This window comes from Actinophytocola sp. (assembly GCF_036378875.1).
GTDB lineage: Bacteria > Actinomycetota > Actinomycetes > Mycobacteriales > Pseudonocardiaceae > Actinophytocola.
In genome coordinates, this window is record NZ_DASUVO010000081.1 from 112,962 (window position 1) to 198,561 (window position 85,600).

At 70.4% G+C, this 85,600-nt stretch carries 85 protein-coding genes (1 of these 85 running past the window's edge); 50 read left to right on the plus strand and 35 right to left on the minus strand.

Annotated features, from left to right (window positions below; genetic code table 11):
- Positions 1-1,842 carry the 5' portion of an AfsR/SARP family transcriptional regulator gene (locus VF106_RS23405; RefSeq protein ID WP_330841943.1) on the minus strand. Its footprint begins 1,290 nt before the window's first position, so 1,842 of the gene's 3,132 nt are visible here — the first part of the coding sequence; it begins with the start codon at positions 1,840-1,842; its stop codon lies off the left edge, out of view.
- Positions 1,843-2,123: 281 nt separating this feature from the next.
- Here VF106_RS23405 and VF106_RS23410 point away from each other — a divergent pair, with 281 nt between their 5' ends.
- Positions 2,124-2,417 carry a hypothetical protein gene (locus VF106_RS23410; protein WP_330841944.1) on the plus strand — a complete coding sequence of 98 codons (294 nt, stop codon included), beginning with the start codon at positions 2,124-2,126 and terminating at the stop codon, positions 2,415-2,417.
- Positions 2,418-2,583: 166 nt separating this feature from the next.
- A complete protein-coding gene (locus VF106_RS23415; protein WP_330841945.1) occupies positions 2,584-5,814 on the plus strand; it encodes a S8 family serine peptidase in 3,231 nt (1,076 codons plus the stop codon).
- 1 nt (position 5,815) lies between these two features.
- Here VF106_RS23415 and VF106_RS23420 read toward each other — a convergent pair whose 3' ends face one another.
- Positions 5,816-6,595, minus strand: a complete 780-nt coding sequence (locus tag VF106_RS23420; RefSeq protein ID WP_330841946.1) for an NAD(P)-dependent oxidoreductase — start codon at positions 6,593-6,595, stop codon at positions 5,816-5,818.
- A gap of 75 nt (positions 6,596-6,670) precedes the next feature.
- Here VF106_RS23420 and VF106_RS23425 point away from each other — a divergent pair, with 75 nt between their 5' ends.
- The 6 genes from VF106_RS23425 to VF106_RS23450 all read left to right on the plus strand — a co-directional run bounded on the left by VF106_RS23425 (position 6,671) and on the right by VF106_RS23450 (position 11,582).
- Positions 6,671-7,345, plus strand: a complete 675-nt coding sequence (locus VF106_RS23425) for a GntR family transcriptional regulator (protein ID WP_330841947.1) — start codon at positions 6,671-6,673, stop codon at positions 7,343-7,345.
- 65 nt (positions 7,346-7,410) lie between these two features.
- Entirely contained in the window at positions 7,411-8,370 is a 960-nt protein-coding gene (locus VF106_RS23430) for a DUF6282 family protein (protein ID WP_330841948.1), read from the plus strand.
- Positions 8,367-8,984 (plus strand): RraA family protein, encoded by a 618-nt coding sequence (locus VF106_RS23435; RefSeq protein ID WP_330841949.1) that lies wholly within the window; start codon positions 8,367-8,369, stop codon positions 8,982-8,984. Before VF106_RS23430 ends, VF106_RS23435 begins: the two co-directional genes overlap by 4 nt.
- Entirely contained in the window at positions 8,981-9,745 is a 765-nt protein-coding gene (locus tag VF106_RS23440; protein ID WP_330841950.1) for an ABC transporter ATP-binding protein, read from the plus strand. Before VF106_RS23435 ends, VF106_RS23440 begins: the two co-directional genes overlap by 4 nt.
- The gene (locus VF106_RS23445; protein ID WP_330841951.1) at positions 9,742-10,569 is read left to right on the plus strand and encodes an ABC transporter permease; all 828 of its coding nucleotides are present in this window, start codon (positions 9,742-9,744) and stop codon (positions 10,567-10,569) included. The genes VF106_RS23440 and VF106_RS23445 overlap by 4 nt, the downstream gene beginning before the upstream one ends.
- Positions 10,566-11,582 (plus strand): ABC transporter substrate-binding protein, encoded by a 1,017-nt coding sequence (locus VF106_RS23450; protein ID WP_330841952.1) that lies wholly within the window; start codon positions 10,566-10,568, stop codon positions 11,580-11,582. Before VF106_RS23445 ends, VF106_RS23450 begins: the two co-directional genes overlap by 4 nt.
- Positions 11,583-11,585: 3 nt before the next feature.
- On the opposite strand, the gene VF106_RS23455 is transcribed toward VF106_RS23450, so the two are convergent.
- From VF106_RS23455 to VF106_RS23470, 4 genes are read right to left on the minus strand one after another with little or no spacing between them, the layout of a single operon-like run.
- A complete protein-coding gene (locus VF106_RS23455; protein WP_330841953.1) occupies positions 11,586-12,197 on the minus strand; it encodes a hypothetical protein in 612 nt (203 codons plus the stop codon).
- Positions 12,184-12,654, minus strand: coding sequence for a hypothetical protein (locus VF106_RS23460; RefSeq protein WP_330841954.1), 471 nt, complete (start codon positions 12,652-12,654; stop codon positions 12,184-12,186). Before VF106_RS23460 ends, VF106_RS23455 begins: the two co-directional genes overlap by 14 nt.
- A complete protein-coding gene (locus tag VF106_RS23465) occupies positions 12,651-13,259 on the minus strand; it encodes a hypothetical protein (RefSeq protein ID WP_330841955.1) in 609 nt (202 codons plus the stop codon). The genes VF106_RS23460 and VF106_RS23465 overlap by 4 nt, the downstream gene beginning before the upstream one ends.
- A gap of 3 nt (positions 13,260-13,262) precedes the next feature.
- Positions 13,263-13,916: a DUF6789 family protein gene (locus tag VF106_RS23470; RefSeq protein ID WP_330841956.1), complete on the minus strand. Its 654-nt coding sequence runs from the start codon at positions 13,914-13,916 to the stop codon at positions 13,263-13,265.
- A gap of 240 nt (positions 13,917-14,156) precedes the next feature.
- On the opposite strand from VF106_RS23470, the gene VF106_RS23475 reads away from it, so the two are divergent.
- The 3 genes from VF106_RS23475 to ptsP all read left to right on the plus strand — a co-directional run bounded on the left by VF106_RS23475 (position 14,157) and on the right by ptsP (position 19,305).
- A complete protein-coding gene (locus tag VF106_RS23475; RefSeq protein WP_330841957.1) occupies positions 14,157-15,170 on the plus strand; it encodes a DUF711 family protein in 1,014 nt (337 codons plus the stop codon).
- 85 nt (positions 15,171-15,255) lie between these two features.
- A complete protein-coding gene (locus VF106_RS23480; RefSeq protein ID WP_330841958.1) occupies positions 15,256-17,589 on the plus strand; it encodes a glycoside hydrolase family 84 protein in 2,334 nt (777 codons plus the stop codon).
- Between the two features lie 69 nt (positions 17,590-17,658).
- The gene (gene ptsP / locus VF106_RS23485; protein ID WP_330841959.1) at positions 17,659-19,305 is read left to right on the plus strand and encodes a phosphoenolpyruvate--protein phosphotransferase; all 1,647 of its coding nucleotides are present in this window, start codon (positions 17,659-17,661) and stop codon (positions 19,303-19,305) included.
- A gap of 12 nt (positions 19,306-19,317) precedes the next feature.
- Here the strand turns inward: ptsP and VF106_RS23490 are convergent, their stop codons facing one another.
- Both VF106_RS23490 and VF106_RS23495 read right to left on the minus strand, forming a co-directional pair.
- Positions 19,318-20,268 (minus strand): sugar-binding transcriptional regulator, encoded by a 951-nt coding sequence (locus tag VF106_RS23490; RefSeq protein WP_330841960.1) that lies wholly within the window; start codon positions 20,266-20,268, stop codon positions 19,318-19,320.
- A 5-nt stretch (positions 20,269-20,273) separates the two neighbouring features.
- Entirely contained in the window at positions 20,274-20,522 is a 249-nt protein-coding gene (locus VF106_RS23495; RefSeq protein WP_330841961.1) for an HPr family phosphocarrier protein, read from the minus strand.
- A 136-nt stretch (positions 20,523-20,658) separates the two neighbouring features.
- Between VF106_RS23495 and srlA the strand changes: the two genes are divergently transcribed.
- The 11 genes from srlA to fxsT all read left to right on the plus strand — a co-directional run bounded on the left by srlA (position 20,659) and on the right by fxsT (position 32,479).
- The gene (gene srlA / locus VF106_RS23500) at positions 20,659-21,300 is read left to right on the plus strand and encodes a PTS glucitol/sorbitol transporter subunit IIC (protein WP_330841962.1); all 642 of its coding nucleotides are present in this window, start codon (positions 20,659-20,661) and stop codon (positions 21,298-21,300) included.
- Positions 21,301-21,457: 157 nt separating this feature from the next.
- Positions 21,458-22,489: a PTS glucitol/sorbitol transporter subunit IIB gene (gene srlE / locus VF106_RS23505; RefSeq protein WP_330841963.1), complete on the plus strand. Its 1,032-nt coding sequence runs from the start codon at positions 21,458-21,460 to the stop codon at positions 22,487-22,489.
- 10 nt (positions 22,490-22,499) lie between these two features.
- A complete protein-coding gene (locus VF106_RS23510) occupies positions 22,500-22,874 on the plus strand; it encodes a PTS glucitol/sorbitol transporter subunit IIA (protein ID WP_330841964.1) in 375 nt (124 codons plus the stop codon).
- 115 nt (positions 22,875-22,989) lie between these two features.
- Positions 22,990-23,385, plus strand: a complete 396-nt coding sequence (locus VF106_RS23515; RefSeq protein ID WP_330841965.1) for a transcriptional regulator GutM — start codon at positions 22,990-22,992, stop codon at positions 23,383-23,385.
- Between the two features lie 171 nt (positions 23,386-23,556).
- Positions 23,557-24,840, plus strand: a complete 1,284-nt coding sequence (locus tag VF106_RS23520; RefSeq protein WP_330841966.1) for an NAD(P)H-dependent oxidoreductase — start codon at positions 23,557-23,559, stop codon at positions 24,838-24,840.
- A 1-nt stretch (position 24,841) separates the two neighbouring features.
- Positions 24,842-25,795: a thiamine pyrophosphate-dependent dehydrogenase E1 component subunit alpha gene (locus VF106_RS23525; protein ID WP_330841967.1), complete on the plus strand. Its 954-nt coding sequence runs from the start codon at positions 24,842-24,844 to the stop codon at positions 25,793-25,795.
- Entirely contained in the window at positions 25,792-26,790 is a 999-nt protein-coding gene (locus tag VF106_RS23530) for an alpha-ketoacid dehydrogenase subunit beta (RefSeq protein WP_330841968.1), read from the plus strand. Before VF106_RS23525 ends, VF106_RS23530 begins: the two co-directional genes overlap by 4 nt.
- Positions 26,784-27,848 (plus strand): dihydrolipoamide acetyltransferase family protein, encoded by a 1,065-nt coding sequence (locus VF106_RS23535; RefSeq protein WP_330841969.1) that lies wholly within the window; start codon positions 26,784-26,786, stop codon positions 27,846-27,848. Before VF106_RS23530 ends, VF106_RS23535 begins: the two co-directional genes overlap by 7 nt.
- On the plus strand, positions 27,845-28,591 hold the full coding sequence (locus VF106_RS23540) for an IspD/TarI family cytidylyltransferase (RefSeq protein ID WP_414639048.1): 747 nt from the start codon (positions 27,845-27,847) through the stop codon (positions 28,589-28,591). Before VF106_RS23535 ends, VF106_RS23540 begins: the two co-directional genes overlap by 4 nt.
- Positions 28,588-28,899: a hypothetical protein gene (locus VF106_RS23545; RefSeq protein WP_330841971.1), complete on the plus strand. Its 312-nt coding sequence runs from the start codon at positions 28,588-28,590 to the stop codon at positions 28,897-28,899. Before VF106_RS23540 ends, VF106_RS23545 begins: the two co-directional genes overlap by 4 nt.
- Before the next feature lie 304 nt (positions 28,900-29,203).
- Positions 29,204-32,479: an FxSxx-COOH system tetratricopeptide repeat protein gene (fxsT, locus tag VF106_RS23550; RefSeq protein ID WP_330841972.1), complete on the plus strand. Its 3,276-nt coding sequence runs from the start codon at positions 29,204-29,206 to the stop codon at positions 32,477-32,479.
- On the opposite strand, the gene VF106_RS23555 is transcribed toward fxsT, so the two are convergent.
- The 4 genes from VF106_RS23555 to VF106_RS23570 all read right to left on the minus strand — a co-directional run bounded on the left by VF106_RS23555 (position 32,437) and on the right by VF106_RS23570 (position 36,304).
- A complete protein-coding gene (locus VF106_RS23555) occupies positions 32,437-34,110 on the minus strand; it encodes an HEXXH motif domain-containing protein (protein ID WP_330841973.1) in 1,674 nt (557 codons plus the stop codon). The two genes, fxsT and VF106_RS23555, sit on opposite strands and share 43 nt — an antisense overlap.
- A gap of 89 nt (positions 34,111-34,199) precedes the next feature.
- Positions 34,200-35,324, minus strand: coding sequence for an FxsB family cyclophane-forming radical SAM/SPASM peptide maturase (locus VF106_RS23560; protein ID WP_330841974.1), 1,125 nt, complete (start codon positions 35,322-35,324; stop codon positions 34,200-34,202).
- 8 nt (positions 35,325-35,332) lie between these two features.
- A complete protein-coding gene (gene fxsA / locus VF106_RS23565) occupies positions 35,333-35,506 on the minus strand; it encodes an FxSxx-COOH cyclophane-containing RiPP peptide (protein WP_330841975.1) in 174 nt (57 codons plus the stop codon).
- A 219-nt stretch (positions 35,507-35,725) separates the two neighbouring features.
- Positions 35,726-36,304 carry a hypothetical protein gene (locus VF106_RS23570; protein WP_330841976.1) on the minus strand — a complete coding sequence of 193 codons (579 nt, stop codon included), beginning with the start codon at positions 36,302-36,304 and terminating at the stop codon, positions 35,726-35,728.
- Positions 36,305-36,475: 171 nt separating this feature from the next.
- On the opposite strand from VF106_RS23570, the gene VF106_RS23575 reads away from it, so the two are divergent.
- Both VF106_RS23575 and VF106_RS23580 read left to right on the plus strand, forming a co-directional pair.
- Positions 36,476-37,546: a sensor histidine kinase gene (locus VF106_RS23575; RefSeq protein ID WP_330841977.1), complete on the plus strand. Its 1,071-nt coding sequence runs from the start codon at positions 36,476-36,478 to the stop codon at positions 37,544-37,546.
- Positions 37,543-38,181, plus strand: a complete 639-nt coding sequence (locus VF106_RS23580; RefSeq protein WP_330841978.1) for a response regulator — start codon at positions 37,543-37,545, stop codon at positions 38,179-38,181. The genes VF106_RS23575 and VF106_RS23580 overlap by 4 nt, the downstream gene beginning before the upstream one ends.
- Here VF106_RS23580 and VF106_RS23585 read toward each other — a convergent pair.
- Complete coding sequence (locus VF106_RS23585; RefSeq protein ID WP_414639050.1) at positions 38,178-38,495, minus strand: MmcQ/YjbR family DNA-binding protein; 318 nt, start codon at positions 38,493-38,495, stop codon at positions 38,178-38,180. The two genes, VF106_RS23580 and VF106_RS23585, sit on opposite strands and share 4 nt — an antisense overlap.
- A gap of 101 nt (positions 38,496-38,596) precedes the next feature.
- On the opposite strand from VF106_RS23585, the gene VF106_RS23590 reads away from it, so the two are divergent.
- Positions 38,597-39,562, plus strand: coding sequence for a ribose-phosphate diphosphokinase (locus VF106_RS23590; RefSeq protein ID WP_330841980.1), 966 nt, complete (start codon positions 38,597-38,599; stop codon positions 39,560-39,562).
- On the opposite strand, the gene VF106_RS23595 is transcribed toward VF106_RS23590, so the two are convergent.
- Entirely contained in the window at positions 39,531-40,013 is a 483-nt protein-coding gene (locus VF106_RS23595; protein ID WP_330841981.1) for a hypothetical protein, read from the minus strand. The genes VF106_RS23590 and VF106_RS23595 overlap by 32 nt on opposite strands.
- 140 nt (positions 40,014-40,153) lie before the next feature.
- Between VF106_RS23595 and VF106_RS23600 the strand changes: the two genes are divergently transcribed.
- Positions 40,154-40,324, plus strand: a complete 171-nt coding sequence (locus VF106_RS23600; RefSeq protein ID WP_330841982.1) for a hydrophobic protein — start codon at positions 40,154-40,156, stop codon at positions 40,322-40,324.
- A gap of 114 nt (positions 40,325-40,438) precedes the next feature.
- Positions 40,439-41,068 (plus strand): hypothetical protein, encoded by a 630-nt coding sequence (locus tag VF106_RS23605; RefSeq protein ID WP_330841983.1) that lies wholly within the window; start codon positions 40,439-40,441, stop codon positions 41,066-41,068.
- Between the two features lie 2 nt (positions 41,069-41,070).
- On the opposite strand, the gene VF106_RS23610 is transcribed toward VF106_RS23605, so the two are convergent.
- The 3 genes from VF106_RS23610 to VF106_RS23620 are packed head-to-tail and all read right to left on the minus strand — an operon-like array spanning position 41,071 to position 42,571.
- Positions 41,071-41,613 carry a GNAT family N-acetyltransferase gene (locus VF106_RS23610; RefSeq protein WP_414639049.1) on the minus strand — a complete coding sequence of 181 codons (543 nt, stop codon included), beginning with the start codon at positions 41,611-41,613 and terminating at the stop codon, positions 41,071-41,073.
- Entirely contained in the window at positions 41,604-42,110 is a 507-nt protein-coding gene (locus tag VF106_RS23615; RefSeq protein ID WP_330841985.1) for an NUDIX hydrolase, read from the minus strand. Before VF106_RS23615 ends, VF106_RS23610 begins: the two co-directional genes overlap by 10 nt.
- Positions 42,110-42,571, minus strand: coding sequence for a hypothetical protein (locus VF106_RS23620; RefSeq protein ID WP_330841986.1), 462 nt, complete (start codon positions 42,569-42,571; stop codon positions 42,110-42,112). Before VF106_RS23620 ends, VF106_RS23615 begins: the two co-directional genes overlap by 1 nt.
- 96 nt (positions 42,572-42,667) lie before the next feature.
- On the opposite strand from VF106_RS23620, the gene VF106_RS23625 reads away from it, so the two are divergent.
- The gene (locus VF106_RS23625; RefSeq protein ID WP_330841987.1) at positions 42,668-43,759 is read left to right on the plus strand and encodes a glycoside hydrolase family 3 N-terminal domain-containing protein; all 1,092 of its coding nucleotides are present in this window, start codon (positions 42,668-42,670) and stop codon (positions 43,757-43,759) included.
- A gap of 551 nt (positions 43,760-44,310) precedes the next feature.
- Here the strand turns inward: VF106_RS23625 and VF106_RS23630 are convergent.
- Positions 44,311-44,778, minus strand: a complete 468-nt coding sequence (locus VF106_RS23630) for a carboxymuconolactone decarboxylase family protein (RefSeq protein WP_330841988.1) — start codon at positions 44,776-44,778, stop codon at positions 44,311-44,313.
- A gap of 23 nt (positions 44,779-44,801) precedes the next feature.
- Positions 44,802-45,704, minus strand: coding sequence for a sigma-70 family RNA polymerase sigma factor (locus tag VF106_RS23635; RefSeq protein WP_330841989.1), 903 nt, complete (start codon positions 45,702-45,704; stop codon positions 44,802-44,804).
- Between the two features lie 146 nt (positions 45,705-45,850).
- On the opposite strand from VF106_RS23635, the gene VF106_RS23640 reads away from it, so the two are divergent.
- A complete protein-coding gene (locus VF106_RS23640) occupies positions 45,851-46,366 on the plus strand; it encodes a hypothetical protein (RefSeq protein WP_330841990.1) in 516 nt (171 codons plus the stop codon).
- 1 nt (position 46,367) lies between these two features.
- Here the strand turns inward: VF106_RS23640 and VF106_RS23645 are convergent, their stop codons facing one another.
- From VF106_RS23645 to VF106_RS23665, 5 genes are read right to left on the minus strand one after another with little or no spacing between them, the layout of a single operon-like run.
- Positions 46,368-47,525, minus strand: a complete 1,158-nt coding sequence (locus VF106_RS23645; protein WP_330841991.1) for an FAD-dependent monooxygenase — start codon at positions 47,523-47,525, stop codon at positions 46,368-46,370.
- Complete coding sequence (locus tag VF106_RS23650; RefSeq protein ID WP_330841992.1) at positions 47,516-48,103, minus strand: maleylpyruvate isomerase N-terminal domain-containing protein; 588 nt, start codon at positions 48,101-48,103, stop codon at positions 47,516-47,518. The genes VF106_RS23645 and VF106_RS23650 overlap by 10 nt, the downstream gene beginning before the upstream one ends.
- A complete protein-coding gene (locus VF106_RS23655) occupies positions 48,100-48,915 on the minus strand; it encodes a fumarylacetoacetate hydrolase family protein (RefSeq protein WP_330841993.1) in 816 nt (271 codons plus the stop codon). The genes VF106_RS23650 and VF106_RS23655 overlap by 4 nt, the downstream gene beginning before the upstream one ends.
- Positions 48,912-50,015: a cupin domain-containing protein gene (locus tag VF106_RS23660; protein WP_330841994.1), complete on the minus strand. Its 1,104-nt coding sequence runs from the start codon at positions 50,013-50,015 to the stop codon at positions 48,912-48,914. Before VF106_RS23660 ends, VF106_RS23655 begins: the two co-directional genes overlap by 4 nt.
- A 45-nt stretch (positions 50,016-50,060) precedes the next feature.
- Complete coding sequence (locus VF106_RS23665; RefSeq protein ID WP_330841995.1) at positions 50,061-50,804, minus strand: IclR family transcriptional regulator; 744 nt, start codon at positions 50,802-50,804, stop codon at positions 50,061-50,063.
- Between the two features lie 43 nt (positions 50,805-50,847).
- Between VF106_RS23665 and VF106_RS23670 the strand changes: the two genes are divergently transcribed.
- Complete coding sequence (locus VF106_RS23670; RefSeq protein ID WP_330841996.1) at positions 50,848-51,732, plus strand: formylglycine-generating enzyme family protein; 885 nt, start codon at positions 50,848-50,850, stop codon at positions 51,730-51,732.
- A 3-nt stretch (positions 51,733-51,735) separates the two neighbouring features.
- Here the strand turns inward: VF106_RS23670 and VF106_RS23675 are convergent, their stop codons facing one another.
- Genes VF106_RS23675 through VF106_RS23685 form a run of 3 tightly spaced genes read right to left on the minus strand, consistent with a single transcriptional unit; the run spans position 51,736 to position 54,217 of the window.
- Positions 51,736-52,605, minus strand: a complete 870-nt coding sequence (locus VF106_RS23675; RefSeq protein ID WP_330841997.1) for a hydroxyquinol 1,2-dioxygenase — start codon at positions 52,603-52,605, stop codon at positions 51,736-51,738.
- Complete coding sequence (locus tag VF106_RS23680) at positions 52,602-53,660, minus strand: maleylacetate reductase (protein WP_330841998.1); 1,059 nt, start codon at positions 53,658-53,660, stop codon at positions 52,602-52,604. Before VF106_RS23680 ends, VF106_RS23675 begins: the two co-directional genes overlap by 4 nt.
- A gap of 35 nt (positions 53,661-53,695) precedes the next feature.
- Positions 53,696-54,217 (minus strand): TetR family transcriptional regulator, encoded by a 522-nt coding sequence (locus VF106_RS23685; protein WP_330841999.1) that lies wholly within the window; start codon positions 54,215-54,217, stop codon positions 53,696-53,698.
- Positions 54,218-54,302: 85 nt separating this feature from the next.
- Between VF106_RS23685 and VF106_RS23690 the strand changes: the two genes are divergently transcribed.
- Positions 54,303-55,943 carry an FAD-dependent oxidoreductase gene (locus VF106_RS23690; protein WP_330842000.1) on the plus strand — a complete coding sequence of 547 codons (1,641 nt, stop codon included), beginning with the start codon at positions 54,303-54,305 and terminating at the stop codon, positions 55,941-55,943.
- On the opposite strand, the gene VF106_RS23695 is transcribed toward VF106_RS23690, so the two are convergent.
- Genes VF106_RS23695 through VF106_RS23705 form a run of 3 tightly spaced genes read right to left on the minus strand, consistent with a single transcriptional unit; the run spans position 55,876 to position 58,479 of the window.
- The gene (locus VF106_RS23695; RefSeq protein WP_330842001.1) at positions 55,876-56,670 is read right to left on the minus strand and encodes an EI24 domain-containing protein; all 795 of its coding nucleotides are present in this window, start codon (positions 56,668-56,670) and stop codon (positions 55,876-55,878) included. The two genes, VF106_RS23690 and VF106_RS23695, sit on opposite strands and share 68 nt — an antisense overlap.
- A gap of 22 nt (positions 56,671-56,692) precedes the next feature.
- Positions 56,693-57,436, minus strand: coding sequence for an SDR family NAD(P)-dependent oxidoreductase (locus VF106_RS23700; RefSeq protein ID WP_330842002.1), 744 nt, complete (start codon positions 57,434-57,436; stop codon positions 56,693-56,695).
- 8 nt (positions 57,437-57,444) lie between these two features.
- Positions 57,445-58,479, minus strand: a complete 1,035-nt coding sequence (locus tag VF106_RS23705) for an NAD(P)-dependent alcohol dehydrogenase (RefSeq protein WP_330842003.1) — start codon at positions 58,477-58,479, stop codon at positions 57,445-57,447.
- Between the two features lie 107 nt (positions 58,480-58,586).
- On the opposite strand from VF106_RS23705, the gene VF106_RS23710 reads away from it, so the two are divergent.
- From VF106_RS23710 to VF106_RS23785, 16 genes are all read left to right on the plus strand, one after another.
- A complete protein-coding gene (locus tag VF106_RS23710; protein ID WP_330842004.1) occupies positions 58,587-59,456 on the plus strand; it encodes a branched-chain amino acid ABC transporter permease in 870 nt (289 codons plus the stop codon).
- Positions 59,457-59,465: 9 nt separating this feature from the next.
- Positions 59,466-61,946: a branched-chain amino acid ABC transporter ATP-binding protein/permease gene (locus VF106_RS23715; RefSeq protein WP_330842005.1), complete on the plus strand. Its 2,481-nt coding sequence runs from the start codon at positions 59,466-59,468 to the stop codon at positions 61,944-61,946.
- Positions 61,943-62,977 (plus strand): acyl-CoA dehydrogenase family protein, encoded by a 1,035-nt coding sequence (locus VF106_RS23720; RefSeq protein WP_330842006.1) that lies wholly within the window; start codon positions 61,943-61,945, stop codon positions 62,975-62,977. The genes VF106_RS23715 and VF106_RS23720 overlap by 4 nt, the downstream gene beginning before the upstream one ends.
- Before the next feature lie 13 nt (positions 62,978-62,990).
- Entirely contained in the window at positions 62,991-63,779 is a 789-nt protein-coding gene (locus VF106_RS23725; RefSeq protein ID WP_330842007.1) for an enoyl-CoA hydratase/isomerase family protein, read from the plus strand.
- Entirely contained in the window at positions 63,776-64,036 is a 261-nt protein-coding gene (locus tag VF106_RS23730; RefSeq protein ID WP_330842008.1) for a Zn-ribbon domain-containing OB-fold protein, read from the plus strand. The genes VF106_RS23725 and VF106_RS23730 overlap by 4 nt, the downstream gene beginning before the upstream one ends.
- Positions 64,033-65,166, plus strand: a complete 1,134-nt coding sequence (locus tag VF106_RS23735) for a thiolase family protein (protein WP_330842009.1) — start codon at positions 64,033-64,035, stop codon at positions 65,164-65,166. Before VF106_RS23730 ends, VF106_RS23735 begins: the two co-directional genes overlap by 4 nt.
- A complete protein-coding gene (locus VF106_RS23740; RefSeq protein ID WP_330842010.1) occupies positions 65,145-66,326 on the plus strand; it encodes an acyl-CoA dehydrogenase family protein in 1,182 nt (393 codons plus the stop codon). Before VF106_RS23735 ends, VF106_RS23740 begins: the two co-directional genes overlap by 22 nt.
- Entirely contained in the window at positions 66,323-67,234 is a 912-nt protein-coding gene (locus tag VF106_RS23745) for a phosphotransferase family protein (protein WP_330842011.1), read from the plus strand. Before VF106_RS23740 ends, VF106_RS23745 begins: the two co-directional genes overlap by 4 nt.
- A gap of 8 nt (positions 67,235-67,242) precedes the next feature.
- Complete coding sequence (locus VF106_RS23750; RefSeq protein WP_330842012.1) at positions 67,243-68,454, plus strand: acyl-CoA dehydrogenase family protein; 1,212 nt, start codon at positions 67,243-67,245, stop codon at positions 68,452-68,454.
- Positions 68,451-69,221 (plus strand): SDR family oxidoreductase, encoded by a 771-nt coding sequence (locus VF106_RS23755; RefSeq protein WP_330842013.1) that lies wholly within the window; start codon positions 68,451-68,453, stop codon positions 69,219-69,221. Before VF106_RS23750 ends, VF106_RS23755 begins: the two co-directional genes overlap by 4 nt.
- A 517-nt stretch (positions 69,222-69,738) precedes the next feature.
- Positions 69,739-70,467, plus strand: coding sequence for an SDR family NAD(P)-dependent oxidoreductase (locus VF106_RS23760; protein ID WP_330842014.1), 729 nt, complete (start codon positions 69,739-69,741; stop codon positions 70,465-70,467).
- 81 nt (positions 70,468-70,548) lie between these two features.
- On the plus strand, positions 70,549-71,175 hold the full coding sequence (locus tag VF106_RS23765; protein WP_330842015.1) for a TetR/AcrR family transcriptional regulator: 627 nt from the start codon (positions 70,549-70,551) through the stop codon (positions 71,173-71,175).
- Positions 71,176-71,273: 98 nt separating this feature from the next.
- Positions 71,274-71,606 (plus strand): nuclear transport factor 2-like protein, encoded by a 333-nt coding sequence (locus VF106_RS23770; RefSeq protein WP_330842016.1) that lies wholly within the window; start codon positions 71,274-71,276, stop codon positions 71,604-71,606.
- The gene (locus tag VF106_RS23775; RefSeq protein ID WP_330842017.1) at positions 71,603-72,007 is read left to right on the plus strand and encodes a nuclear transport factor 2 family protein; all 405 of its coding nucleotides are present in this window, start codon (positions 71,603-71,605) and stop codon (positions 72,005-72,007) included. Before VF106_RS23770 ends, VF106_RS23775 begins: the two co-directional genes overlap by 4 nt.
- Positions 71,970-72,290 carry an EthD family reductase gene (locus VF106_RS23780; RefSeq protein ID WP_330842018.1) on the plus strand — a complete coding sequence of 107 codons (321 nt, stop codon included), beginning with the start codon at positions 71,970-71,972 and terminating at the stop codon, positions 72,288-72,290. The genes VF106_RS23775 and VF106_RS23780 overlap by 38 nt, the downstream gene beginning before the upstream one ends.
- The gene (locus VF106_RS23785) at positions 72,283-73,758 is read left to right on the plus strand and encodes a class I adenylate-forming enzyme family protein (RefSeq protein WP_330842019.1); all 1,476 of its coding nucleotides are present in this window, start codon (positions 72,283-72,285) and stop codon (positions 73,756-73,758) included. The genes VF106_RS23780 and VF106_RS23785 overlap by 8 nt, the downstream gene beginning before the upstream one ends.
- Here the strand turns inward: VF106_RS23785 and VF106_RS23790 are convergent.
- Entirely contained in the window at positions 73,727-74,464 is a 738-nt protein-coding gene (locus VF106_RS23790) for an SDR family NAD(P)-dependent oxidoreductase (RefSeq protein ID WP_330842020.1), read from the minus strand. The genes VF106_RS23785 and VF106_RS23790 overlap by 32 nt on opposite strands.
- Positions 74,465-74,562: 98 nt before the next feature.
- On the opposite strand from VF106_RS23790, the gene VF106_RS23795 reads away from it, so the two are divergent.
- Complete coding sequence (locus VF106_RS23795) at positions 74,563-75,747, plus strand: ABC transporter substrate-binding protein (RefSeq protein ID WP_330842021.1); 1,185 nt, start codon at positions 74,563-74,565, stop codon at positions 75,745-75,747.
- 451 nt (positions 75,748-76,198) lie between these two features.
- Here the strand turns inward: VF106_RS23795 and VF106_RS23800 are convergent, their stop codons facing one another.
- Positions 76,199-77,416 carry an acyl-CoA dehydrogenase family protein gene (locus VF106_RS23800; RefSeq protein WP_330842022.1) on the minus strand — a complete coding sequence of 406 codons (1,218 nt, stop codon included), beginning with the start codon at positions 77,414-77,416 and terminating at the stop codon, positions 76,199-76,201.
- A 37-nt stretch (positions 77,417-77,453) separates the two neighbouring features.
- Between VF106_RS23800 and VF106_RS23805 the strand changes: the two genes are divergently transcribed.
- The gene (locus VF106_RS23805; RefSeq protein ID WP_330842023.1) at positions 77,454-78,023 is read left to right on the plus strand and encodes a TetR/AcrR family transcriptional regulator; all 570 of its coding nucleotides are present in this window, start codon (positions 77,454-77,456) and stop codon (positions 78,021-78,023) included.
- Here VF106_RS23805 and VF106_RS23810 read toward each other — a convergent pair.
- The 3 genes from VF106_RS23810 to VF106_RS23820 all read right to left on the minus strand — a co-directional run bounded on the left by VF106_RS23810 (position 78,016) and on the right by VF106_RS23820 (position 83,998).
- Positions 78,016-81,258, minus strand: coding sequence for a DUF4132 domain-containing protein (locus tag VF106_RS23810; RefSeq protein ID WP_330842024.1), 3,243 nt, complete (start codon positions 81,256-81,258; stop codon positions 78,016-78,018). The genes VF106_RS23805 and VF106_RS23810 overlap by 8 nt on opposite strands.
- A gap of 34 nt (positions 81,259-81,292) precedes the next feature.
- On the minus strand, positions 81,293-82,525 hold the full coding sequence (locus VF106_RS23815; protein ID WP_330842025.1) for an amidase family protein: 1,233 nt from the start codon (positions 82,523-82,525) through the stop codon (positions 81,293-81,295).
- Positions 82,526-82,615: 90 nt separating this feature from the next.
- On the minus strand, positions 82,616-83,998 hold the full coding sequence (locus VF106_RS23820; protein WP_330842026.1) for an aminotransferase-like domain-containing protein: 1,383 nt from the start codon (positions 83,996-83,998) through the stop codon (positions 82,616-82,618).
- A 62-nt stretch (positions 83,999-84,060) separates the two neighbouring features.
- On the opposite strand from VF106_RS23820, the gene VF106_RS23825 reads away from it, so the two are divergent.
- On the plus strand, positions 84,061-85,461 hold the full coding sequence (locus VF106_RS23825; RefSeq protein WP_330842027.1) for a pyridoxal phosphate-dependent decarboxylase family protein: 1,401 nt from the start codon (positions 84,061-84,063) through the stop codon (positions 85,459-85,461).
- Positions 85,462-85,600: the final 139 nt, after the last annotated feature.

The window sequence follows — 85,600 nt, forward strand, 5'->3', positions numbered from 1 at the left end:
AGGATTGTCATGATCGGCCGGATCGCCGCAGGGCCGAGAGGAGAACAACGGCGTGTCGCCGCACGAGGACGCGATCACCGCCGCCAGTGCCGTCGCCACGAACGCTTCCCGTGCCGTTGCCGTGGCCGGTTCGACGGTCGATGAAGGGTCGATTCTCGCCGCCGCGCGTCCTTGCCCGCGCAGTAGCTCCAGATCCGAGGGATCACCGTCGAGCCAGCGCGCCACGGCACCGGAGAGCTGGACCCGGATGTCGCTCGCGTCGCCAAGGGTCCTGTCGGCCAACGCCGCCGCCTCCCGGCTGTACCCGCACATGTTCAGGCAGTGGTAGTGAAACCGCCAGGTGGACAGCGCGAGGGCGGGAGGTACGTCGAGCACCGACGACTTGACGAGGTGGGCGAGCGCGGCTTCCGGGTCGCCGTCGAACTCCGCGTCCATCGCGGCGACGTTGTGCCCCAACAGCGTGAGCACGGAAGAGGAAGGCGCGTCGACCCGGTCTGCCCACTCGGCGAGCACGACCAGTCGGGCGGGATCGGCTCGGGAGTGTGCGGTGATCACCGCCTGACCGAGGGCAGCGGCGGCGCCGGCCTCGTCGTGCCGGTCGAGCATGCCGTGCCATGCCTGGTCGATCATGGCGTCGATGCGCGAATCGGTGAAATCGCTGGCGTGCATGACCGCGGCCCGCAGCAACACGAACGCCGGCTCGTCGGCGACGTGCGCCGGGACGGCTCCGAGCCAACGCTCGGCGATGGCGCGGGGGAGCGCCGAAAGTGTGGTTCGCACCAGGTCGACGGCCAGACCAGCGAGCAGGCGCCAGTCCTGTGCCTGGTAGGCCAGGAGCCCGGCCCTGGCCGCGTCTCCGCGCGCTGCCAGGGTGGCGGCGGCGCGCTCCCGCAGGGTTCGCGTCTCCTGCGCGGTCATCATTCGTGACAGAGCGTCGGTCCACAGGTCATGCGCGTGATACCGGCCGCCATCCAGAACCCTCACCAGAGGGATCCGTCGCGCGAGGTCGTCGAGGGCGACCGGCCCGCCGGTGACGGCCGCGACCTCGCCGGCGGTGGCCTTGCCCAGTGCCGCCAGTGCGGCCAGTGCCCGCAGCTGTGGACCGGGCAACCGGCTGAGAATCTCCTCGCGGGCGTACTGCCACGGAGCAGACGCTCCGGCCGCGAAGACGAGCCGGACCAACGCGGGCCATCCCTGCAGCCCCGCGGCCGCGGACCCGTCCCGCCCGAGCCGACGGGCCAGGGCCGCGACCTCGACATCGGTGAAGGCCAGATCCTCGCTGGTGATCGTGACCACCTCGCCGGCAGCCTCGCGGCGTGCCAGGGCCAGATCCGGCACCTCCCGCCCGCACAACACCAGGTGAGCGGTCGCGGGCAACGCCATCACCACCTCACGAAGCAGCGCCGCCCCCGGCGAGCCCACCCGGATCTCGTGCACATCGTCAAGCAGCAGACATACCTCCAGCGGTGCCCAGCGGATCACGGCATCGACGACATCACGCATCCCCGGAGCGGCCAGGCCAGCACGCCGGCACGAACGAACGGGCCCGGTTGCCATGGCATCGAGCAGAACCTGTGCGAGCTGGACCGGATCCTCGTGCGCCGACTCGCAACTCACCCAGGCCTCGACCCCGCGAGGCGCGAGGACGTGCGCCCGCATCGTTTGAGCGAGCGCCGTCGTCTTGCCGAATCCCGCTCCAGCGACAACCAAGGTGACCGGCCGCTCCCACCGTTTCTCGAGGCGCTGGACAAGCCTCGGGCGTAGCAGCTCGACGTCGAGAGGCCGCGGCGAACCCGGGGAGTCGCCGAGAACCGACAGCGCGGCCCGCGGATCCGCCTTCATCGGGTATCCATGCCCACAGGAGCGTTGCCTGCTGACCCAGATACACACCCAGCCCGGAGGCGGCGGGCAGATCGTCATGCGGCGCGCAGCGCGATCGTATAATCTGGACATTTCCTGGCACCGTCGGTGCCCATCCGCGTTGCGACGCTTGTTCGAACCGCCCCGGCCCCGGCGGCAACTCGACTCGGTGGTTGACCCGTCCACAAAGGCCGGTGATGAGGTCATGACCGTTCTCACGGCGAGGTTGTCGTCGTACGCCATCCCTCGGCAAGGAGGACCCGATGGCCGATGAGCCAATCGCCAGAGGAGGGATCGAGGGCTATCCCACCGGGCTGAGCTGGGGCCAGCACCATCGGGTCGCCCGAGTGGTCGCTTCGGCGTCGACCGATGCCGAGGACTGTGCACTGCTGCTCGCCATCCTGGGAGTTCACCCCGCTGACGGGCTCCCGGTCTCGTCACCGAGCGCCGAGTCGGGTGAGCCTGGCCCGCTCGCGAAGGCGGCCGGCCTGGATCTGGTCGATACCGAGCGCGGGATCCGTCGTAGGCGGAGAAGTGCCAGGTGGACGCGAGACTGACGCTCTCCCGACCACCCGAAAGACCAACCTGACGCCGCGCATAGACCAGGCCGTGCCAGGAATGTTCCGGTGCCCGATAACGTGATGTTATGCCCGATCAGAAGTACCGCACAGCCATGCCGTAGGCGAAGAGTGACGACCGGACCACAGTGAAGGGAGACGGCCGGTGCGTCGCTTGTTCGGCTCTGTGCTGGCAGCGGTTCTGCTGACCAGCCTCGTGGGCGGTGCCACCCCGGCCGCCGCGGACACCGCGGGTTGGCGGGTCGACGGCCCGGCCAGCATCGGCGCGTGGGTGACGTTGCTCACCGGCGACCGGGTCTTCGTGGACGGTGACCGCCTCGCGGTGGAGCCGGCGGTCGGTCGCGAGGGGATCGGCTTCAGCACGTACACAGAGGACGGTCGCACGTACGTCGTGCCCAACGACGCGTTGCGCTCGGTGTCCTCGGGACAGCTCGACCGGCGCCTGTTCGACGTCGCCGGGCTGGTCGCCGTCGGCTACGACGACGCGCACACCGCCGTGCTGCCCACGATCGTCGAGGGTGCCGGCGCGAGGATCAGCGCGGGTGTCGAGAAGACCCAGGCGCTGCCCGGTGGCGCCGCCGTCAAGGTCGACAAGGCGGACGCGGACGAGTTCTGGGCCGCCGCCAAGGGCGCCGGCCGGATCTGGCTCGACGGCAAACGCCAGGTCAGCCTCGACGTGAGCGTGCCGCAGATCGGCGCGCCGACCGCGTGGGATGCCGGGTTCGACGGCACCGGCGTGACCGTCGCCATCCTCGACACCGGCATCGACGCGACCCACCCGGACCTGGCGGACCGGATCGTCGAGACGGAGAACTTCACCGACGCCGCCGACACCAACGACACCGTCGGCCACGGCACGCACGTCGCGTCCACAGTGGCCGGTAGCGGCGCCGCGTCCGGCGGGAAGTACCGGGGTGTCGCGCCCGGCGCCGACCTGATCATCGGCAAGGTCTGCCCGACCCGGAACTGCACCGAGTCGGCGATCCTGGCCGGTATGGAGTGGGCGGCCACCCGAGCCGACGTGATCAACCTGAGTCTCGGCGGCCAGGACTTCCCCGGCATCGACCCGCTCGAGGAGGCCGTCAACCGGCTCACCGCACAGACCGGCGCGCTGTTCGTGATCGCGGCCGGCAACGAGGGCCGCACCGGCACGGTGGGCTCGCCGTCGAGTGCGGACGCCGCGCTCGCCGTCGCCGCGGTGGACAAGCAGGAGAACCTCGCGGACTTCTCCAACCGGGGCCCGCGGCTCGACGGCGCGATCAAGCCGGACATCAGCGCGCCCGGCGTCGGCATCGTCGCCGCACTCGCCAAGGACAGCGACTACCCGGTCAGCAGCCCGGGGTACAGCCAGCTCAGCGGTACCTCGATGGCCACCCCGCACGTGGCCGGGGCGGCCGCGCTGCTGGCGCAGCAGCACCCGGACTGGGTGGCCGGCGATCTGAAGGCCGCGCTGACCGGTTCGGCGAAGACCAACCCGGCCATCGGGTTGTTCGGGCAGGGCGCGGGACGGGTCGACGTGGCGCGGGCGGTCACACAGACCGTGCGGGTGGACGTGTCCGGCCTGTCGCTCGGCTCGCAGGCATGGCCCGCCGACGACGACGTCCCGGTCACGAAAACCGTGGCCTACCGCAACGACGGCCCGACTGACGTGACCCTCGACCTGGCCGCCCAGGTCGCTGGTCCGGACGGTAAGGCGGCGCCGGCCGGAATGTTCACCGCGAGCCCCGGCAGGGTCACTGTGCCCGCGGGTGGTTCCGCCAGCGTCGCCTTCACCGCCGACACGCGGGTGGCGAGCGCGACCGGCACGTTCACCGGCGCGCTGGTCGCGACCGCCGGCGAGAACGTGGTGCGCGTGCCGGTGGCCATCAGCAAGGGCCACGAGGTCAGGAACCTGACCGTCCGCGTCATCAACCGTGCCGGTGCGCCGGCCGCCGACTACTACGTCAACATCTTCGGGGTGGACGAGGCGGTGTTCGCCGCGCCCTACCACGCGTCCGGCACGGCCGTCGCGCGGTTGCGGCCCGGCCTGCGCTACCACCTCGTCGCGTCCGTGGTCAGCCCGGACGGCACCTCGACGTTGCTGGTCGATCCGGTGTTCACGTTCACCGGAGACAGTGAGATCGTGCTCGACGCGCGGCAGGGCACCCCGGTGTCGGTGACCGTGCCGAACCGGGAGGCCCGCAGCCGCATGGCCAGCGCCGGCTACTACCGGCGGATGCCGAGCGGGTACACGCTGTCCGAGCGGATCATGAACAGCGGCTTCGACAAGCTGTACACAGTGGACCTTGGAGACCAGGTCCCCGCCGACGCGGGCACGCTGGTCTCGGAGGTACGTGGTTTCTTCGCCCGCCCGACGGAGGACGGGACGTTCTTCGACTCGCCGTACGAGTACGACCTGGTGTGGTTCCAGCGGGGCCGGTTCCTGACGAACTTCAGCCGCGCCGCGAAGCAACGCGACCTGGCCACGGTGGTGAACCGGTCCTACAAGGTGGCCGACGGCGCACAGCAGGCGTTCATGCACAACTGGGGCTTCCCACCCGAGGGTGGGGCCGCGCTGTCCGCGCCGATCAGGTTCACGGTCCCCAGCACCAGGACGATCTACTACATGGCCGACGACGTCCGCTGGGAGAACCGGTGGGAGCAGTCCGGGCGGTCTCAGGTGCAGCAGCTGTCGGCGCCGTTCACGGTGCGCGCCGGCAAGCGGTACGAGGTGCGTTGGAACCAGGGCCCGGCCGCGCCGACGTTCAACAACCGCACCTTCGTGTGGCGGGACGGCGACACGATGTTCATGAACGTGCCGCCGTTCGGTGACCAGGCCGGCCACACGGGCTACTCCCAGCTGGACACCGGCCGGATGGCGTTCTATGTGGACGGCACGAAACTGGTCGAGGTGCCGAAGTACTTCTACGACGCGGCGGGCCCGGTGCCGGCGGCGGAGCGCTCGTACCGCCTGGAGTACGAAGTGGACCGTGCCGGCACGTACACCAACTCGACGGCGATCAGCGGCTCGTGGACGTTCCGCTCCGCGACGGCGCCGACCGGTGCGTGGACCGCGATGCCGTTGTCGAGCATCGGTTTCCGGCCGCAGCTGGACATCGACAACACCGCACCGGGTGGCCTCCCGTACCTGGTGCCGGTGAGCCTGACCCGCCAGCCCGGCGCGGCGCCCTCCGCCGTGCGGAGCCTGACGGTGGAGGTGTCCTATGACGACGGTGCCACCTGGCGGCCGGCGCCGCTGCTACCGGTTGGCGGGTCCAACTGGCTGGCGTACGTGAAGCACCCGAAGAAGGGCTCGGTGTCCCTGAGGGCGGCCGCCACCTTCGCCGACGGCGGCACGGCCGACTACACGGTCATTGACGCGTACCAGCTGCGTTGATCTAGCCCGGCTGTCGCGGCGACCTCCCGGTCGCCAGGCGAACCAGCACATCGCGGGTGGCCGCGGTGATGGTCGGCTCGATACCGAGTTCGGTGAGCATGTCCGTCGCCGCGGCCATTTCGTCCGCTCGGCGTACCGCGTGTTGGTGGGTGCCCGCCACCAGTCGCTCTACAGTGGACGTGTCGGCGCGGGTCAGCTCCTCGGTGATGTTGTCCCGCAGCCACTCCTCGCAGCCCGCCGCTCTGCCCGCCGCCAGGGCCTCGACCACCGCGGCCGCGAGTCCTTTGAAGAACACGCTGCGCAGCAGCTTGCGCTCGGCCGCCAGCCCGGCCGGGCCGTCCAGTGGCCGGACGGACGCGCCCAACGAGCCGAGCAGGGCGGCCACCCGTCGCGCAGCGGGACCGCTGGCCAGCATCGGGGTGCGCAGGCCGCGGCCCGGCACCGGCGCCATGATCGCGACGTCGGCGAACGCGACACCGCCGGCGATCTCCGCCAGGTGTCTTTTCAGGCCCGGGGAGGCCGTGTTCAGGTCCGCCCACACCCCGTCGCCGACCGCCGACACCCCGGCACGCAACGCGTCCGTGGCGGCCTTCCCGCTGTTGACGCTCAGCACCAGATCGGCGCCGGACGCGGCGTCCGCCTCGTCGCGTGCCGGGAACATGCCGGCCGGCGCGGGGACCGCCGGGTCGTAGGCGCGGACCACCGCCCCGGCGTCGAGAAGGTCGCGGGCGATGGCGCCACCCGCCTCCCCAAGGCCCAGTACGGCAACGGTGAGTGTCACGACGTCGCTCCCTCGCATTCGGACGCTACACTACGTTAACAAAATTGGTGACAATTCCGGTTAAGGAGAATCGCGGTGACGGTCGGCGATGAGCGGGTCGACGGGCGGCGGTCGGTGGTGGCCGAGATCCGTGAGGCCATTGTGCGCGGTGACTTCGTGCCCAACCAACGGCTCGTCGAGGCCGACCTGTCCGAACAGTTCGCGGCCAGCCGCGCAACGGTCCGGTCCGCACTCGTGGAGCTGGCCAACGAGGGACTTGTCGAACGCGTGCAGAACAGGGGCGCCCGGGTGCGCGCGGTGTCGTTGGCCGAGGCCGTCGAGATCTCCGAGGTTCGCATGGTCCTCGAAGGACTCTGTGCCGCCAAGGCCGCCGAGCACGCGACCAAGGACGAGGTCAAGCGGCTCAAGGCGATCGGCAAGCAGATGCGGACGGCCGTGTCGAAGGGCGACGTCCTCGGCTACTCCCAGCTCAACCAGGAGCTCCACCGGCTGGTGCGGGAGATCAGCGGGCAGAGCACGGCCCGCGACGTGCTGGAGCGCCTGCGTGCGCAGAGCGTGCGGCACCAGTTCAGGCTCGCCATGCACCCCGGCCGGCCGAACGTGTCCCTGCCGGAACACCTGGCCATCATCGACGCGATCTGTGCCAACGACCCCGCCGCCGCGGAGGAGGCCGCCCGTGCGCATCTGCGCAGCGTGATCGCGGCGTTGAAGGAGGTCGACCAGTCCGGCGTGCGGCACCTGCCCGGATGATCATTGACACTCGCCGACAGAATTGTTAACAATCTAGGCGCAGATCCTGTTCGCAAAGGAGCGCCATGGCTGATCACCCGCAACCGTCCGGTCACGCCCGCGAGCTCGTCCGCGGCGCCTATGACGTGCACATCCACGTCGCCCCGGACGTGATGCGCCGGCGGGTCGACGACGTCACGCTCGCCGAGCGGTTCGCCGAGGTGGGGATGGCCGGGTTCGTGCTCAAGTCCCACTACGTGCCGACCGCCGAGCGGGCCGAGGTCGTGCGCCGGGCGCGGCCGGAGGTCGACGCGCTCGGCGCCATCACCCTGAACGCCTCGGTCGGCGGGATGAACCCGATCGCGGTGGAGATCGCCGCCCGGGGTGGCGCGAAGGTCGTCTGGCTGCCCACTGTGGACAGTGCGAACCAGCGCGAGTGCCAGGCCGTGGAGCCGGAGGGCGCGACTCCGCCGATGTGGGCGAAGCTGCAGGACGACCTGCGGGCCGCCGGCATGGCCGCCGACCCCGTGGACGTCCTGACACTGGGCGGCGAGGTCACCGAGCGGACCCGGCAGGTGCTGCGGCTGATCGCCAAGCACGACATGGCGTTGGCCACGGGACACCTGCACCAGGACGAGTCGGCGCGCGTGATCGACGCGGCCGTCGCGGAAGGAGTGCGGCGGATCGTGGTCACGCACCCCGAGTTCACCTCGCAACGCATCGGTGTCGAGCGCCAGCGCGCGTTGGCCGCCAAGGGCGGGTTGCTGGAACGGTGCTTCACCACCCCGTACACCGGGAAGGTCTCCTGGGACGTGTGGTTCCACAACATCCGAGCGGCCGGCCCGGAGAACTCGGTGCTGTCGAGCGACCTCGGCCAGCCGTTCAACCCACCGGTCGAGGACGGGCTCGCGCTGTGCGCGGACCGGTTGCTGGCGGAGGGCTTCACCGACGAGGAGGTCCGCGTGATGGCGGTGCACAACAGCAGGTGGCTGGTCGGCGCGGATCCACTGCCGGACGCGCCGGTTCGCGGTGAGGCGGGAGCATGAGCGTTCACAACGAGTTGGCCGAGGCCGGCGTGGCGACGGTGTACGAGGCGTACGGCCGCCGCGGCCTGCTCGACGTCGAGTTGTTCCCGCTCACCCCGGGGAGCCGGGTGGCCGGACCGGCGCGGATCGCGCTGTGCGGCCAGAACGACAACCGGGCCGTGCACGAGGTGATGGCACACGTGCGGCCGGGGGAGATCCTGGTGCTGACCATGCCCGAGCCGGCGCCGGTCGCGTTGTTCGGCGACCTGCTCGCCACACAGGCACTGACGGCCGGTGCGGCCGGTGTGCTGGTCAACGCCGCGGTGCGCGACAGCGCCGACCTGGCGAAGCTGCCGATGCCGGTGTGGACGCGGTGGCGGCGTGCGACCGGCGCGACCAAGAACGAGCGGGGGAGCGTCAACGTCCCGGTGACCATCGGCGGCACCGTGATCGCGCCCGGCGACGTGCTCGTGCTCGACGACGACGGCGCCACCGCCATCGCGGCCTCCGAAGTGGACAGCGCGCTGCTCGCCGTGCGGGAGCGGATAGCCAAAGAGGACGGTCTGCGGAAACGGTGGGCGGCTGGCGAGCTGAGCTACGACGCGTACGGCATGCGCGCGGCGGACCAACCATGACCGCGGTACTCCAGGTCGACGGGCTGACCAAGCACTTCGCGAAGGACGACACCGCGGTGGTCGCCCTGCGGGACTTCTCCCTCGACATCGCAGAAGGCAGCTTCGTCACGGTGCTCGGCCGCAGCGGCTGCGGCAAGTCCACCATGCTGAACCTGCTCGCCGGACTGGCCGAGCCGACCACGGGCACCGTGCGCTACCGCGACCACCCGCTGACCGGTCCGCACACCGAGATCGGCTACCTGACCCAGTCGGACACGCTGATGCCGTGGCGGGACGTGCAGCGCAACGTCGAGATGCCGTTGGAAATAAGCGGGATCGCCGCGAAGGAGCGTCGTGCACGGGCCGCCGAGCTGATCCGCCGTGTCGGCCTCGCCGGGTTCGAGAAGCACTATCCACGCGAGCTGTCCGGTGGCATGCGCCGCCGCGCGAGCCTGGCCCGAATGCTCGCCGGCACGCCGTCGACACTGCTGATGGACGAGCCGTTCGGCGCGCTCGACGCGCAGCTGCGGACCGAGCTGCAGGCGGAGCTGCTGCGGCTGTGGCAGGGCAGCGGGCAGACGGTCGTGTTCGTGACCCACGACATCGAGGAGGCGCTGCTGCTCGGCGACCGGGTCGTGGTGCTGGGCCGAATCGGCCGGATCGTGCTGGACCGCGCGATCGAGCTGCCCAGGCCACGGGAGATCGACGAGCTGCGTGTCGACCCCGCTTTTGTCGGCATGCACGGTGAACTGGCCCGCGCGCTCAAAGGGGAGGCACCATGAGCATCACCGAGGTCCCACTCGCCGGCCCGGTCGTCATCGCCCGTGACCGGACGTGGTGGCAGCGGCACGGCACCACCACGTCCGTCTGGGGCGTGCGGGTGGCGCTGGTCGGCGTTCTGCTTGTGCTGTGGGAGATCGCGGCGGACCGCTGGATCGACATCACGTTCATCAGCCGGCCAAGCGACATCCTCGGCCGGCTCGGGGACTGGGTCGCGGACGGTACACTGTGGACGAACACGTGGATCACCGTCCAGGAGATCGTGTACGGCTTCCTGCTCGGCGCGGCGGCCGGCGTGCTGGTGGGGTTCGTGCTGGCCTCGTTGAACTTCGTCTACCGCGTGCTCGACCCGTTCATGATGGCGCTCTACTCGATCCCGAAGGTGGCGCTGGCGCCGCTGTTCATCGTGTGGTTCGGGATCGGCATGCACATGAAGGTCCTGCTCGCCGCCGCAACGGTGTTCTTCCTGGTGTTCCTCAACACCGCGGCGGGGGTGCGCGAGGTCGACCGCGGGCTCGTGGACGCGGTGCGGCTGATGGGCGGCAGCCGGTGGCACGTGATCCGCAAGGTGGTGCTGCCGTCGTCGATGACCGGCGTGCTGACCGGGCTCAAGGTGGCCGTACCGTACGCGTTGATCGGTGCGGTGATCGGGGAGTTGGTCGCGTCCAACAAGGGCCTCGGTTACCTGATCAACGACGCGGCCGCGCAGTTCGACACGGCCGGCGTGTTCGCGACGCTGGTGGTGCTGAGCGTCATCGCGGGCCTGCTGAACGTCGTGGTGAACCTGATCGGTCGCCGCGTGAACCGCTGGAAGCCGGTCGAATGACCGGCCGACGAACCATCCTCAAAGGACTCCTCGCCGCGCCGGCGCTGCTGGTGGCCGGCTGCGCGCAGCGGACGTCGACCACCCCGGCCGGGGTGCTCAACGTCGGGCAGATCAGCAACTCGGTGGCGTTCTTCCCGCTGTTCGTCGCGGAGACGCGGGGCTACTTCACCGACGAGGGTCTCACCCTCGGCGACCGGCCCAGGCTCGGTACCGGTGCGAAGGTGGCCGCCGCGCTGAAGTCCGGCAGCATCGACGTCGGCGCCGGCGTGATCACCGACGCGTTCAACCTCGCCAAGATCGACGACGGCACTCGCGTCGTGTCCAGCCTCGTCGCCGAGTACTACGTGGACATCGTGGTGCCGCCGTCGTTCGACGGCCCCGACGACGACGCCTCCCTCGACAAGAAGGCCAAGGCACTCGTCGGCCGCACCATCGGGATCACCGGCCCGGCCAGCGGCACCGAGGCGCTCGTCAAGTACCTGTTCGGCAGTGTCGGCCGCGACGCCGCGACCGACGCCACGCTGGTCAACCTCGGCGCCGCGGTCTCGGCCGCGGTCGGCGCGCTCAAGGCGGGCCGGGTGGACGCGCTCGCGTTCTTCCAACCGATCGCGCAGATCGCCGAGGCGACGGGTGTCGGCCGCACCTACATCTCGCCGGCACGCGGGGACGTCCCGAGCCTGCGGGGCGCGTTGCACGGCGTCACGTTCAGCACGCGCAAGCTGTTGGACCGCAAGAAGGACGAGATCGTCGGCTTCCAGCGGGCGATGACCCGCGCGCTGACCGACATCCACGGCGACCCGACGCAGGCCAGGGACCTGCTCGGCCGCTACCTGAAGGAGACTGACCCGAAGGCCCTCGACGCCCTGATGCCCATACTCACCAAGGAGATCCCCGCCTCACCCGACCTCGACGAGCGCGCCTACCGGACCGCGCTGCGGTTCCACCTCGACAGCGGCCTGGTCCGGGAGGCGCCGGCGTACGCCGACGTCATCCCGGAGGCGTTCCGAAGCTGAGCCTCAGGGCTGTGGTGGCAGCGGGATCGGCACCGGTGGGCGTACCGGAAGCCGGATCGGGAGGCGGAGGCTGCGGGTGAGCAGCGGCGGTTGCCAGCCTTCCAGCGTCAGTGTGACGGAGACCGAGCACGCCTCGGTCTCGACCGCTTCGATCGCGCCCCGGCGGACGGCCACGGCCGTGGAGAACATGCCGAACACGATGGTGACGTCGAAGGTGACCCGGGCGAACTCCGACTCGTCGACGACGAGCGCGATGTACGGCTTGTGTGTGGAGGTGATCTCGTACGGGTCGACCAGGGTGACCAGCACCTCGGCCTGGTTCGGGTCGGCCAGCGTGTCACGGGCGGCCTGGGTCAGCGCGCGGTACTTGCTCAGGCCGGCGAGGAAGGGTGCGCTGATGTCCTCGCTGAGGAAGCCCAGCGCGGTCTCGAGGATTCTGCCGTTGAGCAGCCGGTAGGACGCCGGCTGCATTTCGCGGCGGTCACGAAGCCTGGCCTCGGCGATGCCGCCCGGGGGCATGTTCGCACGCATCCGGTTCAGCAGCGCCTCGTCGCTGCCGTCGCCGAACACCACGGACCGCGCGGTCGCGCCGCGGCCGAGCTCAGTGGGGACCATGGGGAACCTCCTGGACGGTCTGTGTGCCGGGATCGCGGCCCACCACCAACCGCAGGGAGAAGGCGGGGCCAGGGTCGCCCTCCGGGTACACGGTGGTCGTCGACTCGGCGAAACCCGGCCGTACCGCCACCCCCTCGATCGTCGGCTCGTCGTCCTTGGACGATCTGGACGATCTGGACGGTCGAGGTGGCCGCGGCGGTTGTTGTGGCGTCCAGGGCGGCGGCACCGGCGGGGGCGTCGGCGGCGTCGGTGGCTGGTTGCTCTGTGCGGTCATGACCGCGACGGTCGCGACCGCCACCCCGCCGGTCACGGTGGCGATCGTCCCGATGGTCCAGCCGGTGTTCTGGCAGTCCTCGGGGTTGATGAAGATGTCGCAGTTGTCGGCGACGGCGACGGGTGCCAACGTCACCGTCGCGGCGAACGCGATGGCGAGTGCCGCCATGATCCGCCTGATCATCGTGGTTCACCGCCTTCCCGCAGCAGCAGGACCGTGCACGCTCCCGCGAGCAGCGTGGCCAGGAACATCGGACCGGCGAGGCCGGCGGGGGACTGGGGAGTGGAGGTCTGGCCGCCGAACAACGCCGGGATGTCCGAGACGGAGCCGTGCACGACGAGGAACGCGATCACGATGCCCAACACCGGCGCGAGCACCATCCGAAGGCCCCGGGCCAGAACCCGGTCACGTGCGGCGTAGAAACCCGTCAACCGACTGTCGATCTCCTTGCCGAGGAAGATCACCGCACCGGCCACCATCAGGGCGGCGAGCACCACGACGACGCCGGCGCCCGAGGTGCCCTGCCCGCGGAACAGGAAGTAGAGCAGCGGCGCCAGTGACACCAGCAGCTGCCGAACGCGCGGTGGCGTCTTGTCCCACACTTCGACGAACTGTCGAGCCCATTCCGCCGACATGATCGCCTTGCCGATGCGGGACTTGTACAGCGCCGCGGCGATGAGCCCGCCACCCACCACGATGACGAACACGACACTGCGGTGGGTGATCCAGTCCAGCCAGGCGATGAAGACCACATAGATCGCGAACACCAGGACGCCACGTTTTCCCATGTGTCACCCTCCAGGCCGTGGTCGTGCGTGGCGCTGCGCCACCGCCCCGACGACCGAGCCGTACAGCGCGTGGCTGATCAGGCTCACGATGACGAACGGGGCCAGCGCGGGCGGGCGCAGAATGGCGCTCGACGGGTAGATCACCAGCATCGCCGTCTCGAGGACCAGGCCCCACAAAAGCCCGAACCACCAGCGGGCCGGCCCGGCGACCAGCGTGTAAATGATCGCGAACGTGACCCCGTTGCTCACGTGGTAAAGCCATCCCGCGACGCCCGCCGCCAGCGTGTCCTCAGGTTTCCCCGTGATCAGCGCGCCGAATATGTAGATGGAGTAGAACGGCGACGTGTGGAGCGACAGCAACGCACCGACCACCCAGCGGGTCGCGTTGTAGGCCAGCAAACCGGCAAGACCCGCCACAAATCCGACACGAAGCCGGTTGACGATCAGCGGACGGTCCACGCGGCCCGTCCAGATCGTCATACACAGCAGGAACACCATGCCTGGCGCGGTCAGGAAGGACAGTGTGTACGGCATCCGGATCAGCCCGGACAGATGCACCAGCAACGCGGCGATGGACGTCGCCGCCGCGCCCAATGTCAGCAGGAAAAGAAGAGGGTCCTCCCGGTAGCCGGCCAGCCGGATGCTCTGTTTCCGCACGCGCTCACAATGGCACGTGAAAAGCGGTGACAATATAGGCCAAAAGGCTCTTGTTTGACCCGAGTTGAAAAATGGCAACTGGATTTTTGCTCGGTAGGAAAAAACCCAATTTGGCCGGCGATTGAGGCTTGGTCGTTTTAGCGGTTCTGGGTAGTTTGGTTGCGTCGCCGGAGTGGTGTGGGCGACCAGCGCCGTGCCTCGCCGGCAGCTTCCGAGAGTGGAGCCACTAAGCTCGCCGTGGTGAGCAAGATCGTTCGCACCATCTGTCGTTTCGTTGCCGAGCCGGACGGGCGGGCCGTCGACTCGTTGGCGGAGCTGTCCGGGCGGCTGCGGGGCTTGGGCTACGAGATCCAGACGACCCGGGTGTGCGGCGGCCGGGGTGACATCGCCGAGCTGGCTCGGACGGTCGACGGCACCGACGTGTTGGCAAGCGTCGGTCGACTGCCGTTCGACTCCGCGCTCGCGCAGTTGCCCGCGTTCTTCGCGGCCGGCAATGTCAGCTTCAACGTCGACCTGGCCGGCCAGGAGATCGAGCCGGAACACGTCGACCTCGTACGGCGGATCATCGAGGAACGGCCCGGACACACCTTCAACTTCTGCTACACGTTCAACAACCGGCCCAGCAGCCCGTTCTTCCCGTCCGCCACCTACGCGGAGGACGGGTTCGCCGTCGGGCTGCAGGCGGTCGACCTGGCCGACGGTCTGACCACCCTCGACGACTGGCTGTCGGCGATGGCGGCGTGCTGGCGTGAGATCGCCGACGAGTTCCGCGACGAGCCAGGTTTCCTGGGGATCGACGGTTCGCCGGCACCGTTCGGCGCCGGTAAGGGGAGTCTGGTCGAGTTCGTGCGGCGGCTGGGCATGACGTTCCCGGAGTCGGCCACCTCGACGATCTACCTCACCATCACCGACTTCCTCAGGGAGCACAACCCGAAGATCGTCGGTCTCAACGGTCTGATGCTGCCCTGCCTGGAGGACGCCGCGCTGGCCGCCGAGTACGAGAGCGGCGAGTTCACCGTCGAGCGCAACCTGTTCCTGTCGCTGCACAGCGGTCTCGGCATCGACACCTACCCGGTGGGCGTCGACGAGCGCCCAGAGCGGATGCTCCAGGTGTTGCGGCTGGTGCGGGCGTTGTCGAACAAGCACCGCAAACCGCTGTCGATCCGCTTCGTGTCGGACGGCAGGGCGCGGATCGGTGAGCGGACCGACTTCAGGAGCCCGTACCTGGTCGACTGTGTGGTCCGCCCGCTGTAAAAGTTGATCACACCGCCCTTGACAGCGCGTGTCCGGTCAAGCACGCTGCGGCTGTCGTGGTCTGGACCAGCAGGGCGGAGCTCCCATGTCGGTGCGCGGCAAGGCTATGTCACTCGTGGCGTCACTCGTGGTGTCCCTTGTGGTCACCCTGGCCTCGTTCCACCTGGCTGAGGCGGCCACGCCGCTGCCCACGGTGTCACCGACACCGCAGGACATCCGGCGCGCCGGCCAGGACGTCACCCTTCCCGACCAGGTCCGCCTCGCGGTCTCCGACGCCACCGACCCGGCGGCACTCGACCTGCTCCGGCAGACACTTCGGCAGCACGGTGTGCGGGTCGCGCGGCACGCGCCGCTGACCGTCCACCTGGGACCCGCCACCCGGCCCGACGTGGCCAGGGCCCTCGGCGACACCACGGTCCCCGACCACGCGGAAGGTAGTGCGCTGCGGGTCACGAAGGGCGCCATCGCGATCGGCGGCACCGACGCCGCCGGTCAGTACTACGGCGTCCAGACGTTCCGGCAGCTGTTCGTGCGGCGTCAGCGGGTCGCCGGTGCCGCGGTGAGCGACTACCCGGCCATGCCGTTGCGTGGTGCCATCGAGGGCTTCTACGGCTCCCCGTGGACACACGCCGAACGCCTCGACCAGCTCGCGTTCTACGGCGAGGTCAAGGCGAACACCTACATCTACGCGCCGAAGGACGACCCCTTCCACCGCGACCGCTGGCGTGAGCCATACCCGGCCGACAAGCTCGCCGAGCTGGACGAGTTGGTCGATGAGGCCACCGCCCACCACGTTCGCTTCACCTACGCGCTCTCGCCCGGTGTGTCGATCTGCTACTCGAGCGCCGAGGACCGGGCCGCGCTCACCGCGAAGCTCCAGGCGATGTACGACCTCGGGGCACGCGCCTTCTCCATTCCCCTCGACGACATCAGCTACACGCGGTGGAACTGCGCCGCCGACCAGACCACCTACGGCGCGCCCGGTCGGGCGGCGGCCGGCCGCGCGCAGGTCGAGCTGCTGAACGACGTGCAACGGAACTTCGTCGCCACCCACGCCGGCACCTACCCGCTGCAGATGGTGCCCACCGAGTACGGCGACCTCACCGACACCGCCTACAAGCAGGTCCTGCGGGCCACGCTCGACCCGGCGGTCCTGGTGATGTGGACCGGCACCGACGTCGTGCCGCCCAGCATCACCGTCGCCCAGGCCGAGGCCGCGTCCACGCTGTTCGGGCGGAAGATCTTCGTGTGGGACAACTATCCCGTCAATGACTACGGCCAGGCCGCTGGCCGGCTGCTGCTCGCGCCCTACGACCACCGCGAGCCGGGCCTGTCCGACCACGTCGCCGGCATCGTCGCCAACCCCATGAACCAGGCCGCGGCCAGCAAGGTCGCCGAGTTCACCATGGCCGACTTCTCCTGGCACGACCGTGCCTACGACCGTGACCGGAGCTGGCGCGAGGCCGCCTCGTACCTCGCGGGCGGGGACCGCCGCGGCACCCAGGCCCTGCTGGACTTCTTCGACCTCAACCACCTCGCGCCGACGTTCGGGCCCCAGCCCTGGCAGCCGCAGGCGCCGGCGCTGAACGCCGAGATCGCGGCGTTCTGGCCGCACTACGAGGCCGGCGAACCAGACGACCTGCGCGCCCATGTCCGCAGGCTGAACGCGGCACCGGCGGTCATCCGTGCCACGGTCGACGACCAGGGCTTCCTCGACGACGCCGCGAACTGGTTGCGGGCCACCGAACTGTGGACCGGCGCCATGAGCCGCGGCTTGGACGTCCTGTCCGCCGTCCGTGCCGACGACGCGGAGGCGGCGGCAGCGGCGCGCGACCGCATGGACGCGCTCGAGGGCCAGGCCCGCCAGATCCGCTCGGTGCCCGGCGAGAACCGGGTCGAGGGCGTCGTGCAGATCGGCGACGGCGTGATCGACGTGTTCCTCGACCGCGTCCGCGCCGCCCACGACGCCTACCTTGGCCTGCCGCCGCTCGTGAACGTGTCGCAGGGCAAGGCCGCCAGCCAGGTCTCGGACTGGTCGACCGACTACGTCGCGGCCCGCTCCGTCGACGGCGACCTGTTCAACTTCTCCACCACGTCCGGCGGCGAGCCGCAGCCGTGGTGGCAGGTCGACCTCGGCGCGCCGGTCGCGGTCGAGACGGTCGAGGTCCACAACCGTGTGGACTGCTGTGCTGAACGGGTCGCGGACTACTACGTGCTGGTGTCGAACGACCCGTTCCCGGCGACCCTCGCCGAGGCGCTGGCCGCACCAGGTGTCGTCAGCCACCACGAGACCGGGCAGGCCGGCAGGCCCACGACGATCGACCTGCCCGCCACCGGCCGCTACGTCCGGGTATGGCTGGCGACCACCACACCGACCGAGCTGAACATGTCCGAGGTGCGGGTACTCGGCCGCGGGTGACAGTGCACGTTGGTGCACAAGGGAGTTCCCGCCTTTGCGGTGTCTACTATGGCCGGTAGGGTCGAGGCCATGAGCGGTGGGATCGGCGTGAGCACGGGAGTGGCGGCCGGGCCGGTGGCGCGGCTCGCGGCACCACCGGAACTACCCGAGGACAGCGGCCAGGAGCCCGACCCGGCCGGTGCGGCCGAACGGGCGTCGGCAGCGCTGGAGGCGGTCGCGGCCGAGCTGGAGTCGCGGGCCGAGCGAGCCGGGGACACCGCGTCGGCGGTGCTGTTCGCACAGGCCATGATGCCTCGGGATCCGGCGCTGCAGAGCAAGATCGCCGACGAGTTGGCCGCGGGCCGTTCGCTCCCGCACGCGGTGGCTGCGGCGTTCGGCGGGTTCCGCGCCGCGTTGGAGGCGGCCGGTGGCTACCTCGCCGAACGGGCCGCGGACCTGGACGACGTGGCGAACCGGGTCGTGGCGAACCTGCTGGGCCTGCCGATGCCGGGAATCCCCGCCCCGGGCCACCCGTTCGTGCTGGTCGCCGAGGACCTGGCGCCGGCGGACACCGCGATGCTGGACCGGGAGCGCGTGCTCGCCATCGTGACCGAACGCGGCGGCCCGACCAGCCACACCGCGATTCTCGCGAAGTCCCTTGGCATTCCGGCGGTCGTGGGCTGCCCGGCGGCCCGTGACCTGACCGACGGCACGACGGTGCTGGTCGACGGTGGCACCGGCGCGGTCGTGATCTCGCCGTCCGTGGACGAGGTGGCACGGGCACAGGAGCGGGCGGCGGCGCTCGCCCGTGCGCTGGCCGGAAGTGTCGGCCCGGGTCGCACGGCCGACGGCGTGGCGGTCGCCCTGCTGGTCAACCTTGGCGCGGAAGGTGAACTGGCGGCGGCCGCCTCGGCGGACAGCGAGGGCGTTGGCCTGCTGCGCACGGAGTTCCTGTACCTGAACCGAACCACGGTGCCCACAGTGGACGAACAGGTCCACGCCTACTCGGCCGTGTTCGCCGCGTTCGGCGACCGGAAGGTCGTGGTACGCACACTGGACGCGGGCGCGGACAAGCCACTGGCGTTCGTCGATCACGGTGACGAGCCGAACCCGGCGCTCGGCGTTCGCGGCTACCGGCTGGCGAACCGTCACCCGGCCATGCTGACCGACCAGCTGACCGCGATCGCCACGGCCGCGTCGAACCATGACGCGGACGTCTGGGTGATGGCGCCCATGGTGTCCACCCCGGCCGAGGCGGCGGCCTTCGCGGAGCTGGCACACACGCACGGCCTGGCGGTCGCGGGCACGATGGTGGAGGTCCCGGCGGCGGCCCTGCGTGCCCGGCAGGTGTTGGAGGAGTGTGACTTCGCCAGTCTGGGCACCAACGATCTTGGCCAGTACACCCTCGCCGCCGACCGTATGGCGAGCGAGCTGGCTGGTCTGCTCGACCCGTGGCAGCCGGCACTGCTGGACCTGGTTGCCATGACCGCACGCGCGGGCCGCGAGGTCGGCAAACCAGTGGGTGTCTGCGGCGAGGCGGCCAGCGATCCTTTGCTGGCACTGGTTTTCGCCGGCTTGGGCGTGACGAGTCTGTCCATGGCCCCGACGGCCCTGCCCGCCGTCCGACTGTCCCTGGCCGCCCACACCCTCGCCGACTGTGAACATCTGGCCGAACTGGCTCTCACCGCGCGCGACGCGACGGAGGCCCGCCAGCGGGTGGCGGAAGCGGTCCACTGAGCGCCGTGAACTCTAGCGCACGCGAGCCAGTAGCGCGCGGGCCAGAGCCGTGTCGCAGAGCAGCACATCCAGCACCCGTGCACGCAGTGCGCCGAGCACACCACCGGCCTTCTCCTGGCCGACGGCAACACCCGCGACAGTCGGGATGGCCGCCAGATCGGCGAGGGAAACGGCCAGCACGCGGTCGTTGACCGGGCCTGTCACGGGGGAGCCGTCCCCGTCGAAGAAGCGGGCGCACACGTCACCAACGGGGCTGGCCGCGTCGAAGTCCGCTCGCTCCTCGGCGCTGAGGTTCATCGCGTCCAGAAGGGCCGCCGACGAGCCGTGGCCCACCGCGCCGATGCCGACCAACGCGATCTTCGCAAGTTTCGCGGCGTCCAAAGTGGACTGGATGACCGGCTCGGCAAGCAGCACGTCCCGGCCGGCCTTCGACGTGACGACCGCCGGCGCGAGGAGTCGCTGGGAGCGGCCACCCAGCCGTGCGGCCAGGTCTCGCACCAGTTCCTCGCCGCTGATCGCCGAGTCCACCGCGGACAGCCCGCCCACGAGCGGGAGCACCTCGATGTCGTAACCGCCATCGTCCGGGATGTGGCGGACGACGGCCTGCACGCCCTGGCCCCAGGACACGGCCACCTTCTGGCCCGGCTTGAGCCGTTCCAGCAACCACCGGGCGCCGAGGTCGCCGACCCTCCCCAGTGGACGGTCGGTGCCGCGCACCTCGGCCACGCGACAGTCGCGCAGGCCGAAACGCTCGGTCAGCTCGCCTTCCAGGTCGAGGTCGCGGCCCGCGGGGTCGTTGATCTGGATCCGGACGATGCCGCGTTCCCGGGCGGCGGTGAGCATCCGGGACACGCTAGACCGGCTCACCTGCAGTGTCGTCGCGATCTCGTTCTGTGACCGGCCCTCCTCGTAGTACAGGCGTGCCGCCTTGACGAGGATCTGCTGGTCGCGTGGGGGAGGCATGTCAATCAGTCCACTGAGGACAGCAGGGTGGACAGTTCGTCGAGGGCCTCCTGGGTGCCGTTCAGCACGACCTCCTCGCCGTGGCTGATCGCCAGGCCCAGCACGGAGAGCATGCTGCGGGCGTCCACCGGTTCCGCCCCCGGCCGTCCGATCGAGACCGGGCCGGGGTGCTTGGCCGCCGCCTTCACGAACAGGCTGGCCGGGCGGGCGTGCAACCCGACGGGCGAGGCGATCTTGACCCGGATCTCCGGCATGTGAACTCCTTCGTTCGTCTGAGGGTCTTGCCGCGACTTTGGACGGCATGTTACACACATCACTCATCAACGTGAAGAGCGTGTGCACATAAGTGCAAACAGATCAAGCAGGGGGCCCGAGAAGGAGGCCACGCGAATGCAAGTGCTTGCTGTAATGGCGCAGCAGCCGGCCGAGCCGGGAGGTGAGTCGAGCGGAGGTGTGCTCGGCGTCCTCGAATGGCTCGGTTCGCATTTCATCGGTTTGTTCAATGCTTCAGGACAGCAGTTCGTCGGCCTGATCACCGGGATCCTGCCAACACTGATCGTCCTGCTGACCTTCATGTACGCACTTACGATGTTCATCGGCGAGCAGCGCGTCACCCGGGCCGTCCAGTGGTCGGCGCGCTGGTGGATCACCCGCTACACGATCATGCCGATGCTCGCCGTCCTGATGCTCACCAACCCGATGTGCTACACGTTCGGCCGGTACCTTCCTGAGCGGTTCAAGCCGGCCTTCTACGACTCCGCGGTGTCCTTCGTGCACCCGGTGACGACCTTCTTCCCGTACGCCAACGCGGGCGAGCTGTTCCTGTGGCTCGGCATCGCCAACGGCGTCACCCAGCTCGGCGAGTCCACGGTTCCCTTGGCACTGCGGTACTTCCTCGTCGGCATCGTGGTGATCTTCATTCGCGGCGTGGTGACCGAGCAGATCACCGCCCTGCTGATCAGGCGGACCGGCCGGTCCGAGGTGTTCGCCGACTATGACCGCGAGTTCGAGAAGGCGGGTGTGCGGTCATGACATCCTTTGTGCCAACCTCGGAAGCGAGATCAGGTCGAGTGCTTCGCAACCGCACCTCAGGGGAACGTGACGCAAACCGGCCACAAGTACGTGACCAAACAGAACTCTTCTTCCCCAACGTGACCAACACATTGAATTCCGGGGAGGCGGGACAGTCATGACCGAGACCAACGTGACGCCGGCGGTGCTCGTCCGGCCCGGCTCCAACGGCTGGGGGCGCGGGCTGCTGCTGCGGCGGGACGACAAGCGCACCAAGGTGGTCTCCGTGACCGGCGGCGGGATCCACCCCGTGGCCACCAGGATCGCCGAGCTGATCGGCGCCGAGGCCGTCGACGGCTTCACCAGCAGCGTGCCGGACGACGAGACGATCGCGGTGGTCATCAACTGCGGTGGCACCGCCAGGATCGGCGTGTACCCGCGCAAGGGCATCCCGACCGTGGACGTCTACCCCGGCGCGCCGGGTGGGCCGCTGGCCCAGTTCATCACCGAGGACGTGTTCGTCTCGGACGTCGGGGTGGCCGAGGTCGAGATGTCCGAAGTGGAGGCAGTGGAGGCGGCGCCGGTCGAGAAGCCCGTCGTGCCACCGCGGTCGGAGCGTCCGTCCTCTCGGGAGGTCGCGTCGACCGTCACTGGCAACGGCAGGTTCGGGCAGGCGTTCAACCGGGTCACCGGGGTGTTCGTGTCGTTCGGGTCCGGCGTTGGCAAGTTCGTCAACACGATGCTCGCCGCCGGCCGGCAGACGATCGACCTGACACTCAAGACGATCCTGCCGTTCATGGCGTACGTGAGCCTGCTGCTCGGCATCGTCACCTACACCGGTGTGGCCAGGTGGATGGGCGAGGTGCTGTCGCCGATCGCGACCAACCCGCTCGGGCTCGTCGCGATCAGCCTCGTCGTCGCGTTGCCGTTCCTGTCCCCGATTCTCGGTCCCGGCGCGGCGATCGCGCAGGTGATCGGCACGCTGATGGGCAGCCAGATCGCGATCGGCGCACTGCCCGTGCAGTACGCGCTGCCGACGCTGTTCGCGATCAACGGCCAGGTCGGCTGTGACTTCATCCCGGTTGGACTGGCGCTCGGCGAGGCCAAACCGGAGACTGTCGCGGTCGGCACGCCCGCTGTGCTCATCAGCCGGATGATCACCGCACCCGTCGCGGTGATCATCGCATGGGCCGTGAGCTTCGGGTTGTAGGGGAGGAAACGTGAAGGCGTACTACGAGAGCACGGTCCTGCGGGCCGGCGACGAGGCCGAGATCATGATTGACGGCGGCGTGGTCATCCTCTACGCCGACCCGATCCCGGACGCGCTGGAGAGTGTCAGCGTCGTCCACAGCCCGGGTGGCCGACCGGACCGGGAGATCCGCGTCGGCGACGAGTTCGTGCTCGGCGAGCACCGGGTGGAGGTGACCGCCGTCGGCGACCGCGCGGACGAGAACCTCCGCGCGCTCGGCCACATCGTCGTCTACCTCAACCCGGAGGACGGCACGGCGCTGCTGCCCGGCGCCGTGCACGGCCGAGGCACGATCGGTGTGCCGGCGGCCGGGGACGTGCTCTCGTTGCGCGGGAGTACCTCATGAGCGGAGCTTGCGGAGCGAATCATCGATATTCAGGACGGCACCGTGCCCGCGGAGGGCGCCGGTGGAGCGGAGCCTGCGGAGCGTTCCGGCGCCACGTAGCGGGTGAGGTGCTGTCATGACGTGGCAGGGGCTCGTGTTGCTGCTCGGCGCCTTCGCGGTGGCCGGGGTGCTGACCTACCGGCAGCACATGGGTTACCAGCGGGCCGTGAACGAGCTCGCCGCCGAGGAGAACCGCAGCGGTGTGCTGCTGGTCTCCGGCCGGGCCAAGCACTGGCGACGCGGCGCGATCGTGTTGCTGGTGATCGACCGGCGGCGCGGGCAGGTGCTGAGGGCCCGCGCCATGGAGGGCGCGTCCGTCTTCGCCCGGTTCCGGGAACGGCCCGAGCTGGCCGGTCCGGTCGAGGCGGCCGAGCAACGAGCGGGTTCGAAGGCACTCGCGAAGGCCGTGCACGAGGCACTGGGCATGGCGAGCCGACTCAACGCCGGCGCGCTGCGCACCGCCGCACGATAACTCTCAGAAAACTCGAGGCGCTCTGGGTGAGTCCCACCTGGGGCGCCTCGACTGTTTTGCACATCTGTGCAGGTCGCCAGGCTTGTGTGCGGCCAAATTGCTGTGCTACCAAGGAAAGCACCGCAGTGCATATCGAGTGCACGAATGTGCAAACCAACGGAGGCTGACGGGATGAGCTACGTCGATCGGCTGCTGACCAGGGAGCGCGAGCTCGGCCGTCCCGTTCGGGTTGGCCTGGTTGGTGCCGGCCAGATGGGCCTCGGCTTCGTGGTCCAGGCGAGCCGCATCGGAGGCATGGAGGTCGCGGCCATCGCCGACATCGCGCCGGAGCGAGGAGTTCGTGCCTTCGCGCAGGCCGGTCGGGACGACGTGGTGACCGGCGCGGACCCAGCGGCGCTGAGCGCGGCGGTCGACGCGGGCCGGGCCGTGGTCGTCGAGGACGCCACCGCACTGACCCGCCTGCCGCTGGACGTGCTCGTCGACGCGAGCGGGGTGCCCGAGGTGGGTGCCCGCGTGGCGTTCCACGGTCTGCTCGCCGGCAAGGACATCGCGATGCTCAACGTCGAATGTGACGTCACCGTCGGGCTTCTGCTCGCCACCCTCGCCACCCGCCTCGGTCGCGTCTACACCGTGTGCCGGGGCGACGAGCCCGTCGAGTGCAAGGCCCTCGTGGACTACGTGCGGGACATCGGGTTCGAGGTCGTCTGCGCGGGCAAGGGCAAGAACAACCCGCTCGACCCGGCCGCGACCCCCGCGTCGGTGGCCGAGGCGGCCGAGGCGAAGGGCATGAACCCGCACATGCTGGCGAGCTTCGTCGACGGCTCGAAGACGATGATCGAGATGGCGGCGCTCGCCAACGGCGCGAACCTGAAGGTGCCCTCCCGCGGGATGTCCGGCCCGCACTGCACCGTCGAGGCCCTCGCCGAGACCTTCAGGCCGGCGGCCGACGGTGGCGTGTTGCCGGAGGCCGGCGTCGTGGACTACTGCACCGGTCCCGTCGCCCCGGGCGTGTTCGTGATCGGGCGCAGTGACCACCCCGTCGTGGTCACGGAGATGGCGTACCTGAGCGCGGGCAAGGGCCCCTACTACGCGTTCTACCGGCCCTACCACCTGGCGAGCATCGAGGCGCCGCTGTCCGTGGCGGAAGCCGTGCTGGACCGGACCCCGTCGCTCGCGCCGACGGCGTGGAACGCGGAGGTCATCTCGGTGGCCAAACGAGATCTCGTGACGGGCGAACTGGTCGACGGGATCGGCGGGGACACCGTGTACGGCGTCACGGACAGCGCGGAGAACGCGAAGGCCGGCGGGCACATCCCGCTCGGACTCGTGAGCGGCGCGCGGGTGGTGCGGGACGTGCCGGCGGGGACCGCGCTGACCGCGTCGGACGTCGCCATCGACGAGACGACCACGATCGCCACGCTGCGCCGCCTGCAGGACAGCCTGGTCGGGGTGTGACATGGACCTGGTCAAGGACGCGGACACGGCCGCGAACGTACTCCGGACAATGTGGACGATCCGGTTGTTCGAGGAGGCGGTGGACGACCTGTTCGCCCGAGGGCTGATGCACGGCACCATGCACCTGTCGATCGGGCAGGAGGCGGTGCCGGTCGGGACGTGCCTCGCCCTTCGGGACGGCGACTACATCACGTCCACCCACCGCGGCCACGGGCACTGCATCGCGAAGGGCGCCCGGCTGGACGCGATGATGGCCGAGCTGCTGGCGAAGGAGACCGGCTACTGCCGGGGCCGCGGCGGGTCGATGCACATCGCCGACGTGGCAACGGGAAACCTGGGTGCCAACGGCATCGTGGCCGGGGGAGTGCCGATCGCGGCCGGCGCGGCGCTCGCCGTTGCGTTGCGGGGCGGCAGCGAGGTCGTGGTGAGCTTCTTCGGCGACGGCGCGATGAACGAGGGTGCGTGGCACGAGGGTGTGAACCTGGCCGCGATCTGGGACCTGCCGGTGGTGTTCGTGTGCGAGAACAACCAGTACGGCATGTCGATGGCGGCGAGCAGAGCGGCCAAAGTGGAGCGACTCTCGGAACGGGCGGCGGCGTACGGGATTCCCGGCGTGACGGTGGACGGCAACGACCCGCAGGCCGTGCACGACGCCGTCACCGACGCGGTGCACCTGGCCAGGGCGGGGCAGGGGCCGTCGCTGGTCGAGGCGGTGACCTACCGGTGGAAGGGACATTCCAAGAGCGACAAGAACCTCTACCGGACCAGGGCGGAGATCGAGTCCTGGCGCGAGGCCGACCCGATCGCCCGGTTCGAGGGGGCATGCGTTCTGTCCGAAGAGGACATCGCGGAATGTCGTGCCACCGCTCGCAACGCGGTACGCGAAGCCGTCCGGGTGGCACACGAGGCGCCGGACGCGAGCGCGTCGTCGTTGCTCGCGGCGGTGTACGCATGACGGCGGTCGCCGAGCGGTTGTTGACGTACGCGGAGGCCGTGCGGGAGGCACTCGCCCAGGCGATGGCGGCGGACGAGCGGGTGTTCCTGCTCGGTGAGGACGTCGGCGTCTACGGCGGCGCGTTCGGCGTGACCGGCGACCTGGTGCACCGGTTCGGCGCGGACCGGGTGCGGGACACCCCGATCAGCGAGCTAGGCATCGTCGGCGCCGCGGTCGGTGCCGCGCTGGCCGGGATGCGCCCGGTGGTGGAGATCCAGTTCTCGGACTTCACCGCCCAGGCCATGGACCAGATCGTGAACCAGGCCGCGAAGATCCACTTCATGCTGGGTGGCGCGGCGACCGTCCCGATGGTCCTGCGGGCGCCGGGCGGCTCCGGCACGGGCGCGGCGGCACAGCACTCGCAGAGCCTGGAGGCGTGGTTCGCGCACGTGCCTGGTCTGAAGGTGGTCATGCCGGCCACCCCGGCGGACGCGAAAGGCCTGCTGCTGTCGGCGATCGACGACCCGAACCCGGTGATCGTGCTGGAGCACAAGCTGCTGTACAAGCAGAGCGGCGAGGTGCCGTCGTCGGCCGAGCGCGTGCCGCTCGGGCAGACGGCGGTCCGAAGGACCGGTGCGGACCTGACCATCGTCGCGACGGGTGTCATGGTGAGCCGCGCGCTGTCGGCGGCCGAACAGCTTGCCGCTGACGGGATCTCGGCGACCGTGCTGGACCCACGCACGCTCCGCCCGCTGGACGCGGCGCCCATTGTGGACAGTGTGACGGCGACCGGTCGGGTGCTGCTGGTCCAGGAGGCGCCCAGAACCGGCGGTTTCATGGCGGAGGTCGCGGCACAGATCGTGGAGTCCCCGGCGTTCGGCCATCTGCGGGCGCCGGTCTCCCGGTTGTGCGGGCTGGACGTGCCGATCCCGTACGCCCCGCAGCTGGAACGTGCCGCGGTGCCGCAGGTGGACGACATCGTCGCGTCGGCCAGGGAGCTGGTGGCGCGGTGGTAGCCAACGAGATCCCGCTGGTCATGCCGAAGATGTCGATGACCATGACCGAAGGTGTGTTCCTGACGTGGCACCGGGCCGAGGGCGACCGCGTCGAGGCGGGCGACGTGGTGTGCGAGGTGGCCACGGACAAGGTGGACATGGAGGTCGAGGCCACGGTCGCCGGCACACTGACCCGCCTGCTCGCGGCTCCGGAGGACGTGATCCCGGTGGGAGACCCGATCGCCTACGTCTCCACGGAAGCGGACGAGCTGCTGGGAGGCCTGTTCGAGACCGAGCCGCCGCGACGGGAACCGCCACCTCCCGAGCCCGCTGCCCCGCCTGAGCCTCCGCGTGCACCCGCCGTGCCCGCAGCCCGGCGGCTCGCGGCCGAGCGGGGGATCGACCTCGCCACCATCACGCCCACCGGGCCGTGGGGCACGGTGAGGCTGTCCGATGTGGCGGTCATGCCCCGCAAGCCGAACCGCGGCCGGGCGGCGGTCGCGCGTCGGATGGAGGCCAGCGCGAGGGTGCCGCAGTTCGTCCTCCACTGCGATCTCGACCTCGAGGACGTCCGCCGCACCCACGGGTGGACGGTCCTGCTCACCCACGCGTTCGCCAGGGCCCTGCGCAGGCACCCCGAGCTCAACGCGAGCTGGGTCGACGGCGCGCTCCGGTATCACGAGCACGTGGGCGTCGCGCTCGCCGTCGACACGAGCCACGGGCTGCTGGCGCCAGTTCTCACCAATCCCGACCGCGCGAGTCCGGGCGAGCTCGCCGGCCGCATCGCCGACGTGGTCGAGCGGGCACGGGGCGGGCGGCTGAGCCTGGCCGAGCTGTCCGCACCCGCCACGACCACGGTGTCCAACCTGGGCGGACTCGGCGTGACCGGGTTCCACGCCCTGCTCACCCCGCCGCAGGCCACGGCACTCGCGATCGGGACTGTCGAGCCGAGGGTGGTCCCGATCTCCGGCGGCGTCGGCGTCCGCCTGCGGTGCACGGTCGGGCTGACCGTCGACCACCGCGTCGCCGACGGCGCGGCCGGCGCGCGGCTGCTCGCGACGCTCGCGGAACTCCTATGATCCAGCGGGTGCGGAGGAGAACGGCCAGGGCGCCGTACGCGGCGGGTGTGGTCCTGGCCGGCGGGTCGGGCGCGCGCATGGGCGCGGGCATGAACAAGGTGTACCTGCCGCTGGCCGGTCGCCGGCTGGTGTCGTGGTCGCTGGCCGCGTTCGGCAGGGTGCCGGAGATCGGCGTGCTGGTGCTGGTCGCCCGGCCGGAGGACAGCAAGCTCGTCGACTGGGTGCTGGACCGGGAACTGCCCGACACGCCGGTGGAGGTCGTCTACGGCGGCGACACCCGCATGGACTCGGAACTCCAGGCGCTGCGCCGCCTCGCGAGCCGCGTCCACGACGGCACCGTCGACGCCATCCTCCTGCACGACGCCGCCCGACCGCTGGTGAGCCCCGCACTCATCGCCGGCGTGCTGCACGCGGCCCGCGAACACGGCGGCGCCATCCCGGGGCTGCCGGCCGACGACATCGTGACCGTCGCCGGTGACGGACACGTCGTGAGCGGCGCACCGCTCGACGCGGCCATCCGCGCACAGACCCCGCAGGGCTTCCTGGCCGCACCCCTGATCGACGCCTACGAGCAGGCCGCGCGCGAGGAGTTCGTCGGCACGGACACCGCCTCGTGCATGGAGCGGTACTCGCGCGTGCCGGTGCGCTGGGTCCACGGCGACCAGCACAATTTCAAAATCACCTATCCGCACGACCTGACCATCGCCGAACAGTTCCTCGAATCGTCGGAGTACCGGACATGAGCGCCGTGGAGAACGCCGTTTTACTGTGCCAGTCCTGCGGCGAGGAAACCGACCACCGCCTGGCGTACGCCGGTCGCCTTCTGGTGGTGACCGAATGCCGGCACTGCGGTCATACCATTGTGAGAGATGTCCGCGCCCGTTACCTGGCCGATCTGAAACAGCGAGTTGCCACAAAACCCGTTCGCATGTTGCGACGGTTCGTCCGCCACCCGGTCGGGTTCACGAGTTCGCTCCCGCGCACCACGATGCGCAAACCGTCTGAGCTGCTGGACGAGGTGCGCCTGGTGTGGGGCAGCCGCCGCGCCTGACCGGCCAACAAAGTGGTAACGGAAATGTGCGACATGGCGTTGTCCACTCGCCGTCCGCTGGCGCCTTCCCCCTCGGCCTAGTATGAGTGGTGTGGGGCTTGACCACGCCTCGACTGGGACGTCCGAAAATGGTGAAGGGTAGCGCCTGTGCTTGTTCGTCCTGTAACGGACCACCAAGTCGGACGCGACACATTGCCTGGAAAGCTGTTCACCGTGGGTGACCCCACACCGGTGTTCGGCGGCCTGCGAACCAGACCGATGCGTTACCGGCCCTCTCGTCATCGCTGCACGTCGAGGTGACCAAGTGCCCCACGAGACGACTGATGGCAGGCACCGACCGGGGCTGACCATCGCCGACAAGGAGCGCCTCATGGAGGCGCTCAACGCCGTTCCGGTGCTGCGTGATCCGCAGCAGAGGCAACTCGTCCTCGATGAGCTGCGCGACGAGCTCGGCAGCCAGTTCGACCCGCTCCGCCACAACGGCACCAACGCCGACAACTGGGCGATGGTGAGCACGTGCATCCGAATCGATGCAGTGCCGACGTTGGTGAGCATCCTGAAGCTGGTCGGAGGCCCGACCACCCAGTGGCACCGGCTCCACCTGCTGGTCGAGGAGCTCTTCGCGCCCCAACCGGTGCTGGTCCCCGCCGAGCTGGTGCCCGTCGACCCGCCGCTGGACCGCAAGATCAGGGCTCTCCTGGTCTCGGTGTCGGGCGACGTCGTCTCCGACGCGTTGCGACACGAGATATTCGACAGCAACCTGTTGGCGCTCAGTCGCAACGGAAATGCCGAAGACATCTATTCGGCGCTGTTTTTCAGTGAACGGTACGTGCCACTGCTGACTTACCTGGAAAGAGTGGCGCATCATTTGCCCGAATACGACATGGTCGAATTACATCGACTCATCGACGAACTGGCGCAGCATTACGATCTGGGGAGTGTCGCCGCCGGTCTCTGTCGAAGTTCGCGGCAAGCCGAAATCGTCACCCCGTTGAACCAACTCGCCGAATCGGTCGTCGACACCGAGGAAGGCGACGCCGAGGAAGACGACGACCCAGTGAACCGTGTGATGCCCATCCGGGCCGTGGCCGTGTCCGTCCCCCAGGTGTGGGGCGGAGTGCCGCCCCGCAACAAGCACTTCACCGGTCGGCAGGACATCCTCGCCCAGGTCCAGCGCACTCTCGGGCAACATTCCCAGTCCGCCCTGGTACCTCAGGCCCTGCACGGGCTCGGCGGCATCGGCAAGAGCCAGCTCGCCATGGAGTTCGCCTACCGCTACCAGGACGACTACCAGCTGGTGTGGTGGATTCAGGCCTACGACGAGCGGTCGATCAAGCGGTCGCTGGTGTCACTGGCCAAACGGCTCGGCCTGCCGGAGAGCGGCGACGTCCAGGACACCGTCGACAACGTCCTCGACGTGCTGCGCCGGGGAGAGCCCTACGGCCGCTGGCTGCTCATCTACGACGACGCGCCAGAGCCGGGTCTTGTCGGTCCGTACCTGCCGTCGGGCGCGGGCCACGTCCTCATCACGTCGCGCAGCCGCACCTGGGCGAGCGAGTCCAACGCGATCGAGGTGGACGTCTTCAGCCCGGACGAGAGCATCGGGCTGATCCGCGGTCGCTGGGAAGGGCTCAGCGACGAGGACGCCCGCGTGCTCGCGGACAACCTGGGACACCTCCCGCTGGCGCTCGAGCAGGCCGTGGCCATGCACGAGCAGACCGGCATCCCGCTGGGCGAGTACCGACGCGCCCTGCACGACAACCCCAGCCAGATTCTCGCCGAGGGCAACCCGGCCAACTACCCGGAGTCCGTCGCCTCGACGTTGTCCCTGGCCTTCAACAGTGTCCGGGAGATCTCCCCGGGCGCGGCCTATCTGCTGCGCCTGTGCGCGTTCCTCAGCTCCCAACCGATCGCGTTGCCGCTGCTGACCCGTGGCCGGGCCGCGCAACCGGACGACTCGACCATCGACCTCGGCGACGACCTCAAGGTCCGCCGTGCTGTGCGGGACCTGGGTCGGTTCGCGCTGGTCCAACTGGACGCCGGACGCGACCTGCTTCGCGTGCACAACCTGGTGAGCGCGCTGATCCGCGCGGCCACCCCGGAGGACGAGCGGGCCGGGATGGAACGCCACGCGCACGCGGTGCTGGCCGGCGCGAACCCGGGTGACCCGGACAAGCAGGAGAACTGGCCCGCGCACTCGCTGATCGCGCCGCACGTGAACTCGGCCGGCCTGGTGTACTCGTTGGAACCCTCGGTTCGCCGGGTCGTGCTCGACCAGATCAGGTACCACTTCATGATCGGCGACTTCGCGGAGAGCCGCCGGATCGGCGAGAGCGCGGTCGAGGTCTGGCGGGCGGCGTGCGGTGAGGACGACGAGCTCATGCTGGTGGCGAGCAGGCACCTGTCGATCTCGCTGCGCTCACTCGGCCACTATGCGGAGGCCCGCGCCCTCGGCCAGGACACCTTGGACCGAATGGTGCGTACGCTCGGCCCGGACCACGAGCACTGTCTGGTCACCGCGGGCGGTCTGGCCCAGGACATGCGGCTCGCCGGCGAGTTCCGGGAGGCGCTGGCGCTGGACGGGCAGACCCTGGACCTGCTCCGCGTGCGGCTCGGGGAGCTGGACCCGGACACTCTCCGGGAACTGTCCAACCTCGCCGTGGACTACCGCATGCTCGGTGACTTCGCCGAGGCCGCCAAGCGCGACCAGGAAGCCATCCGGCTCAAGGTGAACGTGTACGGCGAGGACAACATGAGCACGTTGTTCTCGTACGCGTGCCTGGTGCGCGATCTGTACGGGCTCGGCGAGTACGCGGACGGACTCGCTCTGGCCACGGAAAAGCTGCCGATGCACGAACAGGCACTGCAGCGCCCCGACCATCCACACCTGCTGATCGCCAAACGGGGCTACACGATCCTGCTGCGCAAGCTCGGCCGCAACAAGGAGGCGCTGCACAACGCGCACGAGCTGCACGACGCGTGCCGGCGCAAGTTCGGTCGCTCACACGAGCACACGCTCTCCGCGCTCGTCACATTGAGCAACTCACTGCGGGTGACCGGCGACCTGGACGCCTCGTTGCGTTACGGCCAGCGAGCGCTCAAGATCTACCGTGAGGTGTTCCGCGAACACCCGTTCACGCTCGCCTGCCAGGTGGACGTCGCGATCACGCTCCAGGCGCTCGGTCGGGTCGAGGAGTCCAACGAGCTCAACGACGAGGCGCTCAACGCGATGACGGCGATCCTCGGCGAGGAGCACCCGCACACGTTGTGCGCGGCCACCACCAAGGCCAACGGGCTCGCCGCCGCGGAGCGGCACGAGGAGGCGCGCGAGCTCAGCGAACGGATTCTCACGATCTCCCGCCGGGAGAACGTGCGCGGCGTCGATCACCCGTACACGCTCGCGTGCGCGGCGAACCACGCGCTCGACCTGGAGGCCACCGGGGACAGCGTCGCGGCGATCGAGTTGCGCAAAGAGATCTTCCCGCTGTTCCGGTCGAAGCTCGGCCGTGACCACCCGGAGACGTTGAACGCCAACGCCTACCGCCGGATGGAGGCCGACATCGAGGTGCCGGCCTCGTAGCGCGACATCAACGCCAGCAGCGGAGCGGTGTCGTGGGCCGGTGAGATCGCGGCGAACGCGGCTCTGACCAGCTCCGGCGAACGCACGAGCGGCGATCGTTCCGGCACCGCGCAGGCGTGGCCGTGTGCGACGACGAGTGTCGCCCAGGTGCGGTCGTCGGTGGCGCCGCCGGCCACCCTCGCGAGTGCGTCGTCACGTGCGGCCGGGTAGTCGCCCATGACCAGGTCGAGGTCACCGGGTGTCGCGCCGGGGAACCGCTTCGCGAACAGCTCCTCGTCCGCCGCCAGAGCCCGCACTTCGGACGCGTTCTCGAGCCAGGCCATCGCCACCCGCGTGAAGGGGTTGTCTCCGCTCGGGTCGGCATGCCTCGGCGTGCCCGCGTGTTCGACCAGGTCGTCCAGCGCGGATCCGCTGCCCCGCCATGCCAGGACGGCCGCACGCGTGGCGCTCTCGTCCGGAACCACGTTGCACAGCCGCCAGCTCGCTCGATGCTCGGTGACGAGGTCGTCGGCGATCCGGCGGACCTCCGGCGGCCCGATGTCGACCGGTAGGGCGTCGACCGCCTCGCCGAGCGCGTCGACGAGTGCGGCGCCCAGCGGCGTCAGCTCCGTCGCTCCGGCGGCCACGCGATGGGCGACCCGCAGCTGCCGCACGTGTCGTGCGTACTCCAGCTCGGTCGTCGGGCCGGTGCGCTCCCGCGACCAGAAGTCGGCGACTCCGAAGAACGCCATGAGTCCGTGCACGACACCGGACAGGGGTCGGGGGTCGTTGCGCCACGGTGAATAGAGGAGTTGCCGGGACGGCGTCGTGTACAGCGGTTTGAGATCGTGCAACGTGGCGAGCCGGTGGTGCTGCGACTCGTGGATCAGCGTCGCGGCAAGCCGTTCCGGGCTCACGGGCTCGGTGAGCACGGTGGCGCCCGGCGCGTCCGAGGAACTCGCGCTCACCCCGCCCAACTGGCCGGCACGCGCCACCGGCACCAGACAGCGGATCGCCGCGGCCATCGTGTGCAACCGGTGCGAATGCCGGTCGGCGAGCACCTGCCACGCGGCGTCCAGCCGGGTGCGCCAGGTGTCGAGCTCGTCGTCGGTCAGGCGGGTGACCGGAAGCCTGAACGAGTCCCAGTAGGGATCGACGTCGTCGACGTGGACGCGGAGTGTCACGCCGTCCGCCTCTGTCCGAAGTAGACGGACTGGCTCCCAGGACATGGGCGGCTTTCCGTCCAGCAGAATGCCGTCCGGTCCCGTGACGCACTCCACCAACGCGGGTCCGGGCTGGGAGCAGAGCGCGCGGCCGAGCGCGGGGAAGTGGACGGCACCGGAACGCACGGGCACTCGCACCCGCACTCGAAGCCCTTTCTGCTGTGCGGCCGATGCCGCCACCGAGCCGAGATGGGCGAGGTGGATCCACAGTGGAGTCTCGGTGGAGACTGGTTCGGTGGACAGATGCCGGAGGCACTGCGCGGCCCAGGCCCCCACCTGTGGACCGCTGAGCAACTCGGCGACCCAGTGTCGTTGCTGGCGCTGGACATCGGCCAGTGCTCGATAGTTCTCCAGCAGGTGCGCGCGGTGTGCCGTGTCGGGGTCGACGGTGTCGAGGATGGCGCGGAGCTGCGCCATCCGCTTGCTCACGTGCGCGGCCTGCCACATGTCCTGTTCGGACCGATCGCCGCCACCGCACAGCGAGTCCAAGATGGACGTCGGAAGACGGTGGTACCCGCTCAACGAGCGGTCCGAGCGGCCAGGTCCGACCGGACTCGGCCGGAGATGTGGCTGATGAGCCGGGTCAGGTCAGGACAGTACACGGACGGGTGCCGGAAACCGTGGTCCTGGCCGAAGCGGTGCGTGTAGTTCCCGCCGCCGCAGACCCGCATCAATACGCAACGCTGGCAGGCGTCCGCGAGCGACGCGACACCGGCCTGCCGCGCGCGCACCTCCGGGTGCGTGAGCACGGCGTCCACTGTGTGGTCGAAGACGTTGAACCCGGTCTCGGGTTGGCCGTGTGCGGCCGACTTCAGCATGTCGGCCTGCTGGAAGGAGCCGTCTGTGTCGATGACCAGGTAGGCGACCGGGCTCAGGCCGACCTGGTCCGAGCTGCTCTGTCCGCCGAGCAGTAGGTGGATGATCTCCTGGAACAGCCGGACGCCGGTCTCCTGCCGGGGCGCGCCGTACCACCGGTCGAACACGGTGATCAGCCAGTCCGCGTACGGCGCGGCCGCGCCGTTGCGAGGCGGGGGAATCAGCCAGTTCGCCTGTGGCAGCAGGAAGTCGACCACCGGGGGACTGAACTCCAGCAGCGACTCGTACACCTCGATCGGATCGTTGGCGAGGTCGATCACGCACAGCAGACCGGAGAACACGTCGGGGTTCTCCCGCAGCAGCCGCAGCGCTCTGGCCGTGTCGTCCCAACTTCCCCGGTCGTCGTGGTAGCGACGGTGCCGGTCATGCTGTGTCCGGCCGCCGTCGACGCTCACCCCGACCCGCACACCATGCGAGCGGAAGACGCGTATCGACGCTTCGTCGAGCAGCACGCCATTGGTCTGGACCCGTGCCTCGACGGAAGTACCCGCCGGGCACGCGTTTCGAATGGCCTGGACCACTTCGGCGATGAGCTCCGCGCCGGCGAGCAACGGCTCGCCACCGTGGAACGCGACCGAGACATCGGCGAGCCCGTGCGTCCGCACGTGCTCGCCGATTCTTCGCGCCGTGACCGCCACGGTTTCATCGGAGGGAAAACGCGGGCGGGTTCGCCAGCTCTGGTCGGCCATCGTGTAGACGTAGCAGTAGTCACAGGCGAGGTTGCACCGGCTCGCCACTTTGACCACGTACTCGTTGATGGGAATCATCGGGGGACTCAGATGTGCGTGTCGTGGCCCGCGACCACCGAGGCGTTGCCGTCCTTGCTCTCCTCCAGAATCCTGCGGATGGAATGCGCGAGTGGGGTGTCCTCGACGGTGCGGAGGTCGTCCAGCAGCACGTCGGTCAGGTCGGCGAGATCGCTCCCCAGATCGATGGAGGTGTGGTCCACCGTGCCCCCTTCGGTATTCGCCGAACGGATGTTTCACCTAGACGATACGTTGCGAGGTCAGGTTTGCCACACCCCGTGACCGACAAAGTGATGATCTCCGCAGTGGCAGGTCAGGTCGCCGGTGGCTCGATGTCACACTCGATCCACCGCGACTCCGCGCGGCGAGCACGGCCGGATGGCCAGAGCCGAGCTCGGCCGCGAGCGCCGTCGAGGCCTCGGTCAGCGCGGCCTGCCCGGCACCCGAACCACGTACTCGGGGTCGTCGGCGCCGACGCGGGACAGGTCCACCGCCAGCCATATCAGTGACGCGCCCGCGACGACGTGGACGACGCTGGTGAGCGGTGTGTCAGGCAGCCGGGCGGCGACGGCGAGCACCGGGAACGCCGCGGTGTAGGCCACCGCCGGGACGCGGGGGTGGACACCGGAACGGACCATCGACACGCCGAACAGCACCGAGCCCACCGCGAAGACCAGCGCGCTGCCCAGCAGCGCCACCATCGTCGGGCCGTCGAGGAGGGTGGCGACCGTGGCGTCGTCCAGGTAGAACAGCGCCATGTTCAGGGTGAACGCCGCGCCGCCGAACAGGCCGAGGCCGATCGCGTTGACGAGGTAGGCCAACGCGCCGCGTTGGCCCTGCCGTCGTTGGAGCGCGGGCAGCAGCGGGACGGCGAGTGCGGGGGCGAGGCCGATGACGAAGCTGGTCGCCGCGGTTTCGCCGGTGGCGGCCTCCACCGCGCCGGGGAGCGCGATACACAGGCCGGCGGCCACGCCGGACCACGCGGCGAGTTTGGTCAGCATCAGGATCTCCTTGGGAAGTAAGGACTTCGTGGCTCCGGACGGTAGGGACGGCGCCACGCGTGGCGGAAGTGCCGGCCGGCCAACGATCAGCCGGCCGGACGGCACGTGCCGTCCGGCCACACTTGGCGCGGTCGGCGCGGTCGGCGGGGGTCGGCGTCGTAGGCTCGCCGAGTGACGCGGATCGTGTCCTGGGCGGTGTACGGGATCGTGCTGCTGGCCGGGCTCTACTACGCCCTCACCGGGCTCGGCCCGGCCGACCCGGTGCGGCTCGGCGGTTTCGTCGCCGGGATCGCCGCCCTGTTCGTGCTTGAGGCGGTCGAGGCACGCATGCCGGTCATCCTCCTGGTCGCGCGGCTCGCGCTGTACGTCGCGGTCGCCGCGCTCGACGAGTCCGGGTTGTCGCGGGTGCTGTTCGTGCTCGTGCCGTTCGCCGCGTACCTGACCTTCGGACGTGCGGTGGGTCTCGTGCTCGGCGCGGTGTGCCTCGTGGCGCTGGCCGGTGGCTTCGCGGTGTGGGTGCCCGACTGGTACCGGGACGTCAACTACGTCTCCGACGTGCTCATGTTCGGTTTGGGGCTGGTGCTGGCGCTCGCCATGGCGGACGTGGCCGTACGGGAACGGCGGGCCGCCGAACGGATCGCCGACCTAACCGCCGTGGCCGAACGCAACCGCCTGGCCCGCGACATCCACGACAGCCTCGGCCACCACCTGACCGCGATCTCGATACAGCTGGAGAAGGCGGCCGCGTTCGCCGACCGGGACTCGACGGTCGCCGGGCAGGCGCTGACCGACGCGCGGCGCTCGGTCGGTCGGGCGCTGGCCGACGTACGCGCCTCGGTCGGCACGCTGCGTGCGGAACCGGTACGCCTGGTCGACGCGCTCACCGAGCTCGCCGCCGAGGCACGGGCCACGCTCGCGGTCGACGGCGAGGAGCGGCATGTCGACGCGGCAACGGTCACGGCGCTGTACCGGGCCGCGCAGGAGGCGATCACCAACGCGCACCGCCACGGCAAGGCCGGCCAGGTCACCGTGTCCGTTGCGTTCGGCGCGGCCGACACCAGGCTGGTGGTCACCGACGACGGCCGCGGTTTCGACGCCGCCGAGCCGCCGGCCGGCTACGGGCTGCTCGGACTGCGTGAACGGGCCGCGCTGCTCGGCGGCACGGTGACGGTCGACAGCCGACCCGGCGCCGGCACCCGGGTCGCGGTGTCCGTGCCGACAACAGGGGGTGTGCCGTCGTGACCCCCGTTGTGTCGGTGCTCGTCGTGGACGACCAAAGACTCGTGCGGGAGGGCATCGCGTCGTTGCTCGACATCCAGCCCGGGATCTCGGTGGTCGGCACGGCGGCCACCGGCAGGGAGGCCGTCGAACAGGTGTTGGCGCTCACCCCGGACGTGGTGCTGATGGACGTGCGGATGCCGGAGATGGACGGCGTCGAGGCGGTCGCCGTCCTGCGTCGCCGCGCACCGGGCTGCCGGGTGGTGATGCTGACGACCTTCGACGACGAGGAGTACGTCGTGCAGGCGTTGCGTGCCGGCGCCGCGGGCTACCTGCTCAAGGACCTGCCCGCGGCGGAACTGGCCGAGGCGGTCCGGCTCGCGCACGCCGGCGTGACACAGCTCGACGACGCGGCGGCCCGGCACGTGGCGGCCGCCCTGTCCACCCACCCCGCACCGGCCCCCGCGGACGCGTTGACCAGCCGCGAGACCGAGGTGCTGCGCCTCATCGCGGCCGGCGCCACCAACCGGGAGATCGCCGCCCGGCTGTTCCTCAGCGAAGGCACCGTGAAGAACCACATCTCCCGCATCCTCGGCCGCCTCGGCCTGCGGGACCGCACCCAGGCCGCGATCTACGCCCGCGACCGCGGCCTGCTCTAGCGCCGCCGCAGCGGGTTCGCCTCCACCAGTTGTTCCGGCGCGGTCAGGCGCCACGCCTCGTAGACCAGTTCGGTCAGCTCGTCCGCGTCGATCCGCTGCAGGTAGACCACGACCCAACCGAAGCCGCCCGCGGTGAACTGGACCTCGAAGACGTCAGGGCGTTCGGACACCAGCGCCAGCTGCTCGGACAGGGTCTGCTTCAGTCCGACGGTCTTCGTGCGGGGCCAGTAGTAGCCGAACCGCTTGCCGCCCACGCTGAACGACGTGTAGTCCCGCGCCTGTGCCCGCGTCACCTCGGCGAGCTTGTCCACCATCCGCAAGAACTGTCTGTCCGGCACACTCACGTGGCTCATTCTGGCAGGCGACCCGGCGACCCGTGCCGCTACTCTCGGCACCCCGAAGCAAAGGAGAGGCAGTGCGGGAGATCGCCGTTTTCAGTGGTAGCGCGCATCCGGAACTGGCGGCGGAGATCTGCCAGCACCTGGAGGTGCCGCTGCGGCCGGTGCGGGTGACGCGCTTCGCCAACGACTGCCTCGAGGTCCAGCTGCAGGCGAACTGTCGAGAGCGGGACGTGTTCCTCATCCAACCGCTCGTCACGCCCGTCCAGGAGAACCTGGTGGAGCTGCTGCTCATGCTCGACGCCGCGCGTGGGGCGTCGGCCGCGCGCACCACCGTGGTGCTGCCGCACTACGCCTACGCCCGATCGGACAAAAAGGACGCGCCACGCATCTCGATCGGTGGGCGGCTGGTCGCCGACCTGCTCGTCACGGCCGGCGCGAGCCGGGTGCTCGCCATGACGCTGCACTCGCCGCAGGTACACGGTTTCTTCAGCGTGCCCGTCGACCACCTGCACGCCCTGCGGGAACTCGCCGCCTACTTCAGGCGCTACGACCTGTCGAACACCGTCGTCGTGTCGCCGGACCTCGGCAACGCCAAGACCGCGTCGCACTTCGCGCGGCTGCTCGGGGTGCCGGTGGCGGCCGGGGCCAAGCAGCGGTTCAGCGACGACCGCGTGGAGATCACCTCGATCATCGGGGAGGTGACCGGCCGCGACGTCATCGTGCTCGACGACGAGATCGCCAGGGGGAGCACGGTGCTGGAACTGCTGTCGAAGCTGGGGGACCGGAACGTGCGGTCGATCCGGGTGGCGTGCACGCACGGGTTGTTCGCCGCCGGAGCGCTCGGCCGGATCGGGGGCCGGGCAGACGTCACGGAAATCGTCTGCACCAACACCGTTCCGATGGCCGAGCGCTCCGACAAGCTGACCGTTTTGTCTATCGCACCCGCGCTGGCCGAAGCCATGCGCCGCATTCACAACGGCGAATCGGTCAGCGCGTTGTTCGACGCGACTAGCGTTGCGGGTATGGGCGTTGTTGGTTGACGATCGCGGTCGCGCTCTCACCGCTGTAGGCAGGGCTTTCCGTCGGCTCCGGCACGTTGGTGCCCTGTGCGCGCATGGCCGCCTCGTTGGCCACTCGGCGTGCCTCCCGCTCGTGGTTGACTTCCTCGAAGTTCTCGCGTTCGCGGATACGGGCCAGTGCGGACACCGCGATCCAGTGCGCGATACCGAGAACGATCAGGATGATGCCGAGCCGCAGGACGATGCCCTTGATCTCGGTGTCCGTGGGGAAGTCGATCGTGGAGAGCAGCGCCAAGACACCGAGCGTGCCGAGATGGAACAACACTGACACGAGCGTCGTCAGCGACTTGGCCGGTGCGTTGGGCGTGGCCTGCTGCAGGAAACGGCGGCCGTTGCGGTGGATGATCTGCCCGTCGAGCAGGACCAGCATGGTCCCGATGACGAGGAACGCCACATAGCTGTTGCTGTCCATGGCTTATGCACCTTTTCCCGTCCGGTGTTCCGGACCGTGGTTACCCGTTTACGTTGGTGGAAAACCGCCCCCTCGTGGCGTTTCGTGTGTCTATTCCCCGGGTAACACCATTTGCGGGCACACAAGAGAAAGGCACGTCAATGCTTCCCCTGGTTCTGGTCCTGTTACTGATACTCGTCCTCTTCGGTGTCGGGTTCGCGGCAAAGGCACTCTGGATCGTGGCCGGCGTGCTGCTCGTGCTGTGGCTGCTCGGCTTCGTCATCCGCCGGCCTGCGGGCGGCGGGACCGGCGGACGTTGGTACCGCTGGTAGCGGACGGGTTTGACAGGTGGCGGTCGGGCGAAGCCCGGCCGCCACCGCCATGTTTGGCGACCGGCTTCCGGGGGCACCCTGCGAGTGATTGTGTAGCCGAGGGGAGGGCAAACGATGCGGACCGAGGATCCGGAAGCCCGGGCCACCGCTCACCAACTGGTCCACTGTGTACTCGAAGCCGACTCGAGCAGGCTTACCGAGACGCTGGGCACGGTCGTCGACCATCCGACTGGTGAGCTGCGCCCGTACGTCCGGGAGGTCGTCGCCGAGCTGATCAACGTCGCCACCGCGGCCGTGCGGCACACCGCCGGCCGGTTCGAGGGCAATGCGGCCTTCGCGGTGGACCTGCGCGACGACGACAACGACCGAGTCGGCATCGACGAGCTGGACCCACCGGTCCGCGCCACGATCCGGGCGATGCTCGCCGAGCTGAACGGGAGCCCGGACGACGCGTCGTTCCAGCTCGACCTGGCCGTGCGCGGTGTCGACCGTCGCAGCGGCCTCGACACCGTTCGCCGAGCGCTCACCATGACGATCGGATTGCTGCACTGGAGTGAGCAGTCGGAGGGACTGGAAGAGATGGAGCACGACCCCTTCGCCGACGAGGCGGATGTGATGGAGCAGCAGGCCGAGGTGGTGCCGGAGGACGAGGACATCCTCGGCCCGGTCGGCACACTCGAGGCAGACCCGGCGGACGTGCGGGAGCAACAGCGCGCGGTCCCGGAGGACGAAGCGGAGCGTTAGAGCTACCAGACGTCGCCGTTTCGCCAGTCGCACGCGAGCCCGGCGGTGAGGTCCACCGGCACGACCGGCAGGACGAAGATCCCGCCGTCCTCGTCCTCCGTGCGGGTGAGGCCGTCCACGGCGACCACCGACGACGGCCCCTGCCACTGCTGCCAGCCGCGCGCCACGTAGAACGGGACGGCCATCTCCGACGAGGCCAGCGCACCGAGGTCGTAGGCCGCGCGGATGATGCGTTCCACCGGCGACATCACGAGCCCGCCGATCCCGTGGCGGCGTCGGTCGGGATGTACGGCGACGGCCTCGACGTAACCGGTGCGCAGCGCCGTGCCGCGATGCAGGAACTGACGCTGGACCACGCAGGCGTGTCCGATCAGCTCAGCGCCCGCCCAGGCCGTGGCGTGCATGCCACCGAGTGCGTGCGCCCAGTCGTCCTCGTCGAAGTCGCCCTCGAACGCCGTTTCCAACAGGTCACGGATCGCCGCGATGGTCACGGCATCGAGGTCGGCGGTATGTGCGACGCGTACGGTGGTCACGATCATGACCATATCTCGAAGGGCTCGTCGATTCGCTCGCCGGCGAGGAACGCGGGCAGCAACTCGGGCAACCGGCCCGGGTAGCAGCGCTCGGTTGTCGCGGCCAGGTCCGCCGCCGGCCACCAGCGGGCGGACAGGTAGGCGTCGAGCTCGTAGTCGAGCTGGCCACTCACGGTGATCGCCGGCGCCACGCCCGCCACCGGGGCCGTGACCACCACCTCGTCCTGGACGCGGCGACGGCCGCGGCTCAGGAAGGTGGCCGTCCTCGACCAGTTCGGGGGGCCGATGCCCGTGGCCGTCAGGCCGGTTTCCTCACGCAGCTCGCGGACGGCGGCGTCCACGTAGGACTCGCCGTCGTCGATCCCGCCGCCGGGCAGCTCCCACCACAGGCCGAACTCCGGGTGTTCCGGGGAACGTGTGTGGAACAGGAGAATCTGGCCATGCTCGTCGAGCACCACCAGCCGAACGGCCGCACGGCGTTCGACCGGCAGGTCGTCGGGGAGGTCCACTAACCGGACTCGCCGGCGCGGCGTATCAGCGCGGTGCGGGTGGTGGCCCACCGCTCGTTCTCGGCGATCTCCTTGGTGGCGTGGAAGTCCATGGGCCGCAAGGGAATGCCGAGCGAGTCACGCTTGTAGTACACGAGATGGCAGGTATAGACGGTGAAGTGGTCGTGCTCCTCGGTGTCGTGCACGCGCAGCTTGGCGTAGTGCGCGGCCGCCCCGTCCGCCGCGATCAGGGTCGCCACCCCGTTGCGGTCGAGGTTGGCCCGCGCGTTGGCGCTCACGATCGCGACGAGCAGCGCGCCGCGGTCGTCGGTGGCGAGCAGCTCGGCGTTGCAGAGCAACATGACGTGCGGGAACCCGTCCGCGTCCACCGTCACGAAGGGGAATGCCTGCTCGTCCCGGTCCGGTGCGGGCCAGGTCGCCAGCAGGAGCGCGAGCTCGACGGGTACGCTGATGACGTCCACAAGGGAACTCTAGCGGGCGCTGTGCCAGCGACTGATTTTCCCGGTCCGTAAGTTAGAAAGTTTCAATCTGTCGGCACAATGAGTTATCGTGGTGCGATGCTGCGTCGTCGGGTGCTCATGGCGCTGCTCGGTGTGGCGCTCGCCGGGGGTGGGGCCACAGCCGCGGACAACCAGGACGCGGTCGCTGTGGCACGGCAGGCGGCCGGCCAGCGCATCATCTACTCGTACCCAGGACTCGTCCCGCCGGAGAGCCTGTTCGCCCGCATTCGCGCGGGGGAGGCGGCCGGGGTCATCTTCTTCGGTGAGAACGTCTCGAGCCCCACGCAGATCCGCGGTGTGGTGCAACAACTCCGAGCCGCGGCGGCACAGAGCCCCAATCCGAGGCCGCTGTTGTTGATGACCGACCAGGAGGGCGGCATGGTCCGCCGCCTGCCCGGCGAGCCTGCCTTGTCCCACAAGGACATCGGGTCGTCGGCCAACCCGGCGGACGCCGCGACGGCCGCCGGCAGGGCAGCGGGGGAGAACCTCGCCGGGGTCGGCATGAACGTCAACCTCGCGCCGGTGCTGGACGTGTTCCACGCGCCAGGCGATCTGATGGACCAGTTCGAGCGGTCGTTCAGCGCCACCGCGTCGGTGGTCGGCGACCTCGGCGCGCGTTACGTCACCGCGCAGCAGGCCACGGGTGTCGCGGCCACCGTGAAGCACTTTCCGGGGCTGGGCAAGGCGAACGCGACCGACAACACCGACATCCGGCCGGTCACGCTGACCGTGCCGCTTTCGACGTTGCGGAGCGTCGACGAGGCGCCGTACCAGCGGTCGATCGCGGCGGGCGCGAAGCTCGTGATGCTCTCGTGGGCCACCTACCCGGCGCTCGACCCGGCGCGCCCGGCGGGGCTGTCCGCGACCGTCGTGCAGCAGGAACTGCGCTCCCGCAACGGTTTCACCGGTGTGACGATCACCGACGCGCTGGAGGCCAACGCCCTGCGGGACTACGGCTCCGCCGGCGACCGCGCCGTGCTCGCCGCCACGGCCGGCAACGACCTCATCCTCGCCTCGGCCCGAGACGTGACCCAGGGCGACCAGGCGGCGGACGCCCTGGCCACCGCCCTCACCAACGGCACCCTCGACAGCGACGCCTTCGGCGCCTCACTGACCAGGATCAACACCCTACGCACCAGCCTCACCTGACCAACCCCCGCGAGTCTCGCGTTCAGCCCCCGCGAGTCTCGCGTTCGGCCCCCGCGAGTCTCGCGTTCGGCCCCTGCGAGTTGCGTTTTCGTGAACGCTCGCCTGCGCCCGGATCGGCGCGAGGAAGGCGTCCTTCACCGCATTGCCCGGCCTGGGCGGATCCGCTGGGCGCCTCGTTCTCGGTGGTAGCTGAGTCGGGTTCATCCTGATGCTTCATCTACTTCCCCCAAGGCTGCGACCAAAAAGCTCCTATGAACTATATAGATGTCCGATTTTGTTGAAGGGCAGCAGCGGGCGAGGTGGGGCGGGCGGGCAGCGGCGGGCGGCTGGGCAGGCAGGGCAGGGGCGGAGCGGGCAGGGGCGGGGCGGGCAGGGTAAGAGCGAGGCTCTGCTTGTGTCGGCAAGCTGGCTCTGCTCGCGGCCGGCGAGCCGGCACGGTCCTCGCACCGCGAGGACAACGAACGGCTTGGCCATGGGATGTCCATCGACAGGTCGACGGACATCCCACCCCCGGTCAGAAGCCTGTACTCGCCAGCGGACTGACGCCTCGGTCAGGCTGGCACGGGGTCCGGCCTGTTGACGAGTGCGACGTTCATCCAGAAGCCGGCCGAGGCGAGTATCACCAGCAGGGTGGCCATGGCCTTGTCGTCGTAGTGTTTCGTGGCCTCGGCGAACAGGTCGTCCGGTACGCGTTCCGTGCCGCGTGCGGCGGGCTGGAAGACGGCGTCGGTCAGTGCCAGTGCGGCTCGTTCGGCGTCGGTGAAGTAGGGGGCGTCCCACCAGGTGGCGACGGCGGCGATCCTGGCCTCGGACTCACCCGCCTTCCGCAGGTCGACCGAGTGTCGCATCACGTGGTAGGTGTTGCCGACGATCTGGCCGGCACGCAGGTAGACCAGGCTGCTCGTGGTCGCTGGCACCGCGCCGTTGGTGACGGCCTTGACCAGTGTGCCGGCCAGCTCACGGAACTGGGGCAGGTGTGTGTTGACGTCGGGAATCCGTGGTCCCACGGTGTCCTCCATGGTGCTGAAGAATGTTGTCGCCCCTATGAGCCCTCGCGCGCAGGCGATGTGACAGGCGGCGGAGAAAAACCCGCGGCGTCGGCGAACTGGCGGACCCGGCGGGGGTCGCGGAGCCCGTCGATGGCGACGATCCGGTCCCTCACGACGGTGAAGACCAGCACGGCGAACGGCTGGTCGTGGACGGTGATCAACGCGCCGACCGCGCCGTTGACCAGCACCGGATGCAGGCGCCCGTCGCGCGGGCCGCGGGCTTGTCTGGCCACGGCCGCCGCGCCGCGGATGACGACGCGCTGTCGGTCTGCCCCCAGGTCGGAGGTCAGGACGACGTCGGGGTCGAGGACCTGGACAAGGGCGTCGAAGTCGCCGGCCCGTGAGGCCGCGTAGAAGGCGTCGACCACCTGCCGCTGCCGCGAGAGATCCGGGTCGGGCGAGGGGATCTCGGCGCCGTTCACCCGGCGTCGTGCCCGGCTGGCCAGCTGGCGTGCGGCGGCGGGCGTGCGGCCCACGATCCCGGCGATCTCGTCGAACGGCAGCTCGAACATGTCGTGCAGCACGAAGGCCAACCGCTCGGCCGGGCTGAGCCGGTCGAGCACCACGAGCAGGGCCAGTCCGACCGAGTCGGCCAGCAACGCCTCCTGCTCGGGGTCGAGATCGCTGTCCATGACCACGACCGGCTCTGGCAGGCGCGGTTCCTCCCGCCGCTGCCGCCGGGAACGCAGCATGTGCAGGCACTCTCGGGCCACGACGGTCGTCAGCCAGCCGCCGAGGTTGTCGATCTCGTCCGTATTGGACCGGCTGAGCCGAAGCCAGGCGTCCTGGACGGCGTCATCCGCCTCGGCCACCGAACCCAGCATCCGGTACGCCACCGCCCGCAACCTGGGCCGATGCTGCTCGAAACGCTCGGCCAGCCACTCTGTCTCGTCCATCGGTCACATCATCCCCTCGTCAAGGCTCATGGACATGAGCCCGCGCGGGCGCCGAACGTGACAGGGGCGTCGATTGGTGTGAACCACTGCTGGGCGGTTGCCCGTCTCCTGGGTTGACGCGCAGGAACGACCTTGAGGAGTGGTGCATGACCCGGATCGGAACCAAAGGCCGGCACAAGAAGCGGGCGACGTTCGGGCTGGCCGCGTTGGTCGCGGCCGCGGGGATCGCCGTTGGCGCGATCGCGTTGAACGGTGGGAACGACGAGGCGTCGGCCGCGGAGTCCTGCCAGGGGCTGGACACCGCTCTGCAGAACAACCTGAACTTCATCGCCGGCCAGCAGGCGAATCCGGATGCGCAGTCGGAGGCGCGGATCGCCAACCGGGAGGCGGTCGTGGCGCAGATCCAGCAGCGTCGTGAGGTGGCCGGTTGCACGGGCGAGGTCGTCGCCCAACCCATCGACACCGGCGGCGCCGGCAGTGCCGGCGAGTCCTGCGAAGGGCTGGACACGGCACTGCGCAACAACCTGAACTTCATCGCCGCTCAGCAGGCGAACCCGGATGCGCAGTCGGCGGCCAGGATCGAGAACCGGCAGGCCGTGGTCGACCTGATCGAGCAGCGTCGGGACGCGGCGGGCTGCACCGCGGTCATCGAGGCGGGCTGAGCTACGTCGGGAGGTACAGCCAGTCGACGTGCTTGAAGTCGTCGACACGGCGGTCACGGAACAGTTCGTCGCGTAGGGTGCGGGCCAGCCCGTCGACGTGCCAGATCTCGCCCCAAGCCCTGGCGCGGGTCTGGACCTCGGCCGTGCGTCGCGTCCGTACGGTCTCGTACTCGGCGAGTCCGGCGGCGCAGTCGTTTGTGGACAGCGACGAGGCGAGTTGGGCGGCGTCTTCGATGGCCTGGCACGCGCCCTGCGCGAGGTACTGCAGCATCGGGTGGGCCGCGTCGCCGGTGAGCACCAGCCGGCCGGCGACCCAGCGGTCGATCGGCAGGCGGTCGTACATCGGCCAGCGGCGGTCGCGCCACAGCGATCCCAGGCCGAGCCGCACCTGCTCGCACGCGCCCGCGAACGCGGCGTCCAGCTCGTCGGGACCGCCCCAGTCCGGTTCGCCGCGCCGGTAGGCGGGGGAGGCGAACACCGCCACGGTGTTGAAGATCTCGCCGCGCCGCAGCGGGTACTGCACAAGGTGGCAGCCGGGGCCGACGTAGACGACCACGTCGTGGCGGGCATGTTCGTCGAGGTCCCGGCCGAGCTGGTCCACCGGCAGCGCGCCCCGGTAGGCGACGTACCCGGCGCACACCGGCTCGTCCGCGCTCAGGTGCGCCCGCAGCCGTGAACGCAGGCCGTCGGCGGCCACCGCGAGGTCGGCACGGTGCTCGCCGGAGGCGGTGCGCACCACCGCGGTGTCGCCCTTGGTCACGACGTCCTCGACCGTGCTGTTCGGCACCAGCGTCACGCCAGCGCGCTCGCAGGCACGCACGAGGATCGTGAGCAGGTCGCTGCGGTGGATCAGCACGTACGGCGCGCCGTAGCGCCGCGTGAACACCTCGTCGAGATCGAGGTGGGTCAGCGGCGAGCCGTCCAGTGCGCTGCGGAACACGAGCCTGCGTGGGCGGACACCGGCGTCCAGCACCTCGTCGAGCAGACCCCACCGGCGCAGGATCCGCGTGGCGTTCGGTGCCATCTGCAGGCCGGCGCCCACCTCGGTGAACTCGGCTTCCCGTTCGAGGACCCGGACGGTCTGGCCCGTGCTGGCCAGGGCATACGCGCACGCCAGACCGCCGATGCCGCCGCCGGCGATCACGACGTCTAGAGCCATCGGCCCAGTGTCGGGGCTTCGGCGGTGCGGCCGGTGAGCCACGCGGCGAGGGCAGCGGTCAGGCCGTGCGCCCGCTGTTTGTCGATGGCGTCGGCGACGAGCGCGGCGGTGAGATCCTCCGGCAGGTCGGCGAAGCCGACGCCGGCGTCGAGGTCGACGGAGTGGACGGCGACCTCACGGGCCCGCATCCACGGGATCTCCGTGGCGGGCACCGTACGGCCCTGTGCGGTCACCACGAGGTGCGTCCACGCGTCGGGCGCCAGCGCGTCGAGGTCCGCGGCCAACGCCTCGGCCGATCGCACGACCAGCTCGCGGAGCGTCGCGGCCGGGAGCTGAGCGCTCGTCTCGATCTCGGCGTTGCGTTGTTCGGGGCCGGCGTACATCCGGTTCTCCACACCGGTGGCCGCCCAGCTCACCAGCCGGCGCAGTGCCTCGGCGTTGTGGTGGACGTGCGCCACGACGTGCTTTCGGGTCCAGCCGGGCAGCAGGCTCGGGCCGTCGAGGTCGGCGTCGGAGAGCCGGTCGAGCGCACCGTGGAACAGCTTCGTGCCGCTGTCTGTCCACTCGCGACTGTTCACATGGACCTCGCGACGTTCTCCAGACGGCCGATGCCGGCGATCTCGGTGACCACCACGTCGCCGTCGGCGAGGTAGCGTGCGGGTTTGCGGGCGTGGCCGACACCGCCCGGAGTGCCGGTGGCGATGACGTCGCCGGGCCGCAGCGTGGTGATCACCGACGCGTAGCGGACGAGCGCGACCGGGTCGAACACCAGGTCCGAGGTGTCCGTCTTCTGCATCACCTCGCCGTTGACCGTGCACGTCATGGCGAGTTTCGGGCGGACCCCGCCGGGCAGCTCGTCGGGGGTGACGAGCACGGGGCCGAGTGGTGTCGTGCCCTCGAACGTCTTGCCCTGCAACCATTCCTTCGTGCGGAACTGCCAGTCGCGCATGGTCACGTCGTTCATGACGGTGAAGCCGGCGATCGCGGCGGCGGCCTCCTGTTCGGACGCCCGGCGCACGGTCGACCCGATCACGATCGCCAGCTCGGCCTCCCAGTCGACAGCGGCCGACTCGGGCGCCAGTTCGATGGGCTCGCGGGCGCCGATCAACGCGTCGGCGAACTTGGCGAACAGCGTCGGGTACTCGGGTAGTTCCCGGCCCATCTCGAGGATGTGGTTGCGGTAGTTCAACCCGACACACAGCACCTTGCCGGGGTGGGGCACCACGGGCGCGAGGCTGTCCGGACTCAGCGGCTCACCCGCTTCGACAGTCGCCCAGTCGTCGCGGGCCAGTAACGTGCCGACGTCGGGCTCGCCGAGGTCGGCGTAGCCCTCCGCGGTGACGCGGACGGCACGGGTACGGCCGTCGATCCTGGCGGTCGCGAGCCTCACGGGCGGGTCTCCTTCTCGGTGCGGTGCAGGTGAAGCCGTTCCAGGACCGGGGAGTCGCTGAAGCGGAAGAGGTCGAGGCCGCCGTCGGTGGCCACGGTGAGCGGTTCCCATGACGGGACCACGAACAGGTCGCCGCGCTCGACGGTCCACGTCTGCGTGCCGACGGTCACCTCACCGACGCCGTCGAACACCTGGTACACCGACGATCCCGCCTCCCGTGCGGTGGCGGTGGCGGTGTCGGGCGCGAGCCGGTGGAACTCGGTGCGCAGCGTCGGCAGCACGTCGCCGCCGGTCGTCGGGTTGGTGTAGCGCACGGCGGCGTGCCCTGGCTCAACGGTGGCGCGGTAGCCATCGGCCTCCAGCGCGAGCTGGTCGGTCAGTGCGCGGTCGGTGTGCTCCCAGCGGTAGGCCAGCAGCGGGGTGGCGGGGGTGGGTTCGAGATGGGACAGCGGGCGCAGCCCGGGATGCCCCCACAGCCGCTCGGACCGGGAGTGCTCCGGCGCCTCCCGGCTCTCCACCTCGTCCGGGCCGAACTCGAAGAACGTGGACTCGGCGAAGTACTGGAACGGGATGTCGAGACCGTCGATCCACGCCATCGGCCGGTCGGAGATGTTGTGGTGGCCGTGCCAGTGCCAGCCGGCCTGCGGGAGGAAGTCGCCGCGCCGCATGGCGACCGGGTCGCCGTTCACCACCGTCCACACGCCCTCGCCCTCGACGACGAACCGGAAGGCGTTCTGGGTGTGACGGTGCACGGGGGCGTCCTCGCGCGGGTTGAGGTACTGGATCGCCGTCCACAGCGTCGGGGTGGCGAACGGCCGCCCGCCCAGCCCGGGGTTGGCCAGCGCGATCGCCCGGCGCTCCCCGCCCCGGCCGACCGGCACGAGCGCCCCGGCCTGTTCCGCCATCGGTAGCAGGTTCCGCCAGCGCCACAGGTGCGGGAGTGCCTTCGAACGCGGCCGAGGCGGCATCAGGTCGCCGATTTCCGTCCACAGTGGAATGAGCAGCTCGGCTTCGAAGCCACGGTAGAGCGCCTCGAGCTCCGGGGTGCGCGTCGGCTGGTCGGGCGCGTCGGTCGCGGTGATGGTGACGGGTGTGGCCATACCTCGATCCTGGCCCGTATTCCGTCCTCCGGTCGAGAGTTTCTGTTATGTGGAATGTAGGTCGCGTTCGATGCGGGCCGCGGTCGCTGCCAGGTGCTGGGTCAGCTGAGGGAGCCGGTCCCGGCGGTACCGGGCCGTTGGCAGTGCGATCGAGATCGCCGCCGGGGGCAGGCCGTCCGGGCAGCGCAGGGCGTGTCCGATGGCCGTCACCCCGTGCTCGGTGGACTGATCGTTGACCGCGAAGCCCTGCCGGCGCACTCGGCGCAGGTCACGCAGGAGGGCGGGGAGGTCGGTGACGGGGGAGCCGGGCCCTGCGTACAGGTCGATCACGTCGTCCTCGGCGAGTCTCGCCAGCACGGCGCGGCCCCCGGAGGCGAGGTGCGCGGGGAGCGTCCGGCCTTCGCGGTTGCCGACGCGCAGCACCTGGGTGCTCTCGGCCGTGGCCACGAAACGCACCTCGGTGCCCAGTACGACCGCGAGGTTGACGCTCTCGTTGACGCGGGCGGCCAGCGCCTGGAGATGGGGCAACGCGACCCGGCGGAGGTCGGTGGTCGGCTCGGGTGCCGACGTGTCCCGCAGCGCGGGCCCGGCCACGTAGCGGCGGTGCTCGTCCTGCTCGGCGAACCCGCGGTACACGAGCATCGCCAGCAGCCGGTGCGCGGTGGAGGGCGCGACCCCGAGACGCCGTGCGGCGTCGACGGTGCGCAGCGGCCCGTCCTGCCGCAACGCCAGCGCCAGTTGCAGCGCGTGGTCGACCGACGCGAGCCGGTAGGTGGGCTCGTTCTGCATGACAGAATCCTACCTTCCGCGTGGAGGAAGATAGGATTCTGTCATGTCAGGATGCTGCCCGCCGTCGCGATCCGAGCAGTCCGTCCACACCGGAGTCCCGGCCGGCGAACGGTCCGACCTGGACGGCCTGATCGCCTTGCCGGGCGGGGTGTTCCGCATGGGCACCGACGACGAGGACGCCTTTCCGGAGGATCGCGAGGGCCCGGTACGCGAGGTCGCGGTCGCACCGTTCGCGATCGACGCGCACTGCGTGTCCAACGACCGTTTCGCGGAGTTCGTCGAGGCGACCGGCTACGTCACCGAGGCGGAACGGTTCGGCTGGAGCTACGTGTTCGCGAGGTTCCTGCCTGGTGCGCTGCGCAGGGACTCGCCCCGACCGGACGGCGCACCGTGGTGGTGTGGGGTGTCCGGGGCGTACTGGCGGCACCCGGAGGGCCCGGACAGCGACGTCGCGGGCCGCGGGAACCACCCGGTCATCCACGTGTCCTGGCACGACGCGGCCGCGTACTGCGCGTGGGCGGGCCGGCGCCTGCCCACCGAGGCCGAATGGGAGTACGCCGCCCGTGGCGGGCTGGACCAGACCCGCTTCCCGTGGGGCGACGAGCTGACGCCCAATGGCGAGCACCGGTGCAACATCTGGCAGGGCCGGTTCCCGGTGCGGGACACGGCCGAGGACGGCTACTCCGGCACCGCACCCGTGGATGCCTTCCAGCCCAACGGTTTCGGGCTGTACAACGTGGCGGGCAACGTGTGGGAGTGGTGCGCGGACTGGTTCGACGACACCGAGGCGAACCGCGCCATGCGTGGCGGCTCCTACCTGTGCCACGACTCGTACTGCAACCGCTACCGCGTCGCCGCCCGCACGGCCAACAGCCCGGACAGTTCGACGGGCAACCTGGGCTTCCGCACCGCCGCCGGCATCGCGTAGCCGTCAGGCGGGTGCGAGCATGATGTCGAACCGCGCCTGGGACCACGTCCCGTCGATCACCCGGCCGTCCGGGGTCGGGGTGCCGGCAGCGTGCTGCTCGAAGTCCTTCACCAGTGAGTCCTTCACCCCGAACACGGCGTCCGAGTCGAGCAGTTCGTCGCCGCGGACGAAGATGTGGGTGATCAGTGGGCGGTGGTCGGGGTGGCGCACCAGGAAGTGCAGGTGTGAGGCGCGCATGGGGGAGCGGCCGACCGCGGCCAGCAGGTCGCCCACCGGGCCGTCGTGTGGGATCGGGTACGGCGTGGGAGTGATGGCCCAGAAGAAGTAGCGGCCATCGTCGTTCGTGTGGAGGTGGGCGCGGGCGGCGACGCGGTCGTCGTCGTACTGCACGTCGTAGTGGCCGTCCTCGTCGGCCTCCCACACCTCCAGCCGGGCACCCGCGACCGGTTTCCCGTCGGCGTCGGTGACGGTGCCCTCGACCCAGCACGGCTCGCCTGGCGCGTCGCCGGCGATGTCGCCACCCAGCGGCGTTTCCGGGGAGCCCTCCACGAAGAACGGGCCTTGCACGGTGGCCTCGGTGGCGTCGCCGTGCGCCTCGTTGTTGACGGTGATCGTCTGCATCGAGACGCCGAGCACGTCCGACAGCAGGATGAACTCCTGTCGGCGGTTGTCGGTGATGTGACCGCAGCGGGTGAGGAAGTCGATGGCCGTGGCCCACTCCCGTTCGGTGAGGCGGACCTCGCGCACGTAGGCGTGCAGGTGGCGCACCAGACCGGTCATGAGCTCCCGCAGTCGAGCGTCGGGGCACGCGTCGAACGAGCGCACCACGCGCTCGACCAGTTCGTCCTCGCGGGTGCGCTGCTCGGAGGTCATCGAGGCAGGTCTCCTTCCCATGCGGCACGCAACAACGCGGTCAGGCTCACGAGGGTGACCGGCGCGGGGTTGCCGGCCGGGACGGCGGCGAGCACGGCCCCGGCCGCCGTTTCGATACCGTGCTCGGGCATGGCGTAGTCACGCAACGCCACCGGTGCGTCCACTTCGGAACGCAGTGCGGCGAGTCCCTCGTTCGCCGACGGGGCGCCGAACGCCGCCGCGATGCGCCGTTCGGCCTCTGGCGCGTCGGGCCCGTTGAACGCCAGGACATGGGGGAGCACGATGGCGTGGGTCTGCGCGTGCGGCAGGTCGAACATGCCGCCGAGCACGTGGCAGATCTTGTGGTGCAGGCCCGAACCGGCCGAGGCGAACGCGACGGCGGACAGGTAGGCGCCGTACAGCGTCTGTTCCCGCCCGGCCAGCCCGACGGGGTCCGCGAAGACCTGGGGCAGCCCGGCGTTCAGTGCCCTGATCCCCTCCTCCGCCAACGCCGCGTCGATCGGGTCGGCCCGCGGCGCCCACATCGAGTCCACGCAGTGCGCCAACGCGTTGAGCCCCGACGCGACCGACATCCCCACCGGCAGCGTGCGCGTGAGCGACGCGTCGTACACCACCGTTCTCGGCAGCACGCGGTCGTCGACCCCGGTGGTCTTGCGGCCCTCCTCGGTGATCCCCCAGACGTTGGTGGCCTCCGAGCCGGCGTAGGTGGTGGGCACGGCGACGATCGGCAGGCCGGTGGTCAGCGCGACCGCCTTCGCGAGCCCCGTCGCGGAGCCGCCACCGATACAGACCAGGGCGTCGACGTCGTGCTCGGCCGCCACCTCGCGGGCACGGACCGCGGTCTCGACCGGCACGTGCATGACCACGTCGTGGTGCCACACCGCCACCGGCAGCCCGCCGGCGACCTGCTCGGCGAGCCATTTCCGGGCCGCGACGACCATCAGCCGGGAGACCCCGAGCTCCTTGATTTCCTCGGCAAGCTGCCCGGCCGCCTCCCCGGAGGCGAACCGAACCCGCTGCGGCAGGGTGTCGTGCACGAAACGAGCCACGGACACGCCCGAAGTCTACCGACAACTCGCTCTCGGCACGGTCACGGTCGCAACGCGTGCCACAGCAACGACCACGCGTGGTCGGCGGTCCGGCGGCGCTGCTCGGCGGGCGTCTTCGCCACGAGCGCGGCCACGAGACTGACCGCCAGCATGACGTCCGCGGTGCGCACCGACCGGCGGACCTCGCCCGTCCGGCGAGCCCGGCGCAGGGAAGAGGCGATCGTGGCCTCGACCCGCCGGACGATCGCCGCGATCCTGGGGTCGTCGCGGGCCGGCGTGACCATGTCGACGAACGCCACGGACTCGGTCGTCCGCTCCGTGATCAACGCGACCAGATCGTCCAGTGTGGACGACGGGTCGGCGGCCACGGCCTCCAGCTCGGCGACGTTGTCCTCGAAGACCGCGATCGCGAGGCTGATCCGGTCGGGGAAGTGCCGGTACAGGCTGCCCTGCCCGACACCGGCCTTCTTGGTGACCGCGGACAGCGGCGCGTCGAAGCCCGCGTCGGCGAAGACCTCGCGTGCCGCGGCCACCAACGCCCGACGATTGCCGGGAGCGGCCACGGGTCCACGATTCTCTCGACGCGGTGCGGGCACCGGTCTACTGTAACCGGACATCGCTGTCCGGTTGGGTTCCGAGAGGACGTTCATGAGCAACACATGGGACACCGAGGTGGACGTTCTCGTCGTGGGCTCCGGCGCGGCCGGGCTGTCCGCGGCGATCAGGGCCGCCGATGCCGGGCTGCGCACGGTGGTGCTGGAGAGCACCGAGAAGTGGGGCGGCACCACGAACCTGTCCGGTGGTGGGTTGTGGATGCCGACCAACCCGCTCATGAAGGTGCCCGACTCCGTCGACGACGCGTTGACCTATATGGACGCCGTCATCGGCGACGTCGGACCGGCCAGTTCCCCGGAACGCCGGCGCGCGTACGTCGAGTCGGTGCCGGAGGTCGTCGGGTTCCTCGCCCGGCACGGAGTGCGGTGGGCGGTCGCGAAGGACTACCCCGACTACTACCCGGACCGGCCAGGCGGCAAGATCGGCCGGAGCATCGAGTCCGAGCCGTTCAACGCGAAGTTACTGGGGGACTGGGTCGAGCAGTCGCGGTGCGACGAGTCGGTGCCGCTGCCGCTGAAGACCGACGACGTCTGGCTGCTCACACGCGCGTGGTCGACGTGGAGCGGCTTCGCGCGGGGCGTGCGGTTCTTCTTCCGGACGCTCGGCGGGGTGGTGCGTGGGAAGAAGCTGTACGGGATCGGCGCCGCCCTGGTGCTGAGCCTCATGCACATCGTGCGCAAGCAGGGCACCGAGGTCCTGCTGAGCACTCCGCTGAAGTCCCTCGTCGTCGAGGACGGCGTGGTGGTCGGCGTGGTGGCGTCCCGACCGGACGGGTCGACGCTGCGGATCCGGGCCACGGACGGGGTGGTGCTCGCCGCCGGCGGGTTCGCCCACAACACGCAGTGGCGCCAGAAGTACCACGGGGTGCCCGGGTACAGCTCGGCCGCCGCCGGCGACCTCGGCTCCGCCATCGAGATCGCCGAGGAAGCCGGCGCGCGGCTCGCTCTCATGGACGACGCCTGGTGGGGCGGGTCGGTGCCGAGTCCCGACCCCGACGGCAAGGCCATGTTCGCCGTGGCCGAGCGGTCGATGCCGTTCGGCATCGTGGTCGACTCGCAGGGCAGCCGGTACACCAACGAGTCCGCCAGCTACATCGACTTCGGACACGCCATGCTGGAGCGGGACAAGACGGTGCCGGCCGTGCCGTCCTGGCTCATCGTCGACGCGCGCAACCGCCGCCGCTACCTCAACTCCGCGCTGGCGCAGGGCGGTAAGAAGCTGCGGGAGGCCGGCATCGTCCGCAAGGCCGCCACCATCGAGGAACTGGCGACCATGCTGGACATGCCGAAGCTGCGGTCCACTGTGGACCGGTTCAACGGGTTCGCCCGCGACGGCGAGGACCTCGACTTCGGCCGCGGCCGCACCGCCTACGACCGGTACTACGGCGACCCGAGGGTGAAGCCCAACCCCAACCTCGGCACGCTCGAGAAAGGACCGTTCACCGCGATCCAGCTGGTGCCCGGCGACCTCGGCACCAAGGGTGGCCTGCTCACCGACGCCGACGCGCGGGTGCTCGACACGTCCGGGGCGGTCATCCCGGGGCTGTACGCCGCCGGCAACACGACCGCCTCGGTGATGGGGCGTACGTATCCCGGTCCCGGTTCGACTATTGGGCCCGCGGTCGTATTTGGTTACCGGGCCGCTGAGCACGCGGCGACTCGGCACGACCGCTGAGCGTCTCGTGTGCCACCAGGACGCCGCCAACGAACGCGATCGGCATGACGATGATCGCGGCCAGCGGGATCATGCACAGGAGTGACGCCGGCAGTCCCAGACCGATCGCCAGACCACGTCGCTCGCGCAGTGCCGTTCGCCGCTGCCGCAGGTCCATGCCGCGGCGGTAGAACGGCACCGCGACGAGTTCGAGCGCCAGGAACCACGCGGTCACCAACGCCAGGAGCACCGGCACGACGGTCTGCCCGACCACCGGGATGAAGCCCGCCACGACCAGCGGGATCGTGAACAGCAGCGACCGGAGCACGAGCAGCAGACCGTCCCGGATGCCCAGCCACAGCAGCCGCCACCACGGCAGGTCCACCACGCCGGGCGGGCCGTCGAGGTCGTCCTCGACCTTCTCCGCGATCATCTCGTAGAAGGGGCCGCCGATGGCCAGCGTCAGCGCCGAGAAGGTGATCATGCCGATGACCAGCGACGCGCCCACCAGCCCGATACCGGCCACCACGCGGACGATCGCCTGCCAGGTGTCCGACCAGTCGTCGGCGAACGGGGTGACCGCCGCAGCGACGTCGTCGATCAAGTAGACCAGCGCGATCATGCCGCCCAGCAGCACCAGCGTGGTCAGCACCGCGGGCAGCGCGCCCAGCAACAGCAGCTTCGGTTTGCGCAGCAGGATGCCCAGACCACGCCCGAACATTCGAACACCAGAGAAGAAGTCCCGCACGGAGTACTTCTACCAGCGAGCCCTACGCCGCCGTGAAGCCGCCGTCCACCGGGTAGAAGCCGCCCGTGCAGAACGACGCGGCGTCCGAGCACAGCCATGCCACCAGCTCGGCCACCTCCCTCGGCTCGCCGAGGCGCTTGCTCGGGTTGCCCGCCGCCAGGGCCCGCTTGCCGGCCTCGTCCTGGTGCGCGTCCACCAGCGGCGTGCGGATGACACCCGGGCCCACCGCGTTGACCCGTACGCCCTTTGTGGCGGAGTCGAGTGCCGCGGCCCTCGTCAGGCCCAGGACGCCGTGCTTGGCGGCGACGTAGGCGGGCAGCGACCACTGGCCGGCCACCGCGAAGATCGACGCCATGTTCACCACCGCGCCCTCGCCCGCCGCGACCATGTGGCCGAGCTCGGCGCGCAGGCAGTAGAAGACGCCGTCCAGGTCGACCGACAGCACCCGCCGCCACACGTCGACGTCGTAGTTCTCCACCGGGGCGTGGTCGCCGCCGATGCCCGCGTTGTTGACCGCGATGTGCAGGCCACCCAGCTCGGTCACCACCTGTTCCACCAGGCGTTCGCACTGCCGGGGGTCGGTGACGTCGACCGGGTACGGGACCGCCGTCCCGCCTGCGCCCTGGATGTCCTCCGCGACGGCTCTCGCCGCGGCCGGGCCGAGGTCGGCCACCGCCACCGCGGCGCCGCGCTCGGCGAGCGTGTGGGCGCAGGCCGCGCCGATGCCGGAGCCGCCGCCTGTCACCAGTGCCACCTTGCCGCGCATGTCGCTCCTCACTGATCGGGGACGAGAACCGCCCGCCCGCGGACCGTGCCGGCACGCAGGCGGGCCAGGGCTTCCGGCGCGGCGGACAGCGGGAACTCCTCGACCGTGACCCGCAGCCTGCCGGCCTGTGCGAGCGCCACCACCGCGCCCAGTTCCGGGCGGGTGCCCCAGAACGGCAGCGACACCCGTGCCCCCGCGGGAAGTCGCCCGCCCTTGCCCACCGTCAGTTGGCCGCCTGCGCTGCCGACCACCACCAGGTCACCGCCGGCACGCACGCTCGCCGCCGCCAGTGCCATCGTGGAGTCGCTGCCGACGAAGTCGAGCACCGCGTCGAGGCCCACACCGTGGTTCGCGGCACGCAGGACCCGGTGGGTGTCGCGACGGGCCAGTGTCGCCAGCTCCGCGCCCGACTCGTGGGCCAGCTCCAGCGCGGACTCCCGGTTGTCGACCGCCAGCACGCGGGCGGGGGTGATGGCGCGGAGGATCTGCACGGCGAGGTGGCCCAGGCCGCCGGTGCCGATCACCGCCACCGCCGAACCCGGGTCGAGCCGCAGCGCGGCGACCGCGTGGTAGGGCGTCAGGCCCGCGTCGGACAGCGGCGCCGCCTGCGTCGGGGAGAGGTCACCGGTCGGGACGAGGTAGCGCGCCGACGGGACGAGTACGTACTCGGCCATCCCGCCGTCCCGCCCCAGCCCCACACCTGCCCAGCCCAGCGTGCCGCGGCGGTCGCAGTAGTTGTCCGCGCCCGCCTCGCACCGGGCGCACTCGCCGCAGCCCCACGGGCCGTAGACCGCCACCGGGGCGCCCACCTCGACGCCGGTCGCGGCCGGGCCGACGGCGGCGACCTGTCCGGCGATCTCGTGTCCGAGTGTGAACGGTGGCCGGAAGCCGAAGGTGTCCTCGGCCGCGTCGATGACATGCAGGTCCGAGTGGCAGGCGCCCGCGGCGAGAACACGCACCAGGACCTCGTCGTTCCCCGGTGTCGGCACCTCGACCTCGACCAGCGCGGGCCTGCCCGGCGCGGTGAGTCTGAACGCTCGCACGGGGTCATCGTACATACCTGAACTCACTTCGATGCACTCTTGCTCGCCCCGCGTACAGCCGCTACCGTGAGTTGAACTGAGTTCAATTGGCCTAGGAGACGATCGGTGTGGATCAGCTCTTTCTCGTCCTCGTGAGCGGGGTGGCCAGTGGCGCCATCTACGGGTTGATGGGGCTCGGGCTGGTGATCATCTATCGGGCGACGGACGTGGTGAACTTCGCGCTCGCCAGTCTCGCGACGCTCGGTCTGTACGTGGCGGTCACCTTCTCCGACAACGAGGTCGCGGTGCTGGTCGGCGTCCTCGCCGCGGTGGCCTCGACCGTCGTCGCCGGGTTGGTCATCCGCGAGGCCATCGTCCGGCCGCTCGGGCAGGGGCAGCTGTTCGCCGCGTTGGTGCTGATGATGGGCGTCGCGCTGATCGCGGACACCGTGGTCACCGAGATCTGGGGCACCGAACCGCGAAGCTTCCCCAACCTGGTCGACGGCACCGTGCGCTTCGGGTCGGCCGCGTTGCCGGCGCAGAGCCTGGTCACCATCGCCGTCGCCGGGGTCGCCATGGCGCTGGTCGCCTACCTTTTCGGGCGCACCACGCACGGTTCGGCCATGCGTGCCGTCGCCGAGTCCGCGGAAAGCGCGCAGGCATTGGGAATCAGCGCGCAACGCGTCGGGCGAATGGCGTGGGCGCTGGGCCTCGGGCTCGGCGCGCTCGCAGCCTGCCTGTACGCGCCGAGAGTGGGGCTGACACCGGCCGTGCTGTCCGCGCCGCTGTTCCGGGCGTTCGCCGGGATCTTCCTCGGTGGCCTCAACAGCATGTACGGCGCCGTGGTCGGCGGGCTCATGATCGGCGTGTTGGAGAACATGGCCGCCAGCTACGTCTCGGCCAGCTTCCGCGACACGTTCGTGTTCACGTTCACCATCCTCGTCCTGCTGATCCGGCCCCAGGGCCTGTTCGGCACGCGCACGTTCCAACGGGTCTGAGGGGGCGTCGTGAAGATTCTTACAGCCGCGCTGTGGCCGGTCGCCGCGATCGTGCTCATCCTCGTGATGGAGTCCGGCGTCATCCCGCCGTACCAGTCCTATTCGGTCGCGCTGGCCGCGATCTACACGATCGTCGTGCTCTCGGTCGGCCTGCTCGCCGGCTGGTCGGGCATCTGGTCGGTCGGGCACCCCGGGTTCTTCGCGATCGGCGCCTACTTCGCCGCGTTCGGCAGCGCGCACGGCTGGCCCGTCGAGCTGGTGTTCCTCGGCGCGCTCGGCGCCAGCGCGGCCATCGGCGGGTTCCTCGGGTTCGCCGGCGCGCGGTTCTCCGTGCTCTACATCGCCTTGCTGACGCTGGCGTTCAGCCTCGTGTCACTGGAGATCATCAATCGCTGGACCGGGGTCACCGGCGGCGACCAGGGCGTGCCGGTGACCCAACTGGACAGTGCGCTCGGCCTGGGGTCCGTGGGCGGCGGCTCGGTGCAGGCGCAGTACGTGGCCGTCGGGGCGGCCGGGCTGTGCCTCGCGATCGCCGTGCTGGCCAAGAAAACCGGGCTGCGGATGCGGCTCGTCGCGGCCAAGTCGCACCCGCTCGTCGCCCAGTCCGTCGGCATCGCGCCGGAGGCCCAGTCGGCGCTCGGGTTCGCGGTGAGCGCCGCGTTCACCGGCGGCGCCGGCGTGCTGCTCGGCCTGACCACCGGGTTCGTCAGCCCCGACCCGTTCTCGTTGCAGCTCGGCATCTCGCTGATCGCGGCGTGCGTGCTGGGTGGGGTCGGCACCGTGGTCGGCGCGGTGGTCGGCGGCGCCTACCTGGCCTGGTCGCCGACGTTCGCGGACGCGGTGTCCGTGCCCCAACCGGTCGTCCAGGGCGTCGTGCTGATCGTCGCGCTGCTGTTCCTCCCCGGCGGTGTCGTGCCGTTCCTCGGCTCCCTCGCCCACCGGCTGCACCGACGCCCCGAAGCCGAACAGCCCGCTGTCGCACCGGAACCAGAGCCGGCGTCCGTTCCCGTGCCGGACTCGGCGCCACTGCTCACCCTCGACGGCGTCTCGGTGCGCTTCGGCGGGCTCACGGCCCTGGAGGACGCCGCGCTGTCGGTGCGGCCGGGGGAGGTGCTCGCGATCATCGGGCCGAACGGCGCCGGCAAGACCACACTCGTGAACGTCCTCTCCGGACTCGTCGGCGGCGGCCGCATCTCCGGAACCGTGTCCTACCAGGGAAAGCCGCTGCTCCGCACACGCGCCACCGCCCGGCGGCGGCTCGGCATCGGCCGTACCTTCCAGCACGCCGAGACCTTCGCCGAGCTGACCGTCCTGGAGAACGTGCTGTGCACGCACCGGCTGAACACCACAGCACACCGGGCAGCGGCACGTGAGCTGCTCAACCGGGTGGGTCTCGGCGGGGTCGCCGGCCGCTACCCGACCGAGCTGCCGTTCGGCCTGCAGAAGCGGCTCGACCTCGCCCGTGCCGTCGCGGAGGAACCGGCGCTGCTGATCCTCGACGAACCGTTCGGTGGGCTCGACGCGGCCGAACGCGCACTGGCCGCCAGGCAGATCGAGGCCGTCCGTGCCCGGGGCGCGGCCGTGGTGATCATCGACCACGTGCTCGACGACCTGTTCGCCGTGTCCGACCGGGTGGTCGCGTTCGACTTCGGCCGCCCCATCGGCGAAGGCCTGCCGGACACCGTGTTGCAGGACGACCAGGTCCGGTCCTCCTACCTGGGCACCATGAACGCCCACACCGAACTGCCGCCCCGCGCGGATGACGAGCCCGCGGCGATCGACCTGCGCGGGGTCGGCCACCACTACGGCGGCGTGGCCGCACTCAACGGCGTCGACCTCATCGTCCGCACCGGCACGGTACTGGGTGTCGTGGGCGCAAACGGGGCCGGCAAGTCCACGCTCGGCCGGATCCTGCACGGCTCGCTGCGCCCGTCGAAGGGCACCCGCGAGGCAGGCGTCCGGGCGAGCCTGGTGCCCGAGGGGCGCGGGCTGTTCAAAACCCTGTCGCTCAAGGAGAACCTCGAGGTCGCGGCCTACGCCTACGGGATCAAGGGCGCGCGGCTGCGGGCCCGCCTCGACGAGGTCGCCGAATGGCTGCCACCCCGGCTGCGTGACCGGCTCACCGTGCCGGCGGCCGGACTCTCCGGCGGCGAGCAGCAGATCCTCGCCATCGCCCGCGCTTTGATGGCGAGCCCCGACGTGCTCGTCGTCGACGAACCCGCGCTCGGTCTCGCTCCCGCGCTCGTCGACGAGGTCTACGCCAAGCTCGGCAGGCTCGCCCACGACGGGATCACGGTCGTCCTCCTGGAACAGTTGCTCAGCCGTGCGCTGGGCGCCTGCCACGAGGTCGTCGTGCTGCACGACGGCTCGGTCGCCGCGAAGGGCACCCCGGCCGACCCCGAGTTCGCCGCTCTCGCCGAGTCCGCCTACTTCGGCGGCGAGCACGCCACCGCGTTGGGTTCACTGGAGATCACGGCGGTGGAGCGGTGAACGTCGACCCCGCACTGCTGACCGAGACCGCCGAGCAGGCCGAGTTGCGCGCCGTGGTGCGTGACCTGCTGACGACCGGCGAGGACGAGAAGCACTGGACGCGGCTCGCCGGTGAGGTCGGCGCACACGGCCTCGCGATCCCCGAACGGCACGGTGGCGCCGGTTTCACGTTCGCCGAGCTGGCCGTCGTCCTGGAGGAGACCGGGCGCACGCTGTGTTGCGGTTCGCTGCTGCCGACCGTGGTGCTGGCCGCCCACACGCTCCTCCACAGTGGAGACGAGCGGTACCTGCCGAGGATCGCGACCGGTGAACTCACCGCGGCCGTGGCCGGTTTCGCCGACGGCACGACGGTTCGGGCCGAACGCGCCGGTGCCGGCTGGGTGCTGCACGGCACCGTCGACTTCGTACTGGACGGGCAACACGCCGACCTCGTCCTGGTCCGCGCCGGCGACCGGCTGTTCGCCGTCGAATCCACAGTGGAGGATTGGCGGCGCATCCCGCGGCGGGTCCTCGACGACACCCGGCCGCAGGCCCTGCTGGACTTCTCCGGCACGCCGGCCATCCCGATCGGCTCCGCGGAGGTCGTGCCAGCGGTGCTGGACATCGGCCGCGCGGCACTCGCGGTCGAGCAGGTCGGCGGAATCCAGCACGCCCTGGACGCCACGGTGTCCTACGTTCGGGAGCGGCGGCAGTTCGACCGGCCGATCGGCTCGTTCCAGGCGGTCAAACACCGCCTCGCCGACCTGCTCGTGGAGCTGGAGGCCGCCCGGTCCTCCGCCGCCTACGCCGTCGCCTGCGTCGCCACCGGCTCTCCCGACCTGCCGGTCGCGGCCAGTGCGGCCGCGGTGGTCTGCTCGGCCGCCTTCCAGCGCGCCGCCGCGGAGTACGTCCAGCTGCACGGCGGCATCGGCTTCACCTGGGAGCACCCGGCCCACCGCTACGTGCGTCGGGCCAGGACCGGCGAGGTCCTGTTCGGCGACCAGGAGTTCCACCGAGCGCGGCTCGCGGCCGCGCTCGTCACCACCCACTGAAGGAGAGACACGGATGTCCGTGGAAGACGAGATCCAGTTCGAGCGGGACGGGAACGTGGCCAGGGTCTGGCTCAACCGGCCCTGGAAGAAGAACTGCGTGACCGTGCCGATCCTCAAGCGGCTCGACGAGATCATCACCGAGGTCGACGAGGATCCGGACCTGCGCGTGCTCGTGCTGCGCGGGCGCGGCGGCACGTTCTGTTCCGGGTTCGACCTGGACAGCCTGCAGGCCGAGTACGTCGGCAAGTCGACCGCGATGGACGTCGCGGTGATCTCCGCGAAGGTCTGCGACCGGCTGTACTCGATGAACACCCCGTCGGTCGCGGTGCTCGAGGGCTACGTGACCGCGGGCGGGTTCGAGCTGATGATCTCCTGCGACTTCGCGATCGCGGTCGACGACGCCAAGATCGGCGACTTCCACATGCGCCGGGCGCTGTTCGGCGGCGCCGGGCCGATCTACCGGGTGCCCCGCATGATCGGCATCCGCAAGACCAAGGAGCTGATGCTGACCGGCAAGCTGCTGTCCGGCACGGAAGCGGCGGCGTTCGGCCTGATCAACGCGTCCGCACCGGCCGAGGAACTCGATGACACGGTGGCGGAGTTCGTCGGCACGCTGACCGACAAGAGCCCGTTCCAGATGCGGATCACGAAGATGACCATCGACCGCAGCCTGGACGCGGACACCCAGTCGCTGATGGTCATGGAGCACCTCGCCGTCGGTGTCACGCTGAACTCCGAGGACGCAGCCGAGGGCGTGGCCGCGTTCCTGGAGAAGCGGGAACCAAAGTGGACCGGGCGTTGAGCGGAGCTCGCGGAGCGAACATCGTCTCGACGGACGGCACCCTGTGGACGTGGACCGTGCAACGGTTCCCGCCCAAGTCACCGCCGTACGTGCCGCCGGAGTCCGGCTTCGAGCCGTTTGCCGTCGGCTACGTCGAACTGGCGGACGGGTCCAGGGTGGAGGCGGTGCTCGACGTCGACCCGTCTTCCGTCCACATCGGAATGCACCTGCGGCTCGAGGAGACCGAGGGCCGGGTGCCACACGCGAGGGTGCCATGAGCGTTTTCATTGTCGGGGCGGCGCGGACACCGTTCGGTCGCTCTGAGCTGAGTGGCCGCGAACACGGCGTCCGCGCGGCACGGGCGGCGCTGGCCGACGCCGGCATCCCGTGGTCCCGTGTCGGGGCGGCGTTCGGCGGCAGCGACGCCGCCGGCAACGCCGACACGCTCGTCACCGACCTCGGCCTCACCGGGGTTCCGTTCGTGAACGTGCGCAACGGGTGCGCGACCGGCGGCAGCGCCCTGATCTCGGCGGTCAACGCGATCCGCGGCGGCATGGCGGACGTCGTGCTGGCCGTCGGCTTCGACAAGCACCCGAGGGGCGCGTTCGACCCTCGGCCGGAGGACTGGGGACTCGACGACGCCTACGGCCGCGAAGGGCTGATGGTCACCACCCAGTTCTTCGGCATGAAGATCCAGCGGTACGCACACGACCACGGCATCACCCCGCGCACGCTCGCGCTGGTCGCCGAGAAGGCCTACCGCAACGGCGCCCGCACCCCGGAAGCGTGGCGGCGCAAGGAGATCACCGCCGACGAGATCCTCGGCTCCGGCCTGGTGAACGATCCCCTGACCCGCTTCATGTTCTGCTCGCCGGGTGAGGGCGCGGCGGCGCTCGTGCTGTGCTCGGGCGACGCCGCCAAGGGCCGTGACGCGGTCGAGCTGCGGGCCGCGGTCGTGCGGACCAGACCACCCGGCTCGTTCGAGGTCTTCAGCCCCCGGCTCGACGCGGGCACCCCGACCAGCGTCACCACGGCCGCGGCGAGCGCCGCGTTCGAGACGGCCGGGATCGGCCCGGAAGACGTCGAGGTCTGCCAGCTGCAGGACACCGAGAGCGGCGCCGAGGTCATGCACCTGGCGGAGTGCGGGTTCTGCGCCCACGGCGAGCAGGAGAAGCTGATCCCGGCCGGTACCACCGAGATCGGCGGCACGCTGCCCGTCAACACCGACGGCGGCTGCATCGCCAACGGTGAACCCATCGGCGCCTCCGGCCTGCGGCAGGTGTACGAGGTCGTCACACAACTACGTGGCCGAGCGGGGGACCGGCAGGTGCCCGGCGACCCGAGGATCGGGTTCACCCACGTGTACGGGGCGCCGGGGGTGAGCGCGTGCACAGTACTGGCGAGGTGAACCGGTTCCGGGCCGCGGCGCGAGACTGGCTGTCCACAGTGGCCAGCCCGAGGGTTGCGGACGTGTGGGGTGCCGGCGACGATTCGGTAGCCGTGTTCGAGAACTGGACCGAGGCGGAGGAACAGGCACACACGGCGGCGGCCCAGGAATGGGAACGCACCAGGTACGACCACGGCTGGGGTGCGCTGCGCTGGCCGGCCGAGTACGGCGGGCACGGGCTGCCCGCGTACTACGAGCAGGTCTACCGCGGCGAGGAGGCGGCGTTCGACGTCCCGAAACGCGCCGAGATCTTCCCCGTCACCCAGCAGCTGGTGGCCCCGGCGATCGACATCTGGGGCACCGACGAGCAGAAGCGGCGCTGGCTGCGCCCCATGCTGCGCACGGACGAACTGGCCTGCCAGCTGTTCTCCGAGACCGAGGCCGGCTCGGACCTCGCGGCGGTCCGCACTCGCGCGGTCCGCGACGGTGACCGTTGGGTCCTCAACGGACACAAGGTGTGGACCTCCGGCGCGACAGTCTCGACCTGGGGCGTCGCGGTGTGCCGAACCGACCTCGACGTCCCGAAACACAAGGGCATCACGGTGTTCCTGGTGCGCATGGACGCGCCCGGCGTGAGCGTCCGGCCGATCCGCCAGATGACCGGCGGCGCCAGCTTCAACGAGGTCTACCTGGACGACGTGGCCGTGCCCGACACCGACCGGCTCGGCCCGGTGGGGGAGGGCTGGCGGGTCACACTGAGTGTCCTCGCCGCCGAACGCCTCGACTCCGGGTCGCTGGGCTTGGACAACGCCGACCGGGCCATCGAACTCGCCCGGCACCGGTCCCGTGTGGACGGTCCGGTCGCCGACCTGTACATCCGCACGCTCGTCCAGCGGCTCATCGGTCTGCGCGTGACCGCCGCCCTCGTGGCGGGCAAGGAGCCGGGCGCGGAGGCGTCGGTGGGCAAGCTCTACGCCACCGAGACCATGCGCCGCACCAGCGATGTGGTGTTGCGGCTGCTGGGTGAGCATGTGGTCGCCGACACCGGCGAGTGGGGCACGTTCGCGTGGACCGAGCACCTGCTGGGCGCACCGGGCTACAGCATCGCGGGCGGCTCGGACGAGATCCAGCGGAACATCCTCGCCGAGCGGGTACTCGGTCTACCGAAGGAGCCGAGGTGAACCTGGAGGAGCGGGTTGGTGTTGCTCTCCGCGTGCCGGTCGTTCTCGAACCCCTGCCCGGTGGCCATTCCGGGCTCACCTACACGGCCGGGGGCTACGTGGTGAAGGCCGTGCCGCCGGGCCAGAAGCCGGTGGGCCGCAACGACATGCTCCGCCAGGCGGCGATACTGCGGGCACTGACCGGGAACCTCGTGCCCGAGGTCATCGCGGTCGACGAGGAACCACCGGCCTGGTTCGCCATGGAGCTGGTTCCCGGCGAGGCCATCGAACCCGTCCTCGACGAACACAGACTGGCACCGGACCAGTGCCGAGCCCGCATGCTGTCGGCGGCCGGGGTCCTGCGCCGCCTGCACGAGACGGATGTCGACTCGCTGAAGGAATCCCCGACCGCCACCTCCGAGGAGTTGGCGCGGTGGAGCCGCACCATGCGTGCCGTACCGGAGGAGTTGCGGCCTTTCGGTGAGGAACTGCTTGCCGCGCTCGCCGCCGGTGTGCCCGACGATCTCCCACCCGTGCTCGTGCACGGGGACTTCCGGCTCGGCAACATCCTCTGTGTCGGCGAGGAACCTCGCGCCGTCGTGGACTGGGAGATCTGGAGCGTCGGCGACCGCCGCAACGACCTCGGGTGGTTCCTGCTCTTCGCCGACCACGAGAACTTTCCCGCGCTCGGCCGGCCCGTGTCCGGACTGCCCACAGAGGACGAGTTGCTGGCCGCCTACCAGGGTGAGGACCCCGTTCCCCTGCCGGACCTGCGCTGGTTCCGTGCCCTCGGCCGGATGAAGATGGCCGCGATCATGGGCCACAACCTCCGCCGCCACCGGGAAGGCAAGCACCACGATCCCGACCAGGAACGCCTGCCGCCCACCATCGCCGCGATGATCCGCACCGCGCTGGCGCTGCTCACCTAGGAGGAACCGTGGACTTCGCGTTCTCGCCACGCGCCAGCCAGCTGCACGAACAGGTCAGCGCCTTCATGACCCAGCACGTCCTGCCGGCCGAACCCGTCTACGCCCGCCAGCTGGCCGAGGCTGCCAATCCGCACGCCCTGCCGCCCGTCATGGTGGAGCTGAAGGAGAAGGCCCGCGCCGAAGGACTGTGGAACCTCTTCCTCGCGCACGGCGACTGGGGCGCTGGACTGTCCAACCTGGACTACGCCCCGCTCGCCGAGCTGATGGGGCTGTCGATGATCGGCAACGAGGTGTTCAACTGCTCCGCACCCGACACCGGGAACATGGAGCTGCTCGCCCTCTACGGCTCGACGCAACAGCAGGAACAGTGGCTGAAGCCGTTGCTGGAGGCCGAGATCCGTTCCTGCTTCGCCATGACCGAACCCGACGTGGCCAGCTCCGACGCCCGCAACATCAAGACCACGATCACCCGCGACGGCGACGCCTATGTCGTCGACGGCCGCAAGTGGTACGCGTCCGGCATCCTCGACCCCGACTGCCGGCTGATCATCCTCATGGGCGTTACGGACCCCGCCGCCCCCACCTACCGGCAGCAGAGCATGGTGCTGATCCCACGCGACACACCCGGTGTCACCGTCGTCCGCGACCTGCCCATGTTCGGCTACACCGACCGGCTCGGCCACGGCGAGGTGGTCTTCGACAACGTCCGGGTCCCGCGCGAGAACCTCCTCGGCGGCGAGGGCGACGGGTTCGCGCTCGCCCAGGGACGGCTGGGCCCCGGCCGCATGCACTACGCCATGAGGGCCGTCGGCTTCGCCGAGCGTGCGCTGCGGCTCATGTGCGAGCGGACGCTCTCCCGCGTCGCGTTCGGTCGGCCGCTCGCGGAGCAGGGCGTGGTGCGGGAGTGGATCGCACGCAGCCGGGTCGAGATCGAACAGCTGCGGCTGCTGGTGTTCAAGTCGGCGTGGCTGATGGACACCGTCGGCAACCAGGCCGCACGCACCGAGGTCGCCGCCATCAAGGTCGCCGCACTGGACGTCGCGCACCGGGTCGTCGACCGCGCGGTGCAGGCACACGGCGCGGCCGGCGTCAGCGACGACACCGTGCTGGCCCGGTTGTTCTCGATCACCCGCGCGCTGCGGATCGCCGACGGGCCCGACGAGGTGCACCTACGCACGATCGCCCGCCACGAGCTGGCCAAGTACCAGGAGAAGCCATGAAACCGTTGGACGGGCGCGTCGCGCTGATCACCGGCGGGTCCCGGGGGATCGGGTTCGGCGTCGCCAAGGCGTTCCGGGCCGCCGGCGCCGACGTCGTGATCTCCGCCCGCAAGGCCGACGGGCTGGCGGCCGCCCGCACCGAGCTGCTCGCGGCCGAGGGCAGCGGCGACGTGCTCGACATCGTCGCCAACGCGGGCGAACCCGACCAGGCGGAGGACTGCGTCAACGAGGTCATGTACCGGTTCGGCCGGCTCGACGTGCTCGTGAACAACGCCGCCACCAACCCCTACATGGGTGACCTGCTCGACATCGACCTGCCGCGTGCCGAAAAGACCGTCCGGGTCAACCAGTTCGGGATGCTCGCCTGGACGCGGTGCGCGTGGCGGGCATGGATGTCCGAACACGGCGGAGCGGTGATCAACATGGCGTCGGTCGGCGGGCTGATCGTCGACCCCGGCATCGGCTACTACAACGCCACCAAGGCCGCGATGCTGCTGATGACCCGGCAGCTCGCCTACGAACTGGGGCCGAAGGTGCGCGTCAACGCCATCGCGCCCGGCGTGATCAAGACCGAGCTGGCGCGCGCGGTATGGGAGGCACGCGAACCCATCCTCACCGCGCAACTCCCGCTGCGCCGCCTCGGCACGGTCGAGGACGTCGCCAACGCGGCCCTGTTCCTCGCCACCGACGCGTCCGCCTGGATGACCGGACAGACCCTCGTACTCGACGGCGGCGCGACCGCCCTACCGATCGCGGTGGCCGAATGACGCCCGCCGCACTGACCGACTGGGCCTTGCGCGTGCCACGGGGCGATGTCTCGAAGGACGCGTTCGGGTCGTTCAACGTCAATCCACCGATGATCTTGTCGGGATGTCGCACCCCGCGAGAGAGTTGTGGGCCTGGTCAGACACGTCGCGGGCGTCGGGCGCGCAGCGCCCGGCCCGCTGGGTCCCGAAAGACGCGTTCGGGGCATTGCCGATGTCTCGAAAGACGCGCTGATGATGTTCAACGACTCGAAAGCGTCTTTCGGGACAGCGCTGGTGGCACAAACACGCCGATCGCACGGACACCGCCCGCGAAGCGGGCTTTGCCCGCCGGAGCCTCGGGCAGCATGATCATCAGTGGATCCGGGGTCAACGTCATCAGCGCGTCTTTCAGGACATCGACAGAGGTTCCGGGCGCGCGCGTGGGGCGGCCTCCGGCCCCCGGTTCCATGGTCTCACGGGGCACCGACACTGTTGGCCGCGTCCGGTGGGGGCTGTGGACAACCGAGGGGGCCGGTCAGTGAGCACGTTCAGTCTCGAGGGGCGGACCGCCGTGGTGACCGGGGCGTCCTCCGGGTTGGGGGCGCGGTTCGCGCAGGTGCTCGCGGGTGCCGGCGCCACGGTGTTCGCGGCCGCCCGTCGGGTGGACCGGATCCCCACGGAACCGGGCATCCGTCCGACTGCCTGTGACGTGTCGGTCGACGGGGACCGGGAGGCACTGATGTCGGCCGCTGTCGAGGCGACCGGCCGCGTCGATGTGCTCGTGAACAACGCGGGTGTCCCCGGCTCGGTGAGCGCGGAGAAGGAAACCGCGGACGACTTCGCCGCGGTGCTGGCGGTCAACCTGGTCGCCCCGTTCCACCTCGCCAAGCTCGCTCAGGAGGCCGGCGCCACCAGCATCGTGAACGTCGCCTCGATCCTCGGCGTCGTGTCCACCGCCCCGATCGGCGGCGCGAGCTACGCGGCGTCCAAGGCCGGGCTGATCGGGCTCACCCGTGAGCTGGCCGGCCAGTGGGGCGCCGCCGGTGTCCGCGTCAACGCCCTGGCGCCGGGGTGGTTCCGGTCGGAGATGACCGAGGAGCTGTTCGGCGACGAGCGGTCGAGTCACTGGGTGGCCCGCAACACCATGCTCGGCAGAGGAGGGGATGGCGCCGAACTGGACGGTGCCCTGCTCTTCCTCGCCTCGGACGCGTCGTCGTACTGCACCGGCCAGGTGCTCGTCGTCGACGGCGGCTGGACGGCACGGTGAGCCCGCGTTACCCAACCGAGTTCAGGTTGGGACTACCCTCTGGAACGGACCGGCAACAACCTCTGGAGATCGGGGAGTGGGATGACGACGGCGAGGGTCTCGACGGGCGACGAGGGGCCACGCTCCAAACGCGCCGCCATTCTCACGGCTGCGGTCGAGTGCTTCGGCGAGTTCGGGTTCGAGGGCACCAAGTGGTCCGCCGTGGCCGGCCGCGTCGGGATCGGGCAGACCGCGCTCTACCACTACTTCGAGACCAAGACCCACTGCCTGCTGACCATCATGCGGTTGGAGCTGCAACGCTCCCGCGACCAGTTCACCGAGGCCACGGCCGGCCAGAGCGACCCCGTCGAGGCGCTGCGGGCCGCGGCGCGGGCCGCGTTCGCCGTGTCCGAGCACGAGATCCTGCAGATGCGCATCCTGCAGAACAACCTGTCGCTGCTCGCCGTGCCAAGGACCTCCGCGAAGGAGGAGACCGAACGGCAGGCGGCAAGAGAACTGGTGCGCCAGATAGAGCGCGACTGGACGCGGCTGCTCACCCGAGGCATGTCCGAGGGCGCCTTCCCGGTCCGCGACCCGCACACGCTCGGCCAGGCGCTGCTGGGCCTGATCGTGAGCGTCTGGCGGTGGTACCGGCCCGGCGGACCGACACCGTTGTCCGAGGTCAGCGACCTGATCGAGGGCTGCTGCGTCCGGATGGTCGCCGAGTAGTGGGCTATTGCTTCGGCCCGCACCCAGAGGCTAGTGTCAAACTGAACTGAACTCAGGTTGTGAGGCTGACGATGAAGTTGCACGCCTACATGTCTGGCATGGACAGTGCGGATCCGACGACCGTACTCGACCTGCTGGAGCCCGACTTCCGGTTCCTGATCGCGCTGCCCTCCGGCGAGGCCGTCGGCGAGTCCAGAGAGGACTTCGCCAAGTACATCGCGGGCCGCAACGCCGTCGCCAGGGAGCACCACCTGCTGCGCTCCTCCGTGGACGGCGACACCGAGACCGTGTACGGCGTGGTCACCGAGTCCGGACGCCCGGTCGGCGCGTTCCTGTCCGCCGCGGTGATCTCGCCGGCCGGCCGGATCGCCCGCTACCAGTCGTACTTCACCACCTCGTTCCAGCTGGTCGACTGGGCGCCGCGCTCATGACCGCGCCGTTCCTCACCGCCTGGTTCGAGATCCTTGACTCGGACGAGCCGTCCCGGATCCTCGACCTGATCAGCGACGACTTCTCCTTCTCGATCCTGTTCTCGACCGGAGGGGACAGCGCGACCGACTTCGCGGGCGGCCGGCCGGCGCTCGTCGGTTACCTGACACAGCGGGAGAAGGGCACCCGCACCCACCACCAGCTCGCCGCCAGCTCCACCGGCCGCCAGGAACTGTTCCTCGGCGAGGTGCGGCGGGCCGGCGTGCCAGAGGCCACGTTCGTCGCGGCCGGCCAACTCGACGGGAACGGACGGCTGGCCCGCCTGATCATCGGGCGCTCGCCCGCCGTCCTGTTCGGAGGTGTTGATGTACAACCTGGTGCTGCTGGCCTCCCGGCCACCTGACTGGACCCACGAGCAGTTCATCGAGTGGTGGCGCGGCCCGCACGCCGAGCTGACCGTCCGCCTGCCCGGGCTGCGGGCCTGGCGGCACACCGACGTCGAGTCCGCGCTCGAGCCGCGCTCCGAGGGCTGGGACGGGGTGTCGGTGCTCAGCTTCGACACCGAGGACGACCTCCGCAAAGCCTTGGACAGCAAGGAATGGGCCGACGCGGTCGCGCAGGTCGGGGACATGCGCGGCAAGCGGATCGCGGTGGTGGGCGGCGAGCGGGAGATGTTTCGTGCGTGATGTCGCGTGGGTGGTCGCCGGACGGCCCGACTACCTCGCGGTCGTCGACGACTCCGGGGAGTACTCCGTGCGGCGGCTGGTCGAGGAGGCCGAGCGCCTCGCCGGACTGACCACTGGCACGGTTCTGGTGCAGGCGGACAACTCCTGGCGCACGGTCGTCGCCGCGCTCGCGGCCGGGCTCGGTGACGGGGTGCTCGCCGTCGTCAACCAGCACACCACCCGGGCCGAGTTCGCCGCGGCGTACGAGGACCTCCAGCCGGACGTCATGATCGCCGCACCGTCCACAGCGGACGACTGGGCGGTGGCCGGCGAGCGGATCCCGGTCCTCGACGGATGGGTGGCGATGTCCGGTGACGGTCCGCGCGATACGTCCCGATGGGACGGCGGGCGGTTCGTCGGGCTCACCTCCGGCTCAACCGGTCGCGCGAAAGGCGTTGTGCAGACGGAGGAAGCGCTGCGTTACGCCTGCCAGCGGACCATCGAGGTCAACGGGCTCGCGCCGGGTGACCCGGTCGCGGCCATCGTCCCGCTGTCGTCGACCGCGGCGTTCTGCTTCGGCGTCTATCTGTCGCTGATGCTGGGCGGCCCGCTCGTGTTGATGGACCGGTGGGACCCGGCGCGCGCGGTGGCACGCATGGCGGAGACCGACGTCCGGTGGACCATGTGCGTGCCGACGATGGCGCTGCAGATGGGCGCCGCCGCGGCCGGGTCGCGGGCGCTCACGGGCGTCCGCTCGATCACCGTCGGCGGCGGGCCGATGGACCGGGCCGCGCTGGCCAGGGCGGAACAGTCGCTCGGCACGAAGATCCTGCGCGTGTTCGGCATGTCCGAGTGTCTCGGGCACACCTCGCCGAGCCCCGACGACCCCGAGGAGATCCGGCTCGGCCGCGACGGCCGGCCCTTCACCGGCACCCACCTGCGTGCGGTGTCGGGTTCCGGCGCCGCACTGGGGCCTGGGGAGACCGGGCACGCCCAGGTTCGCGGGCCGTCGCTGTTCCTCGGCTACGCGCGGGACGGCAAGGTCGAGCCCGCCGCACTGACCGCCGACGGGTTCTTCCCGACCGGCGACCTGCTCGTGACCCACGACGACGGCACTGTCACGATCATGGGGCGGGAGAAGGACGTCATCATCCGGGGCGGCCGGAACATCGACATCACCGAGATCGAACGGGCGGTCGCTGGCCATCCCCGCGTCGAGCAGGCGTGTGTGGTGCCCGTCCCCGACGAGGTGCTCGGGGAACGGGTCGCGCTGCTGGCCGTGACCCGCGACGGCGCGGCGCTCGACCTCGCGTCGGTGACCGGCTTCCTGGGTGAACACGGGCTGTCCAAGACCAAGTGGCCGGAGTACGTGTTCACTGTGGACGATCTGCCGCAGACCAAGGTGGGCAAGCTGGACCGCAAGGGCGCCCGCGAGGTGGCACGGCAACGGCACGCCGTCACCGCCGGGGAAACCGCCGTCCCGCACTGACCCCGCCGTCCACCACGATCTCCGTGCCCGTCACGTAGGCGCTGGCGTCGGAGGCCAGGTACAGGGCCACGTCGGCGACCTCGGCCGGCGTGCCGCGCCTGCCGAGCGGGATCGTCCTCGTGTACGCCGCCCAGTCGGTGTCCGCGAAGTCGGACGACGCGGTGATCTCGGTCGCGATGCTGCCAGGGCAGATCGTGTTCACCCGGATGCCCGCCTCCGCGAGCTCCAGCGCGGCCACCTTCGTCAGGCCACGGACCGCGAACTTGCTCGCGCCGTACGCGGCCAGCCCTGTCGCGCCCAGCACGCCGTTCACCGAGGACAGCGTGACGATGGAGCCACCCGGTGGCATGATCGGCGCGACCGCGCGGATGGCGAGGAACGTGGCGGTCGTGTTGGTCTCCTGCACCCGGCGGAACTCCTCCGGGCTGGTGTCCAGCAGCGGACGGGACATCGCGATGCCGGCGGTGTGCACGAGCACGTCGAGCCGTCCGTGTTCCGCACGTAGGTTCTCCGCGAGCGCCTGCCAACCGGCGTCGTCGGTGACGTCGAGCGTCCGGTACGTGGCACTGGGTGGCACGGGACCGTGAGCAGCGAGATCGGTGACCACGACCGTCGCGTCCTCCCGCGCGAACAGGTGCGCGGTCGCGGACCCGATGCCCCCGAGACCTCCCGTGACGAGCGCGACACGACCGGACAGCCGACCCATGGCAAACTCCCTCAAACTGAACTGAACTCGATTCTTGCGTCCGTGATGGACGCCTCTCTATATTGAACTGACTTCAGCTCAGGTCAAGGGAGACCGCCATGCGGCACAACAGCCCGCGCATCCTCGTCCTGCTGGCAGCCCTCGTGCTCACCCTCTCCGCGTGCGGTTCGGGTGCGAGTGGCGGCTCATCGTCGGACACGATCAAGATCGGGGGCTGGATGCCGCTTTCCGGCCCGGTCGCCGCCTCGGGGGAGCCGCAGAAAGTGGGCGGCGACGTCTATTTCAAGATGATCAACGACAAGGGCGGCATCAACGGCCACAAGGTCGAGTGGATCACCAAGGACAACGCCTACGACACGCAGCAGACCGTGCAGGCCGCCCGTGAGCTGATCGGTCAGGACCGCGTGGTGGCGATCGTAAACTCCAACGGCACCGCACAGACCGAGGCGACGTTCCCGTTCGTGCTCGAGCAGTCGAAGGTGCCGATCCTGAACACCTACGGCGGCGCCGAGAACTGGTACAACCCGCCACGCAACGGGCTGTTCGGCGTGCAGACGCTGTACGAGGACCAGGCGGCGGCGATCGCCAAGTGGGCCGTCGAGGACGGCGCCAAGAAGATCCTGGTCATCCACAGCGACCCGGCCGCGTTCGTCAACGTCGCCAACCAGGTGGCGCCGGTCGCCAAGAAGGCGGACTCCAGCGTCTCCGTCGACCTGCTGTCGGTGAAGTTCCAGACGACCGACTACGCGCCGATCGTCAGCCAGGTGAAGGAGAAGCAGCCCGACGCCGTGATCACCATCCTGACCGCACCGGAGGCGGCGGCCTACCTGAAGGAGGCCAAGCTGCAGGGCTTCTCGGCGCCGGCCTACGGCTACGCCCCGGACGCGCAGACCGCGACGCTCACCCTCGGCGGTGACGCGGCCGAGGGCTACCACGCGGTGTCGTGGTTCAAGCTGCCCACCGACGACAGCCCGGAGATGAAGGAATACCGCGACGCCATGGCGAAGTACGCCCCGGACGCGCCGGTGGACTTCTCCACACTGATCGGCTTCGCCTACGCCAAGGCCTTCGCCGAGATCGTCAAGACGATCGACGGCGACATCACCTCGGACTCCATCATCAAGGCCTACGAGAACGCGAAGAACGTCGAGACCGGGATCATGCCCCCGCTCACGTTCAGCGCCCAGAACCACCTCGGCGCGACCGACCTCCAACGGGTAACCGTGAAGGGCGGCAAGTGGACCTCGGTGGGCGACTTCTTCACCCCACCGGCCCGCGACTGATCTGATTGGTGACACGGCTGGTGCCGGGCGCTTCGCGCGCCCGGCACCAGCCGTGTTCAGCGGAGCCGTTCGTGGTGGCGGAGCGGGCGATGTCCCGAAAGACGCGCTCATGTCGTTGAACCCAGATCCACCGATGGTCTTGATGGCTCGGAGGGCGGCCCGGTGGACTCGCTGCGCGGTTAAAGGGCGCGAAGCGCTCCGAAACCGCCTGACGTCACGGGGCGGTGGCGACGTCGGTCGGCAGCCGCGCGAGGAAGGCGTGCTTCACCACACGCTCACGTCGTGGTGGCCGCGCACGAATGGCGGTTCACGCCACAAGCAATGTCCTGAAAGACGCGCTCATGTCGTTGAACGTCCCCATCGCGTCTTTCAGGACGCCTGCCACGTCCCGAAACCGCCACCCGCGTGCCCTCGCCGTTCGCAGCGGGCGGCCTCCCGGCCTGCCGGTTTCTCAGTGAGCCGCGGAACGTAATCCGTCACCAGATCGGGGCTGCTCGTGGTGGCGAACTGTGCGGCGGGCGATGGCCCAGCGGTGGGTTTCGGACGGGCCGTCGTAGATGCGGAACGGGCGGACCTCGCGGAGGTAGCGGCTGAGGAGTATATCGCCGGAGATGCCCAACGAGCCGCAGATCTGGAGTGAGCGGTCGACTACTCGCCAGATCGCCTCGGCGCAGAAGGTCTTCGCGATCGCGGTGGACTGGTTGGCCGAGTTGCCCTGGTCCAGTTCCCAGCACGCGCGCAGGATCAGCGCGCGGGACGCGGCGATGTCGATCTCGTTGTCGGCGATCATCTGTTGGATCATGCCCAGTTCGGCCAGGCGGGAGCCGAACGCCTGGCGGGTTACCGCCCGGTCCACCGCGATGCCCGCCGCGCGGCGGGCGATGCCCAGCCAGCGCATGCAGTGTGTCATCCGCGCCGGACCGAGTCGGACCTGTGCGTACCGGAAGCCCTCGTCGACTGAACCCAGTACCGCCTCGTCCGGCACCACGCATTCCTCGAAGAGCAGTTCCACGTGGCCGCCGTAGAGGCTTTCGTCCAAAGTGTCTATGTGCCGGACGATCTTCATGCCCGGGTTGTCCGCATCGATCAGGAACATGGTCGCGCCGCCCGGGCTGCCTGGTTCGCCGGACGTCCTGGCCATGCAGATCGCGAACGCCGCCCCTTCCGCGCCCGTGATGAACCACTTGCGGCCGTCGATTCGCCAACCACCCTGGACCCGGGTGGCGCGAGTGGACAGTGCGCTCGGGTCCGAGCCCGCGCCGGGGGCCGGCTCCGTCATCGCGAAGCAGGAACGGATCTCGCCGCTTGCCAGTGGGGCCAGGTAGCCCCTCCGCTGCTCGGGTGTCGCGATCGCCTCCAACAGGTGCGCGTTGCCCTCGTCCGGGGCGGCGATGTTCAGCGCCAGCGGGCCCAGGAGCGAGTAGCCGGCCTCCTCGAACACCGCCGCCCGACCGCACATGTCCAGCCCGTGCCCGCCCAGCTCCCTGCTCACGTGTGGGGCGAAGACTCCCGCTTGTTTCGCGGCCCGCTGCAGTTCGACGCGCACGTCGTCGTTGGGCACCACGCCGCCGTGGCGTTCCTCGACCGGCACCACCACGTCACGGACGAACGCCGCGGTGCGTTTGGTCAGGTCGGCGACCACCGGGTCGGGCGCGAGATCGACGGCCACGGTACCTCCACGGGCTAATGGTCATTAGCCTGACTATATGCCAAGTCGTGCCGAAGAGATCCGTGTCGCTGCTCTCGGTCTGTTCGCCCGTCTCGGGTACGAGGCGACGACGATGGCCGACATCGGTGCGGCCGTCGGCATTCGCGGGCCCAGCCTGTACAAGCACGTCGCGTCCAAACAGGACCTGTTGGCGGCAGTCATGACCGGGACCATGCGGGAGCTGCTCGCCCTCCACAGGGAGGCCGTCGCGACGACCGACGATCCGGCCGAGCGGTTGCGTCGGGCGACCGAGGCACACGTGCGTTACCACGCCGGGCACCGACTGGAGGCGTTCGTCGGCAACCGGGAGATCCGCAGCCTCGTGCCGTCGAACCGGCGCCGGGTGCTGTCCCTGCGTGCCGAGTACGAGAAGTGCTTCCGCGACCTGGTGCACGCGGGCATCACCGCGGGGCGCTTCCACGTGATGTCCGCCCGCCTGGCGTCCTACGCGATCCTCGACCTCGGCATGGGCGTCGCGGTCTGGTTCCGCGCGGACGGCGAGCTCACCGAGGACATCGTCACCTGGCAGTACGGCGAGATGGCGCTGCGTATCGTCGGCGCTACGTGACGGCGGTCAGCTCGATCAGGTCGCCAAGCACCTCCGAGGCGGTCACCGCGTCCAGCTCGCCGAACCGCGGACCGGGCTGCGGCGACCAGTCCCCGTCACCCGTGCCGCTCAGCCAGACGGCATCGATCCGCTGCTCCGGGAACTCGTCCACGGCGCCGACGGCGACACCGGGGTCGAGGTTGAGCACGACGGCGCGGCCGCCGGGCAGCGGGCGCATGATCCACGGCTCGACGCCGGCATCCTGCGGGGTGGCGCGCTGCCAGCCGCGTCTGGTGAGCCCGAGGACCTTGACCGTCGGGACGGTCACCTGCTCGAACCGGTCGAGCCGGGTCGCGGTCTCCTCGTCGGCGGTCAGTGCGTGCACGGCCCGGCCGAGCTGGGGGAACGGCTGCAGGATCTCGTAGTCGGCGAACAGCTCCGTCCACGCCGGCAGCGTGCCGGCGAGGTGCAGCGGGTGGGCGATGCCGACGCTGGCCGACTCGGGCAGCACCAGCGTGTCGTCGTGGACGTCGGCGTAGGTGCGGTCCTCGGCGACCCGGAACGCGGTAACACCACCGGCGAAGTCGGCCCACACCAGGCGGCGCACGATGTGCCAGAGCAGCGGGTGCGCGACGAACAGCTCGGCGAACTCCGCGACCGTCCAGCGCCGGCCGGACACCATGGCCTGCTCGAACCGGCGCACCTGGTCGGCGGCGATCGTGCGAGCGTCCTTCTTCAACGCCGTGAACCGGGCATACGCGGCGGGCGCCAGGTCCTGGTCGTCGCTCGCGGCCGGCTTGGGCAGGCTCTTGCGACGCGTGCCGTCCTCGTCGGCGACGTACGGCCGGAGCGCCTCGTCGAACCCGACGACGAACCGCCGCCGCCCGTAGTCGAGGGTCAGGCTCCCGCCGGCGTCGAGCCCGAGATCGGGGACGAGCCGGTCGCCGAGCTGATCGGGGGACAGCTCCAGCTCGGCCGCAACCTCCGCGATCTTCTCCTGCGCCTTTGCCTTGAGCCCCTTGAACTTCACCTTCTGGGCGATCCCGTACAAGTGCATCAGCGCGACGTCCGTGCCGATCGTGGCCAGGACGTCGAGCCCGTTGACCGCCCTCGCGTGCGCGCCCTCGCCGGGCCAGGCACGGATCACCGGGGAGAACCGGCGGACCGTCTCGTCGTCGCCGAACCAGCCGAGCGCGTCGAGCGCCCAGCTGTCCTTGGCCGGCATGCCCGCCTTCTGCCAGCACTGGAAGAGTCCCCACGCGAACTCGGCGAGCGAGCCGGGTTCGCAGAGCCGCTTGACCTCCTCGACCCCGGCGTACACCTCTCCCGGCCTGGACATCGCGAGCATCGTGAGTACGTGCCGGACCGCGGTGGCAGGCAGCGGACCACCGTCGCGCAGGACGATCGTGGGCAGCACGGCGGGTTCGGCCCAGTCGGGCACCTTCGGGATCCGGGCCGGCAACACGTCCAGCGGGTCGGTAGCGAGCATCGCCGTCATCGCGGTCTCGACCTGGTCGCCGTAGGCAGCCGCCGCGGCCCGGACGTCGTCCGCCGGGACCAGCCGGAGCATCGCCTCGGCGGTCTGTCTTTCCTTGCCCGGCTTGGACAAGGCGGCGGGGATCAGGTATCGCGCCGCCGCGCGGGGATGCCGGTCGAGCCAGGCGAGTGCCCCCCTGCGCGCCGACTTGAGCCGGAACAGCCGCATCATCAGCTCGGCGACCTCGGCGCTGGCGTACGGCCCCAGCTCGGTCGTGTGCTGCGCCGGGTTGAGGTCGGCGGCGTACAACGTGAGCGGCAACGCGTCCAGCTCGTATCGCGCCACAATGGACTTCAGCCACTCGCCGACCCGCCACAGCGTGTCCGGCCGCCAGTTCGGGAGAAGCTGCCGCACCCACTCCTCCGGTCCCGCGCCGAACAGTCCCGGTTCGAGGTAGTCCGGGAGCGAGCCGGTGAGAAACTCGTTGAAAAGCTCGTCCCAGCTCCTCCGGTCGAACGCGGACGGCACCCAACCGCGGGTGGCGGCCCACGCCTTCTGCTCGCCCGCTTGCCAGCTCACCGTGACGTCCTCATCGGACACGAGATCGATGACGACCGGCTTGGCCGTGGTCCTACCACGGGTCCACGGCGGGTTGGCCAGCAACGGGGGCAGCGTGTCGTCGTCCGTCGCGGCCGGCGTGGTCAGCGCCGGAGCGGGGAGGTCCGGTCCGACCAACTCCGGGTGCGCGGCGAAATGGGTACGCAGGACCTCCTCGGCAAGGGACCTGATCGGCGACTCCGCACCGGCGGCCTCGGCGAGCAGGCGGGCCGCCCGGACCGGGAACCGCTTCGTGGCCTCGATGACCGCCTGCCGCACGTACTTACGGTCCAGCCGTCGCACGAGGATCTCGAACGCCTCGTCGGTCGGCAGCGCGGCCAACGCGGCGAGCAGGCGCTTCTGGTCGTCCGCCAGCACGTAGTCGAGGTCGAACCAGTGGGCGAGCGTCGGCGCGATCGCCGGACCGGTGGCGGCGACCAGGGTGAGCAGCGTGGCCGGCTGCCGACCCACCACATACATCGGGATTCCCGGGAGGCGGGCGTCGACGGAGCCCACCGCGCACAGCCACATCGCCGAGCCACCCGGCGCCGCGGCCACCCAGTCGGCCCGTTCCGGGACGAGGAACGCGGCGAGCAGTGGGTCCTCTGGCTGGTGCTCGGCGAGCGCGTCGATCGCTGCCACATGGTCTTTCTCGCCGGCGGCGGCGAGGTGTGCGCGCATACGGGCGACGATCGGGTCTACCTTCACCCGCCGTTCCCCTTTCGCCCCGGGCTCGACGGGCGTGAGGTAGTAGTTGGGCTGTCTCGGATTGCCCCGCCAGCCGATGCTCGTCCGCTCGTACTCGACGACGGCCCGCACCGCGAAGTCCAGGCCGCGGTCGACCACCCACGTGTCCACAAAGGACGCGAGCTGGCCGGCGCGCCGCCACCCGTCGCCCTCGGTCGCGTACCGGGCCACCGCGGTCGCGATCACCGCCGCACCGCGCGGAGTTCCCTCGGTGCCACCGGATTCCACGTAGGCCAGCGCCTCGACGCCGGCGTCGAGCTCCTTCGTGAGCCCGGCCAGGAAGTCGTCCACGCGCTCACGCACGTCGGCGATCAGGCCCCGGGCCACCGCGCGGTCGACCTTGAGCGCCGGCCCCGGCACGCCGTCCCGGCGTGGATGCACCAACCTGCGCCAGGAGGTCGGGATGACGAACGTGTCCTCATCGGGTGACGGCACGGGTACCCCCAGGTGTGACGAGTGCGCGGACACCCTACCCGGTGGGGCGCAGGACGGTTTCGACCCAGCAGCCGACGGCGAGCAGGTTGGCCTCACTCCACGCCCGCCCCACGAGTTGCAGGCCGAGCGGCAGGCCGGCTGGGCTGCGGGCGCCTGGCACGGTCACCGCCGGCAGACCGAGTGCCTGCCATGGCCGGCTGAGGACGGGATCACCGGTGGAGGCCAGCCCCGCGGGCGCCGGTCCCAGCGCGGCCGGAGCCAGGACGGCGTCGTACGGCGCCATCACCTCGGCGACCCGCTTGCCCGCCTCGGTCATGGTCCGGCGGGCGAGCTCGTGCTCGTGTTCCGGGGTCGACGCGCCCGTACGCAGCAGCTGGGCCAGGTGTTCGCTGAGCACCGACGCGACGGCCAGCTCGGCGGCGCGTGTGCGGGCCGCCTCGTAGGCCATGACGACCGGATGCGCCGCCGTCAGCTCGGCGATCACCTTCTCGTCGAGGAAGTCGTCGACCACCGCACCAGCGGAGACGAGCCGATCCCGTGCGGCGGCCAGCGCGGCCCGCATCTCAGGGCCGGCGTCTCCTTGCCACAGCAGCAGCCGAGGTGGCCGTTCGGCCGTCAGCGCCGGGTCCGGTTCGCTCACCAGTGCCGACCACGCCAGCGCGAGGTCCGAGACGCCCGCGGCGTACACGCCGTGGCTGTCGAAGCTCGGGCTCAACGCCGAGACACCGTCCATAGTGAACCGGCTGTGGGTCAGCACGAGCGACGCGACACCGCAGAACGAGGCCGGCCGGGTCACCGAACCCGCGGTCTGCGTGCCGAGCGCGAGCGGCACGTGCCCGGCGGCGACCGCCGCGGCGGACCCGCTCGACGACCCGCCCGGGGTGTGGCCGGGTGCCGCGGGGTTGCGGGTCGGGCCGGGGGAGAAGTAGGCGAACTCGGTGGTGGCCGTCTTACCCACCGGCATCGCTCCGGCCTGGCGCCAGGCCGTGACGATCGCGGCGTCCACCTCGGCCGGCTCGGCGTCCGCGCGCAGCGGTGTGCCGCACTTCGTCGGCAGACCAGCCAGGTCGATGATGTCCTTCACCCCGATCGGCACACCGCCGAGCGGCCCCGAGGACGGCTGGGGATCCGGGTCCTGCACGACCCAGGCACACAGTTCCCCGTCGGTCTCGGCGATCCGGGCCCTGGACCGCTCCAACGCCTGCGCGGGACCCATCCGACTGGCGACCAACTCGCGCAGCGACCACGGCTGCCAACGGCTGTTCACGTTCACACGGAACCTTCTGTTCATCGAGACCGGTGCGGCAGAGTAAACCAGGCCCATGCTGAAAGTCCTCTTGGTCACGCCGTGCGTACGTCAGCGCATCGCTTCCGGCGCTCCAGCTGACTCCCGCAGGATGCGCCCCGCGTGGTCGAGGACGTCCGTCGTCGCGGTGAACGGGATTCGTAGGTAGTGGGTGAGGGTGCGGTCGGCGGCGAAGGTCGGGCCAGGGCTGAGCATCAGACCGGCTCGGGTGGCTCGGCGGGTGGACGCCGCGGCGGTGGTGTGATGCAGGCGCAGCCACACGGCCAGACCACCCGGTGGGGTCGTGTACGTCCAGTCGCCGCCGGCCAGCAGGGCCACGAGGTGGTCGCGTTGCGCGCGTAGCTGGGCGGTGCGTTCGGCGAGGACCGAGGAGATGTCCCGCAGCAGCTCGTCGGCGATGAGCTGTTCCAGCGGCGGCGGGGAAAGCGGTGGCTGGAGCGGGTTCAGCAGCAGCTCACGGATCCGGGCCGCGCTGGCACGGATCCAGCCAACGCGCAGACCGCTCCAGAACACCTTGCTGGTGGAGCCGATGTTGATCACGTTCGGTCCGGTGAGGTGGCGTTCGGGCGACGGGGACAAGCGTAGGTCCAGGTCGCGCATGGTCTCGTCGGCCACGACGGGGAGGTCGAGGGCGGCGAGCCGGCTTCGTGCCGCGGCAGACATCATCGCGCCGGTCGGGTTGTGGAAGTCCGGCATCACGTACGCCAGCCCGGGACGGTCCGTGCGCACGGTCTCCGCGAACCGGTCCAGGTCCCAGCCGTCGGCGGTGACCGGCGAGGTGATCATCCGGGCGCGGCGACCACGCAGCACCGCCAGCGCGCCAGGGAAGGTGGGCTGCTCGACCAGCACGGGCCGGCGCCGGTCGTGCAGCTGGTCGACCAGCAGGTGCAGAGCGGCCATCGCGCCCGAGGTGATCAGGATCTGGTCCGGCCGGGTCGGCAGGCCTGCGCGGGTGTAGCGGTCCGCGACCGCTTCCCGCAGCGACGGCAGCCCCGCCGTGGAGGTGCCCGAGTCCACCAGCAGCGTGGCGCAGCGGCCGGTGGCCCGCTCCAGCGCGGCCAGGTACGCCCCGTGCGGCGCCGCGGTGACCGCCGCGGTCAGGTCGATTCGCGTGGCGCCGGCGACCTGGCCGCGGTCAACCGACCACGGCGCGGTGCGTTCGGTGAGCCGTGGCGGCAACCGGACCACGCTGCGACTGCCGTGCCGGGTGCGCAGCCAGCCGTCGTCCCGCAGTTCCGCCAGGCCCGCGACCACGGTGCCCCGGCTGACCCCGAGAGCCGCGGCGAGCGTGCGTTCGGCGGGCAACGGGCTGCCGACCGAGATCCGGCCGTCCAACACCGCCTCCCGCACCGCGTCAGCCAGCGAGGTGGTGAGGGACTTGTGGTCCTCCCGCCAGTCGCCGAGCGCCGAGGTGAACGTGCGAGCCGACTCCATTGGTCCAGTTTCACACAAGTGGACCAGGACGGACGACCTGGCAACGGCCTAACGTGCTGGTCATGCATCCCACGCTCGCCGCTGACCTGACCGATCTGCCCGCCCTGTTGGAGGCCACCCGCGCGGCGGCCGAACGGGCTCTGACCGGCCTGGACGCCCGGCCGGTCGCCGCCCGACCACCGGAAGCTTCGGCGTCGCCGGCGCCCGTGGACGGCGTCGGCACGGCCGGTGCGCTGGCGCGGTTCGAGGAGCGTTGGGCGCCATGGTTCTCCGGCAGCGCCGGTCCCCGCTACTTCGGGTTCGTGACCGGCGGCGCCACCCCGGCCTCGGTGGCGGGGGACTGGCTGACCAGCGCGTACGACCAGAACGTGTCCTCCGGCGAGGACTCCGCGGCGGTGAACCTGGAACGCGAGACGGTCGGCTGGCTCGCGGACATGATGGGGCTCGGCGCCGATCACCACGGCGCGTTCGTGACCGGCGCGACCGTGTCCAACTTCGTCGGTCTCGCCGTGGCCAGGGAGTGGCTCGGCGAACAGGCCGGCATCCGCGTCACCGACGCCGGTGTCGGCGCGCTCGGCCGGGTCCCGGTGCTCTCGGCCGCGCCGCACTCCAGTGTCTACAAGGCACTGTCCATGTTGGGCATCGGCCGGGACCAGCTGAGCCTCGTGGCCGCGCTGCCCGGCCGCGAGGCCGTGGACGTCGCCCGCCTGGCCGACGCGCTCGAGGCGCTGGACGGCCGGCCCGCGATCGTCGTCGCCAACGCCGGCACCGTGAACTCCGTGGACTTCGACGACCTGCGCGCGATCGCGGCACTCAAGGAACGGTTCCCGTTCTGGCTGCACGTGGACGGCGCCTTCGGGGCCTTCGCCGCGCTGTCGCCCCGGCACCGAGCGCTGGTGGACGGCCTCGGGGAGGCGGACTCGGTGTGCGTGGACCTGCACAAGTGGCTGAACGTCCCGTACGACGCCGCCGTGCAGTTCACCCGCCGGCGGGACCTGCAGGTCGCGGTGTTCAAGAACATCGCATCGTACCTTCCACCACCGACCGGCGAGCCCGCCTACCAGCACCTCACCCCGGAGAACTCACGCCGGCTGCGTGCCCTGGCCGCGTGGTTCTCGCTGGTCGCCTACGGCCGGGAAGGACACCGGGAGATCGTCGAACGCACGATCGACCTGGCCGGCCGGCTCGGCGCGTGGGTTGCGAGCGAACCACGGCTGCGGCTGTTGGCGCCGGTCCGCCTCAACATCGTCTGCTGCACCCTCGCCGACAACCCCACGCAGGAACGAGTGGCCGCCTTCGTCCAGGCGGTCGCCGACAGCGGGGAGGCCGTCGTCACCCCGACCGTGTACGACGGCACCCCCGGCTTCCGGGTCGCGTTCAGCAACTGGCGAACCACCGAGTCCGATGTGGACCGCCTGTGCGCAGCGCTGTCCAAGGCCGTTGGCGAACCGCTCACACCGTGAGTTCCTTGGTGACTCGTTCGAGCATGTAGGTGCTGGATTCGATGGCGCGTTCTTCCCAGGCGAAGACGCAGATGGTGGCGATGCCGTTGAAGTTGAGTTGGCGCAGGGTGGTGAAGAGTTCGTTCCAGTTGACTTCGCC

Coding starts and splice junctions, on each gene's coding strand:
- VF106_RS23610 (WP_414639049.1), bottom strand. CDS start 41,613: ATGGTCATGATCGTGACCACCGTACGCGTCGCACATACCGCCGACCTC.
- VF106_RS23765 (WP_330842015.1), top strand. CDS start 70,549: ATGACGACGGCGAGGGTCTCGACGGGCGACGAGGGGCCACGCTCCAAA.
- ptsP (WP_330841959.1), top strand. CDS start 17,659: ATGAGCGGTGGGATCGGCGTGAGCACGGGAGTGGCGGCCGGGCCGGTG.
- VF106_RS23455 (WP_330841953.1), bottom strand. CDS start 12,197: ATGGTCCCCACTGAGCTCGGCCGCGGCGCGACCGCGCGGTCCGTGGTG.
- VF106_RS23570 (WP_330841976.1), bottom strand. CDS start 36,304: ATGCTGACCAAACTCGCCGCGTGGTCCGGCGTGGCCGCCGGCCTGTGT.
- VF106_RS23410 (WP_330841944.1), top strand. CDS start 2,124: ATGGCCGATGAGCCAATCGCCAGAGGAGGGATCGAGGGCTATCCCACC.
- VF106_RS23560 (WP_330841974.1), bottom strand. CDS start 35,324: ATGATTCCCATCAACGAGTACGTGGTCAAAGTGGCGAGCCGGTGCAAC.
- VF106_RS23825 (WP_330842027.1), top strand. CDS start 84,061: ATGCATCCCACGCTCGCCGCTGACCTGACCGATCTGCCCGCCCTGTTG.
- VF106_RS23435 (WP_330841949.1), top strand. CDS start 8,367: ATGAGCGTTCACAACGAGTTGGCCGAGGCCGGCGTGGCGACGGTGTAC.
- VF106_RS23450 (WP_330841952.1), top strand. CDS start 10,566: ATGACCGGCCGACGAACCATCCTCAAAGGACTCCTCGCCGCGCCGGCG.
- VF106_RS23805 (WP_330842023.1), top strand. CDS start 77,454: ATGCCAAGTCGTGCCGAAGAGATCCGTGTCGCTGCTCTCGGTCTGTTC.
- VF106_RS23665 (WP_330841995.1), bottom strand. CDS start 50,804: ATGCAGAACGAGCCCACCTACCGGCTCGCGTCGGTCGACCACGCGCTG.
- VF106_RS23675 (WP_330841997.1), bottom strand. CDS start 52,605: ATGACCTCCGAGCAGCGCACCCGCGAGGACGAACTGGTCGAGCGCGTG.
- VF106_RS23820 (WP_330842026.1), bottom strand. CDS start 83,998: ATGGAGTCGGCTCGCACGTTCACCTCGGCGCTCGGCGACTGGCGGGAG.
- VF106_RS23635 (WP_330841989.1), bottom strand. CDS start 45,704: ATGGACGAGACAGAGTGGCTGGCCGAGCGTTTCGAGCAGCATCGGCCC.
- VF106_RS23540 (WP_414639048.1), top strand. CDS start 27,845: ATGATCCAGCGGGTGCGGAGGAGAACGGCCAGGGCGCCGTACGCGGCG.
- VF106_RS23530 (WP_330841968.1), top strand. CDS start 25,792: ATGACGGCGGTCGCCGAGCGGTTGTTGACGTACGCGGAGGCCGTGCGG.
- VF106_RS23545 (WP_330841971.1), top strand. CDS start 28,588: ATGAGCGCCGTGGAGAACGCCGTTTTACTGTGCCAGTCCTGCGGCGAG.
- VF106_RS23480 (WP_330841958.1), top strand. CDS start 15,256: ATGTCGGTGCGCGGCAAGGCTATGTCACTCGTGGCGTCACTCGTGGTG.
- VF106_RS23735 (WP_330842009.1), top strand. CDS start 64,033: ATGAGCGTTTTCATTGTCGGGGCGGCGCGGACACCGTTCGGTCGCTCT.
- VF106_RS23640 (WP_330841990.1), top strand. CDS start 45,851: ATGACCCGGATCGGAACCAAAGGCCGGCACAAGAAGCGGGCGACGTTC.
- srlE (WP_330841963.1), top strand. CDS start 21,458: ATGACCGAGACCAACGTGACGCCGGCGGTGCTCGTCCGGCCCGGCTCC.
- VF106_RS23775 (WP_330842017.1), top strand. CDS start 71,603: ATGACCGCGCCGTTCCTCACCGCCTGGTTCGAGATCCTTGACTCGGAC.
- VF106_RS23600 (WP_330841982.1), top strand. CDS start 40,154: ATGCTTCCCCTGGTTCTGGTCCTGTTACTGATACTCGTCCTCTTCGGT.
- VF106_RS23430 (WP_330841948.1), top strand. CDS start 7,411: ATGGCTGATCACCCGCAACCGTCCGGTCACGCCCGCGAGCTCGTCCGC.
- VF106_RS23495 (WP_330841961.1), bottom strand. CDS start 20,522: ATGCCGGAGATCCGGGTCAAGATCGCCTCGCCCGTCGGGTTGCACGCC.
- VF106_RS23645 (WP_330841991.1), bottom strand. CDS start 47,525: ATGGCTCTAGACGTCGTGATCGCCGGCGGCGGCATCGGCGGTCTGGCG.
- VF106_RS23660 (WP_330841994.1), bottom strand. CDS start 50,015: ATGGCCACACCCGTCACCATCACCGCGACCGACGCGCCCGACCAGCCG.
- VF106_RS23780 (WP_330842018.1), top strand. CDS start 71,970: ATGTACAACCTGGTGCTGCTGGCCTCCCGGCCACCTGACTGGACCCAC.
- VF106_RS23520 (WP_330841966.1), top strand. CDS start 23,557: ATGAGCTACGTCGATCGGCTGCTGACCAGGGAGCGCGAGCTCGGCCGT.
- VF106_RS23630 (WP_330841988.1), bottom strand. CDS start 44,778: ATGGAGGACACCGTGGGACCACGGATTCCCGACGTCAACACACACCTG.
- VF106_RS23770 (WP_330842016.1), top strand. CDS start 71,274: ATGGACAGTGCGGATCCGACGACCGTACTCGACCTGCTGGAGCCCGAC.
- srlA (WP_330841962.1), top strand. CDS start 20,659: ATGCAAGTGCTTGCTGTAATGGCGCAGCAGCCGGCCGAGCCGGGAGGT.
- VF106_RS23490 (WP_330841960.1), bottom strand. CDS start 20,268: ATGCCTCCCCCACGCGACCAGCAGATCCTCGTCAAGGCGGCACGCCTG.
- VF106_RS23440 (WP_330841950.1), top strand. CDS start 8,981: ATGACCGCGGTACTCCAGGTCGACGGGCTGACCAAGCACTTCGCGAAG.
- VF106_RS23465 (WP_330841955.1), bottom strand. CDS start 13,259: ATGGGAAAACGTGGCGTCCTGGTGTTCGCGATCTATGTGGTCTTCATC.
- VF106_RS23445 (WP_330841951.1), top strand. CDS start 9,742: ATGAGCATCACCGAGGTCCCACTCGCCGGCCCGGTCGTCATCGCCCGT.
- VF106_RS23795 (WP_330842021.1), top strand. CDS start 74,563: ATGCGGCACAACAGCCCGCGCATCCTCGTCCTGCTGGCAGCCCTCGTG.
- VF106_RS23690 (WP_330842000.1), top strand. CDS start 54,303: ATGAGCAACACATGGGACACCGAGGTGGACGTTCTCGTCGTGGGCTCC.
- VF106_RS23525 (WP_330841967.1), top strand. CDS start 24,842: ATGGACCTGGTCAAGGACGCGGACACGGCCGCGAACGTACTCCGGACA.
- VF106_RS23605 (WP_330841983.1), top strand. CDS start 40,439: ATGCGGACCGAGGATCCGGAAGCCCGGGCCACCGCTCACCAACTGGTC.
- VF106_RS23460 (WP_330841954.1), bottom strand. CDS start 12,654: ATGATCAGGCGGATCATGGCGGCACTCGCCATCGCGTTCGCCGCGACG.
- VF106_RS23515 (WP_330841965.1), top strand. CDS start 22,990: ATGACGTGGCAGGGGCTCGTGTTGCTGCTCGGCGCCTTCGCGGTGGCC.
- VF106_RS23670 (WP_330841996.1), top strand. CDS start 50,848: ATGTCAGGATGCTGCCCGCCGTCGCGATCCGAGCAGTCCGTCCACACC.
- VF106_RS23755 (WP_330842013.1), top strand. CDS start 68,451: ATGAAACCGTTGGACGGGCGCGTCGCGCTGATCACCGGCGGGTCCCGG.
- VF106_RS23725 (WP_330842007.1), top strand. CDS start 62,991: ATGTCCGTGGAAGACGAGATCCAGTTCGAGCGGGACGGGAACGTGGCC.
- VF106_RS23625 (WP_330841987.1), top strand. CDS start 42,668: ATGCTGCGTCGTCGGGTGCTCATGGCGCTGCTCGGTGTGGCGCTCGCC.
- VF106_RS23790 (WP_330842020.1), bottom strand. CDS start 74,464: ATGGGTCGGCTGTCCGGTCGTGTCGCGCTCGTCACGGGAGGTCTCGGG.
- VF106_RS23585 (WP_414639050.1), bottom strand. CDS start 38,495: ATGGTGGACAAGCTCGCCGAGGTGACGCGGGCACAGGCGCGGGACTAC.
- VF106_RS23700 (WP_330842002.1), bottom strand. CDS start 57,436: ATGCGCGGCAAGGTGGCACTGGTGACAGGCGGCGGCTCCGGCATCGGC.
- VF106_RS23595 (WP_330841981.1), bottom strand. CDS start 40,013: ATGGACAGCAACAGCTATGTGGCGTTCCTCGTCATCGGGACCATGCTG.